The following is a 111,995-nucleotide window of genomic DNA, read 5'->3' as shown; positions in this document are numbered from 1 at the left end:
GCAAAAAGCTACTTCATTGACACAATACTGAAAGACTATCCTTTTCCGAAAGTTTACTTTCACGAGCTAGTCGATAAAGTGTCCAGAAAGCCGAAGCGAGAAATCGTGGATGGGCAGCAAAGGATAAGCACTATTGTTGCTTTTTCTGATGATAAATTTGCCCTTGGGAAAAATGCTAAAGAGCATCAGGGTAAGTTTTTCTCAGAGTTGCCTGATGAATTGCAAGAGGCATTTTGGTCATACACTATATCTGTAGATGTGATACGGAATGCAAATCGTAACGAAATTCTCCAGATGTTTCGTCGTATGAATGCTTTCACCCTGCCCTTGAATGAGGCGGAAAAGCGGCATAGTGAATTCTTCGGTGAGTTTAAAGATTGGGTGAATAGAACGCTTGATAACTATGGCGCGGTACTGGTTGACTGGAAGGTTTTAACCAGTAGGCAAATGGTTCGTATGGCAGACGCTGAGTTTATATCTGATATTGCATTGGCAATTCAAGAAGGTGTAGTAAGTACAAGTCCTGCGAAGTTGCGAAATCTCTACAGTCAAAATGATGATCATTTTGAGGATATCGAATATTTCGATGAGCTTATTCATGGTGCATTCGAAACTGTCGTAGAGAATTTCTCTGAGATTCAAGGCACCTATGCGACAAAGCCGCATATTTTTCATTCCCTTCTGTGTGCGTTAGTACACAATCGCTATGGGCTTCCGGATAGTGGAGCGGGTTTAGACTTAGACCCCATAGGTGAGTACTTCACAGACAAAGCGGCGGCAATAAATGCCCTAAAACTTTTAGCCGCTGCCCATGAAGAAAAAGATATGGGTAAATATGGTGATTACGTAAAAGCTGCATCTGAGGGCGGCAACAGAGCTGCTCAGCGTGCGATTAGGATCAAATGGTTGTGCCAAGCTCTTCGAGGGCAAGTTAGGTAGTAACTCATGACTCTCTACCAGACATGGACAGATCTTTGTACAGAATTAGACAGGGTTGAGGTAGAACTTAGAGAGTTTGCAGTGTCTACAAGCGGGCTGCCCTCAGGGAACTTTACTTTTGCAGAGGAATGCCTGCTTGAAGGGCTGCTGTCAAGACTCTGGCAAGGATGGGGGCAGTTTTGGAGAGAATGTATATTTAAGTCATGTATGGGAACCATAGATGGAGCCGGGGCTGCTGTAACTGCTGTGGCAGATGCCGTGTCGGAAGATCATGTGTCGGGTGCAGCTATAAAGGCCAAACCTATAAATAGCTTGCCCCCATACTGGGGGAATCAAAACTCTGTACTTAGATATGAGCCGACTTGGGGGGATGTTGATATATTGTCGAGAATAATCCCTAGGCTAGGTTCTTTAAATCAGGGGCAGCTAATTGCAGCTATATCCAGTGTCTATACGTATGCTAAAGATATTCAAAGCATAAGAAACGCAGTGGCGCACACTAACACTCAAACGATGGCGGATGTGGCAAGTATAAGAACACGCTACGTAAGCTATACAATCGCTCATCCTATTCAGTCTTTGTTTTGGGGGACAGCGGTAAGCAATGACTATCTGATTCTTGAAGCTATCGAGGAGTTCAGATTAGCTGCGCTAGCGTCTATATCATAAGAATAATTATTTTGATGCCATGCGATTAGCGAGCGACTGTGATGCGGCATTGGTGACTACATTATACGAATTCTCTGGAAGGACTGGTCTAAGCAGCTTGGGGAGTGGCTGAAAGACTCAGTTTGTGGGGCTTTCTGGCTCAGCGGGGCCGTTCGTAACGGATTCATAATGCTGATGTCCCAGGTTCAAGTCCCGGTGTAGCCCCCGTAAATTCAAGGTGTTAACGAAAGCTAGCTCCTTTTAGAGACTGTCCCTTTCTTGTCACAGCCTACGACTGTTCCAACAAGCGATTTGGTATTGCATCCATGCTGGCGCACATCTCCTCAAGCAGCTCAGAGAATGCACTCATAGCAGTCATCACTTTTTGATACTCAGAAAGACTAGCTGAGTATGCATCGCTTAGAGGAAAGGGCTCCAAGACTCCCATCGTATAGCTCACACCTTTCTTCGTTGGATGATCCACGAGTAGGTACCCGCCACACGGTTGTTTCACGGTCTCTTGCCAAGGCTCAATTGAACGAACTGCACGCATGATTTGCCCGACCATGAGTCTAGGAGCAAACGAGTGAACAGATAGGTCGCGGAAATTGCGACTAAGCTTTCGATAGGCCGAGTCATTCATCGTATCTAAGGAGGCCAGGAATACGTTAAATCGTGTCCAGCGCTGACCGAGCCGAATGACTTGCTTTCTGCGATCAGAGCGTCGGAGCCCTTGTCCGGGCCTCAAGCGATCCTGGTCAAGGCGATCAACGTAGCCTGGCTCTACAAGACGGTTGGCCTGATGTAACAGTGTCTCGGTAAGAAGCATCAGGCGATCACTGACTGCGCTAGGTTGATGCATGCAGAAGAAAGCTAGAGGCTCAACGAAGTGATGCAGCAGCTGCCCTCTATCTTCATCTGTCTCATATGACTCCACAACGGCATTCCAAGCGCACCAATCATGCAGGTGCATACCCCACGAATTTACCGTATTGATAGTTTCCTGAATCTCGGCAGCTGCCCCCCAAGACCAGGCAAAGTTCCCATTAGCTGTCCTTGCACGCTCCGCTGCCTCGTAGCCCACCAAGCCCGGGAACCCGGAAACATTCGCAATAAGCTGCTCGTAAAAGCGCTCCATGGCCTCAGTGGTGAGGTTTCGCCATGAGATCCAGCCTTCACTATTGGCGAAATTCTCCTCCGGCTGACCGGACGAGCTGGCAGAGCGTTCAGTCATAACGCAACCAACATTGCAGTTCAAAGAAGGCTTAACTCTGTCGTGCTTTCAGACTAACCGCAAGAATCCGCCCATAGGAAAAAGCAGAGAAGACCGTTACGAACGGGTTAACCGGTCTCAATACGTCTCAAGAAAAACCAGCGTGTGATAGCGAAGTCGTCCAACAATTTCCCACCCCAAAAACAACAAAACCCCGCTTTCGCGGGGTTCTGTCTATGCGCTACCTACAACAATCAAACGTTAAAGCGGAAGTGCATCACGTCACCGTCTTTGACGATGTAGTCCTTGCCTTCCAGGCGCCATTTGCCGGCTTCCTTGGCGCCGGCTTCGCCCTTGTACTGGATGAAGTCGTTGTAGGCGATGACTTCGGCGCGGATGAAGCCTTTCTCGAAGTCGGTGTGGATCGCGGCAGCCGATTGCGGGGCAGTGGCGCCGACCTTGACGGTCCAGGCGCGGACTTCCTTCACGCCAGCGGTGAAGTAGGTCTGCAGGTTGAGCAGCGAGTAACCGGCGCGGATCACGCGGTTCAGGCCCGGCTCTTCCATGCCCATGGTTTCGAGGAACATCTGCATTTCTTCGAGATCGTCCAGTTCGGCGATCTCGGCTTCGATCTTGTTGCACACCGGTACGACGATGGCGCCTTCTGCGTCGGCGATGGCTTGCACCACGTCGAGGTGCGGGTTGTTCTCGAAGCCGTCTTCGGCGACGTTGGCGATGTACATCACCGGCTTGGTGGTGAGCAGGTGGAAGGTCTTGGCCAGGCGCTTCTCGTCGTCACCCAGGTCTCTGAGCAGGCTGCGTGCCGGCTTGCCTTCGGTGAGGTGGGGGATGAGCTTTTCCAGCAGGGCCTTCTGCGCCACGGATTCCTTGTCGCCACCCTTGGCGGTACGAGCTACGCGCTGCAGTTGTTTCTCGCAGCTGTCGAGGTCGGCCATGATCAGTTCGAGGTCGATGATCTCGATGTCGCGCTTGGGGTCGACGCTGTTGGCGACGTGGATGACGTTCTCGTCTTCGAAGCAGCGCACCACGTGGGCGATGGCGTCGGTCTCGCGGATGTTGGCGAGGAACTTGTTGCCCAGCCCTTCACCTTTCGACGCGCCCGCTACCAGGCCGGCGATGTCGACGAATTCCATGGTGGTGGGGATGACCTTCTCGGGTTTGACGATCTCGGCCAGGGCATCCAGGCGCGGGTCGGGCATGGGCACGATGCCGCTGTTCGGCTCGATGGTGCAGAAGGGGAAGTTTTCTGCGGCGATGCCGGACTTGGTGAGGGCGTTGAACAGGGTGGACTTGCCGACGTTGGGCAGGCCGACGATGCCGCAGTTGAATCCCATGATGTGTCCCTCGGGGGAAAGGTGGTTACTTGGTGGCCTTTTGGCTATGCAGTTTGCGCATGGCCACGGTCCAGTCGCCGGCGAGTATTTCCGGCAGGACGTCCAAGGCGAAGTCGATGCTCTGCTCGAGCAGTTCCTGTTCGCTGCGTGGGGCGCGTCCGAGCACGTAGCCGGAGACCAGGCTGGCGTGCCCCGGGTGGCCGATGCCGAGCCGCAGGCGATGGAAGTTATTCTGGTTACCGAGCTGGGCGATGATGTCGCGCAGGCCGTTGTGCCCGCCGTGGCCGCCGCCCTGTTTGAGCTTGGCGACGCCGGGAGGCATGTCGAGTTCGTCGTGAGCCACCAGGATCTCTTCAGGCTTGAGCTTGAAGAAATTGGCCAAGGCCGCCACGGACTGGCCGCTGCGGTTCATGTAGGTGGTGGGGATGAGCAGACGAACTTCGCGCCCCTGATGGACGAACTTGCCCACCAGGCCGAAATATTTGCGATCTACGCTGAGGTTGGCGCGCTGGCTCGCGGCCACGCGCTCAACGAAAAGGGCCCCTGCATTGTGCCGGGTCTGGTCGTATTCGGGGCCGGGGTTACCCAGGCCAACGATCAGTTGTACGGCAGTCATACAGGAGCCCTTTCGTGAACATGGCCCGGCGTGATCGCATGCCGGGCCAGCTACTGACGATTACTCGGCAGCGCCTTCGCCGGCAGCTTCTTCACGAACGCGCGGCAGGTGGATGCTGGCTACCGGCAGGTCACTGCCGTGGGCCAGAGCAACCAGCTCAACGCCTTTCGGCAGCTTGATGTCGGACAGGTGAACGGTCTGGTCAACAGCGACTGCAGCCATGTCGACTTCGATGAATTCCGGCAGGTCTTTCGGCAGGCAGGAAACTTCGACTTCGTTCAGGGCGTGCAGAACTTCGCCGCCGCCTTGCTTGACGCCAACGGAGCTGGCTTCGTTGATGAAGTGCAGCGGTACGTGGGCGGTCAGTTTCTGGCCGGCAACGACGCGAACGAAGTCAGCGTGCAGAACGAAGCCTTTGGCCGGGTGGCGCTGCAGGGCTTTGATCAGTACGTTTTCTTTGGTGCCGGCAACGTCCAGGCTCAGGACGTGGCTGAAGGCAGCTTCGTTTTCCAGCAGCTTGGCCAGGTCTTTGGCCAGCAGGCTGATGGACTGCGGGGCTTTGTCGCCACCGTAGATCACGGCAGGCACCATGGACACGTTACGACGCAGGCGGCGGCTCGCACCTTTCCCCAGGTCGGAACGCACTTCGGCATTCAGGGCAAATTCAACAGTCATTTCACTTCTCCAAAATAACCAAACCGCCTTGTGGCTTGCGACCAGCCTCGGGCGGTAGGGCAAAAAGCCCCGCACGAGGCGGGGCGCTTAACGTCAGCGGGTTCCTTAGCGGAACATCGCGCTGATCGATTCTTCATTGCTGATGCGGCGAACCGCTTCGGCTACGACCGGGGCGATGTCGAGCTGGCGAATACGCGAGCAAGACTGCGCTGCAGCGGACAGCGGGATGGTGTTGGTGACCACCAGCTCGTCCAGCGACGAATTTTCAATGTTCTCGATGGCGCGGCCGGACAGCACCGGGTGGGTGCAGTAGGCGTAGACCTTGGCGGCACCGCGCTCTTTCAGCGCTTTGGCGGCGTGGCACAGGGTACCGGCGGTGTCGACCATGTCGTCGACGAGGATGCAGGTACGGCCTTCGACGTCACCGATGATGTGCATCACTTCGGACTGGTTGGCTTTCTCACGACGCTTGTCGATGATCGCCAGGTCGACGCCCAGGCTCTTGGCCACGGCGCGGGCACGAACGACGCCACCGATATCGGGGGAGACGATCATCAGGTTGTCGAAGCGCTGGTCTTCGATGTCGTCGACCAAGACCGGGGAGCCGTAGATGTTGTCCACCGGAATGTCGAAAAAGCCCTGGATCTGGTCAGCGTGCAGGTCGACGGTCAGCACGCGGTCGATACCGACCACGGTGAGCATGTCGGCAACCACTTTGGCGCTGATCGCCACGCGAGCGGAGCGCGGACGGCGATCCTGGCGGGCGTAACCGAAGTAGGGGATGACCGCAGTGATGCGGGTGGCCGAGGAACGGCGGAAGGCGTCGGCCATCACCACCAGTTCCATCAGGTTGTCGTTGGTGGGTGCACAGGTCGGCTGAATCAGGAAAACGTCCTTACCGCGGACGTTCTCGTTGATTTCGATCATGACTTCGCCGTCGGAGAACTTACCGACCGAAGCATCGCCGAGGGGAATGTGCAGCTGACGAACGATCCGTCGCGCCAGATCGGGGTTTGCGTTCCCCGTGAAGACCATCATCTTGGACACGCGCAGTACCTGCCGGCTGGGGGTATACCTGGATGGGTATGGAAAATGGCAGGGGCGGCTGGATTCGAACCAACGCATGCCAGGATCAAAACCTGGTGCCTTACCGCTTGGCGACGCCCCTATATTCAGTATCGAATGCTGCTTGACTCGGTTTGCGATGCCTCCCGGAGGAGGTTATGGCAGGGGCGGCTGGATTCGAACCAACGCATGCCAGGATCAAAACCTGGTGCCTTACCGCTTGGCGACGCCCCTGTATCGTATAACCGAATGCTGAGCATTCACTTCTTGGCCAATGCTTGGAGCCTGCGGTGCAGCATCGAAATGTTGCGACCTTGAGCGACAAAACTCGGCAGAGTGCCTGGAAGTTGGCGGGCGACTTTATCAGCATCGTCCCTATTTGGGAAGCTCCCAAATATGCAAGCTCCAGTGCCGGTCAATCTAACCTGAACAAATTTGTTCAACAAGATCAAAGCGTTACGAACTTCAGGGTAACGCTTCTCTACGACCGGCTGGCAGTCGTTTCGACCACCCCCCGCAAGAAGGCTGCGAACTTTAATGGGCGGCGTATCCCGTGTCAACTCGGGCGAGCCGAAAACTTCTGCTGTGCTTACAAAGACTTGCGGCGCGGCGACGAGGAACCAGGGTTCCTCCAGTTCGACGGGCGTCAGGCGCTCGCCAACGCCCTCGGCAAAGGCCGCGCGACCGCGCACGAATACCGGCACATCGGCGCCCAGGGCCAGACCCAGTTCGGCCAGGCGATCTTCGCCCAATCGGGTATGCCACAGGAGGTCGAGACCGAGCAGGGTGGTGGCAGCGTCCGAGCTGCCGCCGCCGATGCCGCCGCCCATGGGCAGGCGTTTGTCCAACCAGATATCGGCGCCGAGCTTCGTGCCGCTGGCTTCCTGCAGTCTTTTGGCCGCGCGCACGATCAGGTTGCTGTCATGTGGCACGCCGTCGATAGGCGTATGCAAGCGGATTTCGCCATCCTGGCGGACGCTGAAGCCAAGCTCATCGCCGTGGTCGAGAAACTGAAACAGGGTCTGCAGCTCGTGATAGCCGTCGGCGCGACGGCCGAGGATATGCAGCATCAGGTTGAGCTTGGCAGGGGCGGGCAGGATCAGTTCGGCGTGGGTGGGGATGGCGGTGTTGGTCATGGGGTGCGCTGAAGAGTCGTGTTAGGGGCTTGTCTCCCCTCTCCCGCTTGCGGGAGAGGGGCGGGGGAGAGGGGCGGCAAATCACCCTCTCCCCGGCCCTCTCCCATAAATGGGAGAGGGAGTGGTCCGCGGAAGTAGCAGGCCGCGTGGCCTATCCACGCGGCTGCGTGCTATGGGAGGCGCTGGGCAAGCTGTCGCGGCTAAAGCCCCTCCCACAGGATGTGCCGCTGGCTTATTGGCCGAGCTGACGCGGCTGCCAGTCCTTGATCACCAAGGTCACTTCCAGGTCCTGGCCATAGAGCTTCAGGCGCTCCGGCAGGGCGTAGCCGTTCTGCTCGGTGTAGCGTTGGTATTCGACCTTCCAGCCGTCCTGCTCCAGCTGCGCCAGGTGGCTTTCGCCATCGAGGGTGATGCGGCTGCGGCTTTCCGGGGCGGGCAGGCCGCGAATCCACCAGAGCAGGTTGGACACCGGCAGGTCCAGGCGCAGTTGCTCGCGCAGCAGATCTTCCGGCGATTCGGCGCGGTAGCGGCCACGGTTGGACACTTCCAGCAGGATGTCACCCGGACGGCCGGTCAGGCGGGCGGCGCCGCCACCGAGCGGGCCGGACAGGCGAATGTCGTAGTAATCCTGGCGCTGCAGCCAGAACAGTGTGGCGCTGCCGGAGTCTTGCGGGGCGCGAATGCCGATCTTGCCGTTGATCTGCCAGCCATCGAGCTGGGTGATCTGCTGCTTGTGAGCCTTCCACTTGGCCGGATCGCCCTGGCCTTCCAGCGCTTCGTGCGAGGTAAGGCCGGCGCAACCGGCAAGCAGGGCGATAAGGCTGAATACGAGTAGGTGACGAAGCATCAAAGAGTCTCGGAACCGGTCAGGCGCAACAGCGTGTCACGCAGAATGGGGCTGTCTGGCGCATCGGCGAAGGCGTCGCGCCAGACGCGTTTGGCTTCGCGCTGTTTACCTTGGGCCCAGAGCACTTCGCCCAGGTGCGCGGCCACTTCGTGGTCGGGGAATTTCTCCAGGGCCTGGCGCAGCAGGCGCTCGGCCTCGTCGAGGTTGCCCAGGCGGTAGTTGACCCAGCCAAGGCTGTCGAGAATCGCCGGGTCGTCCGGGTTGAGCTGGTGCGCTTTCTCGATCAGCTCGCGCGCTTCTTCATAACGCGTGGTGCGGTCGGCCAGGGTGTAGCCGAGGGCATTGAGTGCCATGGCATGTTCCGGCTCGCGCTGGATGATGTAGCGCAGGTCGGTTTCCAGCTGGGCCAGGTCGTCGCGCTTTTCCGCGAGCATGGCGCGGGTGTAGAGCAGATTGAGGTCATTGGGATACTGCTCCAGGCCCTCGTTGATCACTTTCCAGGCCGGCTCGATTTGGCGGCGATTGCTCAGGCCTTCGGCTTCGATCAGGTACAGCTGGATGGCGTAATCGGGCTGCGCGTCGCGTGCCTGGGCCAGGCGTGCGCTGGCTTCGTCGCTGCGCTGCTGGGCGAACAGCAGCTCGGCCTGGCGTTGCTGGGCCGGCAGATAGTCGTTGCTCGGACCGACCTGGGCGTATTCCTGCAGGGCGCTGTCGTTGTCGTTCAGTGCCTCATAAGCGCGGCCAAGGTTGTAGTGCGCGGCATCGACATGGCTGCGGCGCTCGACCAGCTCTTCCAGATAAACGATGGCTTCTTCCCAGGCTTCGGCTTCCAGGCACACCAGGGCCAGGGAGAAGCGCAGGTCGTCGTCGTTGGGGTTTTCCTGCACCAGCTTGGAGAATTCGCCCTTGGCGTCGTCGAGGCGATCCTGCTCGACCAGCAGGCGCGCGTAGGTCAGGCGCAGGCGTTTGTCTTCGGGGTTGTTGCGGATGCCTTTCTGCAGCAGTGGCATGGCCTCTTTGCCGCGGCCGAGGCTTTGCAGCAGGCGAGCGCGCAGCAGGATCGGCGACACCTCGTTGGTGCTCGCAGCGCTGTCTTCGAGCAGTTCCAGTGCCTCTTCGGCACGGCCGTCCTGTTGCAGCAGGATGGCCTTGCCGAACAGCAGCTGGCTGTTGTCCGGGTTCTTGCTGAGCAGGCGGTCGAAGCCTTGCAGCAGCCCGGCGCGGGTGTCCGGGTCGGTTTCCGCGGCGGACAGGGCGAGGAAATCGAAGTGGGTGTCGCCCTGGCGCTGCAGCACCTGCTCCATAAAGGTCATGGATTCGTCGTAACGGCCGGCGCGGGCCAACTGCACGGCGGCGGCGCGTTGCGCATCGATGTTGCTCGGCGCGTTACGCGCCCAGATCAGTGCGCTCTCGAGCGCAGGCTGTTCGGCGCCGAGGTACTCGGCAATGCGGAAGGCGCGTTCGGCTACGCCGGCATCGCCAGTGACCTGCGCCTGTTGCACGTAGTTACCGAGGGCAATATCGAAACGATTGCGCTGCCCGGCCAGCTCCGCAGTGAGCAGGGCGAACAGGGTTTCCTGGCTGAACGAGCCGTATTCGCTCGGCTCCAGCTGGGTGGTCTGGTCGGCCTCCTGTACCGGCGGCGTACCGTCCGGCTCGCTGGGGGCGAAGGTTTGGCAGCCGCTGAGGAAGGCGAATGCAGTGAGCAACGCGAGGGGTCTGTTCATAGTGCCTTGTCGTGCGTTATTCCGGGGCGGGGGCCGTGCTGGCGCGTGCCCTGCGACGTTCGCGGCATCATGACACAAGCCTTGGAGCAAGCCCACTGGCCAGGACGATGCGGCGAACTGTCTATTGGGACAATAGGTCGCGGGAGTTGTTCTCTCGGGGGCGAAGTAGGACAATTGCCGGCTCCCGTATTGCCCCTCAGCGACCCTGCATGGCCTTTATCGCCCTCGGTATCAACCACAAGACCGCCTCGGTAGAGGTGCGCGAGCGCGTTGCCTTTACCCCTGAGCAACTGGTCGAGGCGTTGCAGCAGCTGTGTCGGCTGACGCCCAGTCGTGAGGCAGCGATCCTCTCCACCTGCAACCGCAGCGAGTTGTACCTGGAGCAGGACCAACTGAGCAGCGACGAAGTGCTGCAGTGGCTGGCCGACTATCACCGCCTGAGCATCGACGAGTTGCGTGCCTGCGCCTACGTGCACAGCGAGGATGACGCGGTTCGGCACATGATGCGTGTGGCGTGCGGGCTGGATTCGATGGTACTGGGCGAGCCGCAGATTCTCGGCCAGCTCAAGTCCGCCTACGCCGTGGCGCGTGAGGCCGGCACCGTAGGGCCATTGCTCGGGCGCCTGTTCCAGGCCACCTTCAGCACCGCCAAGACCGTGCGCACCGATACCGCCATCGGCGAGAACCCGGTGTCGGTGGCTTTCGCTGCGGTCAGCCTGGCCAAGCAGATCTTCGCCGACCTGCACCGCAGCCAGGCGCTGCTGATCGGCGCCGGCGAGACCATCAGCCTGGTGGCGCGCCACCTGCACGATCAGGGCATCAAGCGTATCGTTGTCGCCAACCGCACCCTGGAGCGCGCCAGTCAACTGGCTGAGCAGTTCGGCGCCCATGCCGTGCTGCTGTCGGACATTCCCGACGAACTGGCGCACAGCGATATCGTCATCAGCTCCACCGCCAGCCAGTTGCCGATTCTCGGCAAGGGGGCGGTGGAAAGTGCGCTGAAAAAGCGCAAGCACAAGCCGATCTTCATGGTCGACATCGCCGTGCCGCGCGACATCGAGTCGCAGGTGGGCGAGCTGGATGACGTCTACCTCTATACCGTCGATGACCTGCACGAAGTCATCGAGGAAAACCTCAAGAGCCGTCAGGGCGCAGCGCAGGCTGCCGAGGAGCTGGTGGCTGCCGGCACCGACGACTTCATGCAGCGCCTGCGCGAGCTGGCTGCGGTCGACGTGCTCAAGGCCTACCGTCAGCAGGCCGAGCGCCTGCGCGACGATGAGCTGGCCAAGGCGCAGCGCATGCTGGCCAACGGCAGCAACCCTGAAGACGTGCTGGCGCAACTGGCGCGAGGCCTGACCAACAAGCTACTGCACGCGCCCAGCGTGCGCATGAAGAAACTTACTGCCGAGGGGCGCGTCGACGCGCTCAGCCTGGCCCAGGAATTGTTCGCCCTCGACGAGAGCGCGCCGCAGGACAAAGGTCTGCAATGAAAGCTTCACTGTTGAACAAGCTGGACAACCTCAGCGACCGCTTCGAGGAACTCACGGCGCTGCTCGGCGATGCCGAAGTGATTTCCAAGCAGACGCAGTTCCGCGCCTATTCCAAGGAATACGCCGAGATCGAGCCGGTGATCGCCACCTTCCGCGAGCTGCGCAAGGTACAGAGCGACCTCGAAGGTGCCCAGGCACTGCTCAAGGACAGCGACCCGGATCTGCGTGAGATGGCCGAGCTGGAGGTGGATCAGGCCAAGGAGGCGCTGGTCGGCCTGGAAGACAAACTGCAGCGCATGCTGCTGCCGAAAGACCCCAACGACGGCCGCAACGTCTATCTGGAAGTGCGCGCCGGCACCGGCGGTGACGAGGCCGCGATCTTCTCCGGCGACCTGTTCCGCATGTACTCGCGCTACGCCGAGAGGCAGGGCTGGCGCGTCGAGGTGCTGTCGGCCAATGAGGGTGAGCACGGCGGCTTCAAGGAAGTGATCGCCCGCGTCGAGGGTGACAACGTCTACGCCAAGCTCAAGTTCGAGTCCGGTGCTCATCGCGTGCAGCGCGTGCCGGAGACCGAGTCCCAGGGCCGCATCCACACCTCGGCCTGCACCGTGGCGGTGCTGCCGGAGCCGGACGAACAGGCCGCCATCGAGATCAATCCGGCCGATCTGCGCGTCGATACCTACCGCAGCTCCGGCGCTGGTGGTCAGCACGTCAACACCACCGACTCGGCGATCCGCATTACCCACATCCCTACCGGCACCGTGGTTGAATGTCAGGAAGAGCGCTCGCAGCACAAGAACCGCGCCAAGGCCATGGCCTGGTTGGCGGCCAAGCTGCAGGACCAACAGGAAGCGGCGGCGCACAAGGAAATCTCCGAAACGCGCAAGCTGCTGGTGGGCTCCGGTGACCGCTCCGAGCGCATCCGTACCTACAACTTCCCGCAGGGCCGGGTGACCGACCACCGCATCAACCTGACCCTGTATTCGCTCAATGAAGTGATTGCCGGTGGCGTGGAGGCGGTGATCGAGCCGCTGCTGGCCGAATACCAAGCTGATCAGTTGGCGGCGCTGGGCGATTGAGTTTCGCTTGATCTCGTTGCGGTGCGCCGTGCGCACCGTAGCCCGGAGCAATCCGGGAGGAGCTGACAGCAAGCGCTAACTTAGCGCCGAACAGTCCCCTCTCCCCTCGGGGAGAGGGTTAGGGAGAGGGGGCGCAATGGTACACCCTCTCCCCCGGCCCCCGCTCTGCGCCCCAGCCCCTCGCAGAGCTCAGGGCGCTTGAGCGGGCGAAGCGATGCTTCGCTATTTCCGCTCAAGCCCCGCAAGCGGGAGAGGGGAGAAGAATGCCGCCAGGATGAACCATGGCCACCATCGAATCCCTGCTCCACACCGCTGACCTGCCCGACTCGCCTACACCGCGATTGGATGCGGAGTTGCTGCTGGCCGCCGCGTTGAGCAAGCCACGCAGCTACCTGCGCACCTGGCCGGAGCGCGAGTTGGAGGCCGATCAACTGGCGTTGTTCCAGGCGAATTTGCAGCGCCGCCGCGAGGGTGAGCCGGTTGCTTATATCCTCGGTCATCAGGGCTTCTGGAGCCTCGATCTGGAGGTGGCGCCACATACCCTGATCCCACGTCCGGACACCGAGCTGCTGGTGGAAACTGCGCTCGAACTGGTACCCGCCACACCGCTGGCTGTACTCGATCTGGGCACTGGTACCGGCGCCATCGCCCTGGCCCTGGCCAGCGAGCGCCCGGCCTGGCAGGTGACCGGTGTGGATCGCGTCGAAGACGCCGTGGCCCTGGCCGAGCGCAATCGCCAGCGCCTGCAACTGGGTAACGCCCGCTTCGTGCACAGCCACTGGTTTTCCGCCCTGGTTGGGCAGCGCTATGGCCTGATCCTGAGCAACCCGCCTTATATCCGTGCGGACGACCAGCACCTCGAACAGGGTGACGTGCGTTTCGAGCCGAGCAGCGCCCTGGTCGCCGGCTGTGACGGGCTGGACGATATTCGTGCGATCATCCAGGCCGCGCCGCAGCATCTGCTATCCGGAGGCTGGCTGTTGCTGGAGCACGGCTTCGACCAAGCCGAGGACGTACGCAGCTTGCTCAGCGATGGCGGCTTCGCCGAGGTCGAGAGCCGGCGTGACCTGGGCGACCACGAACGCATCAGTTTGGGACGTTTCGACCGTGAGTGATCAGATGCTGAGCGATGATGAACTGCTGCGTTACAGCCGGCAGATCCTGCTGAAACAGATCGATGTGGAAGGGCAGCTGCGCCTGAAGCAGGGGCGTGTGCTGATCGTCGGCATGGGCGGGCTGGGCTCGCCCGTGGCCTTGTACCTGGCCGCCGCCGGTGTCGGCGAACTGCACCTGGCTGACTTCGATACGGTCGATTTGACCAACCTGCAACGGCAGATTGCCCACGACACAGCCAGCATCGGCCAGGCCAAGGTGGACTCGGCCATGGCGCGTCTGGCGGCGATCAACCCGCAGGTCACCCTGGTGCCGCATCGCCAGGCGCTGGACGCCGATTCGCTGGCCGCCGCGGTCAGTGGTGTCGATCTGGTGCTGGACTGCTCGGATAATTTCTTCACCCGCGAGGCGGTCAATGCCGCCTGCGTCGCGGCCGGCAAACCGCTGGTCTCCGGTGCGGCGATCCGCCTGGAAGGGCAACTGTCGGTGTTCGACCCGCGCAATGAAGCCAGCCCTTGCTACCACTGCCTGTACGGCCACGGTAGCGAAGCCGAGCTGACCTGTAGCGAGGCCGGTGTGGTCGGGCCGCTGGTTGGCCTGGTCGGTAGCCTGCAGGCACTGGAGGCGCTCAAGCTGTTGGCCGGTTTTGGCGAGCCACTGGTGGGCCGCCTGCTGCTGATCGACGCGCTGGGCACACGTTTTCGCGAGTTACGGGTCAAGCGCGATCCGGCCTGCGGTGTTTGTGGCGATGCCCAGTAACGCGCCGATCGGCGTTTTCGACTCGGGCGTTGGCGGCCTGTCGGTGCTGCGCGAGATTCGTCAATTGCTGCCCAACGAAACGCTGCTCTATGTCGCCGACAGCGGCCATGTGCCCTATGGCGAGAAAAGCCCGGAGTACATTCGCGAACGCTGCGTTGTGATCACCGAGCACTTGCTGGCGCAGGGCGCCAAGGCCCTGGTGCTGGCCTGCAATACGGCTACGGCCGCTGCTGGCGCTGAGCTGCGCGCACGTTATCCACAACTGCCCATCGTCGGCATGGAGCCTGCGGTGAAACCGGCTGCGGCGGCGACCCGCAGTGGCGTAGTCGGCGTGCTGGCAACCACCGGTACGCTCAAGAGCGCCAAGTTCGCTGCGCTGCTCGATCGCTTCGCCAATGACGTGCGGGTGATCACTCAGCCCTGTCCGGGCCTGGTGGAATGCATCGAAGCGGGCGAGCTACAGGCGCCCACCACGCGAGAGTTGCTGCAAGGTTATGTCACGCCGCTGTTGGCCGAGGGCTGTGACACGCTGATTCTCGGCTGCACGCATTACCCCTTCCTGCGTCCGTTGCTGAGCCAACTGGTGCCGGCCTCGGTGAGCTTGATCGATACCGGCGCGGCTGTGGCGCGGCAGCTACAGCGTTTGCTTGCTCAGCACGACATGCTGGCAACCGAGCCCGCTCAGGCCACTCGCTATTGGAGCAGCGGAAAAACTGCACAGCTTTGCCGCGTATTGCCGATTTTGCTGAGTGAAGAGGCCGAAGTTCGTTCGATATAGTGAATCTTTTTCAAATTAGGCGTTCTCTGATATCGAATACTTCTATATTTTTGCAACGAGCCTAATAAAAACCTCTCGCTATAAAGGAATGACTCATGAAGAAGTTGTGTGCCTTTGCTGCAGCAGCGGCCCTGACGTATGGAGCTATGGGTGCTGCACAGGCTGCGGATGTAACCGCAGCTATTGGTCAGAGCGGTGATTCAACGATGGTTTATCGCCTGGGCGCGCAGTGGGATTGGAACCACAGCTGGCTGGAGAGCAGCTACGGCCGTCTGACTGGCTACTGGGACCTGGGTTACACCTACTGGGATGGTGACGAGACAGCGAGCAACCACAGCGTTTCCTTCGCGCCGGTATTCGTTTACGAGTTCGCCGGGCAGAACGTGCGCCCTTACATCGAAGCCGGTATCGGCGTTGCGGCCTTCTCCAGCACCGAGCTGGAAAGCAACGAACTGGGTTCGTCGTTTCAGTTCGAAGACCGCATCGGCGTCGGCCTGCGTTTCGCCGGGCAGGAAATCGGCCTGCGTGCGATCCACTATTCCAACGCCGGTCTGAAGAAGCCAAACGATGGTGCCGAAGCCTACACCGTGCATTACCGCATGAGCTTCTGAACAAGAAGATCGGGCTAGCCCTGATGCCGATCAGATAAGACTCAATGTCTGGTACGGATGGCCTTTGTAGGATGCGCTGTGCGCACCAATGAAGGCAACACAGGTATTTCGGTGCGCACGGCGCACCCTACCTAACTGAATAAAAAAGGCCGGGCAAATGCCCGGTCTTTTTTATTCAGCAGAATAGTTACCGCTCTGTGCGCATTATGGCTTGGGATAACCGCGGCAGGCGTAGGCGGTTGGCTCGCTATTGATAGGCCTGAGCGATGCCGCGACGCTCTTCCAGGCACTCACTGGCGCCCAGTTCGAACTCCCGGCAGATCAGTGGGCGCACTTCGTAGATGGTACAGCGCATGCTGTTGCGGTCCAGCGCTGCGCACCAGTTGTCGTCCAGGCGACGCATCACTTCGCTGCCCCACTGGTCGGTATCGATGAAGCGTTGCGGTACGCCTTCATCGCCGAACAGCATCACTTCCAGCTGGCAGCAGCAGGCCGCGCAGGTGCTGCAACTGACTTCGGGCTCGGTTGGCAGTTGGGTATGGGGAATGGTCTGGTTCATGGCGCGGCAGTGTACGCCATGCGCTGGTGATCAGGGGCCTGGGCTGACCGGCGCACCGCAGCCTAGGCCGACTGACGGCTACGCAGGCGCTGCTCGTACTGGGCACGATACAGTTTGGCGAAACCGTGCAGCACCGGCATCACCACGGCCCAGACCAGCGCCAGAATGGCCAGGGTCTGCCAGGTGCCGAGTGGCAGGGTGACGCCGGCGATCTTGGCGCCGCCGTAGTAGGACAGCGGCGCGGCAACCGCGCCGAGCAGGCTGGCTCGCCACCAGGGCTGGGCAGTCCAGGCCAGGCAGTGATTGAGCGTGCTGGCCAGCAGCAGCCAGAGCAGGGCCAGCCAAAGAGGGATCAGCTGGCGCTCCTCGCCGAAATCGAACACACCGAGGTTGAGCAGAAAGCTGTCCAGCGCACTGCCGGCGAGAAACACGCTGAGCAGCAGCTTGCCTTCGGCTGCCCAACTGCTGACCCACAGCAGGTGCACGGCAATGATCGCCGCCACCACCAGCAGCCAGGGGCTGTCGCCGGCGAAGACGCAGACCAGCCAGCCGAGCTGGAACAGGAGGGCATTGGCGATCAGCTTAGGCATCGAAATTTCCTAACAGAGGCGCAGGGCGAGCGGCCGGTTTGGCCAGCAGCAATTGTGCGGTGCCAATGGTGCGTTCGAGGAAGCCGCCTTCGCAATAGCAGAGGTAGAACTCCCACAGGCGATAGAAGTAATCGTCGTAGCCCAGTTGCTCCAGGCGTTGCCGCGCGTGGCGCAGGTTGTCGTGCCACAGGCGCAGGGTGCGCGCGTAGTGCAGGCCGAAGTCTTCCATGTGATGCAGGTTGAAGTCGGTGTGTCGGGTTACGACATCGAGCATCTTGTTTACCGAAGGCAGGGCGCCACCGGGGAAGATGTAACGCTGGATGAAGTCCACCGACTTGCAGGCTTGCTCGTAGCGTTGATCACGAATGGTGATGGCCTGCAGCAACATCAGGCCATCGGCTTTGAGCAGGCGCGCGCATTGCTCGAAATAGGTGGGCAGGAAGCGGTGGCCGACGGCTTCGATCATCTCGATGGACACCAGTTTGTCGTACTGGCCATCGAGGTCGCGGTAGTCCTCCAGCAGCAGGGTGACGCGATCCTCCAGGCCCAGCTCGCGAATGCGTCGCTCGGTGTGGGCGTGCTGCTCGCGAGACAGTGTCGTGGTGGTCACCCGGCAGCCGTAATGGGTCGCGGCGTAGATGGCCATGCTGCCCCAGCCCGTGCCGATTTCCAGCAGATGGTCGGACGGTTGCAACGCGAGCTTCTGGCAGATGCGTTCGAGCTTGTTGAGCTGAGCCTGTTCCAGAGTGTCCTCCTCGCTCGTGAACATCGCCGCGGAGTACATCATGGTCGGGTCGAGGAACTGTTCGAACAGGTCGTTACCCAGGTCGTAGTGCGCGGCGATGTTGCGACGCGAGCCTTGCCGAGTGTTGCGGTTGAGCCAGTGCAGGCCCTGGATCAACGGGCGCCCCAGGCGTGCCAGGCCGCCTTCCATGGCGTCCAGCACATCGAGGTTGGCGACGAAGATGCGAATCACCGCAGTCAGGTCCGGCGTGCTCCAGTAGCCATGTATGTAGGCTTCGCCCGAGCCGATCGAGCCATTGCCCGCCACCAGACCCCAGACCGCAGGGTCATGCACGGTGATTTCGGCGCGCAGATGAGCCTGGGGGTTGCCGAAGTGCAGGCTGTCACCGGCTTCATGAATTACCAGCAGACCGTGGTGCAGGTTCTGCAGCTGGCGCATCACGGCGCGCCGCAACAGACCGGCGCCAATGCCGTTGCCACTGCGTACCAGGCTTCTTGTTGCGGTCAGGCTAGAGCTCTTCATGGGGCATGTCCTTCGCTTGCGGGCGGGCTACACGGAAGCTGCCTTCCGCGGGCTTGTGGTCGAAAATCGGGATGCGCTTGAATAGCAGGCGCATCGCCTGCCAGTAGATGGCGGCCAGGGTTTTGCCGGTCATCCAGGGGAAACTGAGCAGATAGCGGTGCAGGCTGGCGCGGTCGAGAGCTTCGCGGTGCAGGCTGAGGCTGGCATCGAACATCTTGATTTCGCCCTGCCAGTCGGCCATGTGCACGCCAAGGCGTTCGCCGACGGCGCTGAAACTCATGCGGTATTGCAGCTCGCGCGGCAGGAAAGGCGAGACGTGAAAGGCCTTGTCGACGCTGACCTGGTGACGGCCTTCGCCCTCTGCCGGCAGCACGTAGTGATAACGCTCACGCCACGGCGTATTGCTGACTTCGCAGAGAATCGCCATCAGGCGCTGGTCGGCGTCATGGCAGTAGAAGATGCTCACCGGGTTGAAGGCCAGGCCCCAGCTGCGCGGCTGCGTCAGCACGCAGATGCGACCTTGCGGGCGTGTGCCCAGTGCCTGCTCCACACGATCGCGCACTGCCTCATGCAGCGCCACGCCCTGGCGGGTGAATTCGGGCAGGTAATCGCTCTCGCGAAAGGAGAATGGCGCAAAGCGGCTGGAGCCGGCCAGCTTTGACAGGGCGAACAGTTGCGCCTGTTCGCTCAGGTCGAGGTACAGCAGGCCCATGCGATAGCGAAAGGCATGGGCGCGCGGGGCGAAGCGTCGATGCTGCACCCAGCCGCTGTACAGGGCGCTGTGCATCAGAGCGTCTCTCCGAAGGCACGCGCGACGCGCAGGGCGCTGACTACGCCATCTTCGTGGAAGCCATTGGCCCAGTAGGCGCCGCAATAGTAGGTGTTTTGCGCGCCCAGCAACTCTTCCCAGCGCGCCTGCGCGGCGGTACCCGCCAGGCTGTACTGCGGGTGGGCGTACTGAAAGCGTGCGAGGATCTTGCTCGGGTCGATGGCGGCCGTCTGGTTGAGGCTGACGCAGAAGGTGGTATCGCTGTCGATGCCCTGCAGGATGTTCATGTTGTAGGTCACGGCCGCCGGCTGGTCGCTAGGCCCACCCAGACGATAGTTCCAGCTGGCCCAGGCCAGCTTGCGCTTGGGCAGTTGGCGCGTGTCTGTATGCAGTACCACGTCGTTGTTGGCATAGGGCAAGGCGCCGAGAATCTCCCATTCCTTTTCGCTGGCCTGATCGAGCAGGGCCAGGGCCTGGTCGCTGTGGCAGGCGAAGATCACCTTGTCGAAGCGTTCGCTGCCGGCTGCGCTGTGCAGGGTGACGCCGTCCTCATCGCGCACGACGCGGCTGACCGGGCAGTTGAGGCGAATGCGCTCGGCGAAGCTGGCGGTCAGCGGTGCCACATAGCTGCGTGAGCCGCCTTCGATCACCTGCCAGGTCGGGCGGTCGCTGACCGAGAGCAGGCCGTGGTTCTTGCAGAAGCGCACGAAGAACTGCAGCGGAAAACCGAGCATGTCGGCCAGCGACATCGACCAGATGGCCGAACCCATCGGCACGATGTAATGCTCGATGAAGCGGCGGCCATAGCCGTTGCTGTCGAGGTATTGACCGAGCGTGGTGTCGGCGTCGATGCGATTGCTGGCCAGGTCGTCCAGCGACTGGCGATTGAAGCGCAGGATGTCGCGCAGCATGCCCCAGAACGCCGGTGACACCAGGTTGCTGCGCTGGGCGAACAGGGTGTTGAGGTCGTGACCGTTGTATTCCACGCCGGTGGCCGGGTCGCTGACCGAGAAGCTCATTTCGGTGGGTTTGAAGCCGACGCCGATTTGTCCCAGCAGGCGGATGAAGTTGGGGTAGGTCCAGTCGTTGAAAACGATGAAACCGGTATCGACGGCGTAGCTGCGGCCGTCCACCTGCACGTCGACGGTATGGGTATGGCCGCCGATCCAGTCGCTGGCCTCGAACACCTGAATGTCGTGCTGGCGGTTGAGCAGGTAGGCGCAGGTCAGGCCGGCGATGCCGCTGCCGACGATGGCGATTTTCATGCGTTGTCCTCGTTACGCGCCAAGCGGCGACCTATGGCCAGTTGTAGGCTGCTGGGCAGGCTGCCGAGCAGTTTCAGGATGGCGATGAAGGGGGTGGGGAAAGCGATCTCGTGCGGGCGCTTGTCCAGGCGTGCGGCGATGTGCCGTGCGGCGCGCTCCACCGGCCAGCGCATAGGCATGGGGAAGTCGTTCTTCTGCGTCAGCGGGGTATCGACGAAACCGGGACTGACCAGGGTGACGTCGATGCCTTCTACCGCCAGGTCGATGCGCAATGTCTGCATCAGGTAGCGCATCGCCGCCTTGGACGCACCGTAGGCCTCGGCGCGTGGCAGCGGCAGGAAAGTGACCGAACTACCGACGCCGACCAGGTGCGGGCGGTTTCCTCGGCGCAGCAAGGGCAGGGCGGCCTCGATGCAGTAGCTGGCGGCGAACAGGTTGGTGCTGATCACGCGTTCTATCATCGCCGCCTCGAACTGGCGCACCTCGATGTATTCGCAGGTGCCGGCGTTGAGGATCACGCAATCCAGCGCGCCCCACTGTTGAGCGATGCGTTCGCCAATCGCGCGCACCTGCTCGGCGTCGGTCAGGTCGCCGGGAGCGACCAGCACCTGTTCGCCATAGCGCGCGGCGAAATCCTGCAATGGGCCGCTGCTGCGTGCGCTCAGCGCCAGTTGATGGCCGGCCTTGAGCAACTCCTCGGCCAGTGCGGCACCGATACCGCTGCTGGCGCCAGTGAGCCAGATACGTTTCATGCCAGCCTCCGCTTCAACCAGGCGATCACGCTGCCGAGCACTGGCAGATGTTCATAGAGCAGTGCGCCAGCATCGAAGTAGTCACGGTGTTGATAAACGCGCTCACGCCAGAGCAGGTGCGAGCAGCCTTCTACGGCGATTTCCTCGCTGCCGCGCAGGCGTGGGTGGCGATAGCGCATGGTCCAGCGCAGGTAGCCTTCACCTTCGGCGACCTGATCGAAACCATGGAACTCGAAACGCAGCGCTTCGACGTTGGCGTAGAGTTCGGCGAAATAGCGGCGCAGCGCCGTCAGCCCATGCACTTCATGCAGCGGGTCGCGAAACAGCACATCGTCGCTGTACAGCTCGCCGAGCATATCGAGGTTGTCCTTGTTCAGCGCGGCGAAACGCTCGGCGAAGTCGTGAAGAAATGCACTCATGCCGGAACCTCCCGCGAAGACAGGTTCTTGAACGCCGCCAGCGCGCGTTCACGCGAGCGTGACAGATCGACGATCGGGCGTGGATAACCGGCGGGTGCGAACAGGCCGCCCAGTGCGGACGGGTCATGGATATCACGCTTGTTCAGACCAGCCAGTTCCGGCACCCACTGGCGAATGAACTGGCCATCGGGATCGAATTTCTGCGACTGGCTGATCGGGTTGAAAATGCGGAAGTAGGGCGCTGCGTCGGTACCGGTGGAGGCGCTCCACTGCCAGCCACCGTTGTTCGCGGCCAGGTCGCCGTCGATCAGGTGGCGCATGAAGAAGCGCTCGCCTTCGCGCCAGTCGATCAGCAGGTTCTTGGTCAGGAACATGGCCACGATCATGCGCAGGCGGTTGTGCATCCAGCCGGTTTCCAGCAGTTGGCGCATGGCGGCATCGATGATCGGCAAGCCGGTGCGGCCCTCTTGCCAGGCGGCCAGATCCTCCGGGGCGTCACGCCATGGCAGCGCCTCGGTTTCCACGCGGAAGGCGCGGTGGCGCGATACTCGTGGATAGCCGACCAGTGTGTGCTTGTAGAACTCACGCCAGAGCAGTTCGTTGATCCAGGTGACGATGCCTGGGTTGCCACTGTCGAACTCACCCTGATTGGCGGCGAGTGCGGCATGCAGGCATTGCCGCGGCGATACGACGCCGGCGGCCAGATAGGCCGACAGCTGGCTGGTGCCAGGCTTGGCGGGGAAGTCGCGTTCGTCCTTGTAGTAGGCCACCTGCTCGTCGGCAAAGCGCTCCAGGCGCTGCAGCGCGGTGTGCTCGCCGGCGGGCCAGAGCAGGCGCAGGCTGTCGCTGGGGGTAGCGAAACCCTCTACGGTTTCGGGAACGACGTCACTGCTGATGGCCTGTGGCGTTTGTGCCTTCGGGGGGGCGATCAAGGCTGGCAGGGCTGTGTGCAGACGCTCGTAGCACACCTTGCGGAACTGGCTGTAGACCTGGAAATAGCCGCCGGAGCGGGTCAGTACGCTGCCAGGTTTGAACAACAGTTGATCTAGATGGCTGTGCCAGGCGATGGACTGCTGGCTGAGGTAGGCACAGACCTGCTGATCGCGCTGGCTCTCGTTGATGCCGTACTCCTCGTTGACGTGCACGGCGCTGATGTCGTGTTCATGGCAGACCTCGGCGACCTGCAGCGGCGCCTCGCTCCAGTCGTGGCAGTGACGTACCAGTAGCGGCACATTGAGCGCCGCCAGGGCCTTGCTCAGCTCCGCCAGGTTGCGCAGCCAGAAGTCCACCTTGCTCGCGGCGTCGTCATGGTGCTGCCACTGGCCGGGCGTGATGAGATACAGGGCGATGGTCGCGCCGCTGCTCATGGCGCGGCTCAGGGCGGTGTTGTCCTGTGTGCGCAAGTCGCTGCGAAACCACATCAGTTGCTGCATGGGGTTACCTCTTGAACGCCGAGCAAGCCCCAGCGGAACAGCCAGGCGTGCGCGGTGAGCGGGTCGCTCGCCGACTCCAGATTAGTCAACGAGTCGCGATGGATGTGGGCTGCGGGACCTGCGAGCAACAGCGGCACCTGGCATTGTTCAGCCAGGCGCGGTAGATGGCGGCGTACCAGGGTGCCGTCCAGCGCTTCCTCGGCGTACAGCAGCACGGCGCGCGGGGCGATGAGTTCCAGTGCGGTCAGCAGTTCGTTGGGCGGCACCGGCCAATCGAAAACTTCCACTGGGCAGTCGCTGGCGCTGGCCAACCAGGCACACAACCACAGGCCCGGCTCTATCGGCGCCTCGCCAAGGTTCATCAGCAGTAGCGGCGCACCACCGACCTGACGATTGCAATGGTAAATGCGGGTGGCCAACTTGCTGCGCAGCCAGCTCAGGAAAAACACTTGCTCGGCGCGTGCCCCGAACTGACCTTGCCAGCGCTGACGCAAGTCACCCAGCAGTGGCCACAGCAGCTGTTCCACCAGGGTGCTGGCTGGGTAGAGCGCCAGTGCCGAGTTGAAGCGGTCGTCGAGCCGTCGCTCATTAAGCTGGGCGATGCAGCCGAGTAGTTCGTTGCGCTGACGTGACCAGGTATCGGTAGTAGTGGCTTGCGGCACCTGCTCATGGTCGAGCAGCGCCTTGACCTGACCGACTGCAACGCCGCGCGCCAGCCAGGCGAGGATGGCGTTGATGCGCACGAGGTTGGCCGGCGAGTAGAGGCGGTGCCCCTTGGGTGTGCGGTACGGCACGATCAGGCCATAGCGGCGTTCCCAGGCTCGCAGGGTCACGGCATTGATGCCGGTACTGCGGGCTACCTCGCGGATCGGCAGGTAGCCCTCGTCGAGCGCCTGGCGGTAGTCGTGGCCGGTTTCTTCTTCGGCGATGGTTTCGCTGGTCATGGCATCACAGCGCGTTGCGCAGGCTGAGTGGCTCGGGGTGCGGCTGCAGATACGCCTGCCCGGCGATATAGCGATCCGGGTGACGGCGGAAGTGGTGCTTGAGCAGCGTCAGCGGTACCACCAGCGGCACGATGCCCTCGCGGTATTGACCGATCAGTTGCTGCATCTCCTGCTTCTCGTCGGCACTCAGGGTGCGTTTGAGGTAGCCGCTCAGGTGCTGCAGCACATTGCTGTGGGTGCCACGAGTGGCGCATTTCTTCAGCGCGCTCATCAGTTCGCTGAAATAGCGCGGCGCCAGTTCGCCCAGGTCGTGCTGGCTGAGGTCGCCGAGCATGCGCCCGAGCGACTTGTAGCGCACCGGATCGGTGGCCATCAGCAGGTACTTGTAGCGCGAGTGGAAGGCGATCAGTGAACGGCGCGTCAGACCCTGCAGCAGCAGGCGTTGCCATTCGGCGTGGGCGTAAACGCGGGTGATGAAGTTCTCGCGCAGGACCGGGTCGTTGAGGCGACCGTCTTCTTCCACCGGCAGATTCGGGTGCCGCGCGCAGAAGGCGGCGGCGAAGATGCCGCGGCCCGGCTCGCTCGGGCGTCCGCCTTCCTGGTAGACCTTGACCCGCTCCAGGCCGCAGGAGGGCGACTGCTGCATGAAGATGTAGCCGCTGATGCCCTGCAGCTCGTTGGCCATGCGCTCGCCGTAGGCGGCCAGGGCATCGGTGACGTCGCGCGAGCGGTCGACGCTGCCGACAGCACGCGGCTCGTGTGGGTCGCCAACCAGACGAATCGGTTCCCTCGGAATCGACATGCCGATGCCGACCTCGGGGCAGACCGGGATGAAATCGAAGTGTTCGGTGAGGCTGCGGCTGCACAGGCGCGACAGCTTGTGGCCGCCGTTATAGCGGACTTCGGCGCCCAGCAGGCAGGCGCTGATGCCCAGTTTGGCTTTGCTCGCTTGCATAACCTGACCTCGTTAGACCTTGTACATGCAGTAATCCATGTACAACTTGCGTCTATCATAGGTGTGTAGTTGTACAAGTCAAATGCTTTGTATAGGTCTGGTAATGGTTTTCTTGTGCAGGCAGACGGCGTCAGCCGATGGGGGGGCTGACGCCAGGTTTCGTGGGAGGGTCAGCGCCAGCCTTGCAGCCAGCGTTCGGTATCTTGTAGTTGACGCCAGTCGAGCTGCTGGCTGCGTTGTGTGAGCACCGCCTGAAGCTCGACGCCGAGGACGTTGTCTTGCTCGTCGCGGATCAGTTCGGTCACCAGGAAATGACGCTCGCGATTCTGCGGCTGCGCGGCCGTCCATTTCGACAGCAGCAGTTTGCGTGGGTTGAGACGACGCTTGTCGGGCGTGCTCATTGCAGGTGCTCGAGCAGGCGGCGTGCAGCATCCTGGCCGCTGAGCCAGGCACCTTCGACGCGGCCCGACAGGCACCAGTCGCCACAGGCGTACAGGCCCAGGTCGGCGTCGGCCAGCGCGCCCCATTGGTGGGCTTGGGCCGGGCGGGCATAGAGCCAGCGGTGCGCGAGGGTGAAGCTTGGGGCCGGCACGGCGCAACCGATCAGTTCGGCGAAGGCTCCGTGCAACTGTTCGATCACTGCTTCCTTGGGCAGATCCAGGTTCTGTCGGCTCCAGGCGCTGCTGGCGTGCAGCACCCAGGTGTCGAGGTGATTGTCGCGGCCGGGTTTGCTGCGGTTGCGTGCCAGCCAGTCGAGTGGGCTGTCCTGCACGAAGCAGCCTTCCACGCGGGTATCAAGCGGGCGTTCGAAGCCCAGCGCCACCGCCCAGGTCGGCTCCATGATCACGCTCGCTGCGGTGCCAGCCAGTTTCGGCGCGGCTGCCAGCAGGGCACTGGCTTGGGGCGCGGGTGTAGCGACGATCACATGGCTGTAGGGACCGTGGCTGTTGCCTTCGGCATCGAGCAGGCTCCAGTAGCGGTCGCCACGGAACACTTCGGTGATACGGCAACTGAATTTGACCGGCAGGGCGCCGAGCATGGCACGGGTGATGGCACTCATACGCGGACTGCCGACCCAGCGTAGTTGCTCGTCAGGTGAGGCGCTGAGCTGGCCGTCCTGGGCGTTGTACAGGCTCGGTTGCCACTCGGCGACCCAGCCACGCGCCTGCCATTGCTGCACCACCTCGACGAAGCGGCGGTCGCGTGCGGTGAAGTATTGTGCGCCGAGATCCAGGCTGCCTGCGTCACTGCGCTTGCTCGCCATGCGCCCGCCGCTACCACGGCTCTTGTCGAACAGTTCGATATCCTGGCCGGCGGCGTGCAGGGCCTGGGCGGCGGATAGCCCTGCGATGCCGGTGCCGATGATGGCGATGGGTGCGTTCATGGTTACCTCGTCAGCGCTGAATGCTATACAGGCTAAGGTTTGGACAAAAGCTATACAAGAGTGTTTTCATGTATAACTGTCGCCGAAAGCGGCGCTCCCTTGCTTTAGGTTTAGGACAAACGCGACAGGTATGCGCGTCATGAACCAGACTAAAGGTGAAGTTTCTTCCATTGCCATGCGAGGACGATGCCATGCATATCCTGCTGACCGGCGGCACCGGTCTGATCGGACGAGCGCTCTGCGCGCACTGGAGCGAGCAGGGCCACCGCTTGACTGTCTGGAGTCGTGAGCCAAGCAAGGTCGCGCGTCTCTGCGGGGCCGATGTTCGAGGCATTGCCCGGCTTGAAGAGCTGGGTGAAGAACCACTGGATGCGGTGATTAATCTGGCTGGCGCGCCCATTGCTGACCGCCCCTGGAGCAGCAAGCGCAAGGCGCTGCTGTGGTCCAGCCGTATCGGGGTGACCGAGCAGTTGCTGGCCTGGCTGCAGGGGCGTACACAGCGTCCAGCGGTGTTGCTGTCGGGCTCGGCGGTGGGGTGGTACGGCAACGGCGGTGAACGTGAGCTGAGTGAAGATACGCCGCCGGTCACTGATGATTTCGCCGCCCAGTTGTGTGGCGCCTGGGAAGAAACTGCACAACGCGCCGAGGAGTTGGGGGTTCGTGTGGTGCTGGTGCGCACCGGCCTGGTGCTGAGCCCTGACGGCGGCATGCTCAAGCGTTTGTTGCTGCCGTTCAAGCTTGGTGTTGGCGGCCGGATTGGCGATGGCCGGCAGTGGATGCCCTGGATTCATATCGCCGATCAAATCGGCCTGATCGATTTTCTCTTGCAGCAGGGCGATGCTCGCGGTCCTTATAATGCCTGCGCGCCGCTACCGGTACGTAATGCCGAGTTCACCAAGGCGTTGGGACAAGCGCTGAGTCGCCCGACCATTTTCCCGGCGCCGGCCTTCGTCCTGCGCACTGCATTGGGCGAGATGTCCGAGTTGCTGCTGGGCGGTCAGCGCGCCGTGCCGACGCGTCTGCTGGAGGCAGGTTTCAGTTTTCGTTTCACCCATCTGGATGTGGCACTAGCCGATCTGCTGGGCCATCAATAGCTAGGATTTCGCATGACCGATCACGCATTGTTGCTGGTTAACCTGGGTTCGCCCGCGTCCACCGAAGTAGCCGATGTTCGCCGTTACCTCAATCAGTTCCTGATGGATCCCTACGTGATCGACCTACCCTGGCCGCTGCGTCGATTGCTGGTGTCGCTGATTCTGATCAAGCGTCCTGCGGCATCGGCGCACGCCTATGCCTCGATCTGGTGGGAAGACGGTTCGCCGCTGGTAGTGATCAGCCGCCGTCTGCAGGAAGCGATGAAGGCTCAGTGGACCCAGGGCCCGGTGGAACTGGCCATGCGTTATGGCGAGCCTTCCATCGAGTCGACCCTGCAGCGTCTGGCCGCGCAGGGGATTCGTGAGGTGACCCTGGCGCCGTTGTATCCGCAGTTTGCCGACAGCACCACCACCACGGTGATCGAGGAGGTCAAGCGGGTGGTGCGTGAGCGTGGGCTGGACATGCGTCTGTCCACGCTGCCGCCGTTCTACGATCAGCCGGAGTATCTTGATGCCCTGGTCGCCAGTGCCAAGCCTTACCTGGAGCAGGAATTCGATCACCTGTTGCTGAGCTTCCACGGCCTGCCGGAACGTCACCTGCACAAGCTCGATCCCAGCGGTCACTGCCTGAAAGGTGACGACTGCTGCCGCAGCGCTTCGCCCGCGGTACTCGCCAACTGTTACCGCGCGCAATGCCTGCGCAGCGCCGAGTTGTTCGCTCAGCGCATGGGCCTGCGCCCTGAGCAGTGGTCGGTGAGCTTCCAGTCGCGCCTGGGGCGCGCCAAGTGGATCGAGCCCTACACCGAGACGCGTCTCGACGAGTTGGCGGCGCAGGGCGTGAAGAAGCTGCTGGTGATGTGCCCGGCCTTCGTCGCCGACTGCATCGAGACCTTGGAGGAGATCGGCGACCGTGGCCGCGAGCAGTTCGTCGAGGCCGGTGGTGAAAGCCTGCAGCTGGTTCCCTGCCTGAACGATCATCCTGACTGGGCGGCGGCATTGAAGGTGTTGTGCGAGCGCGCGCCCGTTATGGTCTGAGGGACTGTTGACCGTCGGGGCGAGCCATTCGCCTCGGCGGGTATGAAGCATTCGCCGATCTGATAACACCTTCGAGCGATACTCACTGCCGTTTATATCGTCCTAAGCTGGCGACTCTTTCAACCGTCGCGCATCGCGTCAAGGGCACTTCTAAAAACTATCTGCGTTGTCATCCCTGCGTTAAAAACAGGCTCAAAATGCTCATTTACAACTCGTAAACTGCGCTTTTTCGCCTGTTTTTGCCTTGCGCTGACTGCCTCGCCTACGTTTTTAGAAGCACCCTAAGCGGTGTCGAGGAGAGCGTCCGTGCATAACAACAATAACGGCTATCCCTCCAGTGCCCGAGCCTGGACCACTGTTGCCATCCTGATGGTGGCGTATGTCCTGTCCTTCGTTGATCGGCAGATTCTCAACTTGCTGGTCGAGCCCATTCGCCGCGATCTGGCGATCAATGACACGCAGATGAGCCTGCTGATGGGCCTGTCGTTCGCTCTGTTCTATACCGTGTGCGGCATTCCGCTGGGTCGTGTGGCCGATACCCGCAGCCGGCGCGGGCTGATCGCGGTCGGCATTCTGTTCTGGAGCGCCGCTACCGCCGCCTGCGGCATGGCCAAGCTGTACTGGCAGTTCCTCCTGTGCCGCATCGGCGTGGGTGTGGGCGAGGCGGCGTTGTCGCCCGCCGCCTATTCGCTGATTGCCGACAGCTTTCCCGCCGAGCGCCGGGCCACGGCCATCAGCGTCTACTCCATGGGCGTCTACCTCGGCTCGGGCCTGGCCTTTCTGGTTGGCGGGCTGGTCATTCAGTTTGCCTCTGCGCAGGGCGACGTTACGTTGCCGATGCTGGGTGAAGTGCGTCCCTGGCAGCTTATCTTCCTCATTCTCGGCGGTGCCGGCGTGCTCTTCACGTTGCTGATGTTCGCGGTCAAGGAGCCTGCTCGGCGTGGCGCCGGTGCTGGGGTGGCGGTGCCGCTCAGTGAAGTGGGGCGCTACATTCGTGCCAATCGACGTACCGTGCTGCTGCACAATTTCGGCTTCGCCGGTTTGGCCTTCGCCGGTTACGGTAGCGCCGCCTGGATACCGACTTTCTTCATCCGTACCCACGGTTGGGATGCCGGCCAGGTCGGCATTGTCTACGGCAGTATCGTCGCCGTGTTCGGTTGCCTGGGGATCGTCTTCGGTGGGCGACTGGCTGACTGGATGGCCAAGCGCGGGCGCAGCGATGCCAACATGCGTGTCGGCCTTTACGCGGCCCTGGGGGCCTTACCCATGGTGGTGCTGTATCCGTTGGTGGACAGCGCATTCTGGGCCAGTGTGCTGATGGCCCCCACGGTGTTCTGCCTGAGCATGCCGTTCGGCGTGGCGCCAGCGGCGATCCAGGAAATCATGCCCAATTCGATGCGCGGCCAGGCGTCAGCCATCTATCTGTTCGTCATCACCCTGATCGGCCTGGGAGTGGGGCCGACCGCCGTGGCGCTGGTCACCGACTTCGTCTTCGCCGATGACGCCGCGCTGCGCTATTCGCTGCTGATCGTCACCACCCTGGCTGTGTCGACGTCGATCATCCTGCTGGCCAAGAGCCTCAAGCCGTACCGCGAAAGTGTCACGCGGTTGGAGCAATGGGCCGCTAATCCGGCCTGAACAGGCGCATTTTCCTGCCGTGTCGTGCGTTGATCGGCACGATTTATGCGCCAGGGCACAGGCAACGTGGAATTTTTGCGCTTTACTGAGGTTCTGAGTGTTGCGCGTGCCATTGGGGCGCGTGCCAGCCAGGGAACCTCTGCATGGGAGCGAGGCCAGCGTCTGCTGCACACGGCAGGCCAATCAACAACTCGGTATGTTTGCAGCGGTTAGTGCTGCCGGTGCTGGCTGTGCTGTTGCTGCTCAGCGGCTGCAGTGGTCGTCTGGATAACGATTCCATCCTGCACACGCGCAATCCGCTCAAACCCACCGAGGTGCTGCAGACGGACGTCGATCGCATGGCTACCCTGGCCATGCGTAACAACCTCAACAGCCTCTATCGGCTGATGAACAAGCTGTATCAACGCAACCCACGCGAGTGGCGCAAGAATTCCCTGCCCGACGCCGCTGCTGCCGAGCGCGCTATCCAGTACGCCATCGAACATAACCAGGACTGGCCAACCTTGGGCGGCCGACGTGATGTCGCTGCGCTGGATTATTCGCTGAGCCCGGCATTTCAAGGCGACCGCGTGGCAGCCTTCACCTATGCCATTGGCAGCATGCTGGTGACGGCTCACGGTGGCCGCACCGAGTTCTACCTGACCGACAGCTTCAATGCGCAGTTCATCCACAACGCCGCGCGCAATCTGGAGAAGGCCGGCTGGATGCTCTCGCAACGGCGTGACGCCACGGGCCAGCCGATGCTGCTATCCAACGAGTTCTCCGAGCAGGGCAACAACCTCAGTTATGCAGTGGAGTTCGGCAAGATGGTGGCGCGCCTCGATCTGCTCACCCATGTGCTGGAAGAGCGTTACCGGCGGATGGGCGCCAACTACGCCCAGAGCCTTTTTCTGCTGAATTTCCTGCCGGTGCAGTAGCGCGTCACTGGTGCCAGCGTTGCTGAATCTCATCCAACGTACCGGCCTTGCGCAGGCGCACCAGCGCTTCGGAGAACTGCCGGGCGCGCTCGGTATCACCCTTGGCGAAGGCGACGAAGCGCGGCATCTGGATCAACGGGCGAGGTAGCACGCGCACCTGTTCCTGGGCGCGCTGTTCGCGAATGAAATAGAGCAGTTGGGTATGGTCGCCGACGATGATGTCGATGCGTCCGGCCAGTAGCATCGACACCAGTTGCCTTGGATTCTGGGCGCTGGTGTCACGGGCCAGATCGGTGCGGTCGAAGTTTTCTTCATAGGCATAGCCGCGAACCTGGCCGATCACGTACGGCGACAGGTCATCCAGCGTCTTCCAGTCGCTGATCGCGGTCTTGGCAGTGGTCATGAACACGGTCGAGCCGCTGCGCAGCGGACCGACCAGCTCGTATTGCTGCTGACGTTGCGGTGTGCCGGCGAACTGGAAGGCCATCTGTACTTCCCCACGGTCGAGCATGCGCTTGACGCGCTCCCAGGGGTAGAGACGGATTTCATACGGCACCTGCGCTTCGCGCAGTACCGCGTCGACCAGTTCGACATCGAGCCCGTGCGGCGTATCGTCCTCGGCGGTGACGAAGCTGTAGGGGGCGAACTGTTCGTCGCCCACTACCCGCCAGGGCTGTGCTGCCAGCGAATGGGTCAGAGCCAGTAGAGCGAGCAGCAGATAGCGCATGACGGCGTTCCTCATGACCGGCCTGTTTTCAGGCTAGCCAATTTCTGCGAGGAACGGGTGTGAATCAGACCTTGCGGACGAACTCGGACTTGAGCTTCATCGCACCGATGCCATCGATCTTGCAGTCGATATCGTGATCGCCGTCGACCAGGCGAATGTTCTTCACCTTGGTACCCACCTTGACCACCAGCGACGAGCCTTTGACCTTGAGATCCTTGATCACGGTGATGGTGTCGCCGTCCTGCAGCAGGTTGCCGACCGAGTCCTTGATCACGCGCGCATCATCGCTGTTCTCGGCGCTCTCGCCGGCTTTCCACTCGTGGGCACATTCGGGGCAGACCAGCTGCGTGCCGTCTTCGTAGGTGTATTCGGAGTTGCATTTGGGGCAGGGCGGCAGAGCGGTCAAGGCATGTCCTCGGTGAGCAGGAATAAACCGCAGATTATATAGGGTTTTGTTCGCGGGCGCCGCTCTAGGACGTGGAGCCACCGAGATATGGGTGTTTTAAATATTGGACTTATCAGCGGGAGGTGGTTTGCCTGTATTTCCCTTTAAGCGCCTTTTTATGGGCGTTTACTTGATATGCCAACAATGAGGCACCAGAAAATATCGAGCAGATTTGTTTGACATATTTTACGGCTCGGGCAGACTGGCTGCAGATTCCGTTGCCGAACCGGGTAACGGGCAGCATCGCTGCAGCCCCTCTCTGGATGGAGTTGACCCGGTTCGAGCCGCCGTCGGAAGGCGGCACTCAGGCTCAGGATGAGTCTCGGTGCGCGGGGTTAGCCAAACAGGCCGCACGTGCTACAGCAGAGTGTTCTGCTGGCCAGCGGTCTGCACAGCAACGATAGGCCCGGCCTGTCCCAAGGTGACGTATGTCCGACAACAAGATCCGCAACACCCCCAGCAAGAACAATCTCCGCAAGCCCGTCGTGTTGATGTCCATGGGCGCTCAAGAGCGCAAGGGCCACGACTATCAGGTAATGACCCACAAATACATCCAGCCCCTGGTCGAGTTCTCCGGTTGTGTGCCGGTGCTGGTGCCCACCTGCTGTGGCATCGACGACCTCGAACAGTACCTGGACATGGCTGATGGCGTGTACCTGACCGGTGCCGGCAGCAACATCGACCCGGCGCTCTATGGCCAGGAAAACGAGACGCCGAACAAAGGCCAGGACCGCGATCGCGATCTGTTCGATCTACCGTTGATCCGTGCCGCCATCGCTCGCGGTCTGCCGATCTTCGGTATCTGCCGCGGTATGCAGGAAATCAACGTGGCGCTGGGTGGTGACATCTACCAGAAGGTCTACGCCGAGCCGGGTTTCAACGACCATCGCGAGAATCCCGATGACCCGGTCGAGGTGCAGTACGCCCCCAGCCACAGTGTGCGCCCGGTAGCCGGTAGCTGGTTCGCCGAGTTGATGGGCAAGGAAGAGATTCAGGTCAACTCCCTACACGGCCAGGCCATTCGCAACCTGGGCAAGGGACTGGAAGTACTGGCCACCGCCGAGGATGGTCTGATCGAGGCAGTGCATGCGCCGAGCCTGTCGCCCTTCCTGTTCGCGGTGCAGTGGCACCCGGAATGGCAGGCTGCACTGAACCCGGATTCGGTGAAGATCTTCCAGGCTTTCGGTGACGCCTGTCACCGCCGAGTCGCCTCGCGCAACAGCCGTCAGGCTGCCTGATCCGCGCCAAAAGCGCCGCTGGCCCCTGCATCAGTAGGGGCTTGGCGGTTGTGGCCAGTTCAGGGTGCCGCTGTCGCTGAAGCGACGCGTGCCGAACAGGCCATCGGCAAGTTTGCCGCGCAGCACGTAGGGCACTTCCTGGCCGGGTTGATAGCCGGCCGCGCCCCAGGCCTGACGCACCACTGAAAACGCCGAAATGCTCACCGGGACGCTCAGTACCGTCTCGCCGAAGCGTGGCACGCTGCCGCTCTGGTCGCTGACGCCACTGGCCAGCGGTTGGCCGTTTACGTCCAGATCCAACGCCATGCCGTTGAAGCTCACCGCGCTGTCATTGGGGTTCTGCACTCGCAGCTTGACCGCGAAACGCACTTCCAGGCCCTGACCGGGCAAAGGTTCCAGGCCGACCAGGTCGACCCGTAGCGGATCACGATTGCTCAGGCTGGCGCAGGCGCCCAGGCTGGCCGCGAGCAGGCTTATGAGGCAGAGACGGAGCAGACGAGGCATGACGGTCTTCCCTGGACTTGATGGGTTCAGGATAGAAGACCGCAGTGCGCGCCATTAGCTCCCGGCACGTTGCCGGCTGCCCAGCACCAGTGCGATGCCGCCGAGTACGGCGACGGCGCTCAAGGTCAGGCGCAGAGATAGCGCCTCGCTAAGCAGCACGCTGCCGCCGAGAGCGGCGAGAATCGGCACGCTCAGTTGTACCGTGGCGGCCTGGCTGGCGCTTAGTCCTGGGAGGGCGCTGTACCATATGGCGTAGCCAACGCCGGAGGTCAGGGCTCCGGACAGCACGGCGTAGAACAGGCCTGGCCCGTCCCAGTCGAGGTGTGGCAGCAGCACCAGCGCCAGCAGCAGTGCCAATGGGGCTGCACGCAGGAAGTTGCCAGCGGTCACGGCCAGCGGATCACCCTGGCCACGCCCCAGCAGTGAGTACGCTCCCCAGGCGATGCCGGCCAGCAGCATCAGCAAGGCCCCCAGCAGTGGTGGCGCACTGGCGCCGGGCAGCAGCAGCGCCAGCAGGCCGGCAGTCGCCAGCGCCGTGCCGAGGCAGGCGCCCAGCCCCAGGCGTTCGCCACGCAGCAAGCCCCAGAGCAGCATGCTCAATTGCACCGAGCCGAACAGCAGCAGGGCGCCGATGCCGGTATCCAGTTGTAGATAGGCGAAGGAAAACGTCGCGGCGTAAGTGAACAGTGCCAGTGCGCCTGGCCAGTTGCCGGCTATGGGTTGCCTGGCCTGCCTCAGCCTGAGCAACAGCCAGAGCGTCAGCGCGCCAGCGAGCAGGCGGATCGCCGTGAAGCTGGCGGCATCGATGTCGGTTTCACGCAGTGCCAGGCGGCACAGCAGCGAGTTGCCGGCGAAGGCCAGCATGGCAAGGCAGGTAAGCAGCAGGATACGCGGTGGCATCGTCCATCCTTGGGTGAAGGTCTGGTGATGCCGTGCAGCTAACCACGCCAGGCTGGTCGATGGCATTGGCAGAAGGTCGCAAGTGGCTGCGACCTTGGCCATTCAGGCAGGGGGCAAATGATCAGAAGTGCGCTTTGACCAGCAGGCTGGCAGTGTTCTGATCGGTGGAACCTACGAAGTTTTCGCTGACGAATCCGCCGTCCTTGATGCCGTACTTGTTCTTCCAGTAGTCGTATTCGATACCGACGTAGAGCTGCTTCTCGCCCCACTTCAGCGCTTTGCCCAGGTCGTACTTGATCTGCGGATTGAAGTGCAGGTTGGCGTGGTAGTCGCCACGGCGGTTGCTGTCGTTGTCCACCACCCAGTCCATGAAACCATCGATGAGGATGTCCGATTCGCCGACGGGGATGGTGTAGCTCCACACCGGGGTGATCTGCCAGACGTTGCTGCCGGGGCGGCTGCCGTCGGTGGTGCGCAGGTAGGTGTTGAGCTGGAAGTAATCGAAGCCGGGGATGTCCAGGTCGACCGCCGGGCCGATCAGGTAGGACTCGACGTCGTCTTCACCGAACTCGTAGGTAGTGGAGATCAGCACGTCCTTGATCGGTCCGAAGGAGAAGTCGGCACCGGTGATCTTGCCCAGCGAGAAGCGCGGGCTGAATTCGCCATAGAAGGTATGGCCGTCACCCGCGCCGTTGGTGGCGTCGGTGTTGTACTTGATCACGTCGACGAACAGGAACAGGTCACCGAAGCTCCAGCCGCTGGCGTGCTCGAAGGTGATGGTCTGCTGGATTTCCGGGTCGATCTTGAAGTCCTGGCCATAGAGGTAGGTCAGGCTGTTGTTCTGCCACTGCATCAGGTCACCGGCAATGGCCTGGCCGCCGGCCAGCAAACCGCCGGCCAATGCCAGCGAAGAGAGAGTGCGATTCATGAAAGCTCCTGGTGGTTAAGACGTGTCGTTATGGTTTTTTTGCCTGCCATTCATGGCGGTCGCCCTTGCGGAGCCGACGTCAAAAATCGCTCCGGGCGTTTTTAAACCTGTCCGTCTGGTCAGGCTGGTGCTGCTAGAGCAAAAACGGCGCCAATTCTCTTGATTGTGCATATCCCTTGCAAATCAAAAGGATGCACGGAGTTCTCAGGTTCGCTCCAGTGCCATCGATGCACCTTTTTCTGACCAAAAGGACAAAAACAGCCATAACTTGGTGCGCAACCGTCTGGCGGCTGCTGTGATGCTTTTCCAACGCTGTGCTTGATTAGTTTGATTATGGTCGTAATATGATTTTTAAATTATGACTGTAATCTTATCGGTGGGAGGATGCCCTCTCACTCATCACACCCCCTGGAGACTTGCCATGAATGCCCAACCCGCCCTCGGAACTGCCCTGATCACCGGAGCCTCGTCTGGCATCGGCGCCACGTATGCTGAGCGCCTGGCCCGGCGCGGCCATGACTTGCTGCTGGTGGCGCGTGATGCTCAGCGCCTGCAGACCCTGGCCAAGCGCCTGGGCGCCGAGTACGGCGTTGCGGTCGAGGTGATGCCGGCGGATCTCACCCTCAAGGCCGATGTGCTCAAGGTGGAAAAGCGTCTGCGCGAGGACTCGAATGTCGCTTTGCTGGTGAACAACGCTGGGGTCGCCATGAACGGTCCATTGGCGTCCGCCGATCTTGACCAGGCCGAGACCATGATCCAGCTCAACGTGGTGGCCCTGACGCGTCTGGCGGCGGCGGCAGCTGCCAATTTCTCCGCGGCGGGGCGTGGCGGCATCATCAACCTCGGTTCGGTGGTGGCGCTGGCACCGGAAATGTTCAACGCTGTGTACAGCGCGACCAAGGCCTATGTGCTGAGCCTGACCCAGACCCTGGCTGGCGAATTGCGCGGTTCGGGTGTTCAGCTGCAGGCGGTGATGCCAGGCGTGACTCGCACCGAAATCTGGGAGCGCAGCGGCACCGATGCGTCGGCGCTGCCGCCGTCGATGATCATGGAAGTGGGCGAGATGGTCGATGCAGCGCTGGCTGGTTTCGATCAGGGCGAACTGGTGACCATACCCTCGCTGCCGAATGCAGCCGACTGGGACGCCTTCGTCGCTGCCCGCGCTGCCTTGGGGCCGAACCTGTCGCGCAACCAGGCGGCTGCGCGCTACAAGTGAGTCCGAAGCAGTCTCTTTATTGGCTATGTGCACGTGAGTGACGTTGTAGGAGCGGCTTCAGCCGCGAATTTCGCGGATAAATTCGCTCCTACGGGTGCACAGTTAACTCAGGCATAGCCTTGTCATTACGCGTCCTGCGCCTGCTCGATCAGCAGGCGACGGGTGGTTTTCAGCAGGCGGTCGGACAGCTCAGGATCCTTGACGCTGCGCGACAGCAGCAGGGCGCCGACCATGGCCGAGAGCATCAGCACGCTTTCGTCTTTCGCGTCTTCGCCTTCCAGGTTGTTCTCGATCAGCGCCAGGCGGTTGCGCACGATCACATCGCTAGTGGCACTGGGTTCGCCGCGCTGGCCGAGCTCCGCAGATATGGTCGGCAGTGGGCAGCCAGCGCCAGGGTTGGCGCGATGCAGGCTGGACAGGTAATGCTGGATGAACGTCTGCAGCGGCGCTTCGGCTCCTTCCAGCGACTCGGCTGTGCTGCTTTCCAGCGTCTGTACGGCGTGCTGCAGCGCAGTTTCGACCAGGTCGTCCTTGGATTTGAAGTGCGCGTAGAAACCGCCATGGGTCAGGCCGAGCGCTTTCATCAGTGGCTGCAGGCCGGTGGCCCCGACTCCATCGCGGCGAAAACGCAGGGCCGCTTCTTCGATGATGCGTTGATGAGTCTTGGCCTTGTGGTCTTCCGAATAGCGCATGGCGGGCCTCGTCTGTCTATCAAATGGTGCTTGTCATCTTACACTGGCGTCGCTGTTCTGGCGCGGCGCATTCATATCGAGAATCAGGCAAGTGGTGGAGGCAACGGCATACAGGCGTTCGTCGACATCATAGAGACGCCCTTCAGCTAAGGCGGTGGAGCGACCGACATGAATGATCCGGCCTTCCGCGCGCACCGGTCCGGTCTCGCTGCGCAGCGGGCGGATGTAGCTCACTCGCAGGTCTGCGGTGGTGTAGCCCTGCCCCGGTTTGAGCAAGGTATGTACGGCGCAGCCCATGCAGGAGTCGAGCAGGGTCGCGATGTAGCCGCCGTGCACGCTGCCCAGCGGGTTGTAGTGGCGCTGATCCGGCGAGCCCTGGAACACGAACAGGCCGCTGGCCCATTGCACCGGAGTGAAGTCGAGCACGGCGTTGATCGGCGGGGAGGGCAGGTCGCCGCGGCCGATGCCGTCGAAGAAATCCATCGGCGACATGGCGGCCACTTCCGTCAGGCTGAGGGTGCCCGGGGCAGCGAGTTGATTGCGAATGGCCTGTTCTTCGGCGATCCAGGTGGCGAGGCGGGCGTCTCGAGATAAAGCAGTCATACGGGCTCCGAATAAATATGATAGACGACATTTAATGTTTCATATTATGGTTGAAATATAAACAACCGCCAGTCGCTGTCGATCGGAGCCTTGTCATGCAGCCTTCCCGCGTCCTGTTGATCATTCTGATGCTGCTCACCGCGCTGGGAGAGACGTCCACGCAGTTACTGATTCCCGCCCTGGGTGAGCTGGAACGTGGGCTGCAGGCCAAGCCTGGCAGCAGCCTGCTGGCACTGTCGCTGTTCGTCGGCGCTTTCGGCTTGGGGCAATTGGTGCTGGGCCCGCTGTCGGATCGGCTCGGGCGGCGACCGGTGTTGCTCAGCGGTTTGAGCCTTTATCTGCTGGCGACCCTGGGCATGCTGCTGGCGCCGAACATCGAGGTGTTGATCGGCATGCGTGTGCTGCAGGGGCTGGGCGCCTGCGCGGCGCTGGTGCTGGCGCGCGCCATCGTCCGTGACGTGTGGCAGGAGCAGGCGGGGCCGGCCTTGGCGCTGACGGTGCTGGGCATGTTCGCGGCCATTGTGCTGTCGCCGGTGGTCGGTGGTCTGCTGACCCAGTACGGCGGCTGGCGCGCGCCGCTGCTGGCGACCGTGGTGCTTGGTAGCCTGGCGTTGCTCTCCGTGTTCACCCGTTACCGCGAGACGCACCTGCAGCGCGATCCCCAGGCTGGCCGGCTCAACGGCCTGTGGGCCAGTTACCGGCTGGTGTGGCCCAGTTGCCGCGCGCTGGCACTAACCATTGCTTGCACTTACGGCTCGATGTTCGTCGTGGTGGCCGGCTCGTCGTCGGTGTACATCGGCCTGCTGGGGCTGAGCGCCGCGCAATATGGGCTGACTTTTGCTCTGGTCGTTTCCGGCCTGCTCGGCGGCGCGCTGTTCACCCTGCGCAATGTGCAGCGCTTGGGGCCACAGCGGGTGGTAGGCATCGGTGTCGCGCTGGTGCTGCTCGGGTCGTTGCTGACCCTGGCGATCTATCTACTGTTTGGCCTGTCGCTTCTGGGGCTATCGCTGCCGCAGGTATTGGTGACGCTGGGCGGCGGCATGTTGCTGCCGGCCGCCGTGGCCGGTGCGGTGATTCCCAATCCGCAGCGTGCCGGGCTGGCGGCGGGGCTGATGGGCTTCTCGCAGATGGCCGGCGCCACCCTGGCTGGTCTGCTGCTGGGCGCCCTGCAGGATGGCTCGGCCTGGCCTATGGTTGCCTTGAACGCGCTGTTCGCCGTGCTGGCGTTTCTGTTCTTCCACCTTCTGCGCACCCGCCCGGTCGTCACGGCTGCGGTGGCCGGCAAACTTCCCTGATTCGAGGACAAAGCAATGAGCAGCTATGACGTGGTCATCATTGGCGCCGGCCCTGGCGGTTACAACGCGGCGATTCGTGCCGGCCAATTGGGGCTCAAGGTGGCCTGTGTGGAGGGCCGCGAAACCCTCGGTGGCACCTGCTTGAACGTCGGTTGCATGCCGTCCAAGGCGTTGCTGCATGCGTCCGAACTCTACGAGGCCGCTGCCGGTGGTGAGCTCAGTGCCCTGGGCGTTGAGGTCACGCCGACGCTCAACCTGGTGCAGATGATGAAGCAGAAGGCCGACAGCGTCGAAGCGCTGACCAAGGGCGTGGAGTTCCTGTTTCGCAAGAACAAGGTGGAATGGGTCAAGGGCTGGGGGCGCATCGACGGCCCTGGCCGGGTGCAGGTCAAGCTGAGCGAGGGCGGCGAGCGCCTGCTGGAGACGAAGAACATCGTCATCGCCACCGGCTCCGAACCGACGCCCTTGCCGGGCGTAAGCATCGATAACGCGCGCATCCTCGACTCCACCGGTGCGCTGGCGTTGCCCGAGGTGCCCAAGCACCTGGTGGTGATCGGTGCCGGGGTGATCGGCCTGGAGCTGGGCTCGGTATGGCGCCGCCTGGGTAGCCAGGTGACCGTGGTGGAATACCTCGACCGCATCTGTCCCGGCCTGGATGGTGAGACAGCCAAGACCCTGCAACGCACACTGGGCAAGCAGGGCATGAGCTTCAAGCTGGGTACCAAGGTTACCGGCGCCAAAACAGGCAAGTCCGGCGTGACCCTGACGCTGGAGCCGGCGGCTGGCGGCGTGGCTGAAGTGCTGGAGGCCGACTACGTGCTGGTGGCTATCGGTCGGCGCCCTTACACCCAGGGGCTCGGGCTGGAGAGTGTCGGTCTGAACACCGACAAACGCGGCATGCTCGCCAATGAAAGGCACCAGAGCGGCGTGCCGGGCGTGTGGGTGATCGGCGACGTCACCTCCGGGCCGATGCTGGCGCACAAGGCCGAAGACGAGGCCGTGGCCTGTATCGAACGCATCGCCGGGCACGCCGCCGAGGTCAACTACGGGGTGATACCCGGCGTGATCTACACCCGTCCGGAAGTCGCCAGCGTTGGCAAGGGCGAGGAGGAGCTGAAGGCCGAAGGCCGAGCCTACAAGGTGGGCAAGTTCCCCTTCACCGCCAACAGCCGGGCAAAGATCAACCACGAGACCGAAGGTTTCGTGAAGATTCTCGCCGATGCCAATACCGACCAGATACTGGGCGTGCACATGATCGGCCCGAGTGTTGGCGAGTTGATCGGCGAGTACTGCGTGGCCATGGAGTTCTCCGCCTCGGCCGAGGACATCGCGCTGACCTGTCATCCGCACCCGACCCGCTCGGAGGCAGGACGCCAGGCGGCGATGGGTGTGCATGGCTGGACGATGCAGGCGTGAGAACGGGCAGGGGCCGCTCAGGCCGAGCCTCCCGGTTGTTGCTTCGATTGAATGATCGCATCGGTGCGCGGCGCACCCTACGAGTGCCGCGTTTTTTCTCGGCGAGTTCTCAGAGGTTCACCTCGACAGCGTCCTATCTCCCTAGATTGTCGATACTCAGGTAGAGCGACAACCACGGGTGTTCGGGTTGGGTGGCTTTGTTCTTTTCAATCAGGGAATGGATGAGCCTGAGGGGCAAGGTGTCCGAGGCCAGTTCTTCAATCGCGACGTTCTTCCATGTCCCTGAGCCATCTTTGCCAACCATGAAGGCCAGGATGGGTTTGTCCTGGTTATTCAGGTTCTGATATTCCGGTAGGGCTGGCTCCCGGCTGGGGTCATTGCGCAGCATAGACGCTGCATAGGCCTCCAACTCTGCTGCTGGTGGCCAGTTTCTCCAAGCCTTCTCTCCCTCGCTCATGGTGCCGATCAACTGTGCGTCTCTCAGAAAGCTGGTGACCAGGTGCCACGGTGCGGAGCCGTCCGCTCTTGTCAGTTTCTCACTCAGGTCATAGGTTTCATTGCGATGCACCATGTCGCGATTGGTCATTTCCAGAAAAGCCACCTGACGCTCTGCGGCGGTAAACAGCCCGGAGTCATTGAAGGAGATCTTTGAAAGCGCCACTCGATCCAGCGGCGCGAAGGGATTTTCTGCCGTGCGATTGTTGTAGATCTTCTCCTCACCATAGTGATGGTCGAGAAGGTAGTTAGCCGCTTGCTGGGCCAGTATCTGTCGCTCCTGGCTGAGATCCTCGGGCAATTCCTGGAGAAAATCAGCGTTCTTGCCATGTGCCTCGATCTGCTGGTGGTTACTGTTCAGAAATGCATCGAAATCTACGGCGGCGCTGGCGCTGCTGGTCGACACGCTCTTGAGTAGCAGGGATATTTTCGTGGCGGCGGGAGAGAGGGTTACCGTAACACCTGAATTGGTGTCGAGGGCCTGTCTGTTGGGCGATGAAGAGGTTTTTTCGGTATCGCGCTGAATGACTTTGATCGCAGCGCCCGCTGTGAGTGAGCGGTTTGCCAGCAGGCCTTCCACGTTGAAGATGGTCATATCCATATCCTTTGGTTTTTGCTGTCCTCCACGCTCAGTCGTTAACTGACACGCGATGTCATGTTCTCTCAATCATCAGGTCGGCAGTTTGGGGGAAGTCTTGAAGAGCTTTTGCTTCTGGAAGCGATGTCGTCAGGCGTGCTCGGTGGCTTGGGCACACTCGTTGATTCGCGCGGCGCACCCTACGGAGAAACGCGTAGCCCGAATGTAATCCAGGCCACGCGAGTGCGATGGGCGCGGCGAGTCAGAGCACGTGGTCGAGGTTGACCGGCTCGCCCGGTTGGACATTGAGCTTGCTGCGGATATCGGCGAACACCTTGTCGTACTCGTCGTGGCCGCGCATCACCGGACTGGCGTTGGGAGGCAGGCCATGGCGGGCGGCGATGCGGGTCGCCACGCTGGCGAAGTTGAAGGCGACATCGCGATGCAGTTCGAATTCCTCCTCGAAATGCTTGCCGTCCACCTCGCCGACCAGACGCATATGCAGCATCGGCCCCTGCTGCGGGTCCTTGCGGACTTCGTAGTAGAAGTCCACCGAGAAGGGTGGCAGCAGGCGCATATGCTCGGGGCGGTCGTTATTGTCGCGGTGCAGGTGACCGGGTGTGAACATGATCATGCCCTCTCAGCGATAGACGATGCCCTTGCAGTCCAGGCTGATGCGTGTGCCTGAACGACCCTGGACGATGGCCTCGATATTTCCCAGCGAACCGATCACCGCGCTGCTGCCGGTATTGCGTGCGAACTCGCAAGCGGCCTGCACCTTCGGCCCCATTGAGCCGGCGGCGAAGCCGAGCGCTTCAATAGCATCGGGATGAGCTTCGGCGATGGATTTCTGCGTCGGCTTGCCCCAGTCCAGGTAGGCCGCGTCGACATCGGTGGCGATCACCAGCAGGTCGGCATTGAGCTGTTCGGCCAGTAGCGACGAACACAGGTCTTTATCGATAACCGCCTCGACGCCGCGTAACTGGTTGCCGTCGTACATCGTGGGGATGCCGCCGCCGCCGGCGCAGATCACTACGCTGCCCTTTTCCAATAGCCATTTGATCGGGCGGATTTCGAAGATGCGCTGCGGGCGTGGGCTGGCGACCACGCGGCGGAATTTGTCGCCGTCGGCAGCGATGCTCCAGCCTTTTTCGGCAGCCAGGCGTTCGGCCTCCTCTTTGCTGTAGACCGGGCCTATGGGCTTGCTCGGTTTCTTGAAGGCCGGGTCGGCGCTATCCACTTCGACCTGGGTGAGCAGGGTGGCGAAGGGCACTTCGAATGGCAGCAGGTTGCCCAGCTCCTGTTCGATCATGTAGCCGATCATGCCTTCTGTTTCGGCGCCGAGCACGTCAAGCGGGTAAGGGTTGGCTGCGTCATAAGCATTGCCCTGCAGGGCCAGCAGACCGACCTGCGGGCCGTTGCCGTGGGCGATGACCAGCTCGTTGCCATCTGCCACCTTGGCGATCTGCTCGCAGGCGACGCGCACGTTCTCTCGTTGATTTTCCGCAGTCATGGCTTCGCCGCGACGAAGCAGAGCGTTGCCGCCCAGAGCGATGACGAGTCGCATGGTGTTCTCCTTGTCGCTCGGATTGAATCCGGGGGCTGTGGTTTGGGGCTCGGCGTCGCCGGCCAGACCCTCTCCTCCGGCCCCTCTCCCATAAATGGGAGAGGGGATACAAGCTCATCCCCGGATTGCGTCCGGGCTACGTGAACCTAAATATCTGCCAGGGTCGAAACCAATATCGCCTTGATGGTGTGCATGCGGTTTTCCGCCTGCTCGAAGGCGATGTTCCAGGGCGACTCGAACACGTCTTCGGTGACCTCGATGCCGTTCTTCAGGTGCGGATACTGCTCGGCGATCTGCTTGCCGACCTTGGTCTCGCTGTTGTGAAAGGCGGGCAGGCAGTGCATGAACTTCACCCGCGGGTTGCCGGCGGCCTTCATGATCTCGCTGTTGACCTGATAGGGCAGCAGTTCCTGGATGCGTTCGCCCCAGGCTTCCACCGGCTCGCCCATGGACACCCAGACGTCGGTATGGACGAAGTCGACGCCTTTGACCGCTTCCTTCGGGTCTTCGGTGAGCAGGATGCGTGCGCCGCTTTCCTCGGCGAATTTCTTGCAGGCGGCGACGTGTTCGTCGCTGGGCCACAGCGCCTTGGGCGCGGCGATGCGCACATCCATGCCGAGCTTGGCGCCGATCAGCAGCAGCGAATTGCCCATGTTGTTGCGTGCGTCACCGAGGTAGGCGTAAGCGATGTCGTGCTGCGGCTTGTCGCTGTGCTCACGCATGGTCAGCACGTCGGCGAGCATCTGCGTTGGGTGGTATTCGTCGGTCAGGCCGTTGAACACCGGCACGCCGGCGTAGGTGGCCAGCTCTTCGACGATCTCCTGCTTGAAGCCGCGGTACTCGATGGCGTCGTACATGCGTCCGAGCACGCGGGCGGTGTCCTTCATGCTTTCCTTGTGGCCGATCTGCGAGGAGTTGGGGTCGATGTAGGTGACGTTGGCGCCCTGGTCGTAGGCCGCTACCTCGAAGGCGCAACGAGTACGGGTCGAGGTCTTCTCGAAGATCAGCGCGATGTTCTTGCGGGTCAGGTGCTGCTGCTCGGTGCCGGTGTACTTGGCGCGCTTCAGATCGCGCGACAGGTCGAGCAGGTAGCGCAGCTCGCGAGTGCTGTGGTGCATCAGGCTGAGCAGGTTGCGGTTGTGCATGTTGAAAGCCATGGTTCTTTCTCCTTTTGGGCCGTCGAAACGCCCCAGCGGCGGGTGGCTGCCGGAGCTGGCTGGATCAGTAGTCGATGGGGTCGCGGATGATCGGGCAGGTCATGCAGTGGCCGCCGCCACGACCGCGCCCCAGTTCGCTGGCGCTGATGGTGATGACTTCGACGCCGGCCTTGCGCAGCAGGGTGTTGGTGTAGGTGTTGCGGTCGTAGCCGATCACCACGCCGGGCTCCAGGCAGACCACGTTGTTGCCGTCGTCCCACTGTTCGCGTTCGGCCTCGTAGGCATCGCCGCCGGTTTCCACCACACGTAGTTTTTTCAGGTTGAGGGATTCGGCGACCACATCGACGAAGGGTTTGTCCTCGCGGCGTACGTCGATGCCGCCTGGGCGGCTCTCGTCCGGACGCAGAATGAAGGGCACGATGCTGTTGGCCACTTCCGGGAAGATGGTCACCAAGTCGCGGTCGCAGAAGCTGAACACGGTATCCAGGTGCATGGCCGCACGGGAGCGGCCGAGGCCAGCGACCACTACCCGCTCGGCCGCGCCCTTGGCGAACAGTGCGCGCGCTACCTGGCCGATGGCCTGGTGCGAGCTGCGTTCGCCCATGCCGATCAACACGGTGCCATTGCCGATGGGCATGACGTCACCGCCTTCCAGGGTGGCTGAGCCGTGCTCTTGGTCCGGGTCGCCGTACCAGATCTCGAAGGGCTCATTGGCGAAGTCCGGGTGGAAGGTGTAGATGGCGCTGGCGAGCAGGGTTTCCTGGCGGCGCGCTGGCCAGTACATGGGGTTCAAGGTGACGCCGCCATAGATCCAGCAGGTGGTGTCGCGGGTGAACTGGGTGTTGGGCAGTGGCGGGAAGATGAAGCTGGCTTCGCCGAGGTAGGCGTTGAACATCTTCGCTGCCTCGGAATCCTTGTGCTTGACCAGGTCGGCGCCGGATACGCCACCGATGAGGAACTCGGCGATCTTGCGTGGCTCCAGTCCTTCGATGAAGGCGCGCACTTCATTCTGCAGGCCGAGGCCGACGCTGTTGGGGGTGATCTTGCGGTCGAGAATCCATTTCAGCGCGTTGGGGTCGCTGACGGTCTCTTCCAGCAGGTTGTGCATCTCCACCACTTCGACGCCACGTTCTCGCATCTTGGTCATGAAGTCGAAGTGGTCGCGCTTGGCCTGGGATACCCAGATCACATCGTCGAACAGCAGTTCATCGCAGTTGGCGGGGGTCAGGCGCAGGTGGGCGAGGCCTGGTGAACAGACCATCACCTTGTGCAGTTTGCCGGCTTCGGAATGAACGCCGAGGGCTTTCTTGGACATGTCGAACTCCTTCTCTTACAGACTCAGGAAACCGTCATACAGCCCGTAGGCGGCGATGGCGGCACCGATCAGTACGGCGACAAAAATCAATTTCTCGACGCCGGTGAAGATGGGCTGCCCCAGCTCGCGCTTGGCCTTGGCGAAGAGGATCGCGCCAGGGGCATAGAGCAGCGCCGAGAGCAGCAGGTACTGCACGCCGGCGGCATACACCAGCCACACCGCGTACAGGGTGGAGATGGCGGCGATCAGCAGATCCTTGTTGCGCTCACCGGCGGCGTTGGCGTAGGTCTCGCCGCGTACCGCCAGCAATACCGCGTAGGCGCTGGACCAGAAGTACGGCACCAGGATCATCGAGGTGGCCAGGTACAGCAGGCTGAGGTAGGTGGAGGCGCTGAACAGGGTGATGATCAGGAACAGCTGGATCAGCCCGTTGGACAGCCACAGCGCGTTGGCCGGAACGTGGTTGGCGTTCTCCTTGCGCAGAAACGCCGGCATGGTGTGGTCGCGGGCGCTGGCGAAGAGAATCTCGGCGCACAGCAGCGTCCAGGACAGCAAGGCGCCTGCCAGTGAGACGATCAGGCCGATCGAAATCAACTGTGCCCCCCAGGGGCCGACCACCTGCTCCAGCACGCCGGCCATGGACGGGTTTTTCAGCCCGGCCAGTTCGGCCTGGGCCATGATGCCCTGGGACAGGATGTTGACCAGAACCAGCAGCAGAAGTACACCGACGAAACCGATCACCGTGGCCTTGCCGACATCGCTGCGCTTCTCGGCGCGAGCGGAGAAGATGCTCGCGCCTTCGATGCCGATGAACACCCAGACGGTGACCAGCATCATGTTGCGCACCTGATCCATCACGCTGCCCAGCTCTGTATTGCCGCGGCCCCAGAAGTCCGCAGTGAATACGTCGAGCTTGAAGGCGATGGCGGCGATGACGATGAACAGCGCCAGCGGCAGCATCTTGGCGATGGTGGTTACGGTGTTGATGAAGGCCGCTTCCTTGATCCCGCGCAGCACCAGAAAGTGCAGCAGCCAGAGCAGCACCGAGGCGCAGATTACTGCCGGCAGGGTGTTGCCTTCGCCAAATACCGGGAAGAAGTAACCCAAAGTGGAAAACAGCAGCACCATGTAGCTGACGTTGCCGATCCAGGCGCTGATCCAGTAGCCCCAGGCTGAGGAGAAACCCATGTAGTCGCCGAAACCGGCTTTGGCGTAGGCGTACACCCCACCGTCGAGTTCGGGCTTGCGGTTAGCCAGGGTCTGGAATACGAACGCCAGGGTCAGCATGCCCACACCGGTGATCAGCCAGCCGATCAGGGTGGCACCGGCGCTGGCGCTGGCTGCGATGTTTTGCGGAAGCGAGAAGATACCGCCGCCGACCATGGAGCCGACGACCAGCGCGATCAGCGCGCCGAGGCGGAGTTTTTGCGTCGAGTCAGACATCTCAATTACCTCCGTGTCACAAGGGGACATAGGTATTGAGCGCGTTTGGCGAGCACAGCATCCTGACTTGAATCAATGGTCAGGATTCGTCAACGCACATCCTTGTTCCAGGCGTTGTCGAGCACCTGATGAGCGTCAGGACTGCTGCTCTGTCTGGCACGGGGAGGCGCCAGTCCAATCAACATAGACCGAACTTTCTGTTCCGCAATGATGGCCAGTTGCGATGGAGTCGCTAGCGGGGAAAGGGGATGGGCGGGGCGGTTGGCCCCGCTCGACGCGCCGGCCGGATAGGCTGGCGCAGACCCGAAGGTCAAAGGGAGGAGCATGACGCCGGGCGGGTAGCCCCTGCAGGCAGTTGCGTCATGTGGTTACAGCATGCCGCGGAAAGCTTTCATCCAGCTTTCCGCGGTGTTATCGGCTGCGATCAGCCGATGGTCATCAGGCTGGCGTTGCCGCCAGCCGCAGCGGTGTTGACGCTCAGAGCGTGTTCCACCAGCAGACGTTCCAGAGCGATGTCGGTCTCGCCCTTGTTCAGGCCATGTACGCCGACGATGGCGCCCTTGCGCTGCGCTGCCTGCTCGCTGACTGCGCGCAGCTGGTCGGAGTCGCCGTGGTGCAGGATGGCGTCCAGCTCCACGTCGACGCTGTTCCAGTCGGTCACCAGCTGGATGTGCTTCTGCACCTCCTTCGGCAGTTCGCTGTACAGCGCGCGCTGGCTCTCCAGCCAGATGGCCTGGCTGCCGACGGCCAGGGTGGCAGCAAACTGAGCCAGCAGATCACCGCGCTCGTCGGCCAGGTTCAGCACGTGCTCACGCGGCAGCAGGGTGTAGCTGTTGCGCTCGCCGGTCGGGCCGGTCAGCGTGTGCGCGCTGTAGCTCTGCGACAGGTCGCGGTACTGCTCGAACAGCGCGGCGATGGCTGGCTCCTGCTTGGCTGCCCATTCGGCGAAGGCGGCGCGAACCTTGTCCAGCGCGGTTGGTGCCGGTAGGGCCTGCACCTCGGCCTGCTGCAGATACTGGGCGACGGCCTCCTGGGGACGGGTCGACAGCAGGCGGAACAGGTACAGCGGGCCACCGGCTTTCGGGCCGGTACCGGACAGGCCTTCGCCACCGAATGGCTGCACGCCGACCACGGCGCCAACCATGTTGCGGTTGACGTACAGGTTACCGACCTTGGCGGTGCCGACCACCTGGGCGATGGTCTCGTCGATGCGCGTGTGCACGCCGAGGGTCAGGCCGTAGCCGCTGTCGTTGATCTGCTGCAGCAGCTTGCCCAGGTCCGCGCGCTGGTAGCGCACCACGTGCAGTACCGGGCCGAAGATCTCGCGCTTCATCTCGTCGAAGCTATCCAGCTCGATCAGGGTCGGCACGACGAAGGTGCCGCGCTTGATCTCCTCACCGTTGACGCGCGCCAGTTGAGTGACCTTGCGGCCTTTCTCGCGCAGCTTGGCGATGTGGGTGTCGATGCCGGCCTTGGCTTCGGCGTCGATCACCGGGCCAATGTCGGTGTTCAGACGCTCCGGGTTGCCCAGGCTGTATTCGGCCATGGCGCCCTTGAGCATGGTCAGCACACGGTCGGCTACGTCGTCCTGCACGCACAGCACGCGCAGCGCCGAGCAGCGCTGGCCGGCGCTGTCGAAGGCGGAAGCGACCACGTCCATCACCACCTGCTCGGTCAGTGCCGAGGAGTCGACGATCATGGCGTTGAGGCCGCCGGTTTCGGCGATCAGCGGGATGGTGCGGCCCTGAGCATCCAGGCGACCGGCGATGTTGCGCTGAAGGATGCCGGCCACTTCGGTGGAGCCAGTGAACATCACCCCGCGCACGCGCTCGTCACCCACCAGGCGCGCACCGACGGTTTCGCCACGACCCGGCAGCAGTTGTACGGCGCCAGCCGGTACGCCGGCCTCGAGCAGAATACGCACGGCTTGCGCAGCGATCAGCGGCGTCTGTTCCGCCGGTTTGGCCAGCACGGTGTTGCCGGCGGCCAGTGCAGCGGCCACCTGGCCACTGAAGATCGCCAGGGGAAAGTTCCACGGGCTGATGCACACCACCGGGCCCAGCGGGCGGTGGCTGTCGTTGCCGAAGCTGCGCGCCTGGATTGCGTAGTAACGGAGGAAGTCCACCGCCTCGCGCACTTCGGCGATGGCGTTGGCGAAGGTCTTGCCGGACTCTCGCACCAGCAGGCCCATCAGTTGCTGCAGCTCGGCTTCCATCAGGTCGGCGGCGCGCTCCAGCACGGCGGCGCGCTCGGCGGGACGGGTGGACTGCCAGATCTGCCCGCTGGCCAGGGCGCAGAGGATGGCGCTGTCGACGTCAGCCATGCTGGCTTCGCGTACGTGGCCGACCAGATCACGATGGTCGGCCGGGTTGCGCACTGGCTCCGGCTCGCCCGGGTTAGCACTATCGCAACCGAGCATCGGCTCGGCCAGGTAGCTCTGGTTGACGGTCGACAGCAGCGCCGAGGACAGCGAGCCGAGACGGTGTTCGTTGGCCAGATCCAGGCCCGACGAGTTGACCCGCTCTTTGCCGTACAGGTCGCGCGGCATCGGGATGCGCGGATGCGGTAGACCAATGGTGCCTTCCTGCGCGGCCATCTGCTCGACCTGCAGCACCGGGTCGAGCACCAGATCCTTCAGCGAGATGCTATGGTCGGCGATGCGGTTGACGAAGCTGGTGTTGGCGCCGTTTTCCAGCAGGCGGCGCACTAGATAGGCGAGCAGGGTTTCATGGCTGCCGACTGGGGCGTAGATGCGGCACGGACGGTTCAGCTTGCCGTCGGCGATCTTGCCGACCACTTGCTCGTACAGCGGCTCGCCCATGCCGTGCAGGCACTGGAACTCGTACTGGCCCGGGTAGTAGTTCTGCCCGGCCAGGTGGTAGATGGCCGACAGCGAGTGGGCGTTGTGGGTGGCGAACTGCGGGTAGATGGCTTCCGGCGCGGCCAGCAGTTTGCGTGCGCAGGCGATGTAGGACACGTCGGTGTACGGCTTGCGTGTGTACACCGGGTAGCCTTCCAGGCCGTTGACTTGGGCCAGCTTGATCTCGCTGTCCCAGTAGGCGCCTTTCACCAGGCGGATCATCAGGCGGTGGCGGCTGCGCTTGGCCAGGTCGATGACGTAGTCGATCACGTACGGGCAGCGCTTCTGGTAGGCCTGGATGACGAAGCCGATGCCGTTCCAGCCGGCCAGCGATGGCTCGAAGCACAGGCGCTCAAGCAGATCCAGCGACAGCTCCAGGCGGTCGGCTTCCTCGGCGTCGATGTTGATGCCGATGTCGTACTGCTTGGCCAGTTGGGTCAGGCCCAGCAGGGTCGGGTACAGCTCGTCCATCACGCGCTCGTACTGGGCGCGGCTGTAACGCGGGTGCAGGGCGGACAGCTTGATCGAGATGCCCGGGCCTTCGTAGATGCCGCGACCGTGCGAGGCCTTGCCGATGGCGTGGATGGCCTGCTCGTAGGAGGCCAGGTAACGCTTGGCGTCTTCTTCGGTCAGCGCGGCCTCACCGAGCATGTCGTAGGAATAGCGGAAGCCCTTGGCTTCCAGGTTGGAGGCGTTGGCCAGGGCTTCGGCGATGGTTTCGCCGGTGACGAACTGCTCGCCCATCAGGCGCATGGCCATGTCCACGCCCTTGCGGATCACTGGCTCGCCGCTCTTGCCGATGATGCGGTTGAGCGCCGAGGTCATGCCGGCTTCGGTGTGGGTCGACACCAGCTTGCCGGTGATCAGCAGGCCCCAGCTCGCCGCGTTGACGAACATCGACGGGCTCTGGCCGAGGTGCTGGCTCCAGTTGCCGTTGGCGATCTTGTCGCGGATCAGCGCGTCACGGGTGGCCTTGTCGGGGATGCGCAGCAGGGCTTCGGCCAGGCACATCAGCGCTACGCCTTCCTGCGACGACAGCGAGAACTCCTGCAGCAGCCCCTGCACCAGGCCTTGACGACCGCTGGCGTTCTTCTGGTTGCGCAGCTTTTCGGCGATGCCCAGGGCCAGCTTCTGCGAGGCCTCGGCCTGCTCCGGGTTCAGGCGCGCCTGCTCCAGCAGCATCGGTACCACTTCGGTTTCCGGGCGGCGATAGGCGCTGGTGATGGCGGCGCGCAGGACGGATTGCGGGAGGATGCTTTCGGCGAAATCGAGGAACACCTGCAGACCTTGCTCGGTAAGCGACTCCAGCGCCTCTTCACCGGCGGCAGCGGCCAGGCCGGCATGCTCGGCGGGCGTCAGGCCACTCTCGACTTGCTCCAGATAATTGAAGATCGCCTGCTTGATCATCCAGTGCGGCGTGCGGTCGATCTGCGCGGCGGCCTTTTTCAGGCGTTCACGGGTGGCATCGTCGAGTTTTACGCCAAGAGTGGTAGTAGCCATGGGGAGTCCTACTTATTGTCAGGTTATGCACGGTAAAAACTGCCGGAGCAGTTTTTGACGTCGCTTGCGACGGCCCGAAGCGGTGCCGCCATGAATGGCGGGCAACAAAAAAGCTGCGGGAGATTAAACCCGCTTCGGTGCTTGGTGCAACTAGGTGCAACCAATTAGCTCGGCATCCCGACGGACGTTCATTTCGTCCTCGTGTCTGCCGCTGTAGCGCCTGAATATGGCGGTTTCAGGGCATGAATGCATTTCGCAGCGTGGACGTTGGCGCGCTAGCACGCGCTCGTGTTATCCAGCGTACCGATGCGCTGCGTCATCATGGTGCAACCTTGGTGATACCCCTGTGCGGGTGCTCCGCGCCGGGACGGTCAAGGCGTCGATCACGATCGCGACTGAGTTACACCTGTTCAGCATAGACCGCGGGATTGCAGCAGTGTGGCTCCCGGTCGTCGGAAGCGGGCTGCGCTATCCCTGCTCGCGGAGGATGGCGATGAACGCCTGCAGTGGCGCTGGAACGTGGCGATAGCTGGAGTAGTAGAGGCACAGGCCGGGGCATGGTGGTGTCCAGTCTTCGAGAAGTAGCACCAGCTTGCCGCTCTCCAGCGCCTGGCGAGCGAAGGCCTGGGGGACGTAGGCGATGCCCTGGCCGGCGCAGGCCGCTTCGACCAGCAGGTCGTTATCGTCCAGGCTCAATGCGCCTGGTACGTCGAGCGCGAGGTGCTGCGTGCCGCGCTCGAACTCCCAGCGATAGCGCTTGCCGCTGGGCATGCGCTGGCGGATGCAGCGATGAACGCGCAGCTCGTCAGGTGTGCCAGGACGCCCAAAGGTGGCGAGATAGGTGGGTGAGGCCACGGTGACGAAGCGCACCTCGCCGCCGAAGGGCACCGCCACCATGTCTTGAGGGACTGACTCGGCCAGGCGCGCGCCGGCGTCGAAGCCCTCGGCGACGATATCCACCAGCCTGCCCTCGCTGACCAGGTCGAGCTCCACATGGGGATGGCGTTGCAGGAACGTCGGCACCACATGTTCCAGCAGCCAGCGCGCGCCGCCCTTGCTGGCGTTGATGCGTAAGGTGCCGGCGAGCTCGTCGGGGCCATGGCTGACGGCATCCAGTGCGTCGTCCAGATCCTGGAGTAATGGCGTCAGGCGCTGCAGCAGGTGTTCTCCTGCCTCCGTCACGGCAACGCTGCGGGTGGTGCGGTGTAGCAGGCGAACCCCCAGGCGTTGTTCAAGCCCCTTGATGGCGTGACTGAGAGAGGAGCGTGATACCCCTAAGGCGTCGGCAGCCTTCTGGAAACTGCGCTGCTGAGCGACCTGAATGAAGGCCTTGAGATCAGCGAGGCTGGCGTTGTTCATTGGTGAGTATTCTTCACGAAGGTGTTCGTATTGGTGCGTCTTATCATAGCTTGACCCGCGCCATACCATCGGTTGCATCGTTAGAGGAGATGACTGATGAAAAGCGAATCGAATACCCGCGCCTGTCTCTGGATCGATCTGCTGCAGTGGCGCCGTCACTTGTCGCGGCCGTTACTGGTGGTCGGCTTGCTGGCGCTGAGCTTGAACGCCACGGCTCGCGAGTCCGAGGCTCACGCTGCCAACCAGGTGGTTGGCACCTGGCGTATGGTTTCCGCCACCCTGGAGGCAGATGGAAAAGTCGAGCGTCCGTACGGTGAAAACCCGCAGGGCATGCTGGTGTTCACGCCTGATATGCACTTCGTCGAAGTGCTGACCGACGGCGATACGCCGCGTTTTGCATCCGACGCGCGCGGCGGCGGCAGCGACGAGGAGAATCGAAGTGCCATGGCGTCGAGCATTGGCTTCTTTGGCACTTACAGTGTCGACGAGCAGGGACGGTTCGCCGGCAACCGGGTTGAGGGCGCCACCTTTCCCAATTGGGTTGGCGGTGTCCGGACGACGAAGGAGTTGCAGCTGAGGGTCGAGGGCGATCGGATGTACGAGACCTTCACGCGCCCGGGTGGCGGGCGCTTCAGTGCCGAATTCGTGCGCGCCAAGTAAGACCGGGATGTGTGGTGATTGCGGTGGTCAGTAGCGGCAGTTTTCGCCGATACGTTGGTAGATAAGCGTGTGCTGTTCGCCCTTGGAGTCCAGGTAGACCATGCGGGCTTCACCCGCTTCGCAGCCTTGCGGCAGGATCTGGCTGATGACCTTGGCAATGTCCAGGTGCATGCCGTAGTGGTAGTGCTCGGGCGTTTCGGCATGTGCCAGGGTTGCGGCGCAGCCGAAAGCGAGCAGGCAGGCGATACGTTTCATGATGGCCTCGATGCGGGAAAAAGGGCCGTTTCAGCGGCCCGAGGGGCACCGGTCAGGAGCGTGGCCGGCGCCAGGTAAGCTCTGGTTCAACCGTGCTGATCGCTGTTCTGCGTGCTCGCGGTTTGTGCCTGCTGAATGGCTGTGGCGTGCGGCTGTTGCTGGTGGGCCTGCTGATGAGCGACGAAGGCCGCCGACTCTTCGGCGAAGCAGGCTTGGGCGGCCAGCAGGGTGGAAAGGGACAGGACAGTGGCAGTGAGAAGGTTCTTCATTGGGGCGATCCTCTTGGGATTCTTCGTGGGTTCGAGGTCATCCTAGTGAGGCATCGAGGTCGGAAAAAGCGCGCTTTGAGTGAATGACCATTACCTTTCGCGCAACAATTTCTCCGGGCTTGCCCAGTGTTGTGCGTCGTCCAGCACCGCTTCGTCGCCAAGCAGTAACGGCGGCAGTTCGGCCTTGAGAAACTCTACCCAGGTGCGCGTCTTGGCATCGAGAAAGCGTCGCGATGGATACATCGCATAGATGTTCAGTGCGCGTAGCCGGTGCTGCGGCAGGATGCGCAGCAGGCGCCCTTCACGCAGCGGCTGGCTGGCGACGAAGGAGGGTAGCAGGCAGAAACCCATGCCGGCCTGGGCTGCCTTGACCAAGGCCTCGGCGACGTTGACCTGGAAGCATTCGGCCGGCAGCGCCTCCAACTGGTCGTCACCGAAATCCCATTGACCGCGATACAGCGGGTCGGTCAGGCGCAGGTGACGATGTCGTTGCAGGTCAGCCGGGTGTTCGGGAATGCCGTATTGAGCCAGATAGCTGGGCGCCGCGCAGATGACGCTGTGGATTGCGCCCAGGCGTTGCGCAACCAGTTGCGAGTCAGGCAGGTCGCGGGCGAAGGCGATGGTCACGTCATGGCCGTCTTCGAGCAGGTCTGGAGTGCGCTGGGCCAGGGTCAGTTCCACCACGACCTGAGGATGATGTTCGGCATAGCGGGCAATCAGCGGGGTGATGTGCTGCAGGCCGAGACCGGTCATGGTGTGCACGCGCAGGCGACCGCTGGGGGTGCGGTGCGCGCCACGTGCTTCGGCGTCGGCTTCGTCGATCTGGCCGAGAATCTGCCGGCAGCGCTCGAGGTAACGCTCACCGGTCTCGGTTAGCGCCAGGCGCCGCGTGGTGCGCTGCAGCAGGCGTGCCTCGAGGTGTTGCTCGAGATCAGCGATCAGTCGCGACACCTGCGCGGTGGACAGATTCAGTGCTTGGGCCGCGGCAGTGAAGCTGCCGCGCTCGACCACCTGAACGAATACGCGCATACCATGCAAGGTATCCATTGTTGCTCCTGGCGTAATTAGCCCGGCGCATTATGCGTGATTACAGCGCGCCGAGAATCAACTGCGCCGCCACTGCGAACATCATCGCCGCTACGCCGAGGTCGATCAGGCGCCAGGTCAGTGGCCTGGCCAGCCAGGGCGCAAGCCAGGCGGCGCCAAGTGCCAGTGTGGCAAACCAGAGAAAGGAGGCGCTGGCAGCTCCTGCGGCATAGGCGCCAGGTTCTGGTTGCTGGGCGCCGAGCGAGCCGATCAGCAGCACGGTATCCAGATAGACATGCGGGTTGAGCAGGGTGACCGCCAGTGCTGCGAGCAGCACCGCGCGCAGCGAGCGCGGTTCGCTACCTGCCGCTTGCAGTGATTGCGGGCGCGCAGCGCGCAGCAGCGCCTGGCTGCCGTACCAAAGCAGGAAGGCAGCACCGCCCCAGCGAGCGATGGCCAGCAAGGTCGGGCTCTGCGCCAGCAGGGTGGCCAGGCCGAACACGCCAGCGGCCACCAGCAGGGCGTCGCAGACGATACACAGGGCGGCCACCGGCAGATGGTGTTCGCGGCGCAGGCTCTGCGCCAGGACGAAGGCGTTCTGCGCGCCGATGGCCATGATCAGGCCGATGGCCACCAACAGGCCGTTGCTATAGCTCTGCCACATCATGCTGACTCCGGTATGGACGCCGCCGACAAGGCGCGCAAGGTGGACAGCGCCTGCTCGGCGCGCTCGCTGGGCACGAAGATATGGTCGTGATGAAAGCCGGCGACCACGTTGCAACTGATTCCCGCCTGCGCCAGGGCGGCAGAGAAGGATGCTGTGAGGCCCACGGCAGCCAGCGACGAATGCACCTCAAGGGTGATCCAGGCAGCGACGTAGTCGTAGTGCAGGCCATGGGCGTCGGCGACTTCGCGCGGTAACACCAGGCTCAGGCCTTCGGTTTCGCGCAGGCTGGCGATGGGCTGCAGGCCGCTGCAGTCATGCTCGGTCGGGACGCAGCAGAACACGTACTGACCTGGATTGAGCCGCGGCGTCATGCTCTGCAGCAGGCGCGCGAGGTTGGTTTCGCCGGACATGGCAGGCTCCTGATTGGATTGAATGCTGGCGAGTCTGCTGCGTGCGGATGTATAAGAGAAACCAATATTACTGATCGCTCATTAGGAAAATCGATTGTTCGATTACAAACTTCTCGCTGCGCTGGCGGCGGTGGTGGAGCAGGCTGGCTTCGAACGTGCCGCGCAGGTGCTGGGGCTGTCGCAGTCGGCGGTATCGCAGCGCATCAAGTTGCTCGAAGCACGGGTCGGCCAGCCGGTGCTGGTGCGCGCGACGCCCCCGGCGCCAACCGAAACCGGCCGACGTCTGCTTAATCACGTGCAGCAGGTGCGCCTGCTCGAGCGCGACCTGCAGGGCCAGGTGCCGGGGCTGGACGAGCAGGCCTTGCCCGAGCGCCTGCGCATCGCCATCAACGCCGACAGCCTGGCGACCTGGTGGGCGACGGCGACATCCGAGTTCTGCGCCGCCCAGCAAGTGCTGATGGAGCTGGTGGTGGAAGATCAGGAAGTGGGTCTCAAGCGCATGCGCGCCGGTGAGGTGGCCGGTTGCGTGTGTGCTGCCGAGCGCCCGGTGGCGGGTGCGCGCAGTCTGGCGCTGGGCGCGATGCGTTATCGCGCGCTGGCCAGCCCGGCCTTCATTGCTCGGCATTTTGCCGCTGGCGTCAGCGCCGAAACCCTGGCGCGGGCACCGGCCATCGTCTACGGCCCGGATGATCAGTTGCAGCATCGCTACCTGGCGAGCCTCGGTGTCATGGGTGCCTTCGCCTATCACCTGTGCCCCTCGTCCGAAGGGTTCGTGCGCCTGACCGAAGGCGGCCTCGGCTGGGGCCTGGTGCCGGAGTTGCAGGTGCGAGAAGAGCTGGCCAGCGGCAGGCTGGTGGACCTGGTGCCCGAGCGCTGCATCGATGTGCCGTTGTATTGGCACCACTGGCGCAATGGCGGCGAATTGCTCGGCGAACTGACTGAGCAACTGCGTCGTCACTCCGCGTCGGTGCTGGTGCCGTTGCACCCGTGAGCGGCCCGCCGGGTCGTCGTTATGGCCGCCGCCGACAGCGCGCTGTGACGATGGCACTGCTAGAGTGCGGCAACTACAAGAATCAAGGGTAGGGGATGACGATGAAGATTCTGGTCACTGGCGCGAGTGGCTTCATCGGTGGGCGCTTCGCTCGTTTTGCGCTCGAGCAAGGGCTGGCCGTGCGGGTCAACGGCCGTCGCGCCGAGGGCGTGCAGCACCTGATCAAGCGCGGTGCCGAGTTCGTTCAGGGCGATCTCGGTGATGCCGAGTTGGCCCAGACGCTGTGCCAGGATGTCGAGGCGGTGGTGCACTGCGCCGGCGCGGTCGGCGTATGGGGCGATTACGCGCATTTTCATCAGGCCAACGTCACGGTCACCGAGAATATCGTCGACGCCTGCCTCAAGCAGAAGGTCCAGCGCCTGGTGCATCTGTCCTCGCCGTCGATCTATTTCGATGGCAAGTCCCATGTCGATATCCGCGAGGAGCAGGTGCCCAAACGCTTCTCCGATCACTACGGCAAGACCAAGTACCTGGCCGAACAACAGGTGTTCGCCGCGCAGGAATTCGGCCTGGAGGTGATCGCCCTGCGTCCGCGCTTCGTCACCGGCGCGGGCGATACCAGCATCTTCCCGCGCTTGATCGGTATGCAACGCAAGGGTCGTCTGGCGATCATCGGCAATGGTCTGAACAAGGTCGACTTCACCAACGTGCACAACCTCAACGATGCTTTGCTCAGCTCGTTGCAGGTGGGCGGAGCGGCGCTTGGTCAGGTGTACAACATCAGCAATGGCGCGCCGGTGCCGCTGTGGGACGTGGTCAATTATGTGTTGCGTCGCCTGGAGCTGCCGCCGGTGACGCGGCATGTGCCGTTCCCGCTGGCCTATGCTGCGGCGACGCTCAACGAAGGCGTGTGCCGGGTACTGCCCGGGCGGCCAGAGCCAAGTCTGTTTCGCCTCGGCGTGGCGGTGATGGCCAGGGATTTTTCCCTGAACATCGATCGCGCCCGCGAGTACCTTGGCTACGAGCCCCGGGCCAGCCTGTGGGATGCACTGGATGAGTTCTGCACCTGGTGGCAGGCGCAGATGGGGCCTCAGGCGTAGATGCGCTGGCCGCGATAGACGCGTACCGAGCCGGTTGGCGTGCCGACCGGTAGCTCGACTGCGGCCAGTGGCGTCACTGTTGCACGCTGCGGTTGATCGGACAGTTCGGCCAGACGTTGGCCGAGGCGGCGGGTTTCTTCATCGTCGGATTTCAGGCTGCCATCAAGCATGGCGATGACCGCGTTGGGCTGGCTCATGCGAATATCCACGTCCTGCTCTTCGCGTAGACGGCGACGCAGTGCTTTCATGCAGTCCAGTACTTCTTTGTTCAGTTCCATTGCCACTTCCCCCGATTGGTTGAAGGATCACGGGCTTCGGCGTTCCACGCCTTCCGCGATCTGAGCAGCCTCTTCCCAGCGGCTGTAACACGAACTTGTGCTGTATTGCTTTGCAGAACTTCTCAGGCCGCCTGCTGGCTCGTTAGCGACGCTCTATCGGCGCGTTCACGACAGGATCAAAAGCAAACTGCGTACCAGTTCATGTTTTGCGGAACTGCTGGGCTGCAGGCGAGTCGATGGCCCTGTCGCGCCCTTCGTCGGTGCATCGCGCACCTGCTTGGCGCGACGCTGATGGTGTAATGGCGAATCGGTATACTGCGCGGCATTTCTGTTTATTCGTTCCAACCATAGGTCCGACCATGCGCAACGACGCCAACGACGAACTCGACAATCTGCCCAGCCTGACCCCGGAGCGCCGCGAGGAGTTTGCCGAGCCGCGCGAGGAGCCAGCGCCGCGCAGCAGCCGCGCTACCAGCAGCAAGGCTCCAGTAGCCAAGGGCGCCAGTACCGGGCCGCTGTGGGCGCTGGTTGGTGCACTGAGTTTCGCTCTGGCTGGACTGGGCTGGTGGAGCCTGCAGCAGATCGGCCTGATGGAGCAGCGTCTGGTGGCGACCCAGGAGAGCTTCGCGCGCATCAGCGAGGAGGCGGCAGGACGCATTCAGGATATTTCCGGCAAGGTGGTGGCGACCGAATCCAACGTCACCAGCGGTAGCGAGGCGCTCAAGCTGCAGGTCAAGCAGCTGGAAACGCGTCTGGCCGAGCTGGGCAAGCAGCAACAGCAGAGTGCCACGGCGCAAGCCGCGCTGGACAAGCGCGTCGAGCAGTTGGGCACAGAGCTAAAAAGCGGCATCGGCGCCAGCGCCGATTTCGACAAGCGTCTGCAGGCGCTCTCTACCGAGCAGGCGACGTTGAAGTCCGCGCAAGGCGATGCCAAGGCCACCCAGGCTGAGCTGGCCAAGCTCGATACCCGTATCAAGGCTCTCGGCGGCGATATCGAGACGCTGAAAAAGCAGGGTAATCCGGCGCAATCCATTCGCAGCTTGGAGCAGGATCTGCTGGTGCTGCGCAGTGAGCTGGAAAATCGCCCGGCTCCTAGTGCTGGCCCCAACGTCGCCGAATTCGATGCCTTCCGCGCGCAGATGACGCGCAATATCAATACGCTGCAGAGCCAGGTGGTGAATCTGCAGCAGCAGATCAATCAGCGCTAAGGCACTTCTCTAAATGAACAAGCCCCGCAATGCGGGGCTTGTTCATTTATTGGTCGCGGCTAAAGCCCCTCCCACGGGGTATCGCTTGCGGGAGGTGCTTAAGCTGCGATCTTACAGACGCGGATAGTCGATATAACCGACCGGGCCGGAACCGTAGAAGGTTTCCGGGTGCGGCTCGTTCAGTGCGGCGTTCTGCTCCAGGCGCTGCGGCAGGTCCGGGTTGGCGATGAAGGGGATGCCGAAGGCCACGGCATCGGCATTGCCTTCTGCCAGCCAGGCATTGGCCTGATCCTTGGTGAAGCGCTCGTTGGCGATAAACACGCCGCCGAATTCCTTCTTCAGTTGCGGTGTCAGGCTGTCGTCGCCGGATTTCTCACGGGCGCAGATGAAGGCGATGCCACGTTTGCCCAGTTCACGGGCGACGTAGCCGAAGGTTTCGGCACGGTTGGCATCGCCCATGTCGTGGGAGTCGGCACGCGGCGCGAGGTGCACGCCGACGCGACCGGCGCCCCACACGGAAATCGCAGCATCGGTCACTTCCAGCAGCAGACGCGCACGGTTTTCGACGCTGCCGCCGTAGCGGTCGGTGCGCTGGTTGGTGCTGCTCTGCAGGAACTGGTCGAGCAGGTAGCCGTTGGCACCGTGGATTTCCACTCCATCGAAACCGGCAGCCATGGCGTTTTCGGCGCCCTGACGATAGGCCTCGACGATGTCGGCGATCTCTTCGGTTTCCAGTGCACGCGGTGTGACGTAGTCCTTGATCGGGCGCACCAGGCTGACATGGCCGGCCGGCTGGATCGCGCTCGGGGCGACCGGCAGCTCGCCGTTCAGGTAGATCGGGTCGGAGATGCGGCCGACGTGCCACAGCTGCAGGACGATCTTGCCGCCGTTGGCGTGTACGGCCTGGGTGACGTTGCTCCAGCCGCGAATCTGCGCATCCGACCAGATGCCGGGGGTGTCCGGGTAGCCCACGCCCATCGGCGTGACAGCGGTGGCTTCGCTGATGATCAGCCCGGCCGAGGCGCGCTGGGTGTAGTACTCGGCCATCAGCGCATTGGGCACACGGCCCTCGTCGGCGCGGCAGCGGGTCAGCGGTGCCATGATGATGCGGTTGTTCAGCTGCAGGTCGCCGATCTGGATGGGGTCGAACAGTGTGGGCATGGTGGTTTCTCCGGAGGAAAGGTCAAATCAGAGTTGCTGGCCGAGGCGCTCGACGAAGACCTGAATCAGCTCGTCGTTGCGCTTGAAGAAGTGCCACTGGCCAACCTTGCGGCTGGTCACCAGACCGGCGCGTTGCAGAGTGGTCAGATGGGCAGAAACGGTGGATTGCGACAGCCCCGTACGCTGAAAGATCTTGCCGGCGCACACGCCGATTTCCAGCGGGTGATCCTGTTCGGCGAAGTTCAGCTCGGGCTCCTTCAGCCAGTCGAGGATGTCGCGGCGTACCGGATGGGCGAGGGCCTTGATGATGGCGTCGAGGTCGATTTCCATGGCGGTGTGGGTCTGTATCGTCATGTGGCGAACCTTATATCGTCTCTGAGCGATATACAGATTGATTGTTCCAATAGTCCTCATCAACGGCTTCGATTGTTCTGCTCACGGCGGTAAGCTCGCGGGATGAACTATCTGGCCCATCTCCATCTTGGTGGCGACGCACCACCGCAGTTGCTTGGCAGCCTCTACGGCGATTTCGTCAAAGGCCCGTTGAACGGGCGCTGGCCGGCGCAAATCGAGGCGGCCATTCGCCTGCACCGGCGCATTGATGCCTTTACTGACAGCCACCCGCTGCAAGCGCGGGCTCGTGCACGTTTTCCGGAGCAGCGGCGGAGAACAGCTGGGATGCTGCTGGATCTGTTCTTCGATCATTGCCTGGCCCGTGACTGGTCGGCGTACGCGTCGCAACCGCTGGATCACTTCACCGGTCGGGTATATCGCGTGCTGGCGGCCGAGCCCGAGTTGCCCGGGCGCCTGGCACTGATGGCACCGCGCATGGCCGCGCAGGACTGGCTCGGCAGCTACCGCGAGTTCGCGGTGCTGGAGCAGGTGATTGCCGGTATGCAGCGGCGCCTCTCCAAACCGCAGTTGCTCGACGGCAGCCTGGCCGAGCTGGAGCGGTTGTACGAGCCGCTCAGTGAGGACTTCAGTGCCTTCTACCCCGAACTGATGGCTTTTGCCGAGGCCGAACTGAACGCATCGGGGTAGAGGCGGTGCGCGCAGCGCACCCTACGGGTGTTTCCCTGCATCCGTAGGGTGCGCCTTGCGCACCAGCGATTTCGCCGCCTCAACAGTCGCCGCCAAAGCGCCTCCCACCAGGTTTCGCGTGGGGCGCTGTGGGAGGGGCTTCAGCCGCGACGACCATCACTGCAACCTCTCCTCCAGCGGTTCAGGCCGCCTGGGCATGCAGGCCAAAGCGCCGCACCACCCATTTCTCCAGCTTCGCCACGGCGAACAGCGTCAGGCCTGCCAGCAGTACTCGCAACCATTCCTCCAGGCTCAGGCCGACCGAGCCGAATACCCCCTGCAGCGGTGGTGCATAGGTGAACAGCAACTGCAGCACCAGGCAGATGGCGATGGTCACCAGCACCGCGCGATTGCCCAACAGAGCGTCGCGGTTGAGCACCGAGCCGAAGATGCTGCGGCTGTTGAACAGGTAGAAGACCTCGCACATCACCACGGCATTCACTGCGATGGTGCGGGCGCTTTCCAGGCTGTTGCCGAGCTTCAGCTCCCAGAGGAACAGGCCGATGCCCGCGCCGGCAATCAGCAGCGAAACCATTACCACGCGCCAGACGAAGAAGCCTGATAGCAGGGGCTCGTTCGGCGCACGTGGGGCGCGCTGCATCAAACCGCGTTCGCTGGGTTCGAAGGCCAGCGCCAGGCCCAGGGTGCTGGAGGTGACCATGTTGATCCACAGCACCTGCGCCGGCGTCAGTGGCAGCACCACCTGGAACAGAATGGCGAAGATCACGATCAGTGACTGGCCGCCATTGGTCGGAAGGGAAAACAAGATGAATTTCTTCAGGTTGTCGTAGATCGCCCGACCTTCGCGCACGGCCCCGGCGATGGTGGCGAAGTTGTCGTCGGCCAGCACTACTTCGGCTGCTTCCTTGGCCGCTTCGGTGCCCTTGTTGCCCATCGCCACGCCGACGTCGGCGCGCTTCAGGGCCGGTGCGTCGTTGACGCCGTCGCCGGTCATGGCCACGACCTCGCCGCTGTCCTGCATGGCCTGCACCAGGCGCAGTTTGTGCTCGGGGCTGGCGCGGGCGAATACCTCGACGCCGGGCAACACCTCGCGCAGGCGGCGGTCATCGAGCAGTTCCAGCTCGGCGCCGGTCATCGCCGGCAGGCCGACGCCGATGCCCAGTTGCGCACCAATGGCGCGGGCCGTCTCGGCATGGTCGCCAGTGATCATCTCTACCCGGATGCCGGCTCGCTGGCATTCGGCGACGGCGGCGATGGCCTCCTCGCGTGGCGGGTCGATGATGCCGACCAGCGCGAGCAGAGTCAGCCCGTCTTCGACGTCGTCGAAGCTCAGATTGCGTTGCTCGGTCGGTGCCGTTTTGCTGGCCATGGCCAGCAGGCGTAGGCCACGGGCAGCCAGATCGGTGGCCTGGCGTCGCCAGTAGTCGGCATCCAGAGCCGTGTTAGCGCCGTCGGCGCTGCGCTGGCTGGCGCACATTTCCAGCACGCGCTCGGGGGCGCCCTTGAGGTAGACCAGGCCATGGCCTGCGTGGTCATGGTGCAGGGTGGCCATGAAACGGTGTTCGGACTCGAACGGAATCGCGTCACTGCGGGGCAATTGTGTGCGCAGCGACTGGATATCGAGACCACTTTTCAGCGCCAGGGTCAGCAGCGCGCCTTCGGTCGGGTCGCCATGTAGTTGCCAGTGGCCGGCGGCGTCCTGTTGCAGGCGGGCGTCGTTGCACAGCTGGGCGGCACGGGCGATCTCCAGCAGTTCGGTGTCGGGCTCAAGCAGCTTGCCGTCCTGGTGAAAGGCGCCTTCCGGGGCGTAACCGACACCGGAGACATCGAGGATGCGGCTGGCGCTGACCACGCGTTGCACGGTCATTTCGTTGCGGGTCAGGGTGCCGGTCTTGTCCGAGCAGATCACCGTCACCGAACCCAGGGTTTCCACCGCCGGCAGGCGGCGGACGATGGCATTGTGGCTGGCCATGCGCTGTACGCCGAGGGCGAGGATCACCGTCATGATCGCCGGCAGACCCTCGGGGATGGCCGAGGCGGTCAGCGCCACCACCATCATGAACATCTCCCCCGGATTCTGGCCGTGCCAGAGGATGCCGAGGATGAAGGTGGCCAAGGCCAGGATCAGGATGATCACCGCCAGCCAGCGGCTGAACTGTTCGATCTGTCGCAGCAGCGGCGTGGACAACGCCTGCACCTGCTGCAGCATCGCGCCGATTCGGCCGAGTTCGGTGTCGGCGCCGCTGGCCACCACCACGCCGCTGGCCTGGCCGCTACTGACCAGCGTGCCCGAGTAAGCCATGCAGCGGCGGTCGCCGAGCGGGGCATCGGCGTTGCAGTGCGCCACGGATTTTTCCACCGGCACCGATTCGCCGGTCAGCGCCGCTTCTTCCACCAGCAGGTTCTTCACGCTGATCAGGCGCAGGTCGGCCGGCACCTTGTCGCCGGATACCAGCAACACGATGTCGCCGGGCACCAGGCGCTCGGCATCGATTTCATGGCGTTCACCGCCACGCAGCACCATGGCGTGGGGCGAGAGCATGCTGCGGATGGCGTCCAGCGCGTTCTCCGCCTTGCCTTCCTGGATGAAGCCGATGATCACGTTGATCAGCACGGCGGCGAGGATCACCGAGGTATCGACCCAATGGCCGAGCAGGGCGGTGATCAGCGCTGCGACCAGCATCATGTAGAGCAGCACGTTGTGGAACTGATAGAGCAGGCGCAGTAGCGGCCCACGGCGTTGCGGCGGCGGCAGGCGGTTGGCGCCGTAGCGCTGCAGGCGCTGCTCGGCTTCCTCCTGGCTGAGGCCGCTGGCACTGCTGCGCTGCTCGTCGAGCGCTTGTTGTGCAGTCAAACCGTGCCAGGCGTGGTCACTATGTTGTGAGGTGGGATTGCCCATGGGGCGCGTCTCCTTGGTTGGGCCGGCTGCGCCTGTCGATGGCCGACGGCCGGCGCACGCCGCAGTCCTTACTAACCTAGACCGCTTTAGCGCGTCGGACCTGACCTGCATCAAGGAGTACGAGGTCGCGAGGCGCTTGAATGTAACGCGGTGTTAAACCCATGGAGGAACACGAGATGATCAAGATTCTGGTAGCGACCGATCTGTCCGAACGTTCGGCGCACGCGGTACAGCGCGCCGTGCAATTGATCCGCCGCCAAGGTGGTGGCGAATGGGCCCTGCTGCACGTGATCGATGACGATGCGCCGGCTGCGCACGTGCAACGTCAAGTGCAACAGGCGGAAACCCTGTTGCAGGCGCAGGCCGAACGCCTCGGCGAGCAGGCGGGCAGTGTGCCGCGGGTGATCGTGGGCACTGGCGAGGCCGCCTCGGTCATTGTCGAAAGCGCGCAAGGCATGGGCGCCGACCTGCTGGTGGTGGGCGCGCATCGCAAGTCGGCACTGCGTGACTTCTTCGTCGGCACGACGCTCGAGAGGGTGGTACGCAGCAGTCATCTGCCGGTGCTGCGGGTCAATGGTCCGGTGACCCATGAATACCGTCATGCGTTGCTGGCGATGGACCTCTCGCGCACCTCGCAGCAAGCCCTGAACCGGGTGCGTGAGCTGGGTCTGGCGAGTCTCGACGAGCTGCATGTGGCCAGCGCGGTCGAGCCGGTCGTGGCGGGCGCGATGATGGAGGCGGGTATCAGCGCCGAGGTGCTGGAGAATCAGCGCGAGCTGCAGCGTCAGCAACTGGTGGAGCGCCTCAGTGCAGTCGGCGTGAGCCTGAGTCACGAGCGTCTGCTGGTGCAGATCGGCTCGCCGGAAGGGGTGATCGGCGAAGCCTTGCGTCAGGCTGGTGCGGACCTGCTGGTGCTCGGCACCCATGCCCGCGAAGGGGCGTCGCGTTTCTTCCTGGGCAGCGTTGCCAGTCGCTTGCTGGCCTCGCTCGACAGCGACGCCTTGATCGTACCGCCGGCTGGCTAGGCGGCTGCGGCCGGTTGCGCTTCGGTTATATCCAACTGCAAGGCGCTGGCGATTATGGCCTGGCTGTGCCGGGCCAGTTCGTTGCGGCTGCGTGATTCGCTGGGGATCGGCGCGAGCAGACGGATCTCGACCTCGCAGGCCGAGCTGGAGAGCAGGCGCAGCAGGTGCGAGAGCATGTCGTCGTCGCCCACGAACGGCGCCACCGGGCAGGGTTGGCCATCGCGCAAATAACGGATGGCCACCGGTTGCAGCGCCACGCCGCTGTCGATGGCGCTACTCAGCAGACGACCGTGAAAGGTGCGCAGGGCCAGTCCGTCAGTGGTGGTGCCTTCGGGAAAGATCAGCAGGTGATGGCCCTGCTGCAGGTGGCGGGTGAGCTGCTGGCTCACCTGGCTGCTGTCGCCTGCACCGCGGCGGATGAACAGCGTGCCACCCTTGTGCGCCAGCCAGCCGGCCAGCGGCCAGCCGCGTACTTCCGCCTTGGACAGAAAGGACAGCGGCTGAAGAGCGCCCAGCAGCGGAATGTCGGTCCATGACACGTGGTTGGCGACCCACAGCATCGGTTGCGTGGGCAGCTCGCCCTCCACCCGTACGCGAAACGGCAGGGCGCCGCCCAGGCGTGCCAGGAACCAGCGGGTCAGACGTTGGCGCAGCGGCATCAGGTCGTGCCGCACCACGCGTTCGAACAGGCTGACGATGCCGGCCAGCAGGGCGCCGAAGGCGATTACCAGGGCCAGATGAAAGAGGCGCAGGGACAGACGCAGTTTGGCCATCGAGGCCTCCGCTTGAGGACGAGTGCCAGCATTATCCACGGGCAGCGCCATTTGGCCATTATCGTGATTCATGCCGGCCTGTAGGGGCGAGCTCCTACAGGCCGGGTTTCAGACCGCCGCCTTGAAGTGCCGAGCGTAGCGTGGGCACAGCTCGTCGCGCTTGAGCAGGATGAACACGTCGGCCACCTGGAAATCCTTGTCCCAGCAGGGTTCACCGCAGATCTTCGCGCCCAGTCGCATGTAGGCCTTGAGCAGCGGCGGCATTTCGGCGATGACGTTGCCCGGTAGGTCCAGCTGCGGCAGCGGGTGTTTCGGTTCGGCACGCAGGTGCTCGGTGCACAGGTAGCGTTCACGCAGGCGCTGCATGACTGCATGCGCCTGGATGCCGCCGTCCTGCATGGAGATGCTGGCGCAGCCCATCAGGTAGCGGTAGCCGCCTTCGTTGAGCACCTCGGCCAGCTCGCCCCAGAGCACGGCGATGGTGGCGCCGTTGCGGTAGGCGACATCGACGCAGGTGCGGCCGATCTCCAGCACTGGGCCTTCGAGACCGGCAAGGCCGTGCAGGGCGAATTCTTCTTCGCTGTAGTAGCGGCCAAGGCCGGCAGCCGCCTGATGGTCGAGCAGGCGGGTAGTGGCCACCAGCTCGCCGCTTTCCAGGTCACGTACGCCGATATGGCGGCAGTGAATGTCGTAGTCGTCCATGTCCAGACCCAGTTCGGCGCCGTTGAGCTTGGCGTCGAATTCCGCGCTGAACACGCGGTAGCGCAGGGCCTGCGCTTCACGCAGGGCGGCGGGGCCTTGCAGGCGTTCGGCCTGCAGTCGGCGAGCGGTTTGAGTCATGCCAGATCCTCCGTGTGCCGGCTGGATGCTTGCAGCCGGTCGATCTTGTTGGGCAAGCTCAGGCTAGGTAGCTGCGGTGTCACCACCGTGAAGCTTTTTTGATGCTTATGTGACGGCGGCTCAGTTGCTGCTGTGAGGAGCCGATGCGATGCCTTGGTCGAGCCTGTTTCAGCCCATCGAGCGCCTGACTGCCGAGGCGGGGCTGGAAGACTGGTATGCCCGTCTGCTGGCGCATTCAGGCGGCACGCCACAGCCCTTCGAGCTGGCGCTGGTGGGTGGCCTGCAGGCGGCTACGCCGGGGCTGGCGTTTCTCGCTGGCTATCAGGCGGCGCTACGTGTGCTGTGGCCGGCGGCGCCGTGGACGGCTGGCTCGCTGTGTGTGACGGAGAACCGCAGCACCCGCCCGGCGGACATGAACACGCGTATAGACGGTCTGCACATCGTGGGTCGCAAGGATTTTGTCACCGCCGCCGAATGCGCCGACTGGCTACTGGTAGCGGTGCGCGAAGAGGGCGAAGGGCAGGCACCGCGTCTAGCCCTCGGTGTGGTGCGCCAGGGCGCACCCGGCGTGCGCATCGAGCCGCTGCCAGCCTTGCCGCTGATGCCGGATATCGGCCATGCCCGTTTGCATCTGGATCAGGCGCAGGGCGAGCGTTTGGCAGGCGATGGCTGGGACGACTACGTCAAACCCTTTCGTACGCTGGAAGACGCGCACGTCCTCGCGGCAGTGGCGGCCTGGCTGTTCGGTGTCGGGCGCGAAAGCGCCTGGCCCGAATCCCTGCAGTTGCGTTTGCAGGCACTGCTGGCCGGCTGCGCCGAGGTGGCGCGGCAAGCGCCCAATGCCGCCACCACCCACCTGCTGCTGGCCGGTCTGTTCGCCCAGCAGCAGGCGCTGGCTGACGAACTGGACGCCGCCTTCGCCGCGGGGCCTACGCACTGGGCCGCGCTGTGGCAGCGCGACGAGGGTTTGCTGCGCATTGCCGAGGCGGCGCGCAGCAAACGCCTGGAGAAAGCGCGGCAGATTGTCGCCGGCTCTTGATCCATATCAGTACCCTCTCGGCAGTGTGCGCATAAGGTTGCCTCGCGATTCATCTACGAGGTTTCCATGCGCCGCGAGCCCATCGTGCTGTTCGATAACGGCAGCCACCAATGCCTGATGTTCGATGACCTGGTCAGCGGCGAAGGCGTGCAATCCAACCAGTTCCTGATCACCGACAACGAGCAGTACCTGCTGCTCGATCCAGGCGGCGACCTGACCTACACGCCGCTGTCGCTGGAGCTGTCCAAGCACATTCCGGTGCAGGATCTGACCTACATCTTCGCCTCGCACCAGGACCCGGACATCATCGCCTCGCTCGACAAGTGGCTGCTGCACACCCGTGCGCGGGTGATCTGCTCCAAGCTGTGGGCGCGTTTTCTGCCGCACCTGACCGCCAACTACCTGGTGCTGAGCCGCGGCATCAACACCTTCGACCGCATCATCGCGCTGCCGGATCGGGGCCAAAGCATCCCGCTGGGCAAGTGCACGCTCAAGGCCGTACCGGCGCACTTCCTGCACTCGGTGGGTAACTTCCAGGTGTACGACCCGGTGAGCAAGATTCTCTTCTCCGGCGACATGGGCGCCTCGCTGGTGGATGACGCCACGCCGGTGCGCGACTTCGTCAACCATGTGCCGAACATGGAAGGGTTCCACCGGCGTTACATGGCTGGTAACAAGGCCTGTCGGCTGTGGGCGGCGATGGTGCGGCAGATGGACGTGGCGATGATCGTGCCGCAGCATGGCCGGCCCTTCGTCGGCCCGGAGATGATCAGCGCCTTCCTCTACTGGATCGAGAACCTCGAATGCGGTCTCGACCTGATGGGGCCTGAGGATTACCAACTGCCCAAATGAAGGTCTGAGATGGCGTTTCCGTCGCTTCAAGCCTTCATCATCGCCGTGCTAGGGTGCGCCACGATTTCCGATTGAGGCCGCCCATGCCCACTTCCTTGCTTCGTCGACTGAGCCTGGCGCTCGGCTTCAGCCTGGCTGCCAGCACCGCCGTGGCGGAAAGCTGGCCGCAACCTGACTGGCAGAGCCAACCCGCACAACCGTCCGCCGCCATCGCCGAGCTGGAGGCCTATGCCTTTGCCCCGCGCGACGATGTCGAACGCAAGGGCGTGCGCACCGGTGCGCTGCTGGTGATCCGGGATGGGCAGATCGTCTACGAACGCTACGCCGAGCCGACCACCGCGCAGACGCCGCACCTCTCCTGGTCGATGGCCAAGAGCCTGCTCGCCACCACCCTCGGTGTGGCCTATGGCGAGGGGCGCTTCAAGCTCGATGCACCGGTGGCGCAGTACTACCCGCCGATGGCGGACCACCCGCAGATCAAGATCGGTCACCTGCTCAACTGGGCCTCGGGCCTGGCCTGGCAGGAGGACTACGAGTACGCGCCGCTGAAATCCTCGGTGGTGGCCATGCTCTATACCCGGGGGCGCGACGATATGGCCGCGTTCACTGCTGCACATGAGGCCGATGCCGCGCCGGGAACGCGCTTTCGTTATTCCAGCGGCGACAGCAACCTGCTGGCTGCCGCGTTGCGCGGCATGGTCGGCGAGCAGGCTTACGCCGACTATCCCTGGACGGCATTGTTCGAGCCGCTGGGTATCAGCAGCGCGACCTGGGAGCGCGATGCCAGCGGCACCTTCATCGCCTCGTCCTACGCTTACATGACTGCGCGCGACCTGGCCCGTGTCGGCCTGCTGATGCAGCGCGGTGGCCGTTGGGGTGAGCGCCAGTTGCTGCCGGCAGCCTGGGTCGATTTCGTCGCCACGCCCTTCGCCGGCTATCAGCCACAGGGCTTCGCGCCTGGCGAAGCGGTGCCGGGCGGGCACTGGTGGCTCAACGCTGAACTGCCGGGTAGCACGCGGCCCTGGCCGGATGCGCCGTCCGATACCATCGCCGCGCTCGGACATTGGGGCCAAGGCCTGTACGTGATGCCGCAGGAGAGCCTGGTGGTGGTGCGTTACGCCGATGACCGCGATGGCAGCTTCCAGCACAACGAGCTGCTCAAGCGCGTGCGTGCGGCCTTCGCCGTGGAGGTGCAGCCATGATCCGTCGTCACCCGATTCTCAGCGCGCTGGCACTGCTGCTGATTCTGTTGCTGGCCTGGGCCTGGCCGAACCGCGTTTACCTGCAAGCGTTTCCGGACATCATCGGCGCCTACACGGCCAAGGAATACTGCTCCTGCCGTTATGTCAGCGGTAACCCGGCGGCCTACTGTGAAGGCTATGTCGCGCAGTACGTGCCGATCAGCAGCCTGCTGGATGACGAAAGCGCCAAGCGTGTGACCGCCAGCGGCCTAGGCCGCACTCACAGCGCAGCCTGGCTGGGTGAGCGACAGGGCTGTCAGTTGCTGCCGAACGAGTAGAACTGGGCCAGCGTTGGGCTTTGCAAGGCCTGCGCTGGCGACTATCGTTGCCGCCTGGTCATGCCGTTTTCCGAGTCCCCATGCGCCTTTCGCTTTTCGCCCTGCTGCTTGCTGCTGCCTTGCCCGTTCATGCCGATTGGTACCTGGACAACGAGTCCTCACGGCTGTCGTTCATTTCCACTCACTCTGGCAGTCAGTCGGAGGTGCATCGCTTCCTCACCCTGCACGGGCAGATCGCCGCTGATGGGCGTGCGCGCCTGCGGGTGGATATGGATTCTGTAAGCACCGGTATCGCGCTGCGCGATGAGCGCCTGCGGGCCATGCTGTTCGATACCTCGCGTCTGCCCGAGGCGCGCATCAGCGCTCAGGTCAACCTGCCACAACTCACCGACCTGGCGCCCGGCGCGCAGCTGGAACTGCGCCTGCCGCTGCAACTGACCCTCAACGAGCACAGCCGCGAGCTGGACAGCGAGCTACTGGTGACTCGCCTGGATGATCGCCGCTTTCAGGTGGTGACCCTGGCTCCGCTGGTGTTGCACGCCGAAGACTTCGCCCTGGCCAGTGGCGTCGAGGCGCTGCGCAAGGTCGCCGACCTGCCGGCCATCAGCCTATCGGTGCCGGTGGGCGCCGTGCTGATATTCACGGCGCGTTGAGCGTGCATAAGCGCGGCCGCATCTTTCCCTGGCGGGGCGGCAATCGCTTCGAATTGCTGCTGGACGGGCCGGCGTTCTTCCCACGCATGCTGGCGGCCATCGAGGGCGCGCTGCAGCAGGTGGAAATCGAGCTTTATCTGATCGAGGACGGCCGCTGCAGTGAGCGCCTGGTCGATGCCCTGTGCCGGGCGGCCGAGCGCGGCGTGGCGGTGCGCGGCCTGTTCGATGCCTATGGTGCGGCGGGGCTGGGTGCTGCGCTGCGTGAGCGGATGGCGGCCGCGGGCGTGCAGCTGCGCTGGTACAACCCGGTGCGCTGGCGGTGTGGCATCCGCAATTTTCACCGCGACCACCGCAAGCTGCTGCTGGTGGACCAACGCCTGGCTTACGTCGGCGGCACCGGTTCTACCGACGAGTTCTGGCTGCCAGACGAGCCCCGCAGCCCCTGGCACGAAGTCATGGTGGAAATGGAAGGGCCGCTGGTGGGCGACTGGCAGCAGTTGTTCGAGCAACTCTGGCTGGCGCGTTTTTCCTGGCGCCCCAGCCATCAGCCGGCCGCGCTGAGCCTGCCCGAATGCCCGCCAGCAGGGATTGGCCTGGGGCGTGTGGCCTATGCTGACGCGGCGCAGCACCGCGACATCCTGCTGTCGCTGCTACGCGCCTTGCGCGGGGCCAAGCAGCGGGTCTGGCTGGCCACACCGTACTTCCTGCCGACCTGGAAAATCCGCCGTGCCCTGCGCCGCGCAGCGGCCCGTGGCGTCGAAGTGCGCCTGTTGCTGGCCGGGCGCCACACTGACCATCCTCCAGTGCGTTTTGCTGGCCAGCGCTACTACCCCAAGTTGCTCAGAGCTGGTGTGCGCATCTTCGAATACCAGCCGCGCTTCCTGCACCTGAAGATGGCGCTGGTGGACGACTGGGTCAGCGTCGGCTCGTGCAACTTCGATCACTGGAACCTGCGCTTCAACCTCGACGCCAACGTCGAAGCGCTCGACCCCACGTTCACCCGGGCGGTGGCGAGCAGCTTTATCGCCGACTTCACCGCCAGCCGCGAGATCACCCTCGACGACTGGCGCCAACGCCCCTTATGGCGCCGCGTGCAGCAAAGGCTGTGGGGCTGGTTGGATCGCCTGGCGGTGAATGTGTTGGATCGCTGGCGCTAGGGCGTCTGGTTTTATCTGTCTCGGGTATCCCAAGGTCTGCCCCATAATGCGGAATGATGGCAATATGCCTGCCTTCGGAAGGCTGTGAGATCAGTACTAGCCATCAGGATGGCTGCGGATCTCTCTCGGGTATGGGTAAAGGATGCATGGTTTCGATTTACGTTAATGAGCAGAACAAGACTAAGCAGATCAGTGACTGGCAAATCTGGTGGGATGACAAAACCAAAGTCTTGAAGCTGACGTGCCACTACCCCTCCACAAAGAAATTCATTAGCCCTCTCAGTGACTGTCGCGTCGAGCCGACGCGCAAGTTGTGCGATGTGCTGATGGAGAAACAGGAAAGTATCGTCAGCACTCCTGTCGAACGGGTCGAGATCTATGGCGAGCGCTATGCCGTGGTCTATTACTCCACGGATGCCCGGCCATATGTCCACAACATGGATGGCGTCAGATTTGTTGCGCCCACTCGCGTAAAGGACGAGCCCGTCTTCGATTACTTCCAGTCGGTCGCCAAGGCTCGTGTCAACACCGCGAAGAACGCAACCGACAAGCAGATTGCCGCCAACGTCGTGAGTCAACTGCAAGCGCTGCCTGTGCTAGCGGGCAGTGCCTTGCAGGCCTATTGCTCGGCTAGCAATGGTGTGCAGTCAGTGGGCGAAGGTTTGATCTACCCCTTCGGCATCAACGAAAGCCAACTCAAGGCTGTCGAGCAGGCTTTCCGTGCGCAGATCAGCTTGGTGGAAGGGCCGCCGGGCACGGGCAAGACCCAGACCATTCTCAATATTCTCGCCAACATCCTGCTGCGTGGTCAGACCGTCGCGGTGCTGTCCAACAACAACTCGGCCGTGGAAAACGTCTACGAGAAACTCGGCAAGTCTGGCCTGGATTATCTGGTTGCCAAGTTAGGCAAAGATGCAAACCGCAAAGATTTTTTCGCCAATGTATTGCCCGTACCATCGGGTGAGCCCGAGCCGGCGCCGCCGATGGAGGAGATCCAGGGTGTGCTGGAGCAGCTCAAGGGCCTGCTGCGCGACCAGAACCGAGCCGCTCAGCTCAAGGCGGAAATCGATGAGCTGAATATCGAGCGGCGTTATCTGGAGCAATGGCAGAAGGATAACGGTATCCAGGCTCCTGCGTCCCTGGCCAAGTATCATCTGTCGCCGAGAAAGACCACGGATCTGATGGCCTACCTGACTTATCTGGTTGGGCAGCGGTTGCGCTTCAAGGATCGGCTCGAGTTGCTCTTCAAGTTCAGGATATTGCGTACCCGGCCTTTCGCCGATGAGGACGCGCGCCTGACCTTCTTCAATGCCTTGCAATCGCACTTCTACGATGAGCTGTTGCGAAATAAGGAAAACGACCTACGCAAGTGCAACGAGGCATTGGCTCGTGGCAACTTCAATTCTTTGCTGGAGGCGCTCAGAGCCGGGTCGATGCGTCTTCTGAAGCATCGCTTGCATCAGCAAGTTCAGGACGCCGGCACCTTCGATGCCAAGACCTATAAAAAGAACTTCGATGCATTCGTCAAGCGCTTTCCCATACTCGGCAGCAGCACCCATTCGATCGTCAATTCGATTGCGTCCGGGGCGGTGCTTGACTACGTCATCATCGACGAAGCCTCACAGCAGGACATCGTGCCGGGCATCCTCGCCCTGGGTTGCGCGAAGAACCTGATCGTCGTTGGTGACACCAAGCAGTTGGCGCATATCCCGGCGCCGACGGGGCTGAGCGCGCCAGTACTGAGCTACGACTGCGAGCGCTACAGCTTGCTCGACTCCTGCTTGCAGGTGTTCGGGGACGCGTTGCCCAAGACTTTGCTCAAGGAGCACTACCGCTGCCATCCGAGGATCATCCAGTTCTGCAACCAGCAGTTCTATTCCGATGCCCTGGTGCCCATGACCGAAGACAATGGCGAAGCGCCCTTGCGTTTGGTGGTGACGGCCAAGGGCAATCATGCCCGCAAGAACATCAACTTCAGAGAAGTGGACTCCTTGCTCAAGGTGCTCGAGGGCGATGGTGACGGCGCGTGGGTCGATGGCGATGGGCGCGGTCTAATCGCACCGTTCAGGGATCAGGCCACGCTCTCCAAGGCACATCTGCCCGCTGACTTCGTGACCGACACCGTGCACAAGTTTCAGGGGCGCGAGTGCGATGAGATCGTTTTCTCCACGGTGCTGGACAAAAAACAGTACAACCAGAGCCAAAACCGCCTGAGCTTCGTCGATGACTCGCGCATGGTCAACGTGGCCGTTTCGCGGGCCAAGCACCGTTTCACCCTGGTAACGGGAGACGAGGTGTTCGCCAGGAACAATGGCCCTGTCGCAGCCTTGGTCCGTTACATCGAATACTACGCAGAGGATAAAGAGATCCAGCGTGCGCCAGTGGTGTCGGCGTTCGACCTGCTCTACAAGGAATACGACCAATCCCTGGAACGCCTGCGCAGTCGTCTGAGGGCGCAGGACTCACGCTACGTGTCCGAACAGATCATGGCGCAGATACTGCGTGAAGCATTTGTAGGCGACTCGTTGCAGGCGCTGAAGTGGCACAAGCAGGTGGCGTTGAACAGGATCGCTGTCGCGGAAAATCCTCAACTGACCGATCGTGAGCGCGAGTTCATGCGCCGTTCAAGTTGCGATTTCGTGATCTATTTCAAGGTCGGTAAGCGGCCGCTAGGGGTGATCGAGGTCGACGGCGGCTCGCACGACAAAGCTGATCAGATCGAACGGGATGCGCTGAAGAACAGCATTCTGGCGAAGAGTGGAATTCCCATTCTGCGTGTGCGTACCGTCGAGAGCGGCATCGAGCAGAAAGTGCGCGATTTTCTGGCCCAGTGGGCGAGCCTGTAATCAGGCCCACTCGTTACCCTGAGCGAGCCTGAAAGTGCTTAGCCGAGGAAGTAAAACGCGCCGTAGATCACCACGCCCGAGTACAGCAGCATGATCAGGCAGTGGCCCATGATGTCGCGGGCGCCGAGGCAACGGGCGCCCGAACGGCTGGGTCATGTTCAGGCTGTTCTAGTTCCGGCAGCGCTCTGCGCATGCTGCTAGCAAATAGTTCCCCACCTGCCTGATGGTCCGTCATTCAGCAAGCTGAGGTCGGCCCGTACGCGCCCGTGTCAGGGCGTCATTCATCCTTTCGGGCGACAGGTGAAATACCTCCTTGGTGCGCTTATCCGAGGTGTGGTCGCTGCGTAGGGTTCCCTGCAGTTGCACCCCACTTCAGGAGACCCGCATGACAAGAACAACAGGGCCCGGACTATTCCAGCCGCACACCTTGGCTTTGGCCGTCGCCGTCGGTTTCGCCGCTCCGGCGCAGGCCGTCAATTTCAATATCGGTGAGATCGAAGGGCAGTTCGACAGCTCGCTGTCGGTCGGTGCCAGTTGGTCGATGCGCAGTCCGGATCGCGATCTGATCGGCCCTAACAACGGTGGCCAGGGTCAGGCGCAGACTGGCGATGACGGCCGCTTGAATTTCAAGAAGGGCGAGACCTTCTCGAAGATCTTCAAGGGTATCCATGACCTCGAACTGAAGTTCCGCGATACCGGCGTCTTCGTGCGCGGCAAGTACTGGTACGACTTCGAGCTGAAGGACGAGAGCCGCCGCTTCAAGGACATCGACGACCATAACCGCAAGGAGGGCGCCAAGTCCTCGGGAGCGGAAATCCTCGATGCCTTCGTCTACCACAACTACGCCATCGGTGATCTGCCCGGCACGGTACGGGCCGGCAAGCAGGTGGTGAGCTGGGGCGAGAGCACCTTCATCGGCAACAGCATCAACTCGATCAACCCCATCGATGTCGCCGCCTTCCGCCGTCCCGGCGCGGAAATCAAGGAAGGCCTGATTCCGGTGAACATGCTCTACGTATCGCAGAGCCTCAGCGACCGCCTGAGCATGGAGGCCTTCTACCAGCTGGAGTGGGACCAGACCATCATCGACAACTGCGGCACCTTCTTCTCCACCGCCGATGTGGCCGCAGACGGCTGCGACAGCGGCTATCACATCGGCTCGCCGGCCATCGCGCCGCTGCAGCCGGTGGCTGCCGCGTTCGGTCAGGGTTTTCGGGTCGACAGCGAAGGGGTGATCCTGCCGCGTGCCGGTGATCGCGATGCGCGTGACAGCGGTCAGTGGGGCCTGGCCCTGCGTTGGCTGGGCGACGAGACCGAGTACGGCCTGTACTTCATGAACTACCACAGCCGTACGCCCATCGTCAGCACGCAGAACGCCGGGCAGGCGACTCTGAATGCGCTGCCGGGGATCATCGGCACCGCCAACGGCATCGTGCCGGGCAGTGGCGCTGGTCTGGCGCAGAGCGTGATGCTCGGTAATGGTCGTTACTTCCTCGACTACCCCGAGGATATCCGCCTCTACGGCGCGAGCTTCTCCACCACGCTACCGACCGGCACCGCGTGGAGCGGCGAGATCAGCTACCGACCGAACCTGCCGCTGCAGATCAATACCACCGACATGACCCTGAGCTTGCTCAACCCTATCGCGCCGGGCACCGCGCCGGTCACCGCTGGGCCGGGTCAGGACAACGTCGGCTACCGGCGCAAGGAAGTGACCCAGGTGCAAACCACCTTCACCCACTTCTTCGATCAGGTCATGGGCGCCGGGCGCTTCACCCTGGTGGGCGAGATCGGCATGGCCCATGTCGGTGGGCTGGAAAGTCGCGAAGACCTGCGCTACGGCCGTGATTCGCTGTTCGGTGCCTACGGCTTCCGCGGCGACACCCATGGCTTCGTCACCAGCACCTCCTGGGGTTACCGCGTTCGCGGTATCTGGGAGTACAGCAACGTGTTCGCCGGGGTGAACCTCAAGCCGAACGTGTCCTGGTCGCATGACGTGGACGGCTACGGTCCCAACGGCCTGTTCAACGAGGGTGCCAAGGCGGTGAGCTTCGGCATCGATGCCGACTACCGCAACACCTACACCGCCAGCCTGTCGTACACCGACTTCTTCGGCGGCAAGTACAACACCGCGGTCGACCGCGACTTCCTGGCGCTCAGCTTTGGCGTGAGCTTCTAGGTCATCAGGATCAGTTGAGGAATGCAGATGAATACAACCCTGAAGATGCTCGGCGCGCTGTCCCTGAGCCTGCTGACCGGTAGCGTGCTGGCGGCGGTCAGCGAGCAGGAAGCAGCCAAGCTCGGTAACAGCCTGACCCCGCTGGGTGCGGAGATGGCCGGCAACAATGCCGGCACCATCCCGGCCTGGACCGGCGGCCTGGCCATTGATGCCGGGCAGGTCGACGCCCGCGGCTTTCTGAGTGACCCCTATGCCGGCGAGCAGCCGCTGTTCACCATCACCGCGCAAAACCTGGAGCAGTACCGCGACCAGCTCACACCCGGCCAGTTGGCGATGTTCAAGCGCTATCCGGAAAGCTACCGCATGCCGGTCTACCCGACCCATCGCAGCTCGGCTGTGCCGGAGCGGATCTACGAGGCTGCTAGACGCAGCGCGCTGAATACCGGGCTGGTGGAGGGGGGCAACGGCCTGACCAATTTCAATGACAGCCGCTACTACGCCTTCCCGATCCCGCAGAACGGCCTGGAGGTGGTGTGGAACCACATCACCCGTTATCGCGGTGGCAACCTCAAGCGCAGCATCGTCCAGGCGTCGCCGCAGACCAATGGTGCCTACACCCTGGTGAACTTCGAGGACGAGGTCGCCTTCCCCGACAACGTTCCGGATATCGACCCGGCGAAGGCGGAGAACACCCTGCTGCTGTTCAAGCAGCGGGTCACTGCGCCGTCGCGTCTGGCCGGCAACGTGCTGCTGGTGCACGACTCGCTCGACCAGGTGCGTGAACCGCGCATGGCGTGGATCTACAACGCCGGCCAACGCCGTGTGCGCCGTGCGCCGCAGGTGGCGTACGACGGTCCGGGTACCGCCGCCGATGGCCTGCGTACCACCGACAACTTCGACATGTTCAGCGGTGCGCCGGATCGTTACGACTGGAAGCTGGTGGGCAAGCGCGAGGCGTTCATTCCCTACAACAACTTCCGGCTGGCCTCACCGCAGGTGAAGTACAGCGACATCCTCAAGGCTGGCCATATCAACCAGGATCTGGCGCGCTACGAGCTGCACCGGGTCTGGGAGGTGGAAGCCACGCTGAAGAGCGGTGAGCGCAACATCTACGCCAAGCGGCGCTTCTTCGTCGACGAGGACTCCTGGCAGATCGCTCTGTCCGAGCATTACGACGGCCGTGGTCAGCTCTGGCGTGTGGGTGAGGCGCTGTTGTTCCAGCAGTACGACAAACAGGTGCCGGTGTACGCGCTGGAAGCCCTCTACGACGTGATCGCTGGCCGCTACATCGCCATCGGCATGGCCAACGAGGAGCGCACCGCGGTGCAGTACGGCACCCAGGCTTCAGCCAAGGACTTCACCCCCGCCGCGCTGCGTAACGCCGGCGTGCGCTGACCCGGCAGCAGTCTGAACAAGCCGGTGGCGCCCTGCGTGCCACCGGCTTTTTTCTGCCTGCTTCTCTCACGTGAATCTCACGCCATAAGCGTCAAGGGGTGGTCGTGAGTGGTGAGCGGGGTACCATCGCCTGGTGGTTCAACAATGACAAGCAGAGAGAACCGCTGCCATGCCGACCCTCGCCATCGCCCGTCCGAGTGCGCTGCAGGTGCAACCAGCCGATCTACCACGGCTGCCACCGTGCGTCGTTTCCCGTCCCGTCCTGCTGCAGCGTCTGCTTGCCAGCGAGTCGCGTCTGCGCCTGCTGTGCGCGCCTGCCGGAACCGGCAAGAGCGTGCTGCTCGGCCAGTGCGCGCGGCACACGCCTGCTGCCGTCGAGCGGGTCTGGCTCGATCTCGCGGGACGCAGCCTGACGCCAGCGCAGTTGTGCAAGCGACTGGCGGTTGTCTTGCAACTGTCGAACGATGATGCCAACGAAGCAGGTTTGATCGAGCGGCTGCACGAGCGCGCGGGGCGCTTGTGGGTCTTTATCGATGACTACCCGCGGCAGGCCGACGAGGCGCTCGATGCCTGTCTTGACCGCTTGTTCGCCGCGGCGCCGGCTCAGGTCACCTGGTGGGTCGCCAGCCGTCGAACGCCGGCCTGGAACCTGCCACGTCTGCTGCTTCAGGGTGATCTGCTGGAGCTCAAGGGCGAAGAGCTGGCGCTGGATGAGTCGGCGCTGAGCGAGCTTCTCACCGCGCTGCGGATCGAGCTGGCCGATGATCTTCGGCAGACGTTGCTGGCACACAGCGAGGGCTGGCTGGCGGCGATTCGTCTGCTGCTGCTTGATGCTGACGAGGACGCGCTGCGTCAGCGTTTGCAGGCTGGCTGTCCGGTGCTGCGCGATTACGTGCAGCGTGAGGTACTGGCCGATCTGGACGAAGAGCTGCGCAGCGATCTGCATGCACTGGCCTTGCTGCCGCGTTTCTCCCTGTCGCTCTGTGAGCACCTGCTGGAGGGGCGTGCTACCGAGCTGTTGAGTGAGCTGCAGCGGCGTCAGCTGTTCGTGCGCAGTCTCGACAGCAGCGGCACCTGGTTCCGGATGTGGCGACCGCTGGCCGAAGTACTGCGGCGCTTGCCGGGGGCACCGGCGCCGGCTCCGATCCATGTGCGGGCCTGCCAGTGGTTCGCTCAGCATGGCGACATCCGTGAGGCGGTCGAGCATGCCTTGCAGGCGGGTCAGGTCGAAGTCGCGGTCAACTATCTGCAGCGCTTCGATCAGGAGCAGTTGCTGCAGGGCCATTCGGTAGCGCAACTGCTGCAATGGCGCGAGGAACTGCCGGACTGGTTGTTCGCCAGTTCGCCGCGTCTGATCGTGCTGCAGGCCTGGGCGCTGATCATCTGCGCCCGATTCGACGAGGCCAGTGCCTGCATCAAGGGGCTGGCGCATTTCATGCCGCAACCCGATACGCGGCGCCAGCGCAAGTTGATCGCTCATTGGCAGGCACTGACGGGCGTGCTGGCGCGTCAGTGCGGGCGGCGCGATGCCCGCTTGCACTGCCAGGAAGCGCTGCAGATGCTGGACGAGGGCAGCTGGTCGCAGCGTGTGCTCTGTTATCAGGCGCTGGCCCAGCAGCATATGGCCGAGCACGCCCTGGATCAGGCCAAGCAGGCGCTGGACCAGGGCCTGCGCCTGGCACGACTGCATGGCAGTTTGATTTTCGAAGCCCTGATCAATACCGATCACTGCCTGCTGCTGCAAATGCGTGGCGAGGCCGGGCGTGCAGCCGAGCTGGCCGAACAGTCCCTGGCGCTGCTGCGTGAAGGCTTCAGTCATAGCCCGGTGGTTGCCCGTCTACTGCTGGTGCGGGCCAGTCTGCTGGCGCGCCAGGGCCTCGACGAAGCGGCGCAGCAGGCCTATCGCCAGGGGCTGCAGGAAGCCGAGCACTGCGAGGATGCCTACATCATTTCCGGCTACCTGGGGATGCTGGAACTGGCCGAGAGCCGTGGCGATCTCGACGAGGCGCACCAGTGGTTGCAGAAGGCCGAGCGGGTGATGCAATGGTCGCATGTGCCGGAGGTACGTTACCGCTGCGTGTTGCAACTGCAGGCGGGGCGTCTGCTGCTGCGCCAGGGGCAGACGGGGCGTGCGCGTGAGTTGTTCGCCCAGACGCTGCAGCAGTTGCAGCAGCGCCAGCAACTGGCGCCTTCCGAGTTCTACGATCTGCTGCCGCGCTTGCGCCACTGCCTGGCTATCAGTGACCTGCTGCTCGGCCATCATGCGGCTGCCGAGCATGCGTTGCGTCTGTTGCTGGATGAAAGCCAGCTCGCCGGACATCGCAGCCTGGCCTGTGAATGCCGGGGCAGTCTGGCTGAAGCGCTGCTGGTACAGGGCCAGGTGGAACAGGCCGATGACCTGTTGCAACAAGCCATCGGCGAGGCACGGCAACTGCGCCTGCTACGGCCTTTGCAGGAGTTGCAGCAGCGTCAGGCGCAATGGCTCGAACGCCTACTACCGGGGGAGGCCGGGCAGAGCCTGCATCAGCGGCTGTTCGAGCCGGCTCCGAGGTTGGATGAGCCCGCCAGTGCCGGTACCGCGCTGCTCAGCTCGCGTGAGCTGGCAGTGCTGCAGTTGATTGCGCAGGGTTATTCCAATCAGGAAATTGCTGATTGTCTGTTCATCTCGCTGCACACGGTCAAGACCCATGCGCGGCGGATCAACGTCAAGCTCGGTGTGCAAAGACGCACCCAGGCCGTGGCCATGGCCAAGGCGCAGGGGCTGATGGGGGATTGAGCGGGCGATGGCCGCATGGGGCGGTGCCCGCTCTGTCAGGAGGCGAGCTCTGTGGGCCGCCGCTGGTGGGCCGAAGCGGATCGCCGCCCAGCCCACCCTGCAAGGCCTAGCTGCCTGGTCAGCCGAGGAAGTAGAACGCGCCGCAGATCACCACGCCCGAGTACAGCAGCATGATCAGGCAGTAGCCCATGATGTCGCGGGCGCCGAGGCCGACGATGCCGAGCAGCGGCAGCGCCCAGAACGGCTGGATCATGTTGGTCCAGGCGTCGCCCCAGGCAATGGCCATGGCGGTAACGGTCGGCGAAACACCCAGAGCCTGGGCGGCTGGCAGCATGATCGGGCCTTGCACGGCCCATTGGCCGCCACCGGACGGGACGAACACGTTGACCACGCCAGCACTGAGGAAGGCCAGCAGCGGGAAGGTGTCGGCCGAGGACCAGGAAATGAACGCCTCGGTGATCTGCCGGCCGAGGGAGATGCCATCGGCGTTGGCGCCCATCATCATGCCCATTATCCCCGCGTAGAAGGGGAACAGCAGGACGATGCCGCCGATGCCGCGCACGCTCTCGTCCACCGCGCGCATATAGCGCTCCGGGGTGCCGTGCATCAGCAGGCCGCTGAACAGGAAGATGGCGATGACCACGTCCAGGCCAAGCACGAAACCCTTGGTGGCGAAGTGGTTGAACAGGTAGATACCAGCCATGGCCACCAGTGCCAGGCCGAGGATGCGGCTGTCATCCAGGCGCTGCGCCGGGGTTTCACGGGCCGGCAGTTCCGCTTGCGACTCTACCAGTTTGGCTGGGTCGGCAACCTTGGCGCCCTGACGCGGGTGCATGGCGCGGTTGAGCAGCGGCAGGCCGATCACCAACAATGCGACAATGGTCAGGTTGAGGGTGCTGAACAGGGTTTCGGTGATGCTTACCGGGTCGGTCAGTACGCCTGCAGTGATGCGCGCCAGATCCGGGCCGCCGGTGGCCAGGGAGAGCGGCACCGAGCCGGCCAGGCCGCCGTGCCATACCAGGAAGCCCGAGTAGGCCGACGCCACCAGCAGCGGATAGTCGACGCCATCGACCTTGCGCGCCAGGGCGCGGGCGAACACCGCGCCGATCACCAGGCCAAAACCCCAGTTGACCCAGCAGCCGACCAGCGCCACCAGGGTGACCATGATGATTGCCTGACCGGGGGTGCGGGCCATACCGGCCAGGCGGTCGAGTTGGCGGTTGATGATTGGTGCGCTGGCCAGTGCATGGCCGGTGACGAAGATCAGTGACATCTGCATGGCGAAACCGAGCAGTGTCCAGAATCCGCCGCTCCAGTGCTGCACCATGGCCGGCAACGATTGGCCGGTGGAGAGGATACCAGCCAGTAGAACTCCCAACGTCAGGAGCGCAGAGAACACGAAGGGTGAGGGCAGGTACTTCTGTACCAGGCTCACGCTCATGCGGGTGAGGGTGTTGAACATGGGAAACGCCTCTTTCTTATGGTTGTGTAAGGGCTAACCGGGCATTCAGAGTTGGCTATGCCTGGGTGTTGCGGTGGATATGACAAAGCTCGGCCGAGGCCGAGCTGGTGGTGTAGCCCGGATGAAATCCGGGAGGTCCATGTCAGGTTTCCCTGGATTGCGTCCAGGCATACCTCTTTATAAATCGTCGCGGCTAAAGCCCCTCCCACAGGAGCCGGGCGGGCAGTGTGGGAGGCGCTTCAGCGGCCATTGTCTGGCGCTCAGGCGCGCTCGATAGCCAGCGCCACGCCCTGTCCGCCACCGATGCACAGGGTCGCCAGGCCTTTCTTGGCATCGCGGCGGATCATCTCGTGCAGCAGGCTGACCAGCACACGGCAGCCCGAGGCGCCGATGGGGTGGCCGAGGGCGATGGCGCCGCCGTTGACGTTGACCTTGTCGGCATCCCAACCCAGCTCCTGGCCGACGGACAGCGCCTGAGCGGCGAAGGCTTCGTTGGCTTCGATCAGGTCAAGGTCGGCCAGGCTCCAGCCGGCCTTGTCCAGGCAACGGCGAGTAGCCGATACCGGGGCGATGCCCATGATCGCCGGATCGACACCGGCATTGGCATAGCCAGCGATCTTCGCCAGTACCGGCAGACCCAGCGCCTGCGCTTTGGCCGCGCTCATCAGCAGCACGGCAGCGGCACCGTCGTTGAGGCTGGAGGCGTTGCCGGCGGTGACGCTGCCGTCCTTCTTGAATGCGGGTTTTAGCTTGGCCAGGGATTCGGCGGTGGTGCCGGCGCGTGGCTGCTCGTCACGGGCGAAGGCGACGGGGTCGCCCTTGCGCTGCGGGATCAGCACTGGAGTGATTTCAGCGTCGAAGCGACCGGCCTCGATGGCAGCCACGGCCTTTTGTTGCGATGCAGCGGCGAAGGCGTCCTGGGCTTCACGGCTGATGCCGTACTTGTCCACCAGGTTCTCGGCGGTGATGCCCATGTGATAGTCGTTGAAGGCATCCCACAGGCCGTCGACGATCATGCTGTCGAGCATCTGTGCGTGACCCATGCGCAGACCGGTGCGGGCTTTGGGCAGCACGTAGGGCGCCAGGCTCATGTTCTCCATGCCGCCGGCGATGATCACCTCGGCGTCGCCGCAGCGAATGGCCTGGGTCGCCAGGTGCAGGGCTTTCAGGCCCGAGCCGCAGACCTTGTTCAGGGTCATGGCCGGTACGGCGTGGGGCAGGCCGGCGCGGATGGCGGCCTGGCGTGCGGGGTTCTGGCCGCTGCCTGCGGTAAGCACCTGGCCGAGGATCACTTCATCGACCTGGGCAGCGTCGAGGCCGGTCTGCTCCAGCAGGCGCTTGATGACGATGGCGCCGAGTTCCGGCGCGGGAATATCGGCCAGGCTGCCCTGGAAGCTGCCGATGGCGGTGCGGGTGGCGGCGACGATGACGACGTCTTGCATGGGATGACTCCTCTCGGCTGATGGGCCGCGTATTGTGGGAGGGGCTTCAGCCGCGACGAGAAAGTCTCGCCGCTAAAGCGCCTCCCACAATGTAGAAAAACGCCCCGAAGACGCCGTGCGTGGTGGCGTCTTCGAGACGGTAGACAACCTAGAACTGCATTTCCGGCACGTGCTCGGGGACGATCAGCTTACCGGCGGTCTTGGCGACGATTTCCTCGACGCTAACGCCCGGTGCACGCTCGCGCAGGACGAAGGCGTTGTTCTCGATCTCCAGGTAGGCCAGGTCGGTCAGCACCTTGCGAATGCAACCGCTGCCGGTCAGTGGCAGGCTGCAACGCTCGAGCAGTTTGGACTCGCCGTCCTTGGACGCGTGGGTCATGGTAACGATGATGTTGTCGGCGCCGGCCACCAGATCCATGGCGCCGCCCATGCCCTTGACCAGCTTGCCGGGGATCATCCAGGAGGCGATGTTGCCGTGCACATCCACCTCGAAGGCGCCGAGCACGGTCAGATCGACATGGCCGCCACGGATCATGGCGAAGGATTGCGACGAGTCGAAGATCGCCGCGCCCTTGATCGCGGTGACGGTCTGCTTGCCGGCGTTGATCATGTCGGCGTCCACTTCGTCCTCGGTGGGGAAGGCGCCCATGCCGAGCAGGCCGTTCTCCGACTGCAGCATCACCTGCATGCCCTCGGGCACGTAGTTGGCCACCAGGGTGGGGATGCCGATGCCGAGGTTGACGTAGAAGCCGTCCTGCAATTCGCGGGCGACGCGCTGGGCCATTTGTTCACGGGTAAGAGCCATGGTCTTTCTCCTCAGGCGCGCAGCGTGCGTTTTTCGATGCGTTTCTCGAAGCTGCCGCAGATCAGCCGGTCGACGTAGATGCCGGGGGTGTGAATCTGCGTGGGGTCGAGTTCACCGGGCTCGACGATCTCTTCGACCTCGACCACGGTGATGCGCCCAGCGGTGGCGACCACCGGGTTGAAGTTCTGCGCGGTGTGGCGGTAGACCACGTTGCCGAAATGGTCGGCCTTCCAGCCTTTGACGATGGCGAAGTCGCCGGTGATGGCCGGTTCGAGGATGTAGTGGCGGCCATTGATCTCGCGCGCTTCCTTGCCTTCGGCGACCGGGGTGCCGTAGCCGGTGGCGGTGAAGAACGCGGGGATGCCGGCGCCGCCAGCGCGCAGCTTCTCGGCCAGGGTGCCTTGCGGGGTCAGTTCGACTTCCAGCTCGCCGGACAGCAGTTGCTGCTCGAACAGGGCGTTCTCGCCGACATAGGAGGCGATCATCTTGCGGATCTGCCGGTCTTCCAGCAGCACGCCGAGGCCGAAACCGTCGACGCCGCAGTTGTTGGACACCACGGTCAGATCGCGCACGCCACGGCGGCGGATCTCGGCGATCAGGTTCTCGGGGATGCCACACAGGCCGAAACCGCCGGCCAGCACGGTCATGCCGTCCTGCAGGCCGTCCAGGGCTTCTGCATAGCTGCCGACGCGTTTGTCGAGTCCGCTCATTAGAGGCTGCCTCTTTTGTTGTTATCTAGGGTTGGACCAAGCTTCTGCGCTATGGGCTTATTTGTTAAGTTTGTTTTTCCTCTTGATTGATCAGGTAAATAAATCAATGACCGTCAAGCAGCTACGCGCCTTTCTCGCCGTGGCGCAAAGCCTGAGCTTCGCCCAGGCCTGCGAACGCCTGCATCTGTCGCAGCCGGCGCTGAGCCTGGCGATCAAGAACCTGGAGCAATCGCTCGGTGGCCAGTTGCTGGTGCGCACCACCCGCAGCGTGGCGCTGACGCCGGAGGGTGAGACGTTGCTGCCGATTGCCGTGCGTCTACTGGCTGACTGGGACAACGCCGAGGATCTGCTGCGTCAGCACTTCACCCTGCAGATGGGCAAGGTGGCGGTAGCGGCCATGCCGTCGTTCGCCGGCAACCGTCTGCCGGCGGCGCTGCGCGCCTTCCGCGATGCCTACCCACGAGTCAACGTGGCGGTACACGACGTGATCAACGAACAGGTGATGGAGATGGTGCGCGACGGTCGCGTCGAGCTAGGCATCGCCTTCGAACCAACGACACTCGATGGTTTGCAGTTCACCCCCCTGTACGAGGACCGTTTCGTCGCCGTGGTGCCGGTCGCCAGCGAGTTGGCCGAGCAGTCCGCGCTGACCTGGGCGCAGTTGCTGGAGCAACCCTTCATCACCCTGCAACGGCCTTCGGCGGTGCGCCTGCTGCTGGAAGACAGCGTGATCTCCAGCCACGGCAAGCTGCCGGTAGCGTTCGAGAGCCATCAGTTGGTCACGGTCGGGCGTATGGTCGCAGAGGGTCTCGGCGTCAGCGCCGTGCCGCAGCTGTGCCGGCAACAGATGGAAGAACTTGGCGCGCGCTGCCTGCCGCTGAGCGAGCCACAGGTGTCGCGCCGTATCGGCTTGCTGCACCAGGCTAGGCATCAGCTGTCCAGCGCTGCGCAGGCATTGAGTGAGACCCTGCTGCTACAGGAGCAGTAAGGTCAATCGCCCAACAGCTCCAATAGCCGTTCGCCGAACACCTCAGGCCGGCCTTCGAACAGGCGCTGCAACGGCTGTCCATCCGCCAGATAGCGGTAGAGCCGCTGGCGCTCGCTGAAGTCTCCGGCCAGGCGTGCGGCAGCGCTGACGTAGTCCTCGACGCTATCGGCGATCAGCCACTCGGGCAGGCCGGCGCGGCGCAGTAGTCCTTCGTCGATGTGTTCGAACACCTCCGCACCGGTCTTGCACACACCCGGCAGGCCGACGGTCAACGCATCGATGATGCCGTTGGTATTGCCGAACGGAAACGGGCTGAGAAACAGGTCGCAGCGGCTGAAGGCGCCGAGGTACTGCGGGTAGGGCTGGTGCGGGTAGATTCGCGCATCGGGCAGATAACGTCGGATCAGGCGCTGCAGCTGTGGGAAGAGCAGGCCCTGCGCCTGGCCGATGAGAAAGTGAAAACGCACCTGCTTGCCGTATTGGCGCTGGGTGAGCTGGGCGATCTGCTGGCAGGCCTGCAGAAAACGCGGGTTGAGTTTCATGGTGGTGGCGGCGATGGCGATTGCAACTTCGTCGCCGTCGTAACGCTCGGGCAGTGAAAGCTCCACGGGGATGGCCGAGGGGCGGTAGGGCTGGCCGTCGCTGGGTAGCAGAAGCAGTTTCTCGTCGAAACAGGCCGGATCACCGACGAAATCCTTTTCGACGCTGATGTAGTCGATATGCTTTGAACCGGTGGTCGCCGGATGCCCCAGTGCTGCGACCTGCAAGGGCGCCAGGCGCAGGTTGGCGAGAAACAGGGTGAGCGGGAACATGCCCACGCTGGGCATGTACAGCACCTGCGGTTGCAGCTCGGCGGCCAGCTCACGCACCTGGCGTACGCAGGCCAGTAGATCGTTCGGTGCGCTCAGCTCGGTGAACGCGTCGAACACGGCGCGTCCCAAATCGTCGACATTGCTGGCATAGCCCACGGCATGCAGGTCGAAGTGCTGCCGAGCGGCTTCGAGCGTTCTGGAGTGGGTGCGGTAGATCGAATGGCCACCGGAGAACCACTCCAGTACCACCAGCATCTTGCGTTTACCGATGGTAGGGCGAGGTGCGGTCATCGGTAGCGAGTCGATGCCGTTGTTCGCCAGTTTGCGTTCGACCAAGCGGCAGATGGAGCGCTTGATGCGATGGCGCTGCGGCAGGTCGGCGTAACTGCAGTGCATGTAGACGTCATGGATGATCGCCACCGGCAACTGATCCAGGCTGTCGAGGCTGTCCAGTCGTTCCGGCAGCCAGGCCAGCAGCGCCTCACGCTTGGAGTGCGCGGCGGGCGTGCCGAGAAAGCGCGGCGACAGCAGCGCCATGCACAGCGCCACGGTCAGGTTGCGGTTCTGTTGCCAGAGCAGTTCCACGTCCAGCGGCAGCTGCGACTCGGACGAATAGAGCACGCAGAACTTCACCAGCTCCGTCGGCGCCACTTCGAACCGGCCGTCTTCACCGCCATACAGGTTGAGCGCACGCAGGATATGGTCGGCGTTGACGAAGGCACTGGCGGCGAACAGCGAGGACAGCCAGCGCTGGAAGTTGATCAGTTGATCGAAACCGGTGGGGCTGATCTGGAAGCCGGGGTCGGAAAACAGCGTGGTGATCGCGCTGGTGATGCGGGTCAGTACATGGGCTTCGAGATCCGCCGCGGAAATCGCCGGCGATACCGAGAGCACGAACTGGCCGGATAGCTTGCCGTAGTGGCGGTCGATGATCAGCAGCAGGCGAATCAGCTCGCGTGCGGCCGCCTCGTGCTGGCGCGAGTAGCAGAGCTGCTCGAAGTGTTCGAGGGAAAACTTCTCGTCGGTCATGGCCTGGCCTTGTTGCGTCTGGGCGGGCGCGACGTGGGTGGCGTCGCGCCGCGCCTTTTCAGTTTTCGCTGGGTGCCGCTGCCTGCAACTGCGACAGATCCAGATCGATCAGGTCGATACGCGGCGCCAGCGGTGTCTGCCGGTAGTCAGGATACAGAACCTGGCTCCAGGCGCTGCCGGCGATCTGCTGCTGCAGGTGACTGCGCGTCGCCTCGCCATCGCTGCCGAGGATACTGGCGTTGATCAGCCCGCCGAGACGATAGACCACCGCGCCACTGCCGCTGGCACCGATGCTGGTGTTGTCGCTGCCGTTGGCGATGAAGGTGCCGCCAGGTGCCTGCGCATCGATCAGCAGGATGCCGTCCTGTACACCAAGGCGGTTGTTGCCGCTGACGAAGTTCAGCGCCGTGCCGCCGCGGCTGAAGGCTTCCAGGGTCAGGTTGCCGCCAGCGCCGGTCAGCAGGCTGTTGCTGCCGCTGCTGGTGCCGTTGAAGGTGATGCCACTGGCGCCGTTCTCACCACGACCGCTGACCTTGATATCACCACTGGCCGAACTCAGCGAGATGCTGTTCGAGCCGCTGCGTATGAACACCCCGCTGGCCTCGCTGCCACCGTCAGTGCGACCGTTGAGGCTGATGTCACCGCTGTTGCTGGCGATGGTCACCGAGCTGCCATTGCTGGACGGGTAGAAATGGATACCGTTGCCCGTTCGCGAATAGCCATCGAGGCTGATCGAGCCGCTACCGGTGGCACGCAATTCGGTCTGCCCGGTGAGCACACTGAGGCCGTTGGCATTGTCGGCCTGGCCAGTGATGCTGAGCCTGCCATTCTCCACGCTGAGCAGGTTGTTGCCGTTGCTGTAGAAGTCCACGCCGTCGCCCGAGCCGGTCGAGCGGCCGATCAGGGTGACGTTGCCGTTGCCGGTGGTCTGGATGATGTTGGTCACGCTGAGGAGAGCGATGCCGTGATCCAGCTCGCTGCTGTCAGGCGAGTGGAAGTGGCCGTCGAGCAGGATGTTGCCGCCCTGCGAGGCGATGCGGTTGGTCGAGGCCTGGCCGCTACCGCCGAGGGCGATGGCGTCGGAGGTGCCCACGCTGTCACCGCGCAGGGTGATGTCGCCGGTCTGGGTGGTGATGCTGACGCCCTGCGAGGCGCCGCTTGAGTTGAGGAAGATGCCGTAGCCACCGAAGCTGCTGGTGCTGTTGCCGTTGATCTGGATGTCGCCGGTGGTGGTCGACAGCTCGATGGCCGCGCCGCTGCCGGAGGGCGCGAGATCCACGCCCCGACCGGAGATGCTGTTGCCTTCCAGGGTCAGGTTGCCGCTCTGGGTGCCGACGCGGATCGCGGAGTTGCTGCCGCTGGCATCCAGGAATAATGCGCGGAACGAGCCGCTGCCGGTGTTGATCACGCTGTTGTCGGCGGTCAGGCGCACGTTGCCGGCAGTGCTGGCGATGTTGATGGCGCTGCCACTGCCGGAGGTGATCAGGCCCAGCGAGGGCGTGGTGCCGCCGGAGCTGTTGCCTTCGACGGTGATGTCGCCATCGCTGAGCAGGTTGATCGAGGCGCCAGCGCCGGTGACGTTGAGCACTGTGCCGTAGCTGCCGCCACTGTCGCCGGCCAGTACGATCCTGCCGGAGTCGCTGGCGGTCAGGTTGATCGCACCATCGCCTGCGGCTGCCAGATACAGCGCGCGGCCGCTCTGGCTGTTGGCCTTGACAGTCAGGGTGCCGCTGCCGACACCGATGTTCTGCGTCGAACTACTGCCGGTGGAGCAGATCAGCACGCCGAAACCGGAAGCAGCATTACCACTGAGGGTGACGTTGCCCGAGCCGCTGGCGGCGATGGTATTGCTGGTGCTGAACAGGCGCGTGCCGTTGCCCGAGCCCAGGTTGTCGGCGCTGATGTCGATGGAGCCGGCACCTTCTGTCAGCAGGTTGCTGCCGCCATGCAGGATGAAGGCATCGCCCGTGCCGCTGCTGCTGGCCTGCACGGCGGTGATGTTGATATCGCCGCCGCCGGCATCGATGGTGCTGGCGGAGATGTTCATCGCGGTAGCGCTGGAGCCGGCAGCGAGGCTGGCCGAGGTGGCGCCGCGAATGGTGACGTCGCCACCGTTGGTGTCGATCAGGCTGGAGCGAATGAACACCCCGGTGCCGCTGCTGACGTTGGTGCTGGCGAACGATCCGCTGGGGTCGACCGCGCCGCTGATGGTCAAATCACCCCCGTTGGTGCGGATGGTGGCATTGTTCAGCGCCACCGAACCGTTGCCGCTGTTATTGAAGTTGGACAGCAACGACACGTTCAGCGTGGCGCCGTCGGCATGGGTAATGCTGGTGCCGGTCATGTTGACGTTACGGTGGGCGATCAGCGTCAGGCTGGCGTTGCCCTGCGCCTGGACGTTATCCAGCACATTGATGTCGCCGGAAGTGCCAGGGCCGGACGAGGTCTGCACGATGATGTTGGCACCCTCGCTCAGCGACGCATTGAGCGTGGCCGAGCTGAGGGTCGAGCTGCCACCGGCGTTGGGGGTGAACGGGCTCTCGCTGGAGGTACCGGAGCTGGCACCGCTGGTGATGTTGATGTTGTACGGGTCGAGCAGCCAGGTGCCGCCCTTGCCGGAAGCAGCGCTGAGGTTGACGCGGCCGCTGGCATCCAGGGCATGGGCTGAGGTTTCCACGAACCCGCCATTACCGCCTTCGCCACCGCCGATGACGCTGATATTGCCGTGGAACTGAGTGCTGTCGGTGGCCCAGAGAATGACCTTGCCGCCATCGCCACTGTTGAGCGCGTCGGCCTCGATGCGCGCGTCCTTGCCCATATGGGTGGCACTGGCGTGCTGCAACTGGCCGGTGCCCTGGTAGTCGCCGCCGAGCAGCACGGTACCGCCGCCGGCATCGCCGGAGGCGTCGATGCGCGCATCGTCGAACAGGCCGACGTATTCGCCGGTCATGGTCACTTCGCCGCCGCGTTCGCCGGCATTGCGGCCGGAGACGTCGAGCACGCCGCTGCTGGCCACCACGCCGCTGTCGCCGCCGTCGAGAACGATACGGCCATTACGTTGCTGCAGGCTGCTGGCCTCGATCACGCCTTCGTTGTTGACCACCTTGCTGAGCATGGCGTCGCTGGCGCGGGCGCTCATGATCACGGTGCCGCCGTTGGCTTGCAGCAGGCCCTGGTTGACCACGCTGGCATCGATGACGGCCTCGTCGACCTGCATGTTGATCAGGCCGTCGCCGTGGTAGTCGAGGGTGATTTTCTCGCCGCCGCCGAGCACCACCGAGCCCATCTTCGCGACCACGGTACCTTCGTTGCGTACCTGGGCGCCGAGCAGGGCGACGCTGCCTCCATCTGCCGCACGGATGGTGCCTTGGTTGATCACCGCACCGCCTGCGCCCTTGCCATCGAACTGCAGGCGCCCGGCCATGAAATCGTTATCGGCGATGTCCAGGGCGCTGGCTACCAGGCCGCCGACGTTGACCGCGGCGCTGCTGCCGAACAGCACGCCGGTGGGGTTGATCAGGTAGACCTGCCCGTTGGCGTTGAGCTGGCCCATGATCTGCGAGGCGTCGCTGGATAGCACGCGGTTGAGCGCAACCGACGAGGCACCCGGCTGGTGAAAATTCACCGTGGCATCACGGCCGATGTTGAAGGTGTCCCAGGTGGCGATCAGCTTCTGGCTGTTCTGGTTCACATCCAGCACATTGCCGGACTGGCTGATGCTGCCGCTGCCTGCGGTGATCTGGCCGTTGCTGGGCAGGGCGTTGTTGTCCAGCGCCATGGCGTTCAGCGGCATCAGGCCGTGCATCACGCACAGCACGGCGTAGCTCAGCGGCTTGAGAGAAGGCTGTTGCGGACGACGGCCGCGACGGGCGTTTTTGTTGTTCACGGTCATCTCCTCAGAATGAATAGTTGAAGCCGGTGCCGATGGCGTTGATGGTGGTGCCGACGCCTGGCGAGTAGCCGCTGGCCGCGTAGGCGCCGGCCACGGCGAAGTTGTAGTTCGACAGCGAAGCATTCTTCAGCAGCACGTAGTGGGCGAACACCTCGGTGTTGCGGGTGAAACGATAGCCAACGCCCAGGGCGTACTGGCGTGCGCCCATGCCGCTGGTGTCGCACTCGATTCCACTGGCGGAGATCATCGAGCACTCGCCAGGCAGTGCGCGGGCATAGCTGGCGCGCAGGCGCCAGGCGCCGATGCGGTGGCTGACGCCGAGCATGTAGGCGCGGCGGCGGTATTCGGAGAGGTCGCTGAAGCTGACGCTGTTATTGATCACGTCGTCTTCCGAGTAGTAGAGCTCGTCGGCCACCAGCGACAGCTGGGTGTTGCCGAAGCGGTAACCCAGGCCGAAACGGAAACTGTAGTCGTTCGATGAGGTGCCTTCGGTGACGTGGGTGTTGCTGCCCACGCCGCGCGCGTTGCGGCCCAGGTTGGCTATACCGAAGTAGTTGACGTGACGTTCGGCGGCGGCGACCGCGGTGAAACCGCCGTTCTTGTAGGTGACGCTACCGCCGTAGATATAGCCCCGGTCGACGTCTTCTGCTGCTCGCATGCCGTTGTTGGAGTAAGCCAGCTTGACCTGCAGGCCGTGCCACTCAGGCGACCACCAGGCGACCACGCCGGACTGGCGACGGTTGAACGCGGCGTCTGAGTTGACGCTCTCGTCGGCCTGGCTGAGCGGGCCGGACACGTTGCTGGCCAGGCTGCTGTTGAAACCGGGCGAGCCGATGATGTTGTAGTAGGCCGCGCTGGTCTTGCCGAAGAACGGGTCGAGGCTGGTGGTGCTCTCCTTCAGCGGCATGTCCCAGACACCGTAGAGCAGAGTGCCGAAACGATCATCATCAAGTGCTACGCCGGAGTTGCGCAGGCGTGTGTTGGGCGAGATCGACAGCGGTGCGGTCTCGTCGCCACTCAGGGTGTAGTTCACCGAGATGCCGTATTCCAGCTGCCACAGAAAACGCGTGTCGTCGTTGATCGGGATGCCGGCATGGGCGCCGATGTAGGAGACGTTGTCGCGAGCGCGCCAGTAGCTGGACATGTTGCGGCCATTGGGTGTGGCCAGCTTGCTCTGATCAGCTGGGGAGGCACGGGTGGAGTCGCGGCGGTCGATGTATTCCGGCACTAGGCCGAGCGATCCATAGAGCACCAGTTCGGTGTTCTTGCTGCGAAAATCCTCGCGGCTGCCAACGTCCTTGGCCAGGCCGGCGAAGGCCTGCGGTGTGCCGGTGACCGACAGCCAGAAACGCTTGTTGTCGCGCTCGTCGCTGATCGGGTCGTCACCTGGCGAGAAGGCCAGGCTGGCGTTCATCACCAGGTCGCGGTGATAGACGTTCAGGCCCACACCGTAGCCGTAGCGGGTCAGGTGATTCTCGCTGTCGTCCCAGGGATTCTTGTTCACCCGCACCCGGCCGCCATCGGCGAACAGGGTGGCTTCGGCAATGGCGCCATAATAGCGGCCGAGGTATTTGCGCAGCTCCAGGCGACCGAGCAGGCCTTCATCGCCTGCGGCTTCGCCGACCGGGTAGGCACGCACGCCGTTGGGGCCGCCGAGGCTGAATTTCTCCGAGGCATCGAGGTTCTTGTCCGCCCATTGGCCGCTGAGAGAGGCGAACAGCGAGTAGCCACCGCCCAGCTCCTGCAAGCGGCTGAATGCCAGATTGGCCTTGCGATAACGGCCGGCGGCATTGGCGGTCAGTTGGTCGAGGGCTTCATCGAGCGGGGTGTCCTTGTTCAGCTTGCCGATGCCATAGGCCAGGCTCCAGCGGTTGCTGCCGGCCCAGTCGTCACGCCAGTCGCCATAGAGCGTGGCGCTGCGGAATACGGCGGATTTCTTCACCGCGAAGGCGCCGGCTTCGTCCTCGAAATGACGATGCTCTTCGGCCAGGTTGAACGAGATATTGGCATCGCGGCTGCGCAGCAGCGAGCTGTCGAGAAACACCGAGGAAACGATGGCGGTGCCGCTGGCGTCAGCGGTCTTCAGGCTCTTGCCGATGGCGTATTCCATCTCCGCGTAGTTGGCGCCCAGGGTGACACCGCTGGCGCCCAGCGGCTGGCGGTAACCGAGGCCGCGAATCTCCAGGCCTTCGAAGCTGTTCTGGCCATTGAAGAACAGGCTTTCGCCGAAGCCGAAGGCGTCGTTGAGGCTGACGTTACTGGTGACTCGGTTGGAGCCGGTGTAGTAGTTGCCGTGGTTGTCGAAGCTGACGCGGCCCGTCCAGGCAGTCATCTCGCTGAGCTTGAGGACGATGTCGGATGCGCCCGGCTCGCGCGACGGTTGCAGCACGGCGCGCACCGAAACCCCGGCGATGTCGGACAGGCGCAGCAGCACGCGCTCCAGGTCGGCCTCGCGGATCACGCTGCCGCTGGGAATGGCGTCGATGAAGCGTTGCTGCATGCCATGGCGCAGGCGCACATTGCTGTCGGCTTCGGCGCGCACGCTGCCGACGCGACCTTCCTGCACGCCGATGGTAACCACGCCATCGCTGATTTCCTGGGCGGGCAGATAGGCGCGGGCGACCAGATAGCCGCGGCTGCGATACAGCTCTGTGACGCGCGCAGCGGCCTCACGCAGGCCGGCGAGATTCAGCTCTCGACCGGCATAAGGGGCAAGCTCCTGCAGCAGGCGCGACTCACTGATCTCACGGTTACCGGTGAGCTTGAACGCATTCACGCGAAAGGCGGCAGAGGCCTGCTCGGCCGGGTTTGCAGCCTGGCTGCGGTCATCCTGAGCTTCGATGCGCACATTGCCACGCGGCGCATCCTGAGCTCGTTCGGCCGGGCGCAGGATGTCGCGGTTGTTGTCGAACAGCGTACCGGCGGAGGGCAGGGGTTCGGCCTGAGCCTGGGCAGCGAGGATCGCCGCGGCCAGCAGGGTCAGATTGCGCGGGTGCAGCACCCGGCGTACCTGGGCGGAGGTGAAGGTCGAAGTCATGGCAAGCTCGTTGTTGTTTTTGTGAGTCGGGCAGACGAGGTATCAGCGTTTCGGGAACAGCGTGTTGGCGACAATCTCCGTGGCCAGCAAACGGGCCGCGTTGTGGCCGATACCGGCGACCGTGATCTGTGGGTGATGGATCGGCACCCCCCACTTGCTGGAAAGGAAGGCTTCGTAGCGCAGGTAGTTGAGCTGGCGCTCGACCCGATGTGCGCCCTGCATGTTGGCGCCGCAGGTGCGATCCAGTACGCGGTGCCACGGGTCGTTGTCGCGCTCACCGACCATGAAGGTCACGTCGCGAGCGGCGTAACGGCGAAACAGCTGCTCGGCCCCGAGATTCTGGCGGGTCAGATAGAAGGGTGCGCGATCCAGGCCATAGCGATAGCGGCTGAAGCTCGGGCACATGACTGTGCGCACTGGCTTGAACGAACCATCCTGCAGGCGGCTGTCTTCGATATAGACATAGGAAGACGGAGCGGAAATGGCGTAGCGAACCTTGATCCCGGTAGTGGCGAGGCGCTCATCGCCGTCGCCGAGAATGCTGTAGCGCTGCATCAGCTGGCCACCGGCGGAGTGACCGATCAACACGACTTCCTTCATTGCCGGGAAACGCTGGCGGTCGGCCAGGTACAGCAGCAGATCATCCAACACGGCGAAGGCGTCGATACCGCGGCGACCTTTGCTCGATGCGGTGCCGTGCATCCATTTGTCACGTGCCCACAGCGGCATGTCACTGCCGGCGCGGCTGTCCTCGGCGGTAAGGAAATTCAATGACAGCAGCAGGGTATCGCTGGCGTCGAATCCGGCTTTCTTCAGCAGGCTCTGACCGTACTGGTAGTAGTCGTCGGCGTTACGACGCACACCGTGGACCACCACCACGGCTCGCGAGGTCGGGCTGGCGCCATTCAGGTCGTTATTGGCGAAGGCGAGGAAGTTGTAGGGCTCGTTCTGGCCCAGGCGCAGTAATTGCTGGTTGGCGCTGGCGATACCGCCGTACAAGACACTGGTCAGCAGCGCGATAGCCAGGACGGCCTGTCTGCGGAGGTTCGGGCCTCGCTTGAGCAGAGAACCCAGGGGCCAGAGAACGTCGTACGGCATATTCCACCTCGGCAGAGAGCGCGGCACACCTGCACAAGGCATTGGCATGTCGCTAAGTCGTACCCGATGGTTGGCAGCGCAGGTCGACCTGGTTGATTGGAGTTATGACGACGATGCTAACAGCGGTTTTTAGCTAGATAAAATATCTTGAAAATAGTCATTCGATACTTTTTGAATATTGAATAATGAAGGCTGCATACGTTGGGCATAGCACGTGTAGGGTGCGCTGTGCGCACCAGTCGTAGGGGCAATCTCGAAGCTTGCGGTTGATTCGGTGCGCACGGCGCACCCTACGGTGGTAGTGCCCGGCGCGATCTTGTTGGTACTTTCTAGGTATTGACTGGATATTTTTAATATATTTCATATCTTTCATGTATGCCGCTAGCATCGGTGGGCTGCTGCTTTTCAAGGCAGCCGAGCCCTCACTGATACCGAGCGGAACTGAAAACCATGAGAACAAGAAAGACTCTGCTTCACCTCGCCGTTGTCTATGCGCTGTTTGCTTCATCCAGCGCCCTGGCGGCCAACACTGCCGAACTGCCTTGCCGCACCACTGCCGAATGCGCTGAGCAGGCGCGCAAGATCGGCGCGACGGTGGACAAGTCGGCGCTCAAGGGCGGCGCCTACGAAAGCCAGTTCTCCTGGTTGAACCGCATCAACAAGGCCTCGATCGTCATGCTCACCGAGGAGGGCATCGTTTCCGCTCCTCAGGGGCGACGCATCGCCGGTGGTGTGCAGCATGTGATCGATCAGGCCGCTCAGCCCGGCGGCAAGAGTCCCAGTGACGTGCTGCAGGTCGAACAGATCATGATCGACAAGATCGGTCCCGAAGCCTCGCTGATTCACTCCGGGCGCAGCCGCCAGGACATGTACGCCACCTATCGCCTGGCCGTGCTGCGTGCCCAGGTGCTGGATTACAGCGATGCGCTCAATTCGTCGCGCGCCCGCCTGTTGAAGATCGCCGGCGACAACGTCGATACCCTGATCCCGGCCTACACCAACGGTGTGCAGGCCATGCCGATCAGCTACGCGCACTACCTGCTGGCATTCGAAGCGGCTTTCGAGCGCGATGCGCAGCGCATTCATGAACTCTATGCACGCCTGAATCTGAGCCCGATGGGCACCGCGGTGCTGGCCAACTCCGGCTGGCCGCTGAACCGTGAGCGTCTGGCCATGCTGCTGGGCTTCGATGGCGTGCGCGAGAACTCGCTGGATTCCAGCCAGGTATCGACCTTCGACATCCCGCTGGAAGCGGCAGGCATCGCTTCGTCCTCGGCGATTCGCGTCGGTGCGTTGATCGGCGATATCCACACCCAGTACCACCAGACCCGTCCCTGGCTGCTGCTCGAGGAAGGCTCGACCTACACCAGCAGCGCCATGCCGCAGAAGCGCAATCCCGGCCTGCTGATGCGCACCCGTGAGTCGGCCTCCGATGTGGTTGGTCTGGCGGGTGCTACCACTATTCGCGCACACAACGTCACCACCGGCATGACCGACTACAAGGCAGCGTTCGAGGACTTGGGCCTGTTCAAATCGGCCACCGATATGTTCGAGCGCCTGGACATGGTGCTCGATGCGTTGGTGATCAATCCCGAGCGCGCCATGGAAGAGCTCGACGCCGACTGGACGACCTCGATGGAACTGGCCGATACGCTCGAACGCGAGCACAAGGTGCCGTTTCGCATCGGCCACAGCTTCGCTTCGCTGATTGTTGGTCAGGCGCGTGATCAAGGCTTGTTGCCGAAGGAGTTCCCTTACGCCGACGCGCAGAAGCTCTATACCAAGGCTGCGCAGAAGTACAACTGGAAGGATCAGCGCCTGCCGCTGAGCGAGAGTGCCTTCCGCGCCACCCTGTCGCCGCGCACCATGGTCGAGACACGCAAGGGCACTGGCGGCCCGCAACCTGCCGAGGTCAAGCGCATGCTGGCCGAGGCCGGCAAGCGTTTGCAGGCGGATGAAAGCTGGATGGGCGAGCGTCGTCAGCAACTGATCAAGGCGGACGAGGTGCTGGACAAGGCCTTCGCCAAACTCTTGCCTGCTTCGCGCTGATTTCGGGTGGCGAGGCCTTGCGGGCTTCGCTGCTCATTTTCTTCAGGAGCGTGAAAGATGGAACGTGTGCGCCGCCACGCCTTGCTGCTCTGTTCGGTCGTCATGGCCAGCATCGCATTCAGTGACGCAGTGGCGCGTCGTTCCGACTCCAGCGCTCCGGTTGAAGCAGGGGCGCAGCTCTTGCGGCTCGACGCGGCCTCTGACAGCTTCGCCCTTGCATTGGTGGCCAACGCCGATCTGTACAACCTGCCGCGAGGTATCCGACGCGTGGTCGTGCTTGTCGAGGGCGACTCGAACTCCAGCGAGTCGCAACTGGATGAGCAAGGCGATACGTTGATCCTCGTGCCGCAGTTCAGCGTCGCCGATGGCCGCAAGCGACCTGTGGATCTGCCTGTATGGCACAGCGAGCAGGCCTGGGTTGAGGGTGAGGTGTCGAGTGAAGGGCATGTCGGGCTATCGGCATTCACGGTACTCGATGCATTGGTGAGTTACCTGGGGCGCAGCAGCCATTTTCCGCAATTGCAGGAGGTGGTTTTCGTCGGTCGTGGCACGACGGCCGACCTGGTTGCGCAGCATCGCTTGCGCCCACAGGTAGCCACTTCTTTTCACGTTCGGCACGTGAGTACGCGACTGGCTCGGCACTGATCTCAGCCCAGCATCTCCCGCAATTTCTGTTTGTCCACCTTGCCATCCCAATGGGCGATGACCACGCAGGCTACGCAGTTGCCCAGCACGTTGGTCACCGAACGACATTTCATCAGACGCTCTACGCCGATCAGGATGCCGATGCTCTCCAGCGGCAGGATATTCAGCACGCTGAGCGTCGCGGTGAGTGTAACGAAGGCCGAACCCGCGACGCTGGTCGAGCCCAGTGAGGTCAACAGGCAGACCAGCAGGATGGTGCCCAGTTGCAGGGTGTCCAGTTCGACGTGAGCCAGTTGTGCGAGAAACACGACGGCCACCGCCAGGTAGAGGTTCGAGCCGTTGAGATTGAAGCTGTAGCCGGCAGTGAGCGTCAGGCGTACGGTCTGGCTGTCGCAACCGGCTGCCTCCAGTTTGTCGATCAGGCGCGGCAGGGCGGCCACCGAAGAGCCTGTCGCGGCCACCAGTAGCAGCTCTTCCTTGACGTAACCGATCAGCCGCCACAATCGACAGCCCGCCAGGCGCAGGGCGATGGCCGGTACCAGCAGCAGGTAAACCAGGCAGGCCACATAGGCCACTACCACGAACTTGGCCAACGGCAGCGCCGCTTCCAGTCCGTACTTGCCGATGATGAAGGCGATGGCACCAAACGCCGCCAGTGGCGCGAAGCTGACGATCGCTTGCATGGCGCGAAATACCAGCTTCACCGCCTGATCGAGCCGCTGCGTCAGGCGTTGCCCCGGTGCGCCACTGCGACCGAGCAGCAGGCCGCAGATTACGGCAACCAGCAGCACCTTGAGGATGAAACTCTGTTCGAGCGAATCGAGCAGCAGGCCCGGAAGTTGAGAGAAGAATGGGCCACTTGTGGTTTCAATCGTCGCCCAGTCGCTACCCATGTGGTGCAGGCCGCCGCCTGGGTGCAAGAGCAGGGCGACGAGCAAGCCGGTCAGCAGCGACAGCAGTGACATCAGCTGCCAGTAACCGACGGCCTTCAGGCCCAGGCGCGCGGTGGCGCGGTAGTCGCTGAGGGCGGCGACGCTGGAGCAAACCAGGACGAACATCACTACCGGCGCGCACAGACCAATTGCGGAGATGAACAGGTCGCTGAGCGGCTTCATCTCTACCGCCAGATCAGGCCACCAGACACCCAGAAGGGCGCCGAGAACCAGTGCCAACAGAAGCAGGGCAATGCCTGTTCGAGAATGCCTGAAGATCATTGGAGCCTGTTTTATTCTTGTTCGTCGTCGTGGCGTCGAGGCCGCGCGTGAGTGTTCATCCTACCCCATCGGCACGTGGATTCGGTATCGTGTGCCGGCCTGATCAACCTTACTAAGGGCCTGCATGGAACTTCGTCATCTGCGCTACTTCGTCATGGTTGCCGAAGAAAAGCATTTCACCCGCGCTGCGGCCCGTCTGAACATGCAGCAGCCGCCGTTGAGCCAGCAGATCCGGGCGCTGGAGCAGGAGCTTGGCTTCGACCTGTTCATCCGCCATGCCAAGGGCGTCGACCTCACCGTCGGTGGTGAGGTGTTCCTGCGCGAGGCGCGCGATATTCTCCAGCGGGTATCGCTGGGCGCATTGAAGGCGGCGCGTACGGCCAAAGGCATCGAGGGGCGCCTGAGCGTCGGTTTCACCAGTTCGGCGGCCTCGCATCCGCTGATTCCGCGGATCATCCGGCGCTATCGGGATCTGTATCCGGGTGTCGATATCGGCCTCAACGAGGGCAACGCCCAGGAGCTGACCGACGATGTCAGCGGCGGCGATGTGGATGTCGGCATCCTGCGGGCGCCGGTGGGTAACCCTCAGGGCGTCGCCTATCACCGTCTGCTCAACGAAGAGCTGGTGCTCACCTTGCCGGTCGGGCATCGGCTGCTGGCGGGCAAGGGCGCGGTTTCATTGAAGGATCTGGCTGGCGAACCGTTGATTCTGGTGCGCCGCCCTGGTGCGCCGGGGATGTACGCCAATTTCCTGCAAGCCTGTCGCAATGCTGGGTTCGAGCCGCATGTGGCGTTCGAGGTGGAGCGCATGCTGACCAACGTCAGCCTGGTGGCCGCTGGTGCCGGGGTTTCGGTGGTGCCGACATCGATGCGCGGCTTCCACGAGCACAGTGTGGCCTATCGCTCGATTCGCGACGCCAAACCGCGCCTGGTCGCGCCGATCACCCTGGTCTGCCGTGAGTTGCACCAGTCACCGCAGGTGGCCAATTTCATCGCCCTGGCTCGGGAGTTGGGCAGCGATTACCGCAAGGAGCCGCACTGAGAGGTCAGCGTGTGCTGAGGCATTGCCAATCTTCCTGAGTATCGACGTCCTGCAGCACACCAGGGTCGTCCAGTTCGACGATATGCACGGCGTCGGGGTTCTGCTGCAGCACTGGCTTGGCGCCGGCATCGCCGCTCAGCGCCGCGAGCTGCGGCCAGAAATCGCGGCCGAACAGCACCGGATGACCGCGCTTGCCCTGATAGCTGGGCAGCACGATGTTGTTCGCGCTGGAGTGGGCGATCAGGGTTTCCAGGCTGTCCCGATGTATCGACGGCATATCGGCGAGAAAGATCGCCACGACGTCAGCGTTGGATTCGGCCAGTAGACGCTCGGCACCTGCCGCCAGGCTGTGGCCCATGCCCTGAGCTGTTAGCGGATGCTGGACGAGCTTGATGCTGACGGGTAATCCCAGCTCCGCGATGGACTCGTCCGGGCGCAACACCAGCCAGATTTCCTCGAGCATCGAGCAGGGCAGTGCCAAGCTGGAGTTGAGCAACGAGCGGCCGTCGCCAAGTTGCAGGCGGCGCTTGTCGGCGCCGAAGCGGCGGCTGTAGCCGGCGGCGAGCACTAGCGCGGCGACGGAATATCGGGGCGGATTCGGTTGCATGTCGCGCCTGTTACGGAGGTGGATGCCGCCGATTGTAGGGGTTAATGCGGCCTGCGTTGAGCTCATCCGTGGACCAGCAGGACGAAGCATGGGCCACGACCTGCTGGTTGACCACTTATTGTGCCTGTTGATGGTTGGCGTCGAGCATCTGCACCAGCTTCTCGCCCAGTGCATGGTCGGAGAACGGGTTTTGCCCGGTGATCAGCTCACGGTCCACGACCACGTGGGGCGCCCATGCCTCGGCGTAGTTCAGCTTGCCGCCGGCGCTTTCCATTGCAGTGGCCGGGTAGAACAGAATCCGCTCACCTTGCAGCGACTGCTCGAAGACCTGCTCCTCCGGGGTGGAGAAGATGGTCATGCGGTAGCCCTGGTAGATCCAGTCGCTGGCAGCCGGTTTTTCCCCGTTGGTCAGCGCCGCCTGGTAGGCCGCTGGGTCGCGTTGGGCCGAGAGCAGGGCGATCGGGCCGTGGCAAATGGCAGCCGTCGGCTTGCCTGCCTGGTGGAAGTGGCGCAGCAGAGCGCCGACCTCCGGGTTGTTGGCCAGATCGATTAGCGGCGCGTGGCCGCCGGGAATCAGCAGGCCGGCGTAGCGATTCAGATCGCTCTCCAGCACGTCCTTCAATGACAGTGTGTCGTCGATGCCCGGCAGGTTTTCCACCAGGGTGCGGATGCGCTGCATTTCCTGTTCGTCGCCGCCGAAGTATTGCGCAGTCACCGAGCTCTCATCGACGCGCGGCGCATTACCCTTGGGCGTCACCAACACCAGCTCATAGCCCGCCTTGAGCAGGTGGTCGGCTGGCACACCGAACTCGTTCAGGTAAAAGCCGGTGGTGTACTGCTTGCCATCCTTGAGGTCCAGTTGCGTTTCGCTCGACAACAGCACCAGGACTTCGCCTTTGCCGGCGGCCAGGGCGTTGCCGGCGAGCAGGGTGCTGGCGACTGCCACAGCGAGGGTGGTGTTCTTGCTCATGATCATTCTCCTGATTGGGGAAGGGGCGCCACATCCAGTGCGTGTGCGACGTGCACCTGCGTGGGTGCACTCAGCCAGTCGGCTGTCGCGGCGCGGTAGTGTTGGTAATGGCGGCTCTGGCGATGGGCGTCGATGGCGGCTTCGTCGACGTAAAGTTCGAAGAGGTCGAACGCCTGACCGTCATCGCGCACGAACAGGTCGTAGCGCAGATTGCCGGCCTCGGCTCGTGAGTGTTGAGTCATCAGGCGCAGCGCCTGTTCGACCGCTTCACGGTGCTCGGGGTGTGGTGTGATGGTGGCGAAGATAGCGATCGTCATGCTGTTCTCCAGTGGGCAACAGGTTTTCAGGTGCCATCCTAGGCTTGACGATATGATTCGAAAATTCGAAAGCGTTTATTTCAGAGATTCAAAAAATGAATATCGCCAAGAAGGATCTGAATCTGCTGCTGGTCTTCCATGTGCTTTATCAGGAGCGCAATGCCTCGCTGGCGGCTGAACGTATGGCGCTCAGCCAGCCTGCGCTGAGCCACAAGCTGAACAAGCTGCGCCATCAATTCGGTGATCCGCTGTTCGTACGCGCGCCGCGGGGATTGACGCCGACGCCTCGGGCCCACGAGTTGGCGCCGCAGGTTCAGCGCCTGGTGGGCGAGTTGGAAGGTTTCTACGAGCGGTGCGATGGTCAGGACTTTCTGAGCCGTGTTGAACGCCTGCATCTCTACAGCACGGACTACATCGAGCAAACCCTGCTGCCCAGGCTGCTGCCGGTTCTGCGGCAGCAGGCGCCGAACCTGGTGCTGGTCACCCACAATACCCGTGGTCAACTGCCTCGCGATGAACTGGAAAAAGGTACCTGCGACCTGGCCATCGCCGGCTTCTATAAGGATCTACCGGGAACCTTCCATCAGCAGCGCCTGTTCAGCGAGGATTTCGTCGTGCTCGCCGCGCATGATAATCCGCGCCTCGCGGATGGCCTGGATTTGCAGTGCTTCGTCACCTGCGAGCACCTGATCACCACCTTGACCGGAGATCTTGAGGGACTGGTGGACAGAGCGTTGCAGCAAAGGGGGCTGCAGCGACGAATCGCTGCCGGTCTGTCCAGCTTCGTCGCGCCAGCACGTCTGTTGCGTGGCAGTGACCTGTTGCTCACCTGCCTGCGCTCGCTGGCTGAAGAGGCGGTCGCCCGCGACCCGGAACTGCGCATGCATCCACTGCCACTGGCGTTGCCGCGCGTCGAGGTGATGCAGATCTGGCATGAGCGTACCCATGCCGATCCGTTACGCAGTTGGTTTCGCCGTCAGGTGCAGGCAGTTGCGCAGCACCACTGAGCAGCGCAGCCCGTGAAACGGTTCGGGCTGCCGACAGCTCAGCCGGCCAACCCCGCCGCCCTGGCGCGCGCGGCGTGCAGTTTCTTGTAGCTGTCGATCAGGCGCAGGTGCTTGTCCAGACCTTCGAGTTTCATACTGGTCGGCGTCAGGCCATGGAAACGCACGCTGCCGTCCACCGAGCCGATCACTGCATCCATGCGCTCGTTGCCGAACATACGGCGCAGGTTGTGCTCGTAGTTGGCCAGCTCCAGCTCGTCGTCCAGCTGGATCTCCAGCACGGCGTTGACCGCCTGGTAGAACAGGCCGCGCTCGACGGTGTTGTCGTTGTACTGCAGGAAGGCCTCGACCAACTCCTTGGCGTCGTCGTATTTCTTCAGCGCCAGGTTGATCAACAGCTTCAGCTCGAGAATGGTCAGTTGGCCCCAGACCGTGTTGTCGTCGAACTCGACGCCGATCAGCGTGGTGATGTCGGTGTAGTCGTCGACCTCGGTGTTGTTGAGGTTGCGCAGCAGCGACTTCAGCTCGCGGTCGCTGAGGGCGTGCAGGTTGAGGATGTCCTTGCGGAACAGCAGCGCCTTGTTGGTGTTGTCCCAGATCAGATCCTCGACCGGGTAGATTTCCGAGTAGCCCGGCACCAGGATGCGGCAGGCGTTGGCACCGAGGTCGTCATAGGTGGCCACGTAGACCTCCTTGCCCATGTCCTCGAGGATGCCGAACAGGGTCGCGGCTTCCTGCTCGTTGGAGTCGCTGCCCTCGCCGGAGAAATCCCACTCGACGAACTCGAAGTCCGGCGTGGCACCGAAGAAGCGCCACGACACCACGCCGCTGGAATCGATGAAGTGCTCGACGAAGTTGTTCGGCTCGGTCAGCGCCAGGCTGTCGAAGGTCGGCTGCGGCAGGTCGTTGAGGCCTTCGAAGCTGCGGCCCTGCAGCAGTTCGGTGAGGCTGCGCTCCAGCGCCACCTCCAGGCTCGGGTGCGCGCCGAACGAGGCGAACACACCGCCGGTGCGCGGGTTCATCAACGTCACGCACATCACCGGGAATTCACCGCCGAGTGAGGCATCCTTCACCAGCACCGGGAAGCCTTGTTCTTCCAGGCCTTTAATACCGGCGACGATGCCCGGGTACTTGGCCAGAACGTCTTGCGGCACGTCCGGCAGGCACAGCTCGCCTTCGAGGATTTCGCGTTTCACCGCCCGCTCGAAGATCTCGGACAGGCACTGCACCTGAGCTTCAGCCAGAGTATTGCCGGCGCTCATGCCGTTGGACAGGTACAGGTTCTCGATCAGGTTGGACGGGAAATACACCGTCTTGCCATCGCTCTGGCGCACGAACGGCAGCGAACAGATGCCGCGCAGGGTGTTGCCCGAGTTGGTGTCGTACAGGTGCGAGCCACGCAGCTCACCATCCGGGTTGTAGATAGCCAGACAGTGCACGTCGAGAATCTCTTCGGGCAGCGCATCCTTCGGGCCCGGCTTGAACCAGCGCTCGTTGGGGTAATGGACGAACTCGGCGCTCGCGATGTCCTCGCCCCAGAACTGGTCGTTGTAGAAGAAGTTGCAGTTCAGCCGTTCGATGAACTCGCCCAGCGCCGAGGCCAGGGCGCTTTCCTTGGTCGCACCCTTGCCGTTGGTGAAGCACAGGTTCGACTGCGCGTCGCGAATGTGCAGCGACCAGACGTTGGGCACGATGTTGCGCCAGGAGGCGATCTCGATCTTCATGCCAAGGTCGGCGAGGATGCCCGACATGTTGGCGATGGTCTGCTCCAGCGGCAGATCCTTGCCCGGGATGTAGGTGGTGGTGTCACTCACCGGCATCAATAGCGCCTGGGCGTCGGCGTGGAGGTTGTCGACCTCCTCGATGACGAACTCGGGGCCTTGCTGCACCACCTTCTTCACGGTGCAGCGGTCGATGGAGCGCAGAATCCCCAGGCGATCCTTCTCCGAGATATCTGCCGGCAGCTCGACCTGAATCTTGAAGATCTGCGCGTAGCGGTTCTCCGGGTCGACGATGTTGTTCTGCGACAGGCGAATGTTCTCGGTGGGGATATCGCGCGTCTGGCAGTACAGCTTGACGAAGTACGCCGCGCACAGCGCCGAGGAGGCCAGGAAATAGTCGAACGGTCCCGGCGCCGAGCCGTCGCCCTTGTAGCGGATCGGCTGATCGGCGATCACCGTGAAGTCATCGAACTTGGCTTCGAGGCGAAGGTTGTCGAGAAAGTTGACCTTGATTTCCATGGGGCAATACCAGCGAGCGAAACAAAATGGCCGCCATTATCCGGGTTTTCGGCGGCCTGTCTTGCTCGGTGGCTGCTGATGAAAGCGCGTCGGACCAGCGGCCTCCATGGCGTAGGCCCGGATAGCGGCTCAGCTTTCGAGTTCGGTGGGATTGCTGGTGCCGATGGAGGTATAGCTCGGCCATTGCCGCAGCAGGGTTTCGACGAACTGTTCGGCTGCCGGTGACAGTGAAGAACCACGGCGGCGCACCAGACCCAGAGTACGGCTGATTACCGGATCGACCAGCGGCCGGCTGACCAGAATCGGATGATCTTCGGCCGGCATCGCCAGGCTGGGCAGGGCGGCGATGCCCAGGCCGGCCTCGACCATACCGAGTGAGGTCGACAGGTGCTGCACCTCGTAGAACCAGCTTGGGCGCCAGTCGAGATGGGCCAGGCCGTGATCGAGCAGCACGCGGTTGCCACTGAGACGGCCGACGCCGATCAGGCGGTAGTCGCTGAGCTCGCGCCAGGCCACTTCCGAGCGTTTGGCCAGGGGATGATCGCGCCGGCAGGCGAGCACGAAAGGCTCGTTGACCAGCGGCGTGAAGTCGATTTCCGCGCTCTGCCCGCTCTGCATGTTGATGCCGAAATCCGCCTCGCCACGTATCACCGCTTCCAGCCCTTCATGGGCACTGAGGTCGAGGATACGGATGCGGATCTTCGGGTACTGCAGGTTGAAGGCGCGGATCACCGTCGGCAGGAAATAGAAGGCGGCCGTCGGGATGCAGGCGAGGGTGACCTGGCCGGACTGGCGCTCGGCCAGTTCGCGGATGCCGAGGATCGAGCGCTCGAAGTCGTCCAGCAAGCGCTGCGCCTTGGGCAGAAAATCCCGGCCCACGGCCGTCAGGCTGACACGGCGCGTGGTGCGATCCAGCAGCTGCGTGCCGAGGCTTTCCTCCAGCTTCTGCATGCGCCGGGTCAGTGCCGGCTGGGACAGGTGGATGGCGTTGGCGGCCTCGTGAAAGTTGCCGAACTCGGCGATTTTCACGAAAGCACGAATATCTTGCAGTTCGTAATTCATGCGCTTGGGTTATCAGTCGTGCGTATTTTTGTTTGAAAGTTACCAATGAACCCTAGTCTTTCCGTTTCCGGCTGGCAAGCAGGGAAATACGAGTGTGCATTAATGCGTTAAATGGAATAAATATTGAAATATATGCATTTTACAGAATAAAAGTTCGCTTTTCATAATCGACGCAAAGCAACAATCATTAGTTTTATTGCGTTGGAGGCATCATGCGGACGGTACCTTGTGTACTCATGCGAGGCGGTACTTCGAAAGGGCCGGTCTTTCTGGCCAATCATCTGCCCACTGACCCGCAGCAGCGCGACGAGGTATTGCTGAGCCTGATGGGCTCGGGCCACGAGCTGGAAATCGACGGCATCGGTGGCGGCAGCCCGCAGACCAGCAAGGTGGCGATCGTCAGTCGCTCGCCGCATCCGGACGCCGATGTCGACTACCTGTTCGTGCAGGTCATGGTCACCCAGCGCCGTGTCGACACCGCGCCCAACTGCGGCAACATGCTCTGCGCCATCGGTCCTTTCGCCATCGAGCATGGTCTGGTCAATGCCGGCTCGCCGATGACGCGGGTGCGCATTCGCAACCTCAACACCAACACCTTCGTCGACTCCGACGTGATGACCCCTAATGGCCGCGTGCGTTACGACGGCGACACTGCCATCGACGGCGTGCCCGGTACTGCCGCGCCGATCAAACTGACTTTCCTCAATGCCGCTGGTGCCAAGACCGGTCGCTTGCTGCCCACAGGCCGCGTGCATGACGAGTTCGACGGTGTCGTGACGACCTGCATTGATATGGCCATGCCGATGGTGCTGATGCATGCCGAGGCGCTGGGCAAGACCGGCTACGAGTCGCCCGCCGAGCTGGATGCCGACAGCGCGTTTCTCCAGCGCCTGGAACGCATTCGCCTGCAGGCCGGCCTGGCCATGGGGCTTGGTGACGTGTCGCAGATGGTCATTCCCAAGCCGGTGCTGCTGGCACCTGCACGTCATGGCGGCACGCTGAGCGTGCGCTATTTCATGCCGCATACCTGCCACCGCTCGGTCGCTGCCACCGGTGCCATCGGCCTGGCCACGGCCTGCGCGCTACCCGGCAGCGTCGCCCATGACGTCGCGCCCATCGAAGGCGAGGCACTGGTACGCCTGGAGCATCCGGGCGGTCAGATCGAGGTTTCCCTGCAGCCTGCCGCCGATGGCAACCCCGAGAAGCTGCGCGCCTCGCTGGTGCGCACGGCCCGTCGTCTGTTCTCGGGCGAGGTGTACATCCCCAGCCTGCGGCGCACCGGCACCTGATTTCGCTTCACTACAACCACACCCGTAGGGCCAACCACAATGACAAGAAAAAAATCCCTTAGCTGCTCCGTCGTCGGTATTACGGTCATGGCACTGCCTGCCGTCGGTGCCAACGCTGCCGGTTTCATCGAGGACAGCAAGGCCAGCCTGGAGCTGCGCAACTTCTACCTCAATCGTGATTTTCGCGAGAATGCCGGGCAGAACAAGCGCGAAGAGTGGGCGCAGGGCTTCATCCTCAACCTGGAGTCCGGCTACACCCAGGGCACCGTGGGTTTCGGCGTCGACGCCATCGGCATGCTCGGCATCAAGCTCGATTCCTCACCGGATCGCAGTGGCACCGACCTGCTGCCGCGCAACAGCCGCAACCGCGCCGAGGACGACTACAGCAAGCTGGGCGTGACCGGCAAGGTACGTTTTGCCGAGAGTCAGCTGCGCGTGGGTACGCTGCTGCCGAAGATGCCTTATCTGCAGTACAGCAACGCGCGTCTGCTGCCGCAGGTGTTCGAGGGTTGGCAGGTGCAGAGCAAGGATCTCGAGCGCGCCACTTTCACCCTGGGCGAGATCGACCGTGTGGTGCAGCGCAGCGTGTCCGGCTCCGAGAAGCTGGCCCTGAACAACAAGAATGGCCGATTCGGCCGTAGCCCCGAAAGCGACGAGCTGCGCTTCGCTGGCGTCGATTACGCGATCAACCCGCAGTTGCTCGCCAGCTATCACTATGCCGAGCTGAGCGATGTCTATCGCCAGCATTTCCTCGGCCTGCAACATACCCTGGCGCTGGGGCCTGGCAAGCTGAAAAGCGATCTGCGTTACTTCAACAACAGCGAGGCCGGAAAGGAGCTGGTTGGAGATATCGACAACCGGGTCATCAACGGCATGTTCACCTACAGCGTCGCTGGCCATGCTCTGGGTCTGGCTTACCAGAAGATGCTTGGTGAGGATGGCTTCACCTATGTGGACGGTGCTACGCCTTACCTGACCAACTTCCTGCAGATCAACGATTTCGCCGGTCCCGACCAGCGCTCCTGGCAACTGCGCTACGACTTCGACTTCGCCAGTGTCGGTGTTCCGGGCCTTAAATTCATGACTCGCTACGTGCGTGGCGACCAGGTCGATCTCGGCGCAGGCGAGGGGCGTGAATGGGAGCGCAACACCGATATCGCCTACACCTTTGGTCAGGGTGCCCTGAAGAATCTGACCGTGACTTGGCGCAACGCGACTTACCGCTCCAGCTTCGTCCGTGATCTGGACGAGAATCGCCTGATCCTGAGTTACATCGTGCCGCTGTGGTAACCCAGCGCCCTTACCGACAAATCTAATAAGAGGAACCCACCATGATCACTCGCTCCATTCGCCGCATCCTGCCGCTTTCCCTTGCCGCATTGCTGGCCAGCGCCTCCGCTATTGCCAATGAACCGGCGCGTCCGGAATGCATCGCCCCGAGCAAACCGGGCGGTGGTTTCGACCTGACCTGCAAGCTGGCTCAGGCCGGTTTCAAGGATGAAGGCCTGCTCAAATCGCCGATGCGTGTGACCTACATGCCAGGCGGTATCGGCGCCGTGGCCTATAACTCGATCGCCGCCAACCGCCGTGCCGAACCTGGCACCCTGGTGGCCTTCTCAGGCGCTTCGCTGCTCAACCTGGCCCTGGGTAAATACGGCCGATTCGATGAAAACGCCGTGAAGTGGCTGGCCGTGATCGGCAATGACTACGGCACCCTGGCTGTACGCGAGGACTCGCCCTACAAGAACCTCGATGATGTGGTGCAAGCGCTGAAGAAAGACCCGAAAAGCATCGTCGTCGGTGGCGGCGGCAGCATCGGCGGGCAGGGCTGGATGAAGATCGCACTGTTGGCCCGCGCTGCCGGTGTCAATCCGCGCGACCTGCGCTACGCAGCCTTCGAAGGCGGCTCCGAGCACTACATGGCGCTGATGGGCAAGCACGTCGACCTGGTTA

Annotated in this window: 100 protein-coding genes and 2 tRNA genes (2 of these 102 cut by a window edge); 40 read left to right on the top strand and 62 right to left on the bottom strand. The window is 62.9% G+C overall.

Translation table 11 applies throughout. The features are described 5' to 3' along the window. Both CDO35_RS02165 and CDO35_RS22770 read left to right on the top strand, forming a co-directional pair. Positions 1–939 carry the 3' portion of a DUF262 domain-containing protein gene (locus CDO35_RS02165; RefSeq protein WP_099522363.1) on the top strand. 114 nt of this gene lie to the left of the window's left edge, so only the last 939 of its 1,053 coding nucleotides appear in the window; its start codon lies beyond the left edge, outside the window; the stop codon is at positions 937–939. 6 nt (positions 940–945) lie between these two features. Further along, positions 946–1,608: a hypothetical protein gene (locus CDO35_RS22770; RefSeq protein WP_143507296.1), complete on the top strand. Its 663-nt coding sequence runs from the start codon at positions 946–948 to the stop codon at positions 1,606–1,608. A 268-nt stretch (positions 1,609–1,876) separates the two neighbouring features. Here CDO35_RS22770 and CDO35_RS02160 read toward each other — a convergent pair whose 3' ends face one another. The 10 genes from CDO35_RS02160 to CDO35_RS02115 all read right to left on the bottom strand — a co-directional run bounded on the left by CDO35_RS02160 (position 1,877) and on the right by CDO35_RS02115 (position 10,221). Continuing rightward, positions 1,877–2,821: a hypothetical protein gene (locus CDO35_RS02160; RefSeq protein ID WP_143507294.1), complete on the bottom strand. Its 945-nt coding sequence runs from the start codon at positions 2,819–2,821 to the stop codon at positions 1,877–1,879. Positions 2,822–3,054: 233 nt separating this feature from the next. Beyond that, a complete protein-coding gene (gene ychF, locus CDO35_RS02155) occupies positions 3,055–4,155 on the bottom strand; it encodes a redox-regulated ATPase YchF (RefSeq protein WP_099522361.1) in 1,101 nt (366 codons plus the stop codon). A gap of 25 nt (positions 4,156–4,180) precedes the next feature. After that, a complete protein-coding gene (gene pth, locus CDO35_RS02150) occupies positions 4,181–4,771 on the bottom strand; it encodes an aminoacyl-tRNA hydrolase (protein ID WP_099522360.1) in 591 nt (196 codons plus the stop codon). A 60-nt stretch (positions 4,772–4,831) separates the two neighbouring features. Further along, positions 4,832–5,446 (bottom strand): 50S ribosomal protein L25/general stress protein Ctc, encoded by a 615-nt coding sequence (locus CDO35_RS02145; RefSeq protein WP_099522359.1) that lies wholly within the window; start codon positions 5,444–5,446, stop codon positions 4,832–4,834. Between the two features lie 105 nt (positions 5,447–5,551). Next, positions 5,552–6,493 carry a ribose-phosphate pyrophosphokinase gene (locus CDO35_RS02140; protein WP_099522358.1) on the bottom strand — a complete coding sequence of 314 codons (942 nt, stop codon included), beginning with the start codon at positions 6,491–6,493 and terminating at the stop codon, positions 5,552–5,554. A gap of 46 nt (positions 6,494–6,539) precedes the next feature. Continuing rightward, a tRNA-Gln gene (locus tag CDO35_RS02135) sits at positions 6,540–6,614 on the bottom strand. 56 nt (positions 6,615–6,670) lie between these two features. Further along, a tRNA-Gln gene (locus tag CDO35_RS02130) sits at positions 6,671–6,745 on the bottom strand. 26 nt (positions 6,746–6,771) lie between these two features. Beyond that, entirely contained in the window at positions 6,772–7,647 is an 876-nt protein-coding gene (gene ispE, locus CDO35_RS02125) for a 4-(cytidine 5'-diphospho)-2-C-methyl-D-erythritol kinase (protein WP_099522357.1), read from the bottom strand. Positions 7,648–7,879: 232 nt separating this feature from the next. Continuing rightward, on the bottom strand, positions 7,880–8,497 hold the full coding sequence (gene lolB, locus CDO35_RS02120; protein ID WP_099522356.1) for a lipoprotein insertase outer membrane protein LolB: 618 nt from the start codon (positions 8,495–8,497) through the stop codon (positions 7,880–7,882). Then, entirely contained in the window at positions 8,494–10,221 is a 1,728-nt protein-coding gene (locus CDO35_RS02115; protein ID WP_099522355.1) for a tetratricopeptide repeat protein, read from the bottom strand. The genes lolB and CDO35_RS02115 overlap by 4 nt, the downstream gene beginning before the upstream one ends. Positions 10,222–10,430: 209 nt before the next feature. On the opposite strand from CDO35_RS02115, the gene hemA reads away from it, so the two are divergent. The 6 genes from hemA (at position 10,431) to CDO35_RS02085 (ending at position 16,051) form a co-directional block, all read left to right on the top strand. Continuing rightward, on the top strand, positions 10,431–11,711 hold the full coding sequence (gene hemA / locus CDO35_RS02110) for a glutamyl-tRNA reductase (RefSeq protein WP_099522354.1): 1,281 nt from the start codon (positions 10,431–10,433) through the stop codon (positions 11,709–11,711). Further along, on the top strand, positions 11,708–12,790 hold the full coding sequence (gene prfA, locus CDO35_RS02105; protein WP_099522353.1) for a peptide chain release factor 1: 1,083 nt from the start codon (positions 11,708–11,710) through the stop codon (positions 12,788–12,790). Before hemA ends, prfA begins: the two co-directional genes overlap by 4 nt. A 281-nt stretch (positions 12,791–13,071) precedes the next feature. Then, positions 13,072–13,905 (top strand): peptide chain release factor N(5)-glutamine methyltransferase, encoded by an 834-nt coding sequence (prmC, locus tag CDO35_RS02100; RefSeq protein ID WP_099522352.1) that lies wholly within the window; start codon positions 13,072–13,074, stop codon positions 13,903–13,905. A 4-nt stretch (positions 13,906–13,909) separates the two neighbouring features. Next, the gene (locus tag CDO35_RS02095; protein ID WP_099522351.1) at positions 13,910–14,662 is read left to right on the top strand and encodes a molybdopterin-synthase adenylyltransferase MoeB; all 753 of its coding nucleotides are present in this window, start codon (positions 13,910–13,912) and stop codon (positions 14,660–14,662) included. Continuing rightward, positions 14,652–15,440 (top strand): glutamate racemase, encoded by a 789-nt coding sequence (gene murI / locus CDO35_RS02090; protein WP_099522350.1) that lies wholly within the window; start codon positions 14,652–14,654, stop codon positions 15,438–15,440. The genes CDO35_RS02095 and murI overlap by 11 nt, the downstream gene beginning before the upstream one ends. Before the next feature lie 95 nt (positions 15,441–15,535). Further along, positions 15,536–16,051 carry an acyloxyacyl hydrolase gene (locus tag CDO35_RS02085; protein WP_099522349.1) on the top strand — a complete coding sequence of 172 codons (516 nt, stop codon included), beginning with the start codon at positions 15,536–15,538 and terminating at the stop codon, positions 16,049–16,051. 247 nt (positions 16,052–16,298) lie between these two features. Here CDO35_RS02085 and CDO35_RS02080 read toward each other — a convergent pair whose 3' ends face one another. The 12 genes from CDO35_RS02080 to CDO35_RS02025 form a co-directional block, all read right to left on the bottom strand. Continuing rightward, on the bottom strand, positions 16,299–16,610 hold the full coding sequence (locus CDO35_RS02080; RefSeq protein ID WP_099522348.1) for a YkgJ family cysteine cluster protein: 312 nt from the start codon (positions 16,608–16,610) through the stop codon (positions 16,299–16,301). A gap of 62 nt (positions 16,611–16,672) precedes the next feature. Further along, entirely contained in the window at positions 16,673–17,200 is a 528-nt protein-coding gene (locus CDO35_RS02075; RefSeq protein WP_099522347.1) for a DUF2878 domain-containing protein, read from the bottom strand. After that, positions 17,193–18,467, bottom strand: a complete 1,275-nt coding sequence (locus tag CDO35_RS02070; RefSeq protein WP_099522346.1) for an SAM-dependent methyltransferase — start codon at positions 18,465–18,467, stop codon at positions 17,193–17,195. The genes CDO35_RS02075 and CDO35_RS02070 overlap by 8 nt, the downstream gene beginning before the upstream one ends. Continuing rightward, on the bottom strand, positions 18,454–19,254 hold the full coding sequence (locus CDO35_RS02065) for a DUF1365 domain-containing protein (protein ID WP_099522345.1): 801 nt from the start codon (positions 19,252–19,254) through the stop codon (positions 18,454–18,456). Before CDO35_RS02065 ends, CDO35_RS02070 begins: the two co-directional genes overlap by 14 nt. Further along, positions 19,254–20,501, bottom strand: coding sequence for an NAD(P)/FAD-dependent oxidoreductase (locus CDO35_RS02060; protein ID WP_099522344.1), 1,248 nt, complete (start codon positions 20,499–20,501; stop codon positions 19,254–19,256). The genes CDO35_RS02065 and CDO35_RS02060 overlap by 1 nt, the downstream gene beginning before the upstream one ends. Next, on the bottom strand, positions 20,498–21,253 hold the full coding sequence (locus CDO35_RS02055) for an SDR family NAD(P)-dependent oxidoreductase (protein ID WP_099522343.1): 756 nt from the start codon (positions 21,251–21,253) through the stop codon (positions 20,498–20,500). The genes CDO35_RS02060 and CDO35_RS02055 overlap by 4 nt, the downstream gene beginning before the upstream one ends. Next, positions 21,250–21,672, bottom strand: coding sequence for a nuclear transport factor 2 family protein (locus tag CDO35_RS02050; RefSeq protein WP_099522342.1), 423 nt, complete (start codon positions 21,670–21,672; stop codon positions 21,250–21,252). Before CDO35_RS02050 ends, CDO35_RS02055 begins: the two co-directional genes overlap by 4 nt. After that, positions 21,669–23,105 carry a deoxyribodipyrimidine photo-lyase gene (gene phrB, locus CDO35_RS02045; protein WP_099522341.1) on the bottom strand — a complete coding sequence of 479 codons (1,437 nt, stop codon included), beginning with the start codon at positions 23,103–23,105 and terminating at the stop codon, positions 21,669–21,671. Before phrB ends, CDO35_RS02050 begins: the two co-directional genes overlap by 4 nt. Then, a complete protein-coding gene (locus CDO35_RS02040) occupies positions 23,093–24,049 on the bottom strand; it encodes a MerR family transcriptional regulator (RefSeq protein WP_099522340.1) in 957 nt (318 codons plus the stop codon). The genes phrB and CDO35_RS02040 overlap by 13 nt, the downstream gene beginning before the upstream one ends. A 4-nt stretch (positions 24,050–24,053) precedes the next feature. Next, positions 24,054–25,004 (bottom strand): YbgA family protein, encoded by a 951-nt coding sequence (locus CDO35_RS02035; protein ID WP_099522339.1) that lies wholly within the window; start codon positions 25,002–25,004, stop codon positions 24,054–24,056. Between the two features lie 170 nt (positions 25,005–25,174). After that, a complete protein-coding gene (locus tag CDO35_RS02030) occupies positions 25,175–25,405 on the bottom strand; it encodes a TIGR02450 family Trp-rich protein (protein ID WP_036999188.1) in 231 nt (76 codons plus the stop codon). Then, positions 25,402–26,388: an NAD(P)/FAD-dependent oxidoreductase gene (locus tag CDO35_RS02025; RefSeq protein ID WP_099522338.1), complete on the bottom strand. Its 987-nt coding sequence runs from the start codon at positions 26,386–26,388 to the stop codon at positions 25,402–25,404. Before CDO35_RS02025 ends, CDO35_RS02030 begins: the two co-directional genes overlap by 4 nt. Before the next feature lie 191 nt (positions 26,389–26,579). Between CDO35_RS02025 and CDO35_RS02020 the strand changes: the two genes are divergently transcribed. The 4 genes from CDO35_RS02020 (at position 26,580) to CDO35_RS02000 (ending at position 31,072) form a co-directional block, all read left to right on the top strand. Further along, positions 26,580–27,482, top strand: a complete 903-nt coding sequence (locus CDO35_RS02020) for a TIGR01777 family oxidoreductase (protein WP_099522337.1) — start codon at positions 26,580–26,582, stop codon at positions 27,480–27,482. 12 nt (positions 27,483–27,494) lie between these two features. Next, the gene (gene hemH, locus CDO35_RS02015) at positions 27,495–28,517 is read left to right on the top strand and encodes a ferrochelatase (RefSeq protein ID WP_099522336.1); all 1,023 of its coding nucleotides are present in this window, start codon (positions 27,495–27,497) and stop codon (positions 28,515–28,517) included. Positions 28,518–28,823: 306 nt separating this feature from the next. Then, positions 28,824–30,155 carry a spinster family MFS transporter gene (locus tag CDO35_RS02005; protein ID WP_099522335.1) on the top strand — a complete coding sequence of 444 codons (1,332 nt, stop codon included), beginning with the start codon at positions 28,824–28,826 and terminating at the stop codon, positions 30,153–30,155. A 143-nt stretch (positions 30,156–30,298) separates the two neighbouring features. Next, positions 30,299–31,072, top strand: a complete 774-nt coding sequence (locus tag CDO35_RS02000; RefSeq protein ID WP_231976562.1) for a hypothetical protein — start codon at positions 30,299–30,301, stop codon at positions 31,070–31,072. Between the two features lie 4 nt (positions 31,073–31,076). On the opposite strand, the gene CDO35_RS01995 is transcribed toward CDO35_RS02000, so the two are convergent. Next, positions 31,077–31,799, bottom strand: coding sequence for a substrate-binding periplasmic protein (locus tag CDO35_RS01995; protein ID WP_099522334.1), 723 nt, complete (start codon positions 31,797–31,799; stop codon positions 31,077–31,079). Between the two features lie 64 nt (positions 31,800–31,863). Then, complete coding sequence (locus tag CDO35_RS01990) at positions 31,864–32,205, bottom strand: zinc ribbon domain-containing protein YjdM (protein ID WP_058487120.1); 342 nt, start codon at positions 32,203–32,205, stop codon at positions 31,864–31,866. 467 nt (positions 32,206–32,672) lie between these two features. On the opposite strand from CDO35_RS01990, the gene CDO35_RS01985 reads away from it, so the two are divergent. Further along, the gene (locus tag CDO35_RS01985; RefSeq protein WP_099522333.1) at positions 32,673–33,482 is read left to right on the top strand and encodes a gamma-glutamyl-gamma-aminobutyrate hydrolase family protein; all 810 of its coding nucleotides are present in this window, start codon (positions 32,673–32,675) and stop codon (positions 33,480–33,482) included. 30 nt (positions 33,483–33,512) lie between these two features. On the opposite strand, the gene CDO35_RS01980 is transcribed toward CDO35_RS01985, so the two are convergent. The 3 genes from CDO35_RS01980 to CDO35_RS01970 form a co-directional block, all read right to left on the bottom strand. Next, positions 33,513–33,986, bottom strand: coding sequence for an LEA/WHy family protein (locus tag CDO35_RS01980; RefSeq protein WP_074860180.1), 474 nt, complete (start codon positions 33,984–33,986; stop codon positions 33,513–33,515). Between the two features lie 54 nt (positions 33,987–34,040). Beyond that, on the bottom strand, positions 34,041–34,886 hold the full coding sequence (locus tag CDO35_RS01975) for a DMT family transporter (RefSeq protein WP_099522332.1): 846 nt from the start codon (positions 34,884–34,886) through the stop codon (positions 34,041–34,043). A 121-nt stretch (positions 34,887–35,007) separates the two neighbouring features. Continuing rightward, entirely contained in the window at positions 35,008–35,814 is an 807-nt protein-coding gene (locus tag CDO35_RS01970) for an outer membrane protein OmpK (protein ID WP_099522331.1), read from the bottom strand. Between the two features lie 421 nt (positions 35,815–36,235). Between CDO35_RS01970 and CDO35_RS01960 the strand changes: the two genes are divergently transcribed. After that, positions 36,236–37,030, top strand: coding sequence for an SDR family NAD(P)-dependent oxidoreductase (locus CDO35_RS01960; protein WP_099522330.1), 795 nt, complete (start codon positions 36,236–36,238; stop codon positions 37,028–37,030). Between the two features lie 125 nt (positions 37,031–37,155). Here CDO35_RS01960 and CDO35_RS01955 read toward each other — a convergent pair whose 3' ends face one another. Beyond that, positions 37,156–37,722, bottom strand: coding sequence for a TetR/AcrR family transcriptional regulator (locus tag CDO35_RS01955; RefSeq protein ID WP_099522329.1), 567 nt, complete (start codon positions 37,720–37,722; stop codon positions 37,156–37,158). 33 nt (positions 37,723–37,755) lie between these two features. Next, positions 37,756–38,325 (bottom strand): PaaI family thioesterase, encoded by a 570-nt coding sequence (locus CDO35_RS01950; protein ID WP_099522328.1) that lies wholly within the window; start codon positions 38,323–38,325, stop codon positions 37,756–37,758. Positions 38,326–38,420: 95 nt separating this feature from the next. Here CDO35_RS01950 and CDO35_RS01945 point away from each other — a divergent pair, with 95 nt between their 5' ends. Together CDO35_RS01945 and lpdA are read left to right on the top strand one after the other, a co-directional pair. After that, positions 38,421–39,620 (top strand): Bcr/CflA family efflux MFS transporter, encoded by a 1,200-nt coding sequence (locus tag CDO35_RS01945; RefSeq protein ID WP_099522327.1) that lies wholly within the window; start codon positions 38,421–38,423, stop codon positions 39,618–39,620. Positions 39,621–39,635: 15 nt separating this feature from the next. Beyond that, entirely contained in the window at positions 39,636–41,036 is a 1,401-nt protein-coding gene (gene lpdA / locus CDO35_RS01940) for a dihydrolipoyl dehydrogenase (RefSeq protein WP_099522326.1), read from the top strand. A 133-nt stretch (positions 41,037–41,169) separates the two neighbouring features. On the opposite strand, the gene CDO35_RS01935 is transcribed toward lpdA, so the two are convergent. From CDO35_RS01935 to CDO35_RS01900, 8 genes are all read right to left on the bottom strand, one after another. Then, complete coding sequence (locus CDO35_RS01935) at positions 41,170–42,126, bottom strand: hypothetical protein (protein ID WP_099522325.1); 957 nt, start codon at positions 42,124–42,126, stop codon at positions 41,170–41,172. Positions 42,127–42,370: 244 nt separating this feature from the next. Continuing rightward, positions 42,371–42,736, bottom strand: coding sequence for a DUF5064 family protein (locus tag CDO35_RS01930; RefSeq protein WP_099522957.1), 366 nt, complete (start codon positions 42,734–42,736; stop codon positions 42,371–42,373). 12 nt (positions 42,737–42,748) lie between these two features. Then, positions 42,749–43,675, bottom strand: coding sequence for a carbamate kinase (gene arcC / locus CDO35_RS01925; protein WP_099522324.1), 927 nt, complete (start codon positions 43,673–43,675; stop codon positions 42,749–42,751). A gap of 146 nt (positions 43,676–43,821) precedes the next feature. After that, a complete protein-coding gene (locus CDO35_RS01920; RefSeq protein WP_099522323.1) occupies positions 43,822–44,832 on the bottom strand; it encodes an ornithine carbamoyltransferase in 1,011 nt (336 codons plus the stop codon). A 64-nt stretch (positions 44,833–44,896) separates the two neighbouring features. Beyond that, the gene (arcA, locus tag CDO35_RS01915) at positions 44,897–46,147 is read right to left on the bottom strand and encodes an arginine deiminase (RefSeq protein ID WP_099522322.1); all 1,251 of its coding nucleotides are present in this window, start codon (positions 46,145–46,147) and stop codon (positions 44,897–44,899) included. A gap of 15 nt (positions 46,148–46,162) precedes the next feature. Continuing rightward, positions 46,163–47,590, bottom strand: coding sequence for an arginine-ornithine antiporter (arcD, locus tag CDO35_RS01910; protein WP_099522321.1), 1,428 nt, complete (start codon positions 47,588–47,590; stop codon positions 46,163–46,165). A 424-nt stretch (positions 47,591–48,014) separates the two neighbouring features. Then, a complete protein-coding gene (gene putA / locus CDO35_RS01905; RefSeq protein WP_099522320.1) occupies positions 48,015–51,950 on the bottom strand; it encodes a trifunctional transcriptional regulator/proline dehydrogenase/L-glutamate gamma-semialdehyde dehydrogenase in 3,936 nt (1,311 codons plus the stop codon). Positions 51,951–52,418: 468 nt separating this feature from the next. Next, on the bottom strand, positions 52,419–53,309 hold the full coding sequence (locus tag CDO35_RS01900) for a LysR family transcriptional regulator (RefSeq protein ID WP_099522319.1): 891 nt from the start codon (positions 53,307–53,309) through the stop codon (positions 52,419–52,421). 96 nt (positions 53,310–53,405) lie between these two features. On the opposite strand from CDO35_RS01900, the gene CDO35_RS01895 reads away from it, so the two are divergent. After that, positions 53,406–53,969 (top strand): lipocalin-like domain-containing protein, encoded by a 564-nt coding sequence (locus tag CDO35_RS01895; protein WP_099522318.1) that lies wholly within the window; start codon positions 53,406–53,408, stop codon positions 53,967–53,969. Positions 53,970–53,996: 27 nt separating this feature from the next. Here CDO35_RS01895 and CDO35_RS01890 read toward each other — a convergent pair whose 3' ends face one another. From CDO35_RS01890 to CDO35_RS01870, 5 genes are all read right to left on the bottom strand, one after another. Further along, complete coding sequence (locus tag CDO35_RS01890; protein ID WP_099522317.1) at positions 53,997–54,224, bottom strand: DUF2790 domain-containing protein; 228 nt, start codon at positions 54,222–54,224, stop codon at positions 53,997–53,999. Positions 54,225–54,310: 86 nt separating this feature from the next. After that, a complete protein-coding gene (locus CDO35_RS01885; RefSeq protein ID WP_099522316.1) occupies positions 54,311–54,493 on the bottom strand; it encodes a hypothetical protein in 183 nt (60 codons plus the stop codon). 90 nt (positions 54,494–54,583) lie between these two features. Beyond that, a complete protein-coding gene (locus CDO35_RS01880) occupies positions 54,584–55,540 on the bottom strand; it encodes a LysR family transcriptional regulator (RefSeq protein WP_099522315.1) in 957 nt (318 codons plus the stop codon). 40 nt (positions 55,541–55,580) lie between these two features. After that, on the bottom strand, positions 55,581–56,183 hold the full coding sequence (locus tag CDO35_RS01875) for a LysE/ArgO family amino acid transporter (protein ID WP_099522314.1): 603 nt from the start codon (positions 56,181–56,183) through the stop codon (positions 55,581–55,583). After that, positions 56,183–56,596, bottom strand: a complete 414-nt coding sequence (locus CDO35_RS01870; protein WP_099522313.1) for an ACT domain-containing protein — start codon at positions 56,594–56,596, stop codon at positions 56,183–56,185. Before CDO35_RS01870 ends, CDO35_RS01875 begins: the two co-directional genes overlap by 1 nt. A 94-nt stretch (positions 56,597–56,690) precedes the next feature. Here CDO35_RS01870 and CDO35_RS01865 point away from each other — a divergent pair, with 94 nt between their 5' ends. Beyond that, on the top strand, positions 56,691–57,587 hold the full coding sequence (locus tag CDO35_RS01865) for a LysR family transcriptional regulator ArgP (protein WP_099522312.1): 897 nt from the start codon (positions 56,691–56,693) through the stop codon (positions 57,585–57,587). A 101-nt stretch (positions 57,588–57,688) separates the two neighbouring features. Next, on the top strand, positions 57,689–58,687 hold the full coding sequence (locus tag CDO35_RS01860) for an NAD-dependent epimerase/dehydratase family protein (protein ID WP_099522311.1): 999 nt from the start codon (positions 57,689–57,691) through the stop codon (positions 58,685–58,687). On the opposite strand, the gene CDO35_RS01855 is transcribed toward CDO35_RS01860, so the two are convergent. After that, positions 58,678–58,965, bottom strand: a complete 288-nt coding sequence (locus CDO35_RS01855) for a hypothetical protein (RefSeq protein WP_099522310.1) — start codon at positions 58,963–58,965, stop codon at positions 58,678–58,680. The two genes, CDO35_RS01860 and CDO35_RS01855, sit on opposite strands and share 10 nt — an antisense overlap. Before the next feature lie 359 nt (positions 58,966–59,324). Here CDO35_RS01855 and CDO35_RS01850 point away from each other — a divergent pair, with 359 nt between their 5' ends. Beyond that, positions 59,325–60,173: an ATPase gene (locus CDO35_RS01850; RefSeq protein ID WP_099522309.1), complete on the top strand. Its 849-nt coding sequence runs from the start codon at positions 59,325–59,327 to the stop codon at positions 60,171–60,173. 111 nt (positions 60,174–60,284) lie between these two features. On the opposite strand, the gene CDO35_RS01845 is transcribed toward CDO35_RS01850, so the two are convergent. Then, positions 60,285–61,334 carry an alkene reductase gene (locus CDO35_RS01845; RefSeq protein ID WP_099522308.1) on the bottom strand — a complete coding sequence of 350 codons (1,050 nt, stop codon included), beginning with the start codon at positions 61,332–61,334 and terminating at the stop codon, positions 60,285–60,287. 27 nt (positions 61,335–61,361) lie between these two features. Further along, positions 61,362–61,664: an ArsR/SmtB family transcription factor gene (locus CDO35_RS01840; RefSeq protein WP_099522956.1), complete on the bottom strand. Its 303-nt coding sequence runs from the start codon at positions 61,662–61,664 to the stop codon at positions 61,362–61,364. Between the two features lie 126 nt (positions 61,665–61,790). Between CDO35_RS01840 and CDO35_RS01835 the strand changes: the two genes are divergently transcribed. Continuing rightward, entirely contained in the window at positions 61,791–62,375 is a 585-nt protein-coding gene (locus tag CDO35_RS01835; protein ID WP_099522307.1) for an acyl carrier protein phosphodiesterase, read from the top strand. A gap of 181 nt (positions 62,376–62,556) precedes the next feature. Here the strand turns inward: CDO35_RS01835 and CDO35_RS01830 are convergent, their stop codons facing one another. Next, the gene (locus CDO35_RS01830) at positions 62,557–65,274 is read right to left on the bottom strand and encodes a cation-transporting P-type ATPase (protein WP_099522306.1); all 2,718 of its coding nucleotides are present in this window, start codon (positions 65,272–65,274) and stop codon (positions 62,557–62,559) included. A gap of 176 nt (positions 65,275–65,450) precedes the next feature. On the opposite strand from CDO35_RS01830, the gene CDO35_RS01825 reads away from it, so the two are divergent. Continuing rightward, on the top strand, positions 65,451–66,299 hold the full coding sequence (locus CDO35_RS01825) for a universal stress protein (protein WP_099522305.1): 849 nt from the start codon (positions 65,451–65,453) through the stop codon (positions 66,297–66,299). On the opposite strand, the gene CDO35_RS01820 is transcribed toward CDO35_RS01825, so the two are convergent. Continuing rightward, positions 66,296–67,072: a lysophospholipid acyltransferase family protein gene (locus CDO35_RS01820; protein WP_099522955.1), complete on the bottom strand. Its 777-nt coding sequence runs from the start codon at positions 67,070–67,072 to the stop codon at positions 66,296–66,298. The two genes, CDO35_RS01825 and CDO35_RS01820, sit on opposite strands and share 4 nt — an antisense overlap. Before the next feature lie 108 nt (positions 67,073–67,180). After that, on the bottom strand, positions 67,181–67,912 hold the full coding sequence (gene olsB, locus CDO35_RS01815; RefSeq protein WP_099522304.1) for an L-ornithine N(alpha)-acyltransferase: 732 nt from the start codon (positions 67,910–67,912) through the stop codon (positions 67,181–67,183). Between the two features lie 148 nt (positions 67,913–68,060). Between olsB and CDO35_RS01810 the strand changes: the two genes are divergently transcribed. From CDO35_RS01810 to CDO35_RS01765, 10 genes are all read left to right on the top strand, one after another. Continuing rightward, positions 68,061–68,951: an acyl-CoA dehydrogenase gene (locus CDO35_RS01810; protein ID WP_099522303.1), complete on the top strand. Its 891-nt coding sequence runs from the start codon at positions 68,061–68,063 to the stop codon at positions 68,949–68,951. Positions 68,952–69,017: 66 nt separating this feature from the next. Further along, positions 69,018–69,803, top strand: coding sequence for an oxygen-binding di-iron domain-containing protein (locus CDO35_RS01805; RefSeq protein ID WP_099522302.1), 786 nt, complete (start codon positions 69,018–69,020; stop codon positions 69,801–69,803). A gap of 83 nt (positions 69,804–69,886) precedes the next feature. Further along, positions 69,887–71,005 (top strand): serine hydrolase domain-containing protein, encoded by a 1,119-nt coding sequence (locus CDO35_RS01800; protein WP_099522301.1) that lies wholly within the window; start codon positions 69,887–69,889, stop codon positions 71,003–71,005. Continuing rightward, on the top strand, positions 71,002–71,322 hold the full coding sequence (locus CDO35_RS01795; RefSeq protein ID WP_099522300.1) for an amidase: 321 nt from the start codon (positions 71,002–71,004) through the stop codon (positions 71,320–71,322). Before CDO35_RS01800 ends, CDO35_RS01795 begins: the two co-directional genes overlap by 4 nt. Before the next feature lie 80 nt (positions 71,323–71,402). Next, positions 71,403–71,975: a YceI family protein gene (locus CDO35_RS01790; protein WP_099522299.1), complete on the top strand. Its 573-nt coding sequence runs from the start codon at positions 71,403–71,405 to the stop codon at positions 71,973–71,975. 2 nt (positions 71,976–71,977) lie between these two features. Then, a complete protein-coding gene (locus CDO35_RS01785) occupies positions 71,978–73,132 on the top strand; it encodes a phospholipase D-like domain-containing protein (RefSeq protein WP_243699036.1) in 1,155 nt (384 codons plus the stop codon). Between the two features lie 146 nt (positions 73,133–73,278). Beyond that, the gene (locus CDO35_RS01780) at positions 73,279–75,978 is read left to right on the top strand and encodes an AAA domain-containing protein (RefSeq protein WP_099522297.1); all 2,700 of its coding nucleotides are present in this window, start codon (positions 73,279–73,281) and stop codon (positions 75,976–75,978) included. 385 nt (positions 75,979–76,363) lie between these two features. Then, positions 76,364–78,157 (top strand): DUF1302 domain-containing protein, encoded by a 1,794-nt coding sequence (locus CDO35_RS01775; RefSeq protein ID WP_099522296.1) that lies wholly within the window; start codon positions 76,364–76,366, stop codon positions 78,155–78,157. A 27-nt stretch (positions 78,158–78,184) separates the two neighbouring features. Continuing rightward, complete coding sequence (locus CDO35_RS01770; RefSeq protein WP_243699035.1) at positions 78,185–79,552, top strand: DUF1329 domain-containing protein; 1,368 nt, start codon at positions 78,185–78,187, stop codon at positions 79,550–79,552. A gap of 169 nt (positions 79,553–79,721) precedes the next feature. After that, complete coding sequence (locus CDO35_RS01765; protein ID WP_099522294.1) at positions 79,722–82,328, top strand: LuxR C-terminal-related transcriptional regulator; 2,607 nt, start codon at positions 79,722–79,724, stop codon at positions 82,326–82,328. Positions 82,329–82,446: 118 nt separating this feature from the next. On the opposite strand, the gene CDO35_RS01760 is transcribed toward CDO35_RS01765, so the two are convergent. The 4 genes from CDO35_RS01760 to CDO35_RS01745 form a co-directional block, all read right to left on the bottom strand. Continuing rightward, entirely contained in the window at positions 82,447–83,790 is a 1,344-nt protein-coding gene (locus CDO35_RS01760) for a short-chain fatty acid transporter (RefSeq protein ID WP_099522293.1), read from the bottom strand. A 260-nt stretch (positions 83,791–84,050) separates the two neighbouring features. Next, the gene (locus tag CDO35_RS01755; protein ID WP_099522292.1) at positions 84,051–85,232 is read right to left on the bottom strand and encodes an acetyl-CoA C-acetyltransferase; all 1,182 of its coding nucleotides are present in this window, start codon (positions 85,230–85,232) and stop codon (positions 84,051–84,053) included. Positions 85,233–85,380: 148 nt separating this feature from the next. After that, positions 85,381–86,037 (bottom strand): CoA transferase subunit B, encoded by a 657-nt coding sequence (locus CDO35_RS01750; RefSeq protein ID WP_099522291.1) that lies wholly within the window; start codon positions 86,035–86,037, stop codon positions 85,381–85,383. Between the two features lie 11 nt (positions 86,038–86,048). Next, a complete protein-coding gene (locus tag CDO35_RS01745) occupies positions 86,049–86,747 on the bottom strand; it encodes a CoA transferase subunit A (RefSeq protein WP_074859308.1) in 699 nt (232 codons plus the stop codon). Between the two features lie 106 nt (positions 86,748–86,853). Here CDO35_RS01745 and CDO35_RS01740 point away from each other — a divergent pair, with 106 nt between their 5' ends. Continuing rightward, a complete protein-coding gene (locus CDO35_RS01740) occupies positions 86,854–87,735 on the top strand; it encodes a LysR family transcriptional regulator (RefSeq protein ID WP_099522290.1) in 882 nt (293 codons plus the stop codon). 2 nt (positions 87,736–87,737) lie between these two features. Here the strand turns inward: CDO35_RS01740 and CDO35_RS01735 are convergent, their stop codons facing one another. Genes CDO35_RS01735 through CDO35_RS01720 form a run of 4 tightly spaced genes read right to left on the bottom strand, consistent with a single transcriptional unit; the run spans position 87,738 to position 97,603 of the window. After that, positions 87,738–89,576, bottom strand: a complete 1,839-nt coding sequence (locus CDO35_RS01735) for a peptide transporter (RefSeq protein ID WP_099522289.1) — start codon at positions 89,574–89,576, stop codon at positions 87,738–87,740. Between the two features lie 58 nt (positions 89,577–89,634). Beyond that, a complete protein-coding gene (locus tag CDO35_RS01730) occupies positions 89,635–93,462 on the bottom strand; it encodes a beta strand repeat-containing protein (RefSeq protein WP_243699034.1) in 3,828 nt (1,275 codons plus the stop codon). A 10-nt stretch (positions 93,463–93,472) separates the two neighbouring features. Continuing rightward, entirely contained in the window at positions 93,473–96,505 is a 3,033-nt protein-coding gene (locus tag CDO35_RS01725; protein ID WP_099522287.1) for a ShlB/FhaC/HecB family hemolysin secretion/activation protein, read from the bottom strand. A 42-nt stretch (positions 96,506–96,547) separates the two neighbouring features. Further along, entirely contained in the window at positions 96,548–97,603 is a 1,056-nt protein-coding gene (locus tag CDO35_RS01720) for an alpha/beta fold hydrolase (RefSeq protein WP_099522286.1), read from the bottom strand. A gap of 450 nt (positions 97,604–98,053) precedes the next feature. On the opposite strand from CDO35_RS01720, the gene CDO35_RS01715 reads away from it, so the two are divergent. Both CDO35_RS01715 and CDO35_RS01710 read left to right on the top strand, forming a co-directional pair. Next, positions 98,054–99,652 carry an argininosuccinate lyase gene (locus CDO35_RS01715; RefSeq protein ID WP_099522285.1) on the top strand — a complete coding sequence of 533 codons (1,599 nt, stop codon included), beginning with the start codon at positions 98,054–98,056 and terminating at the stop codon, positions 99,650–99,652. A gap of 57 nt (positions 99,653–99,709) precedes the next feature. Further along, on the top strand, positions 99,710–100,297 hold the full coding sequence (locus CDO35_RS01710; protein WP_099522284.1) for a hypothetical protein: 588 nt from the start codon (positions 99,710–99,712) through the stop codon (positions 100,295–100,297). A gap of 2 nt (positions 100,298–100,299) precedes the next feature. Here the strand turns inward: CDO35_RS01710 and CDO35_RS01705 are convergent, their stop codons facing one another. Continuing rightward, a complete protein-coding gene (locus CDO35_RS01705; protein ID WP_099522283.1) occupies positions 100,300–101,511 on the bottom strand; it encodes a cation:dicarboxylate symporter family transporter in 1,212 nt (403 codons plus the stop codon). A 124-nt stretch (positions 101,512–101,635) separates the two neighbouring features. On the opposite strand from CDO35_RS01705, the gene CDO35_RS01700 reads away from it, so the two are divergent. Further along, the gene (locus tag CDO35_RS01700) at positions 101,636–102,553 is read left to right on the top strand and encodes a LysR family transcriptional regulator (RefSeq protein ID WP_099522282.1); all 918 of its coding nucleotides are present in this window, start codon (positions 101,636–101,638) and stop codon (positions 102,551–102,553) included. Between the two features lie 4 nt (positions 102,554–102,557). Here CDO35_RS01700 and CDO35_RS01695 read toward each other — a convergent pair whose 3' ends face one another. The 3 genes from CDO35_RS01695 to CDO35_RS01685 all read right to left on the bottom strand — a co-directional run bounded on the left by CDO35_RS01695 (position 102,558) and on the right by CDO35_RS01685 (position 104,447). Beyond that, positions 102,558–103,160, bottom strand: coding sequence for a nucleotidyltransferase family protein (locus tag CDO35_RS01695; RefSeq protein ID WP_099522281.1), 603 nt, complete (start codon positions 103,158–103,160; stop codon positions 102,558–102,560). Between the two features lie 115 nt (positions 103,161–103,275). After that, the gene (locus CDO35_RS01690; RefSeq protein ID WP_099522280.1) at positions 103,276–104,130 is read right to left on the bottom strand and encodes a type 1 glutamine amidotransferase domain-containing protein; all 855 of its coding nucleotides are present in this window, start codon (positions 104,128–104,130) and stop codon (positions 103,276–103,278) included. A 2-nt stretch (positions 104,131–104,132) separates the two neighbouring features. Beyond that, positions 104,133–104,447, bottom strand: a complete 315-nt coding sequence (locus CDO35_RS01685) for a putative quinol monooxygenase (protein WP_099522279.1) — start codon at positions 104,445–104,447, stop codon at positions 104,133–104,135. Positions 104,448–104,542: 95 nt separating this feature from the next. Here CDO35_RS01685 and CDO35_RS01680 point away from each other — a divergent pair, with 95 nt between their 5' ends. Further along, on the top strand, positions 104,543–105,454 hold the full coding sequence (locus tag CDO35_RS01680) for a LysR family transcriptional regulator (RefSeq protein ID WP_099522278.1): 912 nt from the start codon (positions 104,543–104,545) through the stop codon (positions 105,452–105,454). A gap of 38 nt (positions 105,455–105,492) precedes the next feature. Here the strand turns inward: CDO35_RS01680 and CDO35_RS01675 are convergent, their stop codons facing one another. Further along, positions 105,493–107,691: an OsmC domain/YcaO domain-containing protein gene (locus CDO35_RS01675; protein ID WP_099522277.1), complete on the bottom strand. Its 2,199-nt coding sequence runs from the start codon at positions 107,689–107,691 to the stop codon at positions 105,493–105,495. A 129-nt stretch (positions 107,692–107,820) separates the two neighbouring features. Continuing rightward, positions 107,821–108,753, bottom strand: coding sequence for a LysR family transcriptional regulator (locus tag CDO35_RS01670; RefSeq protein ID WP_099522276.1), 933 nt, complete (start codon positions 108,751–108,753; stop codon positions 107,821–107,823). A gap of 212 nt (positions 108,754–108,965) precedes the next feature. Between CDO35_RS01670 and CDO35_RS01665 the strand changes: the two genes are divergently transcribed. The 3 genes in view from CDO35_RS01665 to CDO35_RS01655 are tightly spaced (at most 41 nt apart) and all read left to right on the top strand, a layout consistent with a single transcriptional unit that may run on beyond the window. Continuing rightward, positions 108,966–110,042 (top strand): 4-oxalomesaconate tautomerase, encoded by a 1,077-nt coding sequence (locus tag CDO35_RS01665; protein WP_099522275.1) that lies wholly within the window; start codon positions 108,966–108,968, stop codon positions 110,040–110,042. A 39-nt stretch (positions 110,043–110,081) separates the two neighbouring features. Continuing rightward, positions 110,082–111,332 (top strand): OprD family porin, encoded by a 1,251-nt coding sequence (locus CDO35_RS01660; protein WP_099522274.1) that lies wholly within the window; start codon positions 110,082–110,084, stop codon positions 111,330–111,332. 41 nt (positions 111,333–111,373) lie between these two features. Further along, positions 111,374–111,995 carry the 5' portion of a tripartite tricarboxylate transporter substrate binding protein gene (locus tag CDO35_RS01655; RefSeq protein ID WP_099522273.1) on the top strand. 359 nt of this gene lie beyond the right edge of the window, so only the first 622 of its 981 coding nucleotides appear in the window; its start codon is at positions 111,374–111,376; its stop codon lies beyond the right edge, outside the window.

The sequence above is a fragment of the Pseudomonas sediminis genome (assembly GCF_002741105.1).
GTDB lineage: Bacteria > Pseudomonadota > Gammaproteobacteria > Pseudomonadales > Pseudomonadaceae > Aquipseudomonas > Aquipseudomonas sediminis.
The sequence above is the reverse complement of the archived record's forward strand: the minus strand, read 5'-3'. Positions and strand labels throughout refer to the sequence as shown.

Coding starts and splice junctions, on each gene's coding strand:
- CDO35_RS01790 (WP_099522299.1), top strand. CDS start 71,403: ATGCGCCTTTCGCTTTTCGCCCTGCTGCTTGCTGCTGCCTTGCCCGTT.
- CDO35_RS01975 (WP_099522332.1), bottom strand. CDS start 34,886: ATGCCACCGCGTATCCTGCTGCTTACCTGCCTTGCCATGCTGGCCTTC.
- CDO35_RS01875 (WP_099522314.1), bottom strand. CDS start 56,183: ATGTGGCAGAGCTATAGCAACGGCCTGTTGGTGGCCATCGGCCTGATC.
- CDO35_RS01890 (WP_099522317.1), bottom strand. CDS start 54,224: ATGAAACGTATCGCCTGCCTGCTCGCTTTCGGCTGCGCCGCAACCCTG.
- ychF (WP_099522361.1), bottom strand. CDS start 4,155: ATGGGATTCAACTGCGGCATCGTCGGCCTGCCCAACGTCGGCAAGTCC.
- CDO35_RS01725 (WP_099522287.1), bottom strand. CDS start 96,505: ATGACTTCGACCTTCACCTCCGCCCAGGTACGCCGGGTGCTGCACCCG.
- CDO35_RS02060 (WP_099522344.1), bottom strand. CDS start 20,501: ATGAAAATCGCCATCGTCGGCAGCGGCATCGCCGGCCTGACCTGCGCC.
- CDO35_RS01970 (WP_099522331.1), bottom strand. CDS start 35,814: ATGAATCGCACTCTCTCTTCGCTGGCATTGGCCGGCGGTTTGCTGGCC.
- CDO35_RS02080 (WP_099522348.1), bottom strand. CDS start 16,610: ATGAACCAGACCATTCCCCATACCCAACTGCCAACCGAGCCCGAAGTC.
- CDO35_RS02070 (WP_099522346.1), bottom strand. CDS start 18,467: ATGAAGAGCTCTAGCCTGACCGCAACAAGAAGCCTGGTACGCAGTGGC.
- CDO35_RS01900 (WP_099522319.1), bottom strand. CDS start 53,309: ATGAACAACGCCAGCCTCGCTGATCTCAAGGCCTTCATTCAGGTCGCT.
- CDO35_RS02030 (WP_036999188.1), bottom strand. CDS start 25,405: ATGAGCACGCCCGACAAGCGTCGTCTCAACCCACGCAAACTGCTGCTG.
- CDO35_RS01860 (WP_099522311.1), top strand. CDS start 57,689: ATGAAGATTCTGGTCACTGGCGCGAGTGGCTTCATCGGTGGGCGCTTC.
- CDO35_RS01780 (WP_099522297.1), top strand. CDS start 73,279: ATGGTTTCGATTTACGTTAATGAGCAGAACAAGACTAAGCAGATCAGT.
- CDO35_RS01840 (WP_099522956.1), bottom strand. CDS start 61,664: ATGGAAATCGACCTCGACGCCATCATCAAGGCCCTCGCCCATCCGGTA.
- CDO35_RS01700 (WP_099522282.1), top strand. CDS start 101,636: ATGGAACTTCGTCATCTGCGCTACTTCGTCATGGTTGCCGAAGAAAAG.
- CDO35_RS01690 (WP_099522280.1), bottom strand. CDS start 104,130: ATGAGCAAGAACACCACCCTCGCTGTGGCAGTCGCCAGCACCCTGCTC.
- CDO35_RS02065 (WP_099522345.1), bottom strand. CDS start 19,254: ATGCACAGCGCCCTGTACAGCGGCTGGGTGCAGCATCGACGCTTCGCC.
- ispE (WP_099522357.1), bottom strand. CDS start 7,647: ATGACCAACACCGCCATCCCCACCCACGCCGAACTGATCCTGCCCGCC.
- CDO35_RS02055 (WP_099522343.1), bottom strand. CDS start 21,253: ATGAAACGTATCTGGCTCACTGGCGCCAGCAGCGGTATCGGTGCCGCA.
- CDO35_RS02095 (WP_099522351.1), top strand. CDS start 13,910: ATGCTGAGCGATGATGAACTGCTGCGTTACAGCCGGCAGATCCTGCTG.
- CDO35_RS02040 (WP_099522340.1), bottom strand. CDS start 24,049: ATGACCAGCGAAACCATCGCCGAAGAAGAAACCGGCCACGACTACCGC.
- CDO35_RS01715 (WP_099522285.1), top strand. CDS start 98,054: ATGAGAACAAGAAAGACTCTGCTTCACCTCGCCGTTGTCTATGCGCTG.
- CDO35_RS01820 (WP_099522955.1), bottom strand. CDS start 67,072: ATGGCCAAACTGCGTCTGTCCCTGCGCCTCTTTCATCTGGCCCTGGTA.
- CDO35_RS01885 (WP_099522316.1), bottom strand. CDS start 54,493: ATGAAGAACCTTCTCACTGCCACTGTCCTGTCCCTTTCCACCCTGCTG.
- CDO35_RS02050 (WP_099522342.1), bottom strand. CDS start 21,672: ATGAGTGCATTTCTTCACGACTTCGCCGAGCGTTTCGCCGCGCTGAAC.
- CDO35_RS01870 (WP_099522313.1), bottom strand. CDS start 56,596: ATGTCCGGCGAAACCAACCTCGCGCGCCTGCTGCAGAGCATGACGCCG.
- CDO35_RS01950 (WP_099522328.1), bottom strand. CDS start 38,325: ATGACTGCTTTATCTCGAGACGCCCGCCTCGCCACCTGGATCGCCGAA.
- lpdA (WP_099522326.1), top strand. CDS start 39,636: ATGAGCAGCTATGACGTGGTCATCATTGGCGCCGGCCCTGGCGGTTAC.
- CDO35_RS02035 (WP_099522339.1), bottom strand. CDS start 25,004: ATGCAAGCGAGCAAAGCCAAACTGGGCATCAGCGCCTGCCTGCTGGGC.
- CDO35_RS01895 (WP_099522318.1), top strand. CDS start 53,406: ATGAAAAGCGAATCGAATACCCGCGCCTGTCTCTGGATCGATCTGCTG.
- phrB (WP_099522341.1), bottom strand. CDS start 23,105: ATGCAGCAACTGATGTGGTTTCGCAGCGACTTGCGCACACAGGACAAC.
- CDO35_RS01770 (WP_243699035.1), top strand. CDS start 78,185: ATGAATACAACCCTGAAGATGCTCGGCGCGCTGTCCCTGAGCCTGCTG.
- CDO35_RS01805 (WP_099522302.1), top strand. CDS start 69,018: ATGCGCCGCGAGCCCATCGTGCTGTTCGATAACGGCAGCCACCAATGC.
- CDO35_RS01795 (WP_099522300.1), top strand. CDS start 71,002: ATGATCCGTCGTCACCCGATTCTCAGCGCGCTGGCACTGCTGCTGATT.
- CDO35_RS01920 (WP_099522323.1), bottom strand. CDS start 44,832: ATGGCTTTCAACATGCACAACCGCAACCTGCTCAGCCTGATGCACCAC.
- CDO35_RS22770 (WP_143507296.1), top strand. CDS start 946: ATGACTCTCTACCAGACATGGACAGATCTTTGTACAGAATTAGACAGG.
- CDO35_RS01835 (WP_099522307.1), top strand. CDS start 61,791: ATGAACTATCTGGCCCATCTCCATCTTGGTGGCGACGCACCACCGCAG.
- CDO35_RS02020 (WP_099522337.1), top strand. CDS start 26,580: ATGCATATCCTGCTGACCGGCGGCACCGGTCTGATCGGACGAGCGCTC.
- arcA (WP_099522322.1), bottom strand. CDS start 46,147: ATGTCCAAGAAAGCCCTCGGCGTTCATTCCGAAGCCGGCAAACTGCAC.
- hemA (WP_099522354.1), top strand. CDS start 10,431: ATGGCCTTTATCGCCCTCGGTATCAACCACAAGACCGCCTCGGTAGAG.
- CDO35_RS02075 (WP_099522347.1), bottom strand. CDS start 17,200: ATGCCTAAGCTGATCGCCAATGCCCTCCTGTTCCAGCTCGGCTGGCTG.
- CDO35_RS02160 (WP_143507294.1), bottom strand. CDS start 2,821: ATGACTGAACGCTCTGCCAGCTCGTCCGGTCAGCCGGAGGAGAATTTC.
- CDO35_RS01810 (WP_099522303.1), top strand. CDS start 68,061: ATGCCTTGGTCGAGCCTGTTTCAGCCCATCGAGCGCCTGACTGCCGAG.
- putA (WP_099522320.1), bottom strand. CDS start 51,950: ATGGCTACTACCACTCTTGGCGTAAAACTCGACGATGCCACCCGTGAA.
- CDO35_RS01665 (WP_099522275.1), top strand. CDS start 108,966: ATGCGGACGGTACCTTGTGTACTCATGCGAGGCGGTACTTCGAAAGGG.
- CDO35_RS01825 (WP_099522305.1), top strand. CDS start 65,451: ATGATCAAGATTCTGGTAGCGACCGATCTGTCCGAACGTTCGGCGCAC.
- CDO35_RS01930 (WP_099522957.1), bottom strand. CDS start 42,736: ATGTTCACACCCGGTCACCTGCACCGCGACAATAACGACCGCCCCGAG.
- CDO35_RS01995 (WP_099522334.1), bottom strand. CDS start 31,799: ATGCGCTATCTGCTGCTCGCTCTACTGGCTCTGACCCATTCGCTGGCA.
- CDO35_RS02085 (WP_099522349.1), top strand. CDS start 15,536: ATGAAGAAGTTGTGTGCCTTTGCTGCAGCAGCGGCCCTGACGTATGGA.
- arcD (WP_099522321.1), bottom strand. CDS start 47,590: ATGTCTGACTCGACGCAAAAACTCCGCCTCGGCGCGCTGATCGCGCTG.
- CDO35_RS01760 (WP_099522293.1), bottom strand. CDS start 83,790: ATGTTCAACACCCTCACCCGCATGAGCGTGAGCCTGGTACAGAAGTAC.
- CDO35_RS01960 (WP_099522330.1), top strand. CDS start 36,236: ATGAATGCCCAACCCGCCCTCGGAACTGCCCTGATCACCGGAGCCTCG.
- CDO35_RS01765 (WP_099522294.1), top strand. CDS start 79,722: ATGCCGACCCTCGCCATCGCCCGTCCGAGTGCGCTGCAGGTGCAACCA.
- olsB (WP_099522304.1), bottom strand. CDS start 67,912: ATGACTCAAACCGCTCGCCGACTGCAGGCCGAACGCCTGCAAGGCCCC.
- pth (WP_099522360.1), bottom strand. CDS start 4,771: ATGACTGCCGTACAACTGATCGTTGGCCTGGGTAACCCCGGCCCCGAA.
- CDO35_RS01660 (WP_099522274.1), top strand. CDS start 110,082: ATGACAAGAAAAAAATCCCTTAGCTGCTCCGTCGTCGGTATTACGGTC.
- murI (WP_099522350.1), top strand. CDS start 14,652: ATGCCCAGTAACGCGCCGATCGGCGTTTTCGACTCGGGCGTTGGCGGC.
- CDO35_RS01775 (WP_099522296.1), top strand. CDS start 76,364: ATGACAAGAACAACAGGGCCCGGACTATTCCAGCCGCACACCTTGGCT.
- CDO35_RS01845 (WP_099522308.1), bottom strand. CDS start 61,334: ATGCCCACACTGTTCGACCCCATCCAGATCGGCGACCTGCAGCTGAAC.
- CDO35_RS02025 (WP_099522338.1), bottom strand. CDS start 26,388: ATGAACGCACCCATCGCCATCATCGGCACCGGCATCGCAGGGCTATCC.
- CDO35_RS01955 (WP_099522329.1), bottom strand. CDS start 37,722: ATGCGCTATTCGGAAGACCACAAGGCCAAGACTCATCAACGCATCATC.
- CDO35_RS01945 (WP_099522327.1), top strand. CDS start 38,421: ATGCAGCCTTCCCGCGTCCTGTTGATCATTCTGATGCTGCTCACCGCG.
- CDO35_RS02115 (WP_099522355.1), bottom strand. CDS start 10,221: ATGAACAGACCCCTCGCGTTGCTCACTGCATTCGCCTTCCTCAGCGGC.
- CDO35_RS01880 (WP_099522315.1), bottom strand. CDS start 55,540: ATGGATACCTTGCATGGTATGCGCGTATTCGTTCAGGTGGTCGAGCGC.
- prmC (WP_099522352.1), top strand. CDS start 13,072: ATGGCCACCATCGAATCCCTGCTCCACACCGCTGACCTGCCCGACTCG.
- CDO35_RS01740 (WP_099522290.1), top strand. CDS start 86,854: ATGACCGTCAAGCAGCTACGCGCCTTTCTCGCCGTGGCGCAAAGCCTG.
- CDO35_RS01695 (WP_099522281.1), bottom strand. CDS start 103,160: ATGCAACCGAATCCGCCCCGATATTCCGTCGCCGCGCTAGTGCTCGCC.
- CDO35_RS01980 (WP_074860180.1), bottom strand. CDS start 33,986: ATGCCTCGTCTGCTCCGTCTCTGCCTCATAAGCCTGCTCGCGGCCAGC.
- CDO35_RS01670 (WP_099522276.1), bottom strand. CDS start 108,753: ATGAATTACGAACTGCAAGATATTCGTGCTTTCGTGAAAATCGCCGAG.
- CDO35_RS01720 (WP_099522286.1), bottom strand. CDS start 97,603: ATGCCGTACGACGTTCTCTGGCCCCTGGGTTCTCTGCTCAAGCGAGGC.
- CDO35_RS01680 (WP_099522278.1), top strand. CDS start 104,543: ATGAATATCGCCAAGAAGGATCTGAATCTGCTGCTGGTCTTCCATGTG.
- CDO35_RS01710 (WP_099522284.1), top strand. CDS start 99,710: ATGGAACGTGTGCGCCGCCACGCCTTGCTGCTCTGTTCGGTCGTCATG.
- CDO35_RS01685 (WP_099522279.1), bottom strand. CDS start 104,447: ATGACGATCGCTATCTTCGCCACCATCACACCACACCCCGAGCACCGT.
- CDO35_RS02145 (WP_099522359.1), bottom strand. CDS start 5,446: ATGACTGTTGAATTTGCCCTGAATGCCGAAGTGCGTTCCGACCTGGGG.
- CDO35_RS02000 (WP_231976562.1), top strand. CDS start 30,299: ATGGGAGCGAGGCCAGCGTCTGCTGCACACGGCAGGCCAATCAACAAC.
- CDO35_RS01750 (WP_099522291.1), bottom strand. CDS start 86,037: ATGGCTCTTACCCGTGAACAAATGGCCCAGCGCGTCGCCCGCGAATTG.
- CDO35_RS01935 (WP_099522325.1), bottom strand. CDS start 42,126: ATGACCATCTTCAACGTGGAAGGCCTGCTGGCAAACCGCTCACTCACA.
- CDO35_RS01735 (WP_099522289.1), bottom strand. CDS start 89,576: ATGACCGACGAGAAGTTTTCCCTCGAACACTTCGAGCAGCTCTGCTAC.
- CDO35_RS01800 (WP_099522301.1), top strand. CDS start 69,887: ATGCCCACTTCCTTGCTTCGTCGACTGAGCCTGGCGCTCGGCTTCAGC.
- CDO35_RS01855 (WP_099522310.1), bottom strand. CDS start 58,965: ATGGAACTGAACAAAGAAGTACTGGACTGCATGAAAGCACTGCGTCGC.
- CDO35_RS01850 (WP_099522309.1), top strand. CDS start 59,325: ATGCGCAACGACGCCAACGACGAACTCGACAATCTGCCCAGCCTGACC.
- CDO35_RS01745 (WP_074859308.1), bottom strand. CDS start 86,747: ATGAGCGGACTCGACAAACGCGTCGGCAGCTATGCAGAAGCCCTGGAC.
- prfA (WP_099522353.1), top strand. CDS start 11,708: ATGAAAGCTTCACTGTTGAACAAGCTGGACAACCTCAGCGACCGCTTC.
- CDO35_RS01755 (WP_099522292.1), bottom strand. CDS start 85,232: ATGCAAGACGTCGTCATCGTCGCCGCCACCCGCACCGCCATCGGCAGC.
- CDO35_RS01675 (WP_099522277.1), bottom strand. CDS start 107,691: ATGGAAATCAAGGTCAACTTTCTCGACAACCTTCGCCTCGAAGCCAAG.
- CDO35_RS01705 (WP_099522283.1), bottom strand. CDS start 101,511: ATGATCTTCAGGCATTCTCGAACAGGCATTGCCCTGCTTCTGTTGGCA.
- hemH (WP_099522336.1), top strand. CDS start 27,495: ATGACCGATCACGCATTGTTGCTGGTTAACCTGGGTTCGCCCGCGTCC.
- arcC (WP_099522324.1), bottom strand. CDS start 43,675: ATGCGACTCGTCATCGCTCTGGGCGGCAACGCTCTGCTTCGTCGCGGC.
- CDO35_RS01985 (WP_099522333.1), top strand. CDS start 32,673: ATGTCCGACAACAAGATCCGCAACACCCCCAGCAAGAACAATCTCCGC.
- CDO35_RS01830 (WP_099522306.1), bottom strand. CDS start 65,274: ATGGGCAATCCCACCTCACAACATAGTGACCACGCCTGGCACGGTTTG.